Annotated in this window: 115 protein-coding genes, 2 tRNA genes and 1 pseudogene (1 of these 118 running past the window's edge); 45 read left to right on the top strand and 73 right to left on the bottom strand. The window is 72.1% G+C overall.

What is annotated here, in order from left to right:
* Positions 1-330 precede the first annotated feature (330 nt).
* The 8 genes from B0I33_RS20980 to B0I33_RS21015 form a co-directional block, all read right to left on the bottom strand.
* Positions 331-2,565, bottom strand: a complete 2,235-nt coding sequence (locus B0I33_RS20980; RefSeq protein ID WP_106180565.1) for a cell division protein FtsK — start codon at positions 2,563-2,565, stop codon at positions 331-333.
* Positions 2,562-3,758: a hypothetical protein gene (locus tag B0I33_RS20985; RefSeq protein ID WP_106180566.1), complete on the bottom strand. Its 1,197-nt coding sequence runs from the start codon at positions 3,756-3,758 to the stop codon at positions 2,562-2,564. The genes B0I33_RS20980 and B0I33_RS20985 overlap by 4 nt, the downstream gene beginning before the upstream one ends.
* Positions 3,755-4,081, bottom strand: a complete 327-nt coding sequence (locus tag B0I33_RS20990; RefSeq protein WP_106180567.1) for a hypothetical protein — start codon at positions 4,079-4,081, stop codon at positions 3,755-3,757. The genes B0I33_RS20985 and B0I33_RS20990 overlap by 4 nt, the downstream gene beginning before the upstream one ends.
* Positions 4,078-4,305 carry a hypothetical protein gene (locus B0I33_RS20995; RefSeq protein ID WP_106180830.1) on the bottom strand — a complete coding sequence of 76 codons (228 nt, stop codon included), beginning with the start codon at positions 4,303-4,305 and terminating at the stop codon, positions 4,078-4,080. Before B0I33_RS20995 ends, B0I33_RS20990 begins: the two co-directional genes overlap by 4 nt.
* Entirely contained in the window at positions 4,305-4,517 is a 213-nt protein-coding gene (locus B0I33_RS21000) for a hypothetical protein (RefSeq protein ID WP_106180568.1), read from the bottom strand. The genes B0I33_RS20995 and B0I33_RS21000 overlap by 1 nt, the downstream gene beginning before the upstream one ends.
* Complete coding sequence (locus B0I33_RS21005) at positions 4,514-4,798, bottom strand: hypothetical protein (RefSeq protein WP_106180569.1); 285 nt, start codon at positions 4,796-4,798, stop codon at positions 4,514-4,516. Before B0I33_RS21005 ends, B0I33_RS21000 begins: the two co-directional genes overlap by 4 nt.
* A gap of 95 nt (positions 4,799-4,893) precedes the next feature.
* Positions 4,894-5,106: a hypothetical protein gene (locus B0I33_RS21010; RefSeq protein WP_146147538.1), complete on the bottom strand. Its 213-nt coding sequence runs from the start codon at positions 5,104-5,106 to the stop codon at positions 4,894-4,896.
* Positions 5,106-5,411, bottom strand: a complete 306-nt coding sequence (locus tag B0I33_RS21015) for a hypothetical protein (RefSeq protein WP_106180571.1) — start codon at positions 5,409-5,411, stop codon at positions 5,106-5,108. The genes B0I33_RS21010 and B0I33_RS21015 overlap by 1 nt, the downstream gene beginning before the upstream one ends.
* A 163-nt stretch (positions 5,412-5,574) precedes the next feature.
* On the opposite strand from B0I33_RS21015, the gene B0I33_RS21020 reads away from it, so the two are divergent.
* Complete coding sequence (locus B0I33_RS21020) at positions 5,575-5,898, top strand: helix-turn-helix domain-containing protein (protein WP_106180572.1); 324 nt, start codon at positions 5,575-5,577, stop codon at positions 5,896-5,898.
* Here the strand turns inward: B0I33_RS21020 and B0I33_RS21025 are convergent.
* On the bottom strand, positions 5,895-6,095 hold the full coding sequence (locus B0I33_RS21025; protein ID WP_106180573.1) for a hypothetical protein: 201 nt from the start codon (positions 6,093-6,095) through the stop codon (positions 5,895-5,897). The two genes, B0I33_RS21020 and B0I33_RS21025, sit on opposite strands and share 4 nt — an antisense overlap.
* A 175-nt stretch (positions 6,096-6,270) precedes the next feature.
* On the opposite strand from B0I33_RS21025, the gene B0I33_RS21030 reads away from it, so the two are divergent.
* Both B0I33_RS21030 and B0I33_RS21035 read left to right on the top strand, forming a co-directional pair.
* Complete coding sequence (locus B0I33_RS21030; protein WP_106180574.1) at positions 6,271-7,866, top strand: transcriptional regulator; 1,596 nt, start codon at positions 6,271-6,273, stop codon at positions 7,864-7,866.
* A complete protein-coding gene (locus tag B0I33_RS21035; RefSeq protein ID WP_106180575.1) occupies positions 7,863-8,219 on the top strand; it encodes a signal peptidase I in 357 nt (118 codons plus the stop codon). The genes B0I33_RS21030 and B0I33_RS21035 overlap by 4 nt, the downstream gene beginning before the upstream one ends.
* A 35-nt stretch (positions 8,220-8,254) precedes the next feature.
* Here the strand turns inward: B0I33_RS21035 and B0I33_RS30940 are convergent, their stop codons facing one another.
* Both B0I33_RS30940 and B0I33_RS21045 read right to left on the bottom strand, forming a co-directional pair.
* A complete protein-coding gene (locus tag B0I33_RS30940) occupies positions 8,255-8,758 on the bottom strand; it encodes a Pycsar system effector family protein (protein ID WP_425440507.1) in 504 nt (167 codons plus the stop codon).
* On the bottom strand, positions 8,746-9,456 hold the full coding sequence (locus tag B0I33_RS21045) for an adenylate/guanylate cyclase domain-containing protein (RefSeq protein ID WP_106180832.1): 711 nt from the start codon (positions 9,454-9,456) through the stop codon (positions 8,746-8,748). Before B0I33_RS21045 ends, B0I33_RS30940 begins: the two co-directional genes overlap by 13 nt.
* Before the next feature lie 292 nt (positions 9,457-9,748).
* Here B0I33_RS21045 and B0I33_RS21050 point away from each other — a divergent pair, with 292 nt between their 5' ends.
* Entirely contained in the window at positions 9,749-10,495 is a 747-nt protein-coding gene (locus tag B0I33_RS21050; protein WP_106180576.1) for an HNH endonuclease, read from the top strand.
* Between the two features lie 315 nt (positions 10,496-10,810).
* On the opposite strand, the gene B0I33_RS21055 is transcribed toward B0I33_RS21050, so the two are convergent.
* Positions 10,811-11,191 carry an ArsR/SmtB family transcription factor gene (locus tag B0I33_RS21055; RefSeq protein WP_106180577.1) on the bottom strand — a complete coding sequence of 127 codons (381 nt, stop codon included), beginning with the start codon at positions 11,189-11,191 and terminating at the stop codon, positions 10,811-10,813.
* Between the two features lie 67 nt (positions 11,192-11,258).
* Between B0I33_RS21055 and B0I33_RS21060 the strand changes: the two genes are divergently transcribed.
* Positions 11,259-12,278, top strand: coding sequence for a cation diffusion facilitator family transporter (locus B0I33_RS21060; protein WP_425440508.1), 1,020 nt, complete (start codon positions 11,259-11,261; stop codon positions 12,276-12,278).
* A 7-nt stretch (positions 12,279-12,285) separates the two neighbouring features.
* Here the strand turns inward: B0I33_RS21060 and B0I33_RS21065 are convergent.
* The 3 genes and pseudogenes from B0I33_RS21065 to B0I33_RS21075 form a co-directional block, all read right to left on the bottom strand.
* Positions 12,286-12,896 (bottom strand): annotated as a pseudogene (locus B0I33_RS21065) (LysE family translocator).
* A gap of 46 nt (positions 12,897-12,942) precedes the next feature.
* A complete protein-coding gene (locus B0I33_RS21070; RefSeq protein WP_106180579.1) occupies positions 12,943-13,542 on the bottom strand; it encodes an ImmA/IrrE family metallo-endopeptidase in 600 nt (199 codons plus the stop codon).
* Positions 13,543-13,914: a helix-turn-helix domain-containing protein gene (locus B0I33_RS21075; protein WP_106180580.1), complete on the bottom strand. Its 372-nt coding sequence runs from the start codon at positions 13,912-13,914 to the stop codon at positions 13,543-13,545.
* 125 nt (positions 13,915-14,039) lie between these two features.
* On the opposite strand from B0I33_RS21075, the gene B0I33_RS21080 reads away from it, so the two are divergent.
* Both B0I33_RS21080 and B0I33_RS21085 read left to right on the top strand, forming a co-directional pair.
* On the top strand, positions 14,040-14,258 hold the full coding sequence (locus B0I33_RS21080; protein WP_106180581.1) for a DUF2188 domain-containing protein: 219 nt from the start codon (positions 14,040-14,042) through the stop codon (positions 14,256-14,258).
* A gap of 84 nt (positions 14,259-14,342) precedes the next feature.
* Positions 14,343-15,524 carry a glycoside hydrolase family 3 N-terminal domain-containing protein gene (locus B0I33_RS21085; RefSeq protein WP_106180582.1) on the top strand — a complete coding sequence of 394 codons (1,182 nt, stop codon included), beginning with the start codon at positions 14,343-14,345 and terminating at the stop codon, positions 15,522-15,524.
* Between the two features lie 8 nt (positions 15,525-15,532).
* Here B0I33_RS21085 and B0I33_RS21090 read toward each other — a convergent pair whose 3' ends face one another.
* From B0I33_RS21090 to B0I33_RS21100, 3 genes are all read right to left on the bottom strand, one after another.
* Positions 15,533-17,626: a bifunctional polysaccharide deacetylase/glycosyltransferase family 2 protein gene (locus B0I33_RS21090; protein ID WP_106180583.1), complete on the bottom strand. Its 2,094-nt coding sequence runs from the start codon at positions 17,624-17,626 to the stop codon at positions 15,533-15,535.
* 3 nt (positions 17,627-17,629) lie between these two features.
* Complete coding sequence (locus B0I33_RS21095) at positions 17,630-18,127, bottom strand: hypothetical protein (RefSeq protein WP_106180584.1); 498 nt, start codon at positions 18,125-18,127, stop codon at positions 17,630-17,632.
* A gap of 106 nt (positions 18,128-18,233) precedes the next feature.
* A complete protein-coding gene (locus B0I33_RS21100) occupies positions 18,234-18,644 on the bottom strand; it encodes an SsgA family sporulation/cell division regulator (RefSeq protein ID WP_181193396.1) in 411 nt (136 codons plus the stop codon).
* Between the two features lie 396 nt (positions 18,645-19,040).
* On the opposite strand from B0I33_RS21100, the gene B0I33_RS21105 reads away from it, so the two are divergent.
* Both B0I33_RS21105 and B0I33_RS21110 read left to right on the top strand, forming a co-directional pair.
* Positions 19,041-19,754: a hypothetical protein gene (locus B0I33_RS21105; RefSeq protein WP_106180585.1), complete on the top strand. Its 714-nt coding sequence runs from the start codon at positions 19,041-19,043 to the stop codon at positions 19,752-19,754.
* Between the two features lie 67 nt (positions 19,755-19,821).
* A complete protein-coding gene (locus B0I33_RS21110; protein WP_106180586.1) occupies positions 19,822-22,116 on the top strand; it encodes a beta-glucosidase family protein in 2,295 nt (764 codons plus the stop codon).
* 9 nt (positions 22,117-22,125) lie between these two features.
* On the opposite strand, the gene B0I33_RS21115 is transcribed toward B0I33_RS21110, so the two are convergent.
* Positions 22,126-23,226 carry a winged helix DNA-binding domain-containing protein gene (locus B0I33_RS21115; RefSeq protein ID WP_106180587.1) on the bottom strand — a complete coding sequence of 367 codons (1,101 nt, stop codon included), beginning with the start codon at positions 23,224-23,226 and terminating at the stop codon, positions 22,126-22,128.
* A 177-nt stretch (positions 23,227-23,403) separates the two neighbouring features.
* Here B0I33_RS21115 and B0I33_RS21120 point away from each other — a divergent pair, with 177 nt between their 5' ends.
* On the top strand, positions 23,404-24,411 hold the full coding sequence (locus tag B0I33_RS21120) for a beta-ketoacyl-ACP synthase III (RefSeq protein ID WP_106180588.1): 1,008 nt from the start codon (positions 23,404-23,406) through the stop codon (positions 24,409-24,411).
* On the opposite strand, the gene B0I33_RS21125 is transcribed toward B0I33_RS21120, so the two are convergent.
* The 9 genes from B0I33_RS21125 to B0I33_RS21165 all read right to left on the bottom strand — a co-directional run bounded on the left by B0I33_RS21125 (position 24,398) and on the right by B0I33_RS21165 (position 32,736).
* On the bottom strand, positions 24,398-25,402 hold the full coding sequence (locus B0I33_RS21125) for a sigma-70 family RNA polymerase sigma factor (RefSeq protein WP_219927235.1): 1,005 nt from the start codon (positions 25,400-25,402) through the stop codon (positions 24,398-24,400). The two genes, B0I33_RS21120 and B0I33_RS21125, sit on opposite strands and share 14 nt — an antisense overlap.
* A gap of 70 nt (positions 25,403-25,472) precedes the next feature.
* Positions 25,473-26,966 carry an adenylate/guanylate cyclase domain-containing protein gene (locus tag B0I33_RS21130; RefSeq protein ID WP_245900897.1) on the bottom strand — a complete coding sequence of 498 codons (1,494 nt, stop codon included), beginning with the start codon at positions 26,964-26,966 and terminating at the stop codon, positions 25,473-25,475.
* A 45-nt stretch (positions 26,967-27,011) separates the two neighbouring features.
* A complete protein-coding gene (gene ku, locus B0I33_RS21135; protein WP_106180590.1) occupies positions 27,012-28,025 on the bottom strand; it encodes a non-homologous end joining protein Ku in 1,014 nt (337 codons plus the stop codon).
* A gap of 10 nt (positions 28,026-28,035) precedes the next feature.
* A complete protein-coding gene (gene ligD / locus B0I33_RS21140; RefSeq protein ID WP_342750080.1) occupies positions 28,036-28,911 on the bottom strand; it encodes a non-homologous end-joining DNA ligase in 876 nt (291 codons plus the stop codon).
* Entirely contained in the window at positions 28,908-29,837 is a 930-nt protein-coding gene (gene ligD, locus B0I33_RS21145; protein WP_106180834.1) for a non-homologous end-joining DNA ligase, read from the bottom strand. Before ligD (B0I33_RS21145) ends, ligD (B0I33_RS21140) begins: the two co-directional genes overlap by 4 nt.
* A gap of 14 nt (positions 29,838-29,851) precedes the next feature.
* Positions 29,852-30,295 carry a DNA polymerase ligase N-terminal domain-containing protein gene (locus tag B0I33_RS21150; RefSeq protein WP_106180591.1) on the bottom strand — a complete coding sequence of 148 codons (444 nt, stop codon included), beginning with the start codon at positions 30,293-30,295 and terminating at the stop codon, positions 29,852-29,854.
* Positions 30,296-30,337: 42 nt separating this feature from the next.
* Positions 30,338-31,141 carry a SigB/SigF/SigG family RNA polymerase sigma factor gene (locus tag B0I33_RS21155; RefSeq protein WP_106180592.1) on the bottom strand — a complete coding sequence of 268 codons (804 nt, stop codon included), beginning with the start codon at positions 31,139-31,141 and terminating at the stop codon, positions 30,338-30,340.
* The gene (locus B0I33_RS21160; RefSeq protein ID WP_106180593.1) at positions 31,138-31,569 is read right to left on the bottom strand and encodes an ATP-binding protein; all 432 of its coding nucleotides are present in this window, start codon (positions 31,567-31,569) and stop codon (positions 31,138-31,140) included. The genes B0I33_RS21155 and B0I33_RS21160 overlap by 4 nt, the downstream gene beginning before the upstream one ends.
* A 69-nt stretch (positions 31,570-31,638) precedes the next feature.
* On the bottom strand, positions 31,639-32,736 hold the full coding sequence (locus tag B0I33_RS21165) for an Rv2629 family ribosome hibernation factor (RefSeq protein ID WP_106180594.1): 1,098 nt from the start codon (positions 32,734-32,736) through the stop codon (positions 31,639-31,641).
* Between the two features lie 176 nt (positions 32,737-32,912).
* On the opposite strand from B0I33_RS21165, the gene B0I33_RS21170 reads away from it, so the two are divergent.
* Entirely contained in the window at positions 32,913-33,695 is a 783-nt protein-coding gene (locus B0I33_RS21170; protein WP_106180595.1) for a sulfite exporter TauE/SafE family protein, read from the top strand.
* 56 nt (positions 33,696-33,751) lie between these two features.
* On the opposite strand, the gene hisC is transcribed toward B0I33_RS21170, so the two are convergent.
* Positions 33,752-34,816, bottom strand: a complete 1,065-nt coding sequence (gene hisC, locus B0I33_RS21175) for a histidinol-phosphate transaminase (protein WP_106180596.1) — start codon at positions 34,814-34,816, stop codon at positions 33,752-33,754.
* A gap of 107 nt (positions 34,817-34,923) precedes the next feature.
* Here hisC and B0I33_RS21180 point away from each other — a divergent pair, with 107 nt between their 5' ends.
* The 4 genes from B0I33_RS21180 to B0I33_RS21195 all read left to right on the top strand — a co-directional run bounded on the left by B0I33_RS21180 (position 34,924) and on the right by B0I33_RS21195 (position 37,935).
* The gene (locus B0I33_RS21180; RefSeq protein WP_106180597.1) at positions 34,924-35,574 is read left to right on the top strand and encodes a dienelactone hydrolase family protein; all 651 of its coding nucleotides are present in this window, start codon (positions 34,924-34,926) and stop codon (positions 35,572-35,574) included.
* Between the two features lie 49 nt (positions 35,575-35,623).
* On the top strand, positions 35,624-37,597 hold the full coding sequence (locus B0I33_RS21185; RefSeq protein WP_106180598.1) for an acetoacetate--CoA ligase: 1,974 nt from the start codon (positions 35,624-35,626) through the stop codon (positions 37,595-37,597).
* 121 nt (positions 37,598-37,718) lie between these two features.
* A tRNA-Ser gene (locus tag B0I33_RS21190) sits at positions 37,719-37,808 on the top strand.
* A 54-nt stretch (positions 37,809-37,862) separates the two neighbouring features.
* Positions 37,863-37,935: transfer RNA gene (locus B0I33_RS21195), tRNA-Arg, on the top strand.
* A 1,010-nt stretch (positions 37,936-38,945) separates the two neighbouring features.
* Here B0I33_RS21195 and B0I33_RS21205 read toward each other — a convergent pair.
* The 3 genes from B0I33_RS21205 to B0I33_RS21215 form a co-directional block, all read right to left on the bottom strand.
* Complete coding sequence (locus B0I33_RS21205; RefSeq protein ID WP_106180600.1) at positions 38,946-40,520, bottom strand: hypothetical protein; 1,575 nt, start codon at positions 40,518-40,520, stop codon at positions 38,946-38,948.
* Positions 40,521-40,806: 286 nt separating this feature from the next.
* Entirely contained in the window at positions 40,807-41,268 is a 462-nt protein-coding gene (locus B0I33_RS21210; protein WP_106180601.1) for an ABA4-like family protein, read from the bottom strand.
* Complete coding sequence (locus B0I33_RS21215) at positions 41,265-42,245, bottom strand: hypothetical protein (RefSeq protein WP_245900900.1); 981 nt, start codon at positions 42,243-42,245, stop codon at positions 41,265-41,267. The genes B0I33_RS21210 and B0I33_RS21215 overlap by 4 nt, the downstream gene beginning before the upstream one ends.
* 89 nt (positions 42,246-42,334) lie before the next feature.
* Here B0I33_RS21215 and B0I33_RS21220 point away from each other — a divergent pair, with 89 nt between their 5' ends.
* On the top strand, positions 42,335-42,964 hold the full coding sequence (locus B0I33_RS21220; protein WP_106180602.1) for a MerR family transcriptional regulator: 630 nt from the start codon (positions 42,335-42,337) through the stop codon (positions 42,962-42,964).
* Positions 42,965-43,034: 70 nt separating this feature from the next.
* Here the strand turns inward: B0I33_RS21220 and B0I33_RS21225 are convergent, their stop codons facing one another.
* From B0I33_RS21225 to B0I33_RS21235, 3 genes are all read right to left on the bottom strand, one after another.
* Positions 43,035-43,403: a hypothetical protein gene (locus tag B0I33_RS21225; RefSeq protein WP_106180603.1), complete on the bottom strand. Its 369-nt coding sequence runs from the start codon at positions 43,401-43,403 to the stop codon at positions 43,035-43,037.
* Between the two features lie 348 nt (positions 43,404-43,751).
* Positions 43,752-44,699, bottom strand: coding sequence for an esterase/lipase family protein (locus B0I33_RS21230; RefSeq protein ID WP_219927236.1), 948 nt, complete (start codon positions 44,697-44,699; stop codon positions 43,752-43,754).
* Between the two features lie 74 nt (positions 44,700-44,773).
* Complete coding sequence (locus tag B0I33_RS21235) at positions 44,774-45,472, bottom strand: DUF6218 family protein (protein ID WP_106180604.1); 699 nt, start codon at positions 45,470-45,472, stop codon at positions 44,774-44,776.
* A gap of 80 nt (positions 45,473-45,552) precedes the next feature.
* Between B0I33_RS21235 and B0I33_RS30045 the strand changes: the two genes are divergently transcribed.
* Positions 45,553-45,726: a hypothetical protein gene (locus B0I33_RS30045; RefSeq protein WP_181193397.1), complete on the top strand. Its 174-nt coding sequence runs from the start codon at positions 45,553-45,555 to the stop codon at positions 45,724-45,726.
* Positions 45,723-46,058, top strand: a complete 336-nt coding sequence (locus tag B0I33_RS21240; RefSeq protein WP_106180605.1) for an effector-associated constant component EACC1 — start codon at positions 45,723-45,725, stop codon at positions 46,056-46,058. Before B0I33_RS30045 ends, B0I33_RS21240 begins: the two co-directional genes overlap by 4 nt.
* A 96-nt stretch (positions 46,059-46,154) precedes the next feature.
* On the opposite strand, the gene B0I33_RS21245 is transcribed toward B0I33_RS21240, so the two are convergent.
* Together B0I33_RS21245 and B0I33_RS21250 are read right to left on the bottom strand one after the other, a co-directional pair.
* Complete coding sequence (locus B0I33_RS21245; protein WP_106180606.1) at positions 46,155-46,841, bottom strand: permease prefix domain 1-containing protein; 687 nt, start codon at positions 46,839-46,841, stop codon at positions 46,155-46,157.
* Positions 46,838-47,161, bottom strand: coding sequence for a PadR family transcriptional regulator (locus B0I33_RS21250; RefSeq protein ID WP_106180607.1), 324 nt, complete (start codon positions 47,159-47,161; stop codon positions 46,838-46,840). The genes B0I33_RS21245 and B0I33_RS21250 overlap by 4 nt, the downstream gene beginning before the upstream one ends.
* 117 nt (positions 47,162-47,278) lie before the next feature.
* Between B0I33_RS21250 and B0I33_RS21255 the strand changes: the two genes are divergently transcribed.
* Positions 47,279-47,716 carry a hypothetical protein gene (locus B0I33_RS21255; RefSeq protein WP_106180608.1) on the top strand — a complete coding sequence of 146 codons (438 nt, stop codon included), beginning with the start codon at positions 47,279-47,281 and terminating at the stop codon, positions 47,714-47,716.
* Positions 47,713-49,257, top strand: a complete 1,545-nt coding sequence (locus B0I33_RS21260) for a multicopper oxidase family protein (protein ID WP_106180609.1) — start codon at positions 47,713-47,715, stop codon at positions 49,255-49,257. Before B0I33_RS21255 ends, B0I33_RS21260 begins: the two co-directional genes overlap by 4 nt.
* 56 nt (positions 49,258-49,313) lie before the next feature.
* Here the strand turns inward: B0I33_RS21260 and B0I33_RS21265 are convergent, their stop codons facing one another.
* Entirely contained in the window at positions 49,314-50,768 is a 1,455-nt protein-coding gene (locus B0I33_RS21265; protein ID WP_106180610.1) for an MFS transporter, read from the bottom strand.
* Positions 50,769-50,854: 86 nt separating this feature from the next.
* On the opposite strand from B0I33_RS21265, the gene B0I33_RS21270 reads away from it, so the two are divergent.
* A complete protein-coding gene (locus tag B0I33_RS21270; RefSeq protein WP_106180611.1) occupies positions 50,855-51,238 on the top strand; it encodes a MarR family winged helix-turn-helix transcriptional regulator in 384 nt (127 codons plus the stop codon).
* 6 nt (positions 51,239-51,244) lie between these two features.
* On the opposite strand, the gene B0I33_RS21275 is transcribed toward B0I33_RS21270, so the two are convergent.
* Together B0I33_RS21275 and B0I33_RS30050 are read right to left on the bottom strand one after the other, a co-directional pair.
* Complete coding sequence (locus tag B0I33_RS21275; RefSeq protein WP_106180612.1) at positions 51,245-51,721, bottom strand: hypothetical protein; 477 nt, start codon at positions 51,719-51,721, stop codon at positions 51,245-51,247.
* Between the two features lie 48 nt (positions 51,722-51,769).
* Positions 51,770-51,922, bottom strand: coding sequence for a hypothetical protein (locus tag B0I33_RS30050; protein ID WP_181193398.1), 153 nt, complete (start codon positions 51,920-51,922; stop codon positions 51,770-51,772).
* Between the two features lie 72 nt (positions 51,923-51,994).
* Between B0I33_RS30050 and B0I33_RS21280 the strand changes: the two genes are divergently transcribed.
* Both B0I33_RS21280 and B0I33_RS21285 read left to right on the top strand, forming a co-directional pair.
* Complete coding sequence (locus tag B0I33_RS21280; protein ID WP_106180613.1) at positions 51,995-52,519, top strand: hypothetical protein; 525 nt, start codon at positions 51,995-51,997, stop codon at positions 52,517-52,519.
* Entirely contained in the window at positions 52,516-53,325 is an 810-nt protein-coding gene (locus tag B0I33_RS21285; protein WP_106180614.1) for an MBL fold metallo-hydrolase, read from the top strand. Before B0I33_RS21280 ends, B0I33_RS21285 begins: the two co-directional genes overlap by 4 nt.
* A gap of 7 nt (positions 53,326-53,332) precedes the next feature.
* On the opposite strand, the gene B0I33_RS21290 is transcribed toward B0I33_RS21285, so the two are convergent.
* On the bottom strand, positions 53,333-54,568 hold the full coding sequence (locus B0I33_RS21290) for an MFS transporter (protein WP_106180615.1): 1,236 nt from the start codon (positions 54,566-54,568) through the stop codon (positions 53,333-53,335).
* A 416-nt stretch (positions 54,569-54,984) separates the two neighbouring features.
* Here B0I33_RS21290 and B0I33_RS21295 point away from each other — a divergent pair, with 416 nt between their 5' ends.
* Positions 54,985-55,395, top strand: a complete 411-nt coding sequence (locus B0I33_RS21295; protein WP_181193399.1) for an STAS domain-containing protein — start codon at positions 54,985-54,987, stop codon at positions 55,393-55,395.
* A gap of 8 nt (positions 55,396-55,403) precedes the next feature.
* Here the strand turns inward: B0I33_RS21295 and B0I33_RS21300 are convergent, their stop codons facing one another.
* Positions 55,404-56,042: a TetR/AcrR family transcriptional regulator gene (locus B0I33_RS21300; protein ID WP_181193400.1), complete on the bottom strand. Its 639-nt coding sequence runs from the start codon at positions 56,040-56,042 to the stop codon at positions 55,404-55,406.
* Between the two features lie 80 nt (positions 56,043-56,122).
* Between B0I33_RS21300 and B0I33_RS21305 the strand changes: the two genes are divergently transcribed.
* The 4 genes from B0I33_RS21305 (at position 56,123) to B0I33_RS21320 (ending at position 59,385) form a co-directional block, all read left to right on the top strand.
* Positions 56,123-56,929 (top strand): oxygenase MpaB family protein, encoded by an 807-nt coding sequence (locus tag B0I33_RS21305; protein ID WP_219927237.1) that lies wholly within the window; start codon positions 56,123-56,125, stop codon positions 56,927-56,929.
* 63 nt (positions 56,930-56,992) lie between these two features.
* The gene (locus B0I33_RS21310; protein WP_106180618.1) at positions 56,993-57,544 is read left to right on the top strand and encodes an NADPH-dependent FMN reductase; all 552 of its coding nucleotides are present in this window, start codon (positions 56,993-56,995) and stop codon (positions 57,542-57,544) included.
* Positions 57,545-57,556: 12 nt separating this feature from the next.
* Entirely contained in the window at positions 57,557-58,537 is a 981-nt protein-coding gene (locus B0I33_RS21315) for an ATP-binding cassette domain-containing protein (protein WP_106180619.1), read from the top strand.
* Positions 58,534-59,385: an ABC transporter permease gene (locus B0I33_RS21320; RefSeq protein WP_106180620.1), complete on the top strand. Its 852-nt coding sequence runs from the start codon at positions 58,534-58,536 to the stop codon at positions 59,383-59,385. Before B0I33_RS21315 ends, B0I33_RS21320 begins: the two co-directional genes overlap by 4 nt.
* Positions 59,386-59,409: 24 nt before the next feature.
* Here B0I33_RS21320 and B0I33_RS21325 read toward each other — a convergent pair whose 3' ends face one another.
* On the bottom strand, positions 59,410-62,598 hold the full coding sequence (locus B0I33_RS21325) for an ATP-binding protein (RefSeq protein ID WP_181193401.1): 3,189 nt from the start codon (positions 62,596-62,598) through the stop codon (positions 59,410-59,412).
* 111 nt (positions 62,599-62,709) lie between these two features.
* Positions 62,710-63,120, bottom strand: a complete 411-nt coding sequence (locus B0I33_RS21330) for an arsenate reductase ArsC (RefSeq protein WP_106180621.1) — start codon at positions 63,118-63,120, stop codon at positions 62,710-62,712.
* Between the two features lie 45 nt (positions 63,121-63,165).
* Between B0I33_RS21330 and B0I33_RS21335 the strand changes: the two genes are divergently transcribed.
* Entirely contained in the window at positions 63,166-63,468 is a 303-nt protein-coding gene (locus B0I33_RS21335) for an ArsR/SmtB family transcription factor (RefSeq protein WP_106180622.1), read from the top strand.
* Complete coding sequence (gene arsB / locus B0I33_RS21340; protein ID WP_106180623.1) at positions 63,465-64,571, top strand: ACR3 family arsenite efflux transporter; 1,107 nt, start codon at positions 63,465-63,467, stop codon at positions 64,569-64,571. The genes B0I33_RS21335 and arsB overlap by 4 nt, the downstream gene beginning before the upstream one ends.
* On the opposite strand, the gene B0I33_RS21345 is transcribed toward arsB, so the two are convergent.
* The 13 genes from B0I33_RS21345 to B0I33_RS21405 all read right to left on the bottom strand — a co-directional run bounded on the left by B0I33_RS21345 (position 64,541) and on the right by B0I33_RS21405 (position 76,543).
* The gene (locus B0I33_RS21345; RefSeq protein ID WP_106180624.1) at positions 64,541-65,008 is read right to left on the bottom strand and encodes a DUF1203 domain-containing protein; all 468 of its coding nucleotides are present in this window, start codon (positions 65,006-65,008) and stop codon (positions 64,541-64,543) included. The two genes, arsB and B0I33_RS21345, sit on opposite strands and share 31 nt — an antisense overlap.
* Before the next feature lie 54 nt (positions 65,009-65,062).
* Positions 65,063-65,572: a mycothiol transferase gene (locus tag B0I33_RS21350; protein ID WP_181193402.1), complete on the bottom strand. Its 510-nt coding sequence runs from the start codon at positions 65,570-65,572 to the stop codon at positions 65,063-65,065.
* A 72-nt stretch (positions 65,573-65,644) separates the two neighbouring features.
* Positions 65,645-66,760 carry an acyl-CoA dehydrogenase family protein gene (locus B0I33_RS21355; protein WP_106180625.1) on the bottom strand — a complete coding sequence of 372 codons (1,116 nt, stop codon included), beginning with the start codon at positions 66,758-66,760 and terminating at the stop codon, positions 65,645-65,647.
* Between the two features lie 72 nt (positions 66,761-66,832).
* On the bottom strand, positions 66,833-67,429 hold the full coding sequence (locus tag B0I33_RS21360; protein ID WP_106180626.1) for a hypothetical protein: 597 nt from the start codon (positions 67,427-67,429) through the stop codon (positions 66,833-66,835).
* A complete protein-coding gene (locus B0I33_RS21365) occupies positions 67,429-68,628 on the bottom strand; it encodes an MlaD family protein (protein ID WP_106180627.1) in 1,200 nt (399 codons plus the stop codon). Before B0I33_RS21365 ends, B0I33_RS21360 begins: the two co-directional genes overlap by 1 nt.
* Positions 68,625-69,671: an MCE family protein gene (locus tag B0I33_RS21370; protein WP_106180628.1), complete on the bottom strand. Its 1,047-nt coding sequence runs from the start codon at positions 69,669-69,671 to the stop codon at positions 68,625-68,627. The genes B0I33_RS21365 and B0I33_RS21370 overlap by 4 nt, the downstream gene beginning before the upstream one ends.
* Positions 69,668-70,768 carry an MCE family protein gene (locus B0I33_RS21375; RefSeq protein WP_245900902.1) on the bottom strand — a complete coding sequence of 367 codons (1,101 nt, stop codon included), beginning with the start codon at positions 70,766-70,768 and terminating at the stop codon, positions 69,668-69,670. The genes B0I33_RS21370 and B0I33_RS21375 overlap by 4 nt, the downstream gene beginning before the upstream one ends.
* Positions 70,765-71,763, bottom strand: a complete 999-nt coding sequence (locus B0I33_RS21380; protein ID WP_106180630.1) for an MCE family protein — start codon at positions 71,761-71,763, stop codon at positions 70,765-70,767. Before B0I33_RS21380 ends, B0I33_RS21375 begins: the two co-directional genes overlap by 4 nt.
* Positions 71,760-72,749, bottom strand: coding sequence for an MCE family protein (locus B0I33_RS21385; RefSeq protein WP_106180631.1), 990 nt, complete (start codon positions 72,747-72,749; stop codon positions 71,760-71,762). Before B0I33_RS21385 ends, B0I33_RS21380 begins: the two co-directional genes overlap by 4 nt.
* Positions 72,746-74,011, bottom strand: coding sequence for an MCE family protein (locus tag B0I33_RS21390; RefSeq protein ID WP_106180632.1), 1,266 nt, complete (start codon positions 74,009-74,011; stop codon positions 72,746-72,748). Before B0I33_RS21390 ends, B0I33_RS21385 begins: the two co-directional genes overlap by 4 nt.
* A gap of 2 nt (positions 74,012-74,013) precedes the next feature.
* Positions 74,014-74,862, bottom strand: coding sequence for an MlaE family ABC transporter permease (locus B0I33_RS21395; RefSeq protein ID WP_106180633.1), 849 nt, complete (start codon positions 74,860-74,862; stop codon positions 74,014-74,016).
* Complete coding sequence (locus B0I33_RS21400; RefSeq protein WP_106180634.1) at positions 74,862-75,671, bottom strand: MlaE family ABC transporter permease; 810 nt, start codon at positions 75,669-75,671, stop codon at positions 74,862-74,864. The genes B0I33_RS21395 and B0I33_RS21400 overlap by 1 nt, the downstream gene beginning before the upstream one ends.
* Positions 75,668-76,543, bottom strand: a complete 876-nt coding sequence (locus B0I33_RS21405) for an oxygenase MpaB family protein (protein ID WP_106180635.1) — start codon at positions 76,541-76,543, stop codon at positions 75,668-75,670. The genes B0I33_RS21400 and B0I33_RS21405 overlap by 4 nt, the downstream gene beginning before the upstream one ends.
* Before the next feature lie 137 nt (positions 76,544-76,680).
* Here B0I33_RS21405 and B0I33_RS21410 point away from each other — a divergent pair, with 137 nt between their 5' ends.
* Both B0I33_RS21410 and B0I33_RS21415 read left to right on the top strand, forming a co-directional pair.
* Positions 76,681-77,874, top strand: a complete 1,194-nt coding sequence (locus B0I33_RS21410) for a TetR/AcrR family transcriptional regulator (RefSeq protein WP_106180636.1) — start codon at positions 76,681-76,683, stop codon at positions 77,872-77,874.
* 138 nt (positions 77,875-78,012) lie between these two features.
* On the top strand, positions 78,013-78,783 hold the full coding sequence (locus B0I33_RS21415; protein ID WP_106180637.1) for an ANTAR domain-containing protein: 771 nt from the start codon (positions 78,013-78,015) through the stop codon (positions 78,781-78,783).
* A gap of 3 nt (positions 78,784-78,786) precedes the next feature.
* Here the strand turns inward: B0I33_RS21415 and B0I33_RS21420 are convergent, their stop codons facing one another.
* Positions 78,787-79,179 (bottom strand): response regulator transcription factor, encoded by a 393-nt coding sequence (locus B0I33_RS21420; RefSeq protein ID WP_106180638.1) that lies wholly within the window; start codon positions 79,177-79,179, stop codon positions 78,787-78,789.
* A 171-nt stretch (positions 79,180-79,350) separates the two neighbouring features.
* Between B0I33_RS21420 and B0I33_RS21425 the strand changes: the two genes are divergently transcribed.
* On the top strand, positions 79,351-79,743 hold the full coding sequence (locus B0I33_RS21425; RefSeq protein WP_106180639.1) for a hypothetical protein: 393 nt from the start codon (positions 79,351-79,353) through the stop codon (positions 79,741-79,743).
* 1 nt (position 79,744) lies between these two features.
* On the opposite strand, the gene B0I33_RS21430 is transcribed toward B0I33_RS21425, so the two are convergent.
* Positions 79,745-81,781: a fatty acid desaturase gene (locus B0I33_RS21430; RefSeq protein WP_245900905.1), complete on the bottom strand. Its 2,037-nt coding sequence runs from the start codon at positions 81,779-81,781 to the stop codon at positions 79,745-79,747.
* 118 nt (positions 81,782-81,899) lie between these two features.
* Between B0I33_RS21430 and B0I33_RS21435 the strand changes: the two genes are divergently transcribed.
* Positions 81,900-82,493 (top strand): TetR/AcrR family transcriptional regulator, encoded by a 594-nt coding sequence (locus B0I33_RS21435; RefSeq protein ID WP_245900907.1) that lies wholly within the window; start codon positions 81,900-81,902, stop codon positions 82,491-82,493.
* Here B0I33_RS21435 and B0I33_RS21440 read toward each other — a convergent pair.
* The 3 genes from B0I33_RS21440 to B0I33_RS21450 all read right to left on the bottom strand — a co-directional run bounded on the left by B0I33_RS21440 (position 82,402) and on the right by B0I33_RS21450 (position 84,864).
* The gene (locus B0I33_RS21440) at positions 82,402-82,917 is read right to left on the bottom strand and encodes a hypothetical protein (RefSeq protein ID WP_106180641.1); all 516 of its coding nucleotides are present in this window, start codon (positions 82,915-82,917) and stop codon (positions 82,402-82,404) included. The two genes, B0I33_RS21435 and B0I33_RS21440, sit on opposite strands and share 92 nt — an antisense overlap.
* A 1-nt stretch (position 82,918) precedes the next feature.
* The gene (locus B0I33_RS21445) at positions 82,919-84,175 is read right to left on the bottom strand and encodes a molybdopterin-dependent oxidoreductase (RefSeq protein WP_106180841.1); all 1,257 of its coding nucleotides are present in this window, start codon (positions 84,173-84,175) and stop codon (positions 82,919-82,921) included.
* Between the two features lie 224 nt (positions 84,176-84,399).
* Positions 84,400-84,864 carry a PaaI family thioesterase gene (locus B0I33_RS21450; protein ID WP_106180642.1) on the bottom strand — a complete coding sequence of 155 codons (465 nt, stop codon included), beginning with the start codon at positions 84,862-84,864 and terminating at the stop codon, positions 84,400-84,402.
* Between the two features lie 91 nt (positions 84,865-84,955).
* On the opposite strand from B0I33_RS21450, the gene B0I33_RS21455 reads away from it, so the two are divergent.
* Entirely contained in the window at positions 84,956-85,534 is a 579-nt protein-coding gene (locus tag B0I33_RS21455) for a TetR/AcrR family transcriptional regulator (protein ID WP_106180643.1), read from the top strand.
* Here B0I33_RS21455 and B0I33_RS21460 read toward each other — a convergent pair.
* Entirely contained in the window at positions 85,515-86,969 is a 1,455-nt protein-coding gene (locus B0I33_RS21460; RefSeq protein WP_245900910.1) for an aminotransferase-like domain-containing protein, read from the bottom strand. The genes B0I33_RS21455 and B0I33_RS21460 overlap by 20 nt on opposite strands.
* Positions 86,970-87,030: 61 nt before the next feature.
* Here B0I33_RS21460 and B0I33_RS21465 point away from each other — a divergent pair, with 61 nt between their 5' ends.
* Entirely contained in the window at positions 87,031-88,206 is a 1,176-nt protein-coding gene (locus B0I33_RS21465) for a trans-sulfuration enzyme family protein (protein ID WP_106180645.1), read from the top strand.
* Positions 88,207-88,213: 7 nt separating this feature from the next.
* On the opposite strand, the gene B0I33_RS21470 is transcribed toward B0I33_RS21465, so the two are convergent.
* Together B0I33_RS21470 and B0I33_RS21475 are read right to left on the bottom strand one after the other, a co-directional pair.
* Positions 88,214-88,918 carry a GAF and ANTAR domain-containing protein gene (locus tag B0I33_RS21470; RefSeq protein WP_106180646.1) on the bottom strand — a complete coding sequence of 235 codons (705 nt, stop codon included), beginning with the start codon at positions 88,916-88,918 and terminating at the stop codon, positions 88,214-88,216.
* A 60-nt stretch (positions 88,919-88,978) separates the two neighbouring features.
* On the bottom strand, positions 88,979-90,079 hold the full coding sequence (locus B0I33_RS21475) for an ABC transporter ATP-binding protein (RefSeq protein WP_106180647.1): 1,101 nt from the start codon (positions 90,077-90,079) through the stop codon (positions 88,979-88,981).
* A gap of 119 nt (positions 90,080-90,198) precedes the next feature.
* Between B0I33_RS21475 and B0I33_RS21480 the strand changes: the two genes are divergently transcribed.
* Positions 90,199-91,380: an ROK family transcriptional regulator gene (locus B0I33_RS21480; RefSeq protein WP_245900912.1), complete on the top strand. Its 1,182-nt coding sequence runs from the start codon at positions 90,199-90,201 to the stop codon at positions 91,378-91,380.
* Between the two features lie 137 nt (positions 91,381-91,517).
* Here the strand turns inward: B0I33_RS21480 and B0I33_RS21485 are convergent, their stop codons facing one another.
* A complete protein-coding gene (locus tag B0I33_RS21485; protein ID WP_106180648.1) occupies positions 91,518-92,693 on the bottom strand; it encodes a hypothetical protein in 1,176 nt (391 codons plus the stop codon).
* A 114-nt stretch (positions 92,694-92,807) separates the two neighbouring features.
* Here B0I33_RS21485 and B0I33_RS21490 point away from each other — a divergent pair, with 114 nt between their 5' ends.
* A complete protein-coding gene (locus tag B0I33_RS21490; protein WP_245900914.1) occupies positions 92,808-93,221 on the top strand; it encodes a winged helix-turn-helix transcriptional regulator in 414 nt (137 codons plus the stop codon).
* Positions 93,222-93,230: 9 nt separating this feature from the next.
* On the opposite strand, the gene B0I33_RS21495 is transcribed toward B0I33_RS21490, so the two are convergent.
* Positions 93,231-94,475, bottom strand: a complete 1,245-nt coding sequence (locus B0I33_RS21495; protein ID WP_106180649.1) for an RNA polymerase sigma factor — start codon at positions 94,473-94,475, stop codon at positions 93,231-93,233.
* Positions 94,472-94,864 carry a YciI family protein gene (locus B0I33_RS21500; protein WP_106180650.1) on the bottom strand — a complete coding sequence of 131 codons (393 nt, stop codon included), beginning with the start codon at positions 94,862-94,864 and terminating at the stop codon, positions 94,472-94,474. The genes B0I33_RS21495 and B0I33_RS21500 overlap by 4 nt, the downstream gene beginning before the upstream one ends.
* 145 nt (positions 94,865-95,009) lie before the next feature.
* On the opposite strand from B0I33_RS21500, the gene B0I33_RS21505 reads away from it, so the two are divergent.
* The 5 genes from B0I33_RS21505 to B0I33_RS21525 all read left to right on the top strand — a co-directional run bounded on the left by B0I33_RS21505 (position 95,010) and on the right by B0I33_RS21525 (position 100,103).
* Positions 95,010-96,233: a glycosyltransferase 87 family protein gene (locus tag B0I33_RS21505; protein ID WP_181193404.1), complete on the top strand. Its 1,224-nt coding sequence runs from the start codon at positions 95,010-95,012 to the stop codon at positions 96,231-96,233.
* Positions 96,233-97,537, top strand: a complete 1,305-nt coding sequence (locus B0I33_RS21510; RefSeq protein WP_106180652.1) for a flavin monoamine oxidase family protein — start codon at positions 96,233-96,235, stop codon at positions 97,535-97,537. The genes B0I33_RS21505 and B0I33_RS21510 overlap by 1 nt, the downstream gene beginning before the upstream one ends.
* Positions 97,534-98,415: a spermidine synthase gene (locus tag B0I33_RS21515; RefSeq protein ID WP_245900916.1), complete on the top strand. Its 882-nt coding sequence runs from the start codon at positions 97,534-97,536 to the stop codon at positions 98,413-98,415. Before B0I33_RS21510 ends, B0I33_RS21515 begins: the two co-directional genes overlap by 4 nt.
* A gap of 71 nt (positions 98,416-98,486) precedes the next feature.
* Entirely contained in the window at positions 98,487-99,596 is a 1,110-nt protein-coding gene (locus tag B0I33_RS21520; protein WP_106180653.1) for an NAD(P)/FAD-dependent oxidoreductase, read from the top strand.
* 9 nt (positions 99,597-99,605) lie between these two features.
* The gene (locus B0I33_RS21525) at positions 99,606-100,103 is read left to right on the top strand and encodes a cupin domain-containing protein (protein WP_106180654.1); all 498 of its coding nucleotides are present in this window, start codon (positions 99,606-99,608) and stop codon (positions 100,101-100,103) included.
* On the opposite strand, the gene B0I33_RS21530 is transcribed toward B0I33_RS21525, so the two are convergent.
* Together B0I33_RS21530 and B0I33_RS21535 are read right to left on the bottom strand one after the other, a co-directional pair.
* Positions 100,069-103,371, bottom strand: a complete 3,303-nt coding sequence (locus B0I33_RS21530) for an error-prone DNA polymerase (protein ID WP_106180655.1) — start codon at positions 103,369-103,371, stop codon at positions 100,069-100,071. The two genes, B0I33_RS21525 and B0I33_RS21530, sit on opposite strands and share 35 nt — an antisense overlap.
* 101 nt (positions 103,372-103,472) lie before the next feature.
* Positions 103,473-104,057 carry a TetR/AcrR family transcriptional regulator gene (locus B0I33_RS21535; protein ID WP_106180656.1) on the bottom strand — a complete coding sequence of 195 codons (585 nt, stop codon included), beginning with the start codon at positions 104,055-104,057 and terminating at the stop codon, positions 103,473-103,475.
* 69 nt (positions 104,058-104,126) lie between these two features.
* Here B0I33_RS21535 and B0I33_RS21540 point away from each other — a divergent pair, with 69 nt between their 5' ends.
* Positions 104,127-105,659 (top strand): AMP-binding protein, encoded by a 1,533-nt coding sequence (locus B0I33_RS21540; RefSeq protein WP_106180657.1) that lies wholly within the window; start codon positions 104,127-104,129, stop codon positions 105,657-105,659.
* A gap of 61 nt (positions 105,660-105,720) precedes the next feature.
* Here the strand turns inward: B0I33_RS21540 and B0I33_RS21545 are convergent, their stop codons facing one another.
* The 3 genes from B0I33_RS21545 to B0I33_RS21555 all read right to left on the bottom strand — a co-directional run bounded on the left by B0I33_RS21545 (position 105,721) and on the right by B0I33_RS21555 (position 107,373).
* On the bottom strand, positions 105,721-106,158 hold the full coding sequence (locus B0I33_RS21545; RefSeq protein WP_106180658.1) for a DoxX family protein: 438 nt from the start codon (positions 106,156-106,158) through the stop codon (positions 105,721-105,723).
* A 94-nt stretch (positions 106,159-106,252) separates the two neighbouring features.
* Positions 106,253-106,468 (bottom strand): hypothetical protein, encoded by a 216-nt coding sequence (locus B0I33_RS21550; protein ID WP_106180845.1) that lies wholly within the window; start codon positions 106,466-106,468, stop codon positions 106,253-106,255.
* A 74-nt stretch (positions 106,469-106,542) separates the two neighbouring features.
* On the bottom strand, positions 106,543-107,373 hold the full coding sequence (locus B0I33_RS21555) for an aldo/keto reductase (protein WP_106180659.1): 831 nt from the start codon (positions 107,371-107,373) through the stop codon (positions 106,543-106,545).
* Between the two features lie 402 nt (positions 107,374-107,775).
* On the opposite strand from B0I33_RS21555, the gene B0I33_RS21560 reads away from it, so the two are divergent.
* On the top strand, positions 107,776-109,139 hold the 5' portion of the coding sequence (locus tag B0I33_RS21560) for a sensor histidine kinase (protein ID WP_425440509.1). Its footprint extends 1,141 nt past the window's final position; 1,364 of the gene's 2,505 nt are visible here — the first part of the coding sequence; the start codon lies at positions 107,776-107,778; its stop codon lies beyond the right edge, outside the window.

Here is a 109,139-nt window from a genome sequence, read left to right on the forward strand (position 1 = left end):
TGCCCGGCCTCGTGGTGACAGGTGACCAGCCGGTTCAGGTGGCGCTCGTCGGTGATACGGGTGCCCATCGAACAGCCCTCTCTGTGGTGACGGTGCGTAACGGATGGTGGGTAGGGGGTGCCGGGGCGGGCACCCGGTGCGGGTGCCGCCTGGCGAGTGAGATCGGGAGTGAGATGCGGTGTTGGGAGTTAGATTCCTCACTCGCCCGGCTCGCCGCCCTGGTCAGGTGTGAGCTGGGCAGAGTTAGCGAGTGAGTGAGTGAGATCGGCGGCCGCGCGGCCGGTCCGTGGCCCGGTTCGCGGGGTTTGGCGACCGTCGCGGCGGGCTCACTCACTCATCGAGGTCGTCGGTGGACTGCTCGGCCAGTCGTTCACGCACGGTGACCGGATCGATGAGGTTGCGGTTGCCGGTGCGGGCGACCTTGACCCCGAGTTCTTTGAGCGCGGCCACGAAGGTCGGCACGGTGTGGTCCTGGTAGGGCCGCCAGCGTGGGGCGAGGTTGCGCAGCGCGCCGAGCACGTCCCCGGCCGGGACCCGCTCGGTGCCGAGCACCGTGTCGAGGTCGGCGAGCAGGTCACGGTCCTGCTCGATCTGCGGGGCCGGGCGGTCCCCGGCGACCGGTGTGCCGGGGGCGAGCTGGCCCATCGCGCGGGCGATGACGTCGGTGGCGGCGTCGAAGCCGGTGTCGTCGTCCACGGCGATGAAGAAGGTGCGCACGATCTCGAACAGCTCCTCGCCGACCCCGGTGACGACCATGGTTCCCCGGTCGACGTTGAACCGAAGATCGGTGGCGCGGATCCCGGCCGCGAAGCTGCCGTCGCCGAGGAACCCGTCGTTGGAGCGCCAGGTCTTGACGGCGAAGCAGCCGTTGATGCCGACGTTCTCGACCAGCTCGCCGGGGATGGCGTCGGTGCGGGCGGACTGGGTGTCGAACCCGAGCACCACCCCGGTTTTGCGGCCGCGCTTGACCACCGCCACCGCCAGTTCGGCGGCCTGCTTGCCGAACTCGGCGTGCCCGAACAGCTCGTGGCACTCACTGAACAGCACGATCAGCGGCCGTAGGTCGGGGTGTTTCTCGGCGACGGGGCGGGTGAGCTTCTTCGCGCCGATCTCGGCCAGCCGTGCCTCCCGGCGGGTTACCTCCGCATACAGCTCGTGCAGATGCTCGGTGGCTTGCTCGGCGTGCTCGGAGCCGGTGCCCTTGTGGTAGCGGGACAGGCGCGGGGCGTAGGCGTCGAAGTCGCCGTTCATGGCGAACACGTGCACCCGCAGCTCCGCCAGCGGGTCCAGGGCCGCGCCGAGCATCACCACCCGGCAGCCGTTGGACTTGCCCTGTCCGGGCTGGCCGCCGAACACGAAGTTCGACCCGACCAGGCAGAACGGGACCTGCTCGCCGCGCTGGGTGATGCCCACCGGCACCCCGGCGAACACGTCGGCCGCGCCGTCGTGCAGCAGCGGGTAGTCCGGTGTGGGCTTGTCCATTACCCCGGAGTCGGCCACGTAGAGGTTGACGAAGCCGGGCTTGCCGCCCTTCTCCTTGCCGTAGTCGGACGGCCAGACCTCGACGGCGTTGCGGTTGAGGTTCTTGGCCAGCACGGCCCGCTTGTCCGCGACCATTTCCGGGGTCACGCCCATCGGCAGGTCCACAATGGCGCGGAAGCCCTTGAACACGCCGTGGCCCTCGCGGGTCGGGGTCAGGTCGAAGCGCGGCACCCACCCGTCCTTGAACGCCCTGTTCAGCGCCGGGATGGACAGATGCTGCAACGCCCGCACGATCCCGTCCGCGGTGACCAGCGACCCCTCACCGTCCCCCGCGGTGGCCGACGGTTGGAGCCAGGCGGGAGTGGAGTTGCGCTTGCGGCCCTCGTTCCACAGGTAGAGCACCGCCACCCACGGCGCGGCCAGCACCAGCGGTCCCCACACGATCGTCACCACCCACGCGACCCAGCGGACGAAGTCGATGACGGCGGCGATCGGGGCCAGGATCAGCCCGGCGTCGGAGTCGGCCACCGCGAGCACCATGCCCAGCGCGAGCAGCAGCGCGACCACGGAGGCGATGCCCACGGCGACGGCCTTGGCCAGCGCGAACGGGGCGTCCAGCCAGTCCATCACCCGCTTGTGGCGGCGCTCCTTGAACAGCTCCGCCCGCGACTCCCACTCCTGAAGCCGGTCCAGGTCCCCGGCCAGCTCGGCGGCGCGCTTCTGCCGCTCGTACAGCGAGCTGGACTTGGCATCCCACAACCGCTTGCCCACCGCGGCCGCCCCGGCCGGCACGTAGAGCACATGCCGGGCCACCGTCTTCGCCGTGGACTTCGTGCGCTCGTGCGTGGCCACCCGGCGGGTCACCCGCCCGACGACAACCAGGTCACGCTTGTAGGCCTGGTAACGAGCCAGCGCCTTGGCCTTCTCACTGGTCAGCCGCCGGTACTCCGCATCAGAGACCAGCTCACCCTCGACCACCTCGGCCTCGACCGGCCGGGCCAAGCCGGTGGCGTCGTGGGTGGGCAGGTAATGCACTCGCGCCAGCTCTTCCCCGGTGTGCTCGTTGTCGTGCTCGGTGCTCACTGGTCCTCCCCCGTGCGGTGCTCGTCGCGAAGCTGACGGGCGCGCGCGGCCGAGCAGCGCAGCCCCTTACGGATCGACTCCGCCGAGGTCGGATCGACCCGACCGGCCTCGACCGCCGCCGCCAGCTCGGCGCGGAGCTGCTCCATCGACCGCGCCGGGCGCGGCTCGATCAACCCCCGATTGACCCTCGACTCTCGCTGGTCAGCGCCCCGGTCGAGGGTGGCGACACCACCCGAGTCGCCCCCCTCGTCGGTGGCATGGTCGGCGTGGTCGATCGCCTCGGCGACCGACGTGCCGAGCGTGGTCGGGCGGTCGGCGTCGAGCAGCGCGGCCAGCTCCCGATCCAGCGCGTCCAGCTCGCCGTCGACAACCGGGTCGACGGGCAGGCCGGGCACGATCGCAGCCTGCAACTCCCGGCGGCGGCCGACCCGGCCGCGGGCGAGGACGTAGCGGCCCGGCGCGTACACCAGCCGCGCGATGCCATCGGGGTCGATCTCGGCCACGGCCTGCCGCACCGCTGCCTTCCGTACCCGCGCGGCCTTGCGCTCAGCCAGCCGCGCGATCCGGGCCTCCTGCCGCTCGGCGCGCGACCGGCGCGGCGCGGCCGTCACAAGCTGATGCGCCAGCACCCCGGCCACCGACGCGACCCCCATCACCACACCCGCCGAGAGGCCCCGGTCGAGGCCGTGCAGCGCGTTCAGTCCGAACGCGACGGCGGCGAAGCCCCACACCCCGAGCTGCAGCGCCCACACCGGCCGCTGCGGATGCTTCGCTCGGGACACCTGGACGGCCAGCGCGAACGCCCACATGCCCAGCTCGGAGATCACCGGCAGGGCGTAGCCGGTCGCCGTGCCGTAGACCTCGGCACCGTAGGCGGCCATCGCCGGAATCGCCATCACCGCGCTGACCACGGCCAGCGGGTAGATCAGCAGGTCGACCACGTGCGCCGACCCCCACCCGCGCAACCCCGCCAGTGCGGCTCGGCGGCGCTGCGCCCGCTGCTGCTTCGCAGTACGGCGGGCCTGCTCGCGGGCCTGCTCGTGGGCGTGGGCCTGCTCGGTCGCGGCCCGGTTCGCCTCACTCAGCGCGGCCAGCCGCACCGCCTCCGCCTCCGCGGCGGCCAGCCGGTCGGCCCGCTTCTGCTCCGCCTCCGCCGCACGATCCCTGCGACGCTCGTCTCGCCACGTGCTCACGCGCTCGCCCCCGTCCCGGTCGTGCCGTCACCGCCGTCGGTGCCGTTGGTGTCGTCGCTGGTCTGCTCGGTGGCCGCCAGGTGCCGCCGCTGCTCGGTCTCGGCACGGATCGCGCGCTGCTGCCGGGCGTGCCGGAACTCGTGCACACCCCACGCGGCACCGGCCAGCACCGACACGACGGCCAGCCACACGCTCACCGTCGCCGCGAGCAACAGCGGCACCCCGACCGCGACCAGCTCACCGACGTGCCAGCCGATCCAGGACACGACCCGATCCGTGCGGGTCGCCTGGCCCTCAAGCCGTGCGCGTTCCTGCTCAGTCATGCGGGCACCTCCCGGTCGAAGTAGTGGTTGATCGGCCCACGCGGTGGCTGACTGGCCTGCCGCGTGGCGTAGCCGTCGAGACGGCGCATGGCCACCTCCAGCACCCGCGCGGCGAGTACGAGGGGGATCCGTGCCAGGTGCAGCAGCAGGAACAGCACCACCGCACCTGCGAACCGCAGCAGCGCCGCCGTGCCGTAGCGGGCGAGAACGTCGAATGTGGACATCACCACTCGCCCCCTTCCGGCCCCGGCGCCGGGGCCTCGTAGAGGAAGCGGAACAAGGCTTGCTGCAGCTCCACGTAGTCGAGCGCCCGCATCCGCCCGGTGGGGTAGCCGTGCCGTCGCAAGACCTCGATCACGTCGGCGAGCAGACCGAACGTGAACCGTGGGTCCTGCCCGGACTCGGGCAGCGGCAAGGGAAAGGCGCGCTCGCTCATGTGTGCTCACCCCCACGGGCCTGCTCGCGGATGGCCAGGGCTTCGAGCTCGACGGCCTCGCTGGCGTGCCACTCCCGCTCCAGCGGCAGCAGGCCGGGGTCGTCGGCGCGGGTGGTGTGCCAGTCGGCGCGTTCGCGCAACCGGCCCGCGACCTCGTGGGCGGCCACGTGGGAGATGAGCCGATTGAGTTCGTGCGGGGTGTAGGTCACGTGGTTGTCGGTGATCCGCGCGGCCATCCGGACAGCGGCCGGGATGAGCCGGGCGCGGGTGGTGCGTAGCATCGGGTGCCTTCCCTTCGAGTCCTGTGCTGGCTGGTGGGGGAGCCCCGGGCCGGTGGTGTTCTTGGCGGAAGTCGCCGGTCCGGGGTCAGACACGGTCAGGCGGCCCATCGGCCCACCCCCAGCGCTTGGGCCTGCCGCCGGGCCGTGTCGGCTTGCTGGCGGGCGAGGTCACTGCCCTGGGCGGCGAGGTGCTCGAGCACGGTGGCCTTGCGCTCGTACCAGCGGGCCACCTGCTCCGGCGACGCATCCACCGCCGGGCGCGAAAGGTGCAACTGGCCCAGCTCGGCCAGCACGTTCGGCGCGGCCATCACGCGGCCTCGCTCTCCGCCACGACGGCCACGTCGAGCCGAGCCGGAAGCGACCGCAGCGCCTCGCGCTCAGCCCTCCGCGCCGAGCGCCACGCCCGGCGCTGGTCGGTGAACTCGTGCGAGAGCCGCACCGACGCCGTGCGCTGCTCGGCGGCGATCTCCCGATCGACTTCCTCGATCAACCGCTCGATCTCGTCCCGCTCGGAATACCTCACGTCCATCTCCTGAGCTGCGCGAATGTCGGGATCGGCCGCCAGGTCGAGCACTTCACGGGCCTGGTGGTTGGTGATCTGTCCGGTCTTCATTCGCTTCCTTTCGTCGATGACAGGCGCTAACGCTAGCGCTACTAATAGCGCTCATGCAATTGGTGGGTGCCTTGGAACGTCGTACGGTTGCGGGGAGTTGGAGGTGCAGGCGGCGCGGTAGCGCTACCGTTGGCGCTGGTAGCAGTGCGCAGAGGAGGGCTTAGTGGGCAGGGATTGGGACGCGGTAGCCGAAGCCATCAACACCCGATTGGCGCAGTTGGAGATGACGCAAGCGGAGCTGGCGAGCAAGTCGCGGGTCAGCACCGCGACCTTGCGGCAGATCCAGCACGGTGTGGCGAAGAGGCGCAGCCCTCACACCCTCGCGGCGATCTCCGAGGCGCTGGGCTGGCCGCCGCGTCACCTGGAGCAGCTGTCCGAGGGCGAGAGCGGGAGTCCGGACGCGGATCGCATCGCACGGCTGGAAAGCACCGTCGCCGAGCTTGAGCAGCGTGTTCGAAGGCTCGAAGATGCCTCCGCATCCGGCTAGGCCGCGAGCTGCTGGAAGAACGCGGCTATCCCGTCCACGACGCTTCCAACCCATGCAGCTAGCTCCTGCACCCACAGCGCCGCGTCGGCCGGGTGCTTCACCACCAAGACCAGCAAGCCGAGCACGATCAGCGTTCCGAGCACCTTCGGCATCGCGCTCGTGCCGCCTGCCATCGGCACGATGTTCTTCTTCGACATGGCTTCCTCCCGAGGGGTCCGTCACCGCGGCTTCGGTAGGCCTCTGTGGCGTTCGCGGTGTGCTGCCTTCCATGTCTCTAATTCAAGCTGGCAAGCCTCTGACCAGCGATGAACCGGCAGTGCACCCGCAGTGCACTCGGCTCGCACCCAGCTCGGCGGGCGGGGGGAGCGGGCCGTGGAGGTAGTCGATGTCTGGACCGGCCAGCGAGCGAGCGCCCTTCAGAAGGCGCTACGGCTGACGAACGAGCGCTTCGCCGAACGGCTGGGAACCGCTGTGCGGACGGTGGCGAAGTGGCACGCCAACCCAGACGCGCAACCCACACCGGAGATGCAAGAGGCGCTGGACACGGTGCTGTTCGAGGCCTCCGAGCAAGCACAAGCACGCTTCGGTCTCATGGTGGCGGCAGAGAACGCGCAGCCAGCCGGGAGCACACCGGAGGTCACACATGACGCGGACCTGACCGCAGCGGAGCGGCGACTCAACGCCGACCCGAGCATCGGGGCCGCGCTCGAATGGCTCGACCGGCAAGCCGACTGGGCACCGGGCACCGCGCGGCAACGAGTGGCCGCCAAACTCGTCAGCCTCAATCCCAGCGCCCTGCACGACCGGGGCCAGCGACGCAGCCGCGTCAACCGCGACCAGCTCGCGTCCGCGCTACGCGACTTCTACACCGATCTACCGCCCGGATACGGCACCTACAGCGCCAAGCACGACGGCGGCCGACACGTCCGTACCAGCGTTCTGACCTGCGCTGACTGGCTGGACCTGGCCTGCCCGCTGGACCCGGAGCACGATCGGGCCGCGCTGGCGAGCTTGAGTGCCGAGGACGGGGGAGAAGTCGACGCAACCGGCCTCGACGCCGCCGCGCAGCGGCTCGCGGAGACCCTGGAGACCAACACGCGCCTGGTCGACGCGGCGCTGTATCGGCTGGTCGACATCGACATCGGCCGCGGCCACCTGGCGGGCGCGTTCGGCATCACCTCGTTCGTCCAGTACGCGCTCACGATGGACCTGCTCGAAGGCGAGGTGGTCGACGCGCTCGCGGACGGCCGCGGGCTGACGGGCGAGAACCTGCCGCTACGGCGGCGCTACCTGCCGGATACCCGTGTGGTGCTCGACGTCGGCGGCCGGACGTGCGCGGGCGGTGCGCTGGCGCTGACGGCCATCGCCCGCCCGGCCGGGCCACGTCGAGCGCAACCGGACTACCTGCTGTTGGTGCAGGAACGCGGCGGGCGGGTGCTCAACGCCGCGCGGCGGCTGGCGGTCATCCCGAAGTGCTTCCACGAACCGCTCGCCGACTACCGGGAAGACACCCAGATCGGGACCACGTTGCGGCGGGAGATGGAAGAGGAGCTGTTCGGCCGCGACGACGTGGACGGCACGATCAGCGCCCAACGCCACGCCGACCCGATGCACCCGGCCAGGTTGTCCGCGCCGATGCGCTGGCTTGTCGAGTACCCGGACGCGTGGGCGCTGGAATGCACCGGATTCGGGATCAACCTCGTCAGCGGGAACTACGAGTACCCCAGCCTGGTTGTCATCCATGATGAGACCTTCTGGACCGAGCACGGCGGGAGCATCGCCGCGAACTGGGAGTCCGACAGCCTCAAGCAGTACTCCAGCCTCGACCGCGACCTGCTCGGCGAACTCATCGATGACCAGGCCTGGAGCAACGAGGGCCTGTTCGCCTTCCTGCAAGGCCTCCGACGCCTGAACGAACTCGGCGGCGAGCGCATCAACGCACCGACAGTCGAATGGGAGCTTGAATGAGCGAACGCAGCTGGTACAGCGGCAACGCCGCCGACGACGGGGCGGACACGCGCGGCTGGATCCTGGGGCACTTCATCGACCCCTCAGCAGGTGAACGCTCGACCGAAACACTCGAAGTCAAGTGGGGCATCCACAAGGCAGGCGAACAGCGGGCCGACTGGGTGACCGGTGACAAGCGGACCACCCTCGTCCTGCTCGTACAGGGCCGTTTCCACGTCAAGTTCCGCGACGGCGACGCGCCCCTGACCAGGCAAGGCGACTACCTCGTCTGGGGACCGGGAACAGACCACTCATGGCAGGCAGAGCAAGATTCGGTCGTTATTACCGTTCGGTGGCCTTCGTTGCCCCAGTAGCTGCCAGTTGTTCTACGCATGAACGTATGGCGGGCTCATGCAAGCCAACTTGCCAAACTGATTAGGGCTACAGCGACAACGGACGCCAAGAGCGATACTTGTACTCTGCGATGCTTTTGCCAAGCAACCTTGCTCATTACAACGAGTTGCCGTGACAAGACAGGAAGTGTATCACGGTATGCCAATACTTCGGCAAGTTCGAACGGTGTCCAATGCCGCAAATGACCGAAGTATATGAAGTTATCGCTGGCCTCGTTCTTCATTTTGCTGCTTCGGAGGCGTGGTGTTACCACGGATATTGCACATAGTACTGCGAATGCAAGGATAGCCAAACCGACATCACGTAGTATCGCTGGGAACGAGTTCAGGTCAGCCAAGAGTCGACGACTGTCTGAAAGCGTAATTACTCCACCGAGGATCACTGACTCGATTGTGGCTGCGAACGACGCTTTAGCGTCAACTTTGCCGGTCCACTCGACAATAGCTGCATGAACCCTCCAGGCGGTTTCGACAGGATCGTGGTCGGTCATAAATTCCATAACCAGCTTGACCCGTAGACCGTCATTGTCTCCCCGCCAACCTCGCGCGACTCCTGCGTCCACATATCTCGCCCGTCGCCCGAGTGCTTCGATGAGTCGTGCATGCTATGGTAAACCTGACTTGTGATGTATGTTCGGTATGCTCCGTTACGGATATCGCTGAGTTTGGCGGCTACATTTGGTGCTCTGCCAACCGACACGAGATCGTTGCTTCCGCGGACGCCGCCGCGAACGATCAGAGTTTCACCTGAAGCAATGCCAACACATTGAGATATCCGGAAATTGCTGTTGCGGATCGAACTGTATTTCGCTTCCACCTTGGGCTTAATGACGTTGAGAACCGCTGCATTAATTTGTAGGCCACATTTCGCAGCAGCGGTGTTTTTGGAGTCACCCACAAAGATGCCCATTACGCGGTCGCCGTCAAAACTGACGATCGTGCCGCCACGAGCTTTGATCACGCGACAGGAAGCGTCAAGGAAGGACCTGATCACTTTCGCGGCCACGCGCCGATCGAAATCTCGTGCGAGTCGTGTCGAGTCGGCTAGGTCTGCGTACAGGTAGACCGCATCGAGGACGACTGCGCCGTTAGATAATGCGACATCTGAGGTGTCTGGTACAGTGCGCCCCTCACGGCGGTTCCAGTCGGCATTTACGACGTTCTGAACGGCACTATCGATCTCATCTGACAGGGACATCGTGCTCACTTCGGATGGTTGGGGACAACGGTCAGCCACTGGCGTGCCTCAAGGCTAGCGGCTGAGACCGACATGATCCTTATGTCGCGAAGGGGTGGCTCCGTGTTACGCGGAAGGGGTGGCTCTGTGTTGCAGTTAAGAACGTCGGCTGTGCACGGCCGTACCCGAGTTGTGCGACGCATGGATAGACGGTCCCGAGGACCCGCAGTTCAGCCACCTTACATATCCATTCAGCAACTCAGGTGGCTCCGGCCTGCCTGGGTGAACCGGCCGTGATCGCTACGCTTGGCTCGTGAGTGTGGAGGGAGTCGCAGGCGACCGACGAGCGCCTGCGTGGGAGCGCGACGAGGTGATCCTCGCGTGTGACCTCGTTGTACAGAACGGCTGGCGGGAGCTTCGCCCTGCCGACCCGCGGGTGATCGAACTATCTTCGCTGTTGCAGCGTATGCCGCTGCATCCGCCAGCTGTCCGAGGATTGAAGTTCCGGAATCCGAACGGCGTAGCACGCAAAACGGTCGATCTTGTAACCAGCCATCCCGGTTACGACGGGAAGCGGACCAAGGGCGGCAAGATCGATAGAGAGGTCCTGCATGACTTCCTCACGCGGCCGGAGGAGATGCAGGCCGTGGCACGGGAAATTCGAGCCGGTATTGAAGACGGTTCATTCGAACGTCTGCCGGAGACCCTGGACGCTGACTCCGGAGATGCTGTCGAGGCATCAGAAGGTCGGCTGCTGGCCCGCCGATACTTCGCTCGCGAGCGTAACCCGCGGCTCCGTGAAAAGAAGATCAACGCGTTCGTCAAGCAGCACGGACGCGTCTTCTGCGAGGTGTGCGGGTTTGATTTCGAGGCCACGTATGGGACGCGGGGCGCAAGCTACATCGAGTGCCACCACGCGGTCCCGTTGCATATGTCCGGTGAGACAACGACGCGGCTGCGCGACCTCGTGCTGCTGTGCGCCAACTGCCATCGCATGATTCATCGTGGCTCGACCTGGCTGACCCCGGCAGAGCTTCTGGCGATCGTCAGAACCGAGTGAAGCGGAGCCGTAGTCTCAGTTGTGGTCTCATTCGCCCACGTTCGTCGCGGGACGCCGAGGTGCGCTGAGTGTCGTTCGTGCTGGTCAGCGGCGCGGTGACCTACCCCGTACGTGCGCACGCACAACTTGAAAGCGAGCGACCCGCGAGGGTCCGGGGGTTCAAATCCCTCCGCTTCCGCACCTCTGACCAGGGAAAACGCCGGTCGGCCCGGACCACTCCGGTTGGACAACGCACCAGCGGCAGTAAAGGCCACCTTCAGTGCGTTCAACGCAGCGAGGGTGGCCTTCACTGCCGCCGACAGGCGGGTGGGACGGTCAGCGGGCCGGGTGGGTGTGGTGGTGGTTGTCCTGCTCGGCGGTGGGGGCGCCCGGTAGGTCGCGGTCCACGTGGTCGGCGTGGAACAGCGCCTGTGCCAGCAGTCCGCGCACGTGGTTGTTCGCCGCCGAGTAGTAGACGTACGTGCCTTCGCGGCGCCCCTTGACCAGCCCGGCCAGCCGTAGCTTCGCCAGGTGCTGGCTGACGGCGGTGGGCGCCGCCCCGGCCAGTTCGGCGAGGCAGGCCACCGACGACTCGCCCTGCAGCAACGCCCACAGGACCTTGATCCGGGTGGGGTCCGCCAGCAGCCGGAACGACTCGGCCGCGAGGTGGACCTGCTCGTCGTTGGGCATGTCGAAGTCCGACAGCGACGCGTGCATGTGACCGATGCTACCCGACCAGCCCATTGGTTGCGTATCTGCGTGCTTGCGAATATATGCTGGCAATGTGACACCAGCGGAACGCGGCCACGGTCATGCGCACGGGCACGGCGCCGGAACCCCCGGTTCGCTGTGGAGCCGCCTGCGGCACGCGTTCACGCCACACAGCCACGACAGCGCCGACCGGGTCGACACGGCACTGGAGTCGAGCAGGCGCGGCATCCGCGCGCTCGTCCTCTCGTTCACGGCCCTGTTCGCCACCGCGACCGTGCAGCTGGCGCTCGTGCTGGTGACGGGTTCGGTCGCGCTGCTCGGCGACACCATCCACAACTTCGCCGACGCGCTGACCGCCGTGCCGATCGGCATCGCGTTCGTCCTCGGCCGCCGCGCGGCGACCCGGCGGCACACCTATGGACTCGGCCGGGCCGAGGACCTCGCGGGCGTGGCCGTCGTCGTGGTCATCGCCGCCTCGGCGGTGCTGGCCGGGTACGAGTCCGTGCGCAGGCTCGCCGAGCCGCAGTCCGTCCAGCACCTGTGGGTGCTCGTGGCCGCGGGACTCGTCGGGTTCGCCGGCAACGAACTGGTGGCCCGCTACCGGATCTCGGTCGGGCGGCAGATCGGCTCGGCCGCACTCGTCGCTGACGGCCTGCACGCGCGCACCGACGGCTTCACCTCACTGGCCGTCGTGCTCGGCGCGCTCGGCCTCGCGCTCGGCTTCCCCCTCGCGGACCCGGTCATCGGCCTGGCGATCACGGTGGCGATCCTCTTCGTGCTGCGGGACGCGGCGAAGGAGGTGTTCCACCGCCTGATGGACGCCGTCGACCCGGAGATCGTGGCGCGGGCCGAGGACGCCGCGAAGGCGGTGCCCGGCGTGCTCGACGCGGGCTCGCTGCGCATGCGCTGGGTCGGGCACACGTTGCGCGCGGAAGTCGCGGTGACCGTGGACGCCGCGCTCACCGTGCGGCAGGCCCACGACATCGCGCACACCGTCGAGCGCCGCATGTGCGACGTCGTGCCCCGGCTGGCCGCCGCCGTGGTGCACACCGAACCCGCCGTCGGGGCCGAGGCGGCCCACGGCGAGGCGTGACACCGCCTCATCGTTCGGTCAGCGCGAGCCTGCCGGCGAGGGCCACGAAAGCACCCGCGAACGTCCGGCGCAGCCAGGTCAGTATCCGCGGCCGGGAGATGACGCGGTCGCGGATCGCGGCGGCGAACATGCCGTACGCGACGAACACCACGAACGTCAGCGCCATGAACACCGCGCTCAGCCACACCATGTGGCCCAGCGCGTTCGGCTGGCCCGGGGTCACGAACTGCGGCAGGAACGCGAAGAAGAAGATCGACAGCTTCGGGTTGAGGACGTTGATCAGCACACCGGAGGCGATGACCCGGCGGGCCGAGCGCGGCGAGTGCTCCTCCTCCACCGCGAGGGTGCCCTTCTCTCGCACCGTGCGCCACGCCATGTAGAGCAGGTACGCGACACCGAGGTACTTCAGCACCTGGAACGCCACCGCGCTGGTGTGCAGCAGCGCGGCGAGCCCGGTGATCGCCGCGGCCATGTGCGGCAGGATGCCCAGCGTGCAGCCGAACGCCGCCACCACGCTCGGCCGCGCACCCCTGGCGAGGCCCGCCGCCGCGTGTACAGCACGCCGGTGCCCGGGGTGGCCACGACGACGAGCGACGTCAGCAGGAACTCGATGCTCATGGCCGTCCTCTCGGCGTGGGGCCGCCCTCGGCGGTGCGGAACACCATCATCCCCGTGAACGAGCCGCCGCGGCCACCGCGTTTCGCCGCTTGTCGACACAGCGCTGCGCGACCGTGCGCGCCCCGGTGGCGTTCATCCGCCAGCGCGCCATGCGCCTGCTGACCCGGAAGTGCCGCGCCACCGTCGTGTCGGTCCACCTGCGGAACGCCGCGACCCGCGCCGCGGCGCACGGGATCAGCAACTCGCCGGACAGTTCCGCGGCCTCGCGCTCCACGGTGCGGCTCCCGCCCCGGCACGTCTCGTCCTCGGTGAGGAGCAGCCCGAACTCGTGCTCGAGCAGGACGTGCGCCATCTCGTGCGCGATGGTCGAGCGCCGCCGGACCGGGTCGTGCGCGTGGTTCTCGATGATGACGCTGCCCGTGCCGACGGCGACCAGTGCGGCCGAGAACGCGCCCGGTCTGACCTCGGTGAGGTGCCGCACCGCCGCCCTGGGCAGGGAAGGATGGCGGAGGTCGTGCACCTCGATGCCGTACAGCTCCGCCAGCGCGTACGGGTCCAGCGGGGCGAGAATCCCGATCCCCATTTCCTCGCGTACCTCGAGCGCGAGCCGCCGCGCCTCCGCCTTGAAGCCGTGCCTGAGGGTCACTCAGCTCTCCTGCCGGTCCGCCCTGATCCTGCGCATCGTCGTGCCGACCACCTCGAGGAGGTACTCCTTGTCGGCGTCGGTGAGGTCGTCGCGGGCCCGCAGCAGCAGCGCGAGCTGTGCCTCGAGCGCGGGCCCGGCCTGCTCGCGGCGCTGTCCGCCGGAGCGCACCATGAACTCCTCGGCCGGGGTGCCGAGCCACTGCACGAGCCCGATGAACCCGTCGAGGTCCGGCCGCTGGCCGTTGCCCATGCGGCTGAGCAGGGACGGGCTCACGCCGGCCTCCTGCGCGACCTGCCGCCAGGAGAGCCCGCGCGCTCTTCGCTGTGCGTCGAGCGCGTCGTAGAGCCGCCGCGCGTCCATCCGGCCTTCCATGTCCAGCCCTTCCGCGAGTCGTCGGGGTTTTTCAGTACCACGGGGGTGTGTCAATCCTGCCATCGATCGCGACGCTGCTACAGTGTTGCGTAACTGGAACAACGTGGCACCGGTGAGGAGCGGTCATGGTCCGCAAGCGGTACGTCGTGCGATTCCGGGTCTCGCCCGACTCGCTGACCTGGCTCGTCGAATGCGAAGGCGAGGTGCTGTCGCGGCACTGCCGCAAGCGCGACGCCGTCCGGGAGGCGGCGGGCCGGGCCCGGACCACCCGGCCGAGCGTTCTCGTGATTCACCGGATCGACGGCACGCGGTCGGGTGAACGCCGGTACGGCCGCGACCAGTGACGGCGGGATCGGCCGGAAGGGCGCGGCGAAGCCGAGCCGTACCGCGCTCGGCGCGATTCCGCCACGGCGTACGGTTACCTCCCGATGAAGCGCTTGCTGTTGCCGTTCACGCTCGCCGTCCTCCTCGCCGCCTGCGGGACCACCGGGGAAACCGACGGTCAGGCCGGGCCCGCCCCGACACCCGCCCCCACCACCGCGCAGTCCGTGCGGCCGAGCCCGAGCACCACCGAGTCAGCGCCTGCCGCGCCGACCACGCCGACCACCCGGCGCGGTCCCGACTGCGCACCCGTGGTGGCCGAGCTGGCGCCCCGCGAGCGGCTGGCGCAACTGCTGGCCGTCGGGGTGGAGCCGAGCGATCCGGCCGCCGCGGCCGCGCTCGTGCGGCGCGAGCAGATCGGCGAGATCTTCATCGGCGGCAACGCCACGGAACTGCTCACCGGCAACGCGCTCGCCCGCGTCCAGCGGGCGGCGAAGGTGCCCGTGTCGGTGGCGGTGGACGACGAGGGCGGCCGCGTGCAGCGCCTCGACATGCTCGACGGCTCACTGCCCAGTGCCAGGGAGATGGCGCGCACCATGAGCCCCGCCGAGGTGCGCGACCTCGCGGAGAGGCGCGGCCAGGCGCTGCGCGCGCGGGGCGTCACCGTCGACTACGCGCCGATCCTGGACCTCACCGACGGCCCCGCGAACGGCGTCATCGGCGACCGCTCCTACAGCAGTGATCCCGCGGTGGCGCAGCGATACGCGTTCGCGTTCGCGGAAGGGCTCGCCGCGGCGGGAGTCCGCCCAGTCTTCAAGCACTTCCCCGGACACGGCCGCGCCAGCGGCGACTCGCACGCCACCGTCGTCACCACGCCGCCGCTCGCGCGGCTGCGCACGCACGACCTCGTTCCGTACGAGGACGTCGCCGGGTTCGAGGGCGCGGGGGTCATGGTGGGGCACCTCGACGTGCCGGGTCTGACGGACGGCGAGCCGTCGTCGCTGTCGCCGGCCACCTACCGGCTGCTGCGCGAGGACTACGGCTTCCCCGGGCTGGTGATCACCGACGATCTCGGCGCCATGCGGGCCGTTTCCGACCGCTACTCGCTACCCGAAGCGGTGCTGCTGGCCCTGCGCGCGGGAGCGGACCAGGCGCTGTGGTCGTCGGGTGGGGATCCCGGACCCGTACTCGATCGGCTGGAGCGCGCCGTGACCGCGGGCGAGCTGCCGGAGGAGCGCGTCCGCGAGTCGCTCGAGCGCGTGCTGCTGGCGAAGGGCGCCTGCGCGTAGGCAAACGCTCAGCGGCCGTGGCTCGTCGCCACCCCGGTCCGTCGCCGGACCCGGTGCCAGGGCATGCGGACCCCGGCCAGCGCCGTCAACAGCGACTGCACCACGGCCAGCCACAGCAACTGCCGGTACGCGAACTGCTGGACCGGGAGCGCGAGCAGTGGTCGCAGCGGCTCGCCGGCCAGGCGGAACGCCACCACCGCCGGGGCCGCCTGCAGCACCTGGAACGCCAGCCACAGCGGCACGGCGCGCCCGCCCTCGCCCGCGAGCAGGCCGGAGACGACCGCGAGGTCGGCCAGTGGCGCGAGCAGCGGCAGGACGAGGCCGAACACCACGCGATAGGGCAGCCCGCGCCTGCCGAGCCTGCCCTCGGCTCCCGTGCCGCGCACCGCGCTCCGGTGTTTCCACCCGGCCTGCAGGCTGCCGTAGGACCATCGGTAGCGCTGCCGCCACAGCCCACCGAGCGTTCCCGGCACCGCGGTCCACGCCCGCGCCGAAGGGTCGTGCACCACCCGCGAGCCCGCCCGTTCCAGCGCCATCGCCAGGTCGGCGTCCTCGGCGAGGGTGTCGGTCGGCACCCCGCCGAGCCGTCGCACCGCCGACCGGCGGAACGCTCGCACCGCGCCCGGCGGCGCGGGCAGGCACCCGAGCACCGTGGACAGCCTGCGGTCGAGGCCGAGCCCGGCGACGTACTCGATGTGCTGCCACCCGCCGAGCACGCCCGTGCGGTCGGTGACGGCGGTGTTCCCGGACACAGCGGCCACCCGGGGATCGGCGAAGTGCCGGGCGAGTCTTCCCACGGCGCGCCTGCCGAGCGTCGTGTCGGCGTCCACGGCGACGACGATCTCGGTCCGCGCGGCGGACAAGCCCGTGTTGAGCGCCGCGGCGCGGCCCGAGCGCACCTGCCGGATCACGCGAACCCGGCGCAGGCCGAGCCGTTCCACGAACCCCGCGGTGCCGTCGACCGAGCCGTCGTCGACCACGACGACCTCGACCGGGTGGTCGGACGACAGGATCGAGCGCAGGGTTGCCTCGATGCCGTCGCGCTCGTTGTGCGCGGGCACCACCACCGTCACCGGGTCGCGGCAGGCCCGAGGCGGTCGCTCGGGCCTGCGCCGGAGGGCGGCGAGCGCGAGCAGCAGCCGCGCCCCGGCGAGGACGCAGATGATCACCAGGACGGTGTCGAGTGCGGCGGCGAACGACTCCGCTGCCTGGACGGCGAACACCAGCAGCCAGCCGCCGACGACGAGACGGGCGTCGGCCTCGGTGGTGGCGTGCACGACACCGACCGAGTCGCTGACGGTGGTCAGCCGCCAGCCGTCCGCGCGCAGGCTGGGCAGCAGCCGTTCCAGCGCCGCGACCGTCTGGGACCGGTCGCCACCGCCGTCGTGCATGCGGAGCACCGCGCCCCGACGGTCCGCGGGGAGGGAACCGGCGACGATCCGGTCGGTACCGGGGTGCCCTCCATCGCCTGAGTCCACATCGGACAAGACGGTGAGCCTGCCCTGCGCCGCGATGCGTTCGGCGACGCGCCAGCCCGCGTCGTCGAGCTCGGCGGGAGTCACGGGTCCGGGTGGCCGCACGAGCGGGGCGTTCACCCCGGCGGCGCCTGCCAGTGCCAGGTCGGTGGCGCGCAGTTCGAGCGCCGTGCGCAGCTCACCGGCCGCCCGCAGGTCGGTGTGCGTCGCGGTGTGGGAACCCAGTTCGTGGCCTCGCTCGGCGATCTCCCGCACCAGGCCCGGATGCCGGGCGGCCCCGGCACCCGTGACGAAGAACGTCGCCCGCGCTCCGAACCGGTCGAGGACGTCGAGTACGGCGGGAGTCCACACCGGATCGGGTCCGTCCTCGAACGTGATCGCGAGCGTCCGGTCTCTCGGCCGTGACGCGACGGCCGGATCGGGCCGGGCGTCCACGACGGCGCCACCGGCGAGCACCTGCCGTGGTACGCCGGTGGAATCGCCGGTTTGCCAGGACAGCGGTCCGGTGGCGGCGCCCGCGGTCACGATCGCGTGCAGGGCGAGCAACAGGACGGCCGACACCGTCGCCGTGGCCAGCAGCAACCAGTGCGCCCGCGGCGAGGGTGCCGTCCTCGCGTGCCTGGACACGGGTCAGGACCCGTCCGGCCGGGATCGGTGCCCTGGCGGTGTGTCGGGTGCGCGGGGGTTTCGGTTCTTCGTCTCGTCCGGAGTGGACGACGGAGGTGCCGCGTCCGGCTCGGTGGACCCGGCAGGCGCGGCCGGTTCGGCCGGCGCGGGCCGCGTGGGGGCGTCCGGGTCGGCGGATCCATCGGTGGGCCCCGTCGTGCGCGGACGGTCGGGGGTGATGGTCGGCGGGCGCTCCCGGCCGGTTCCGGCCGGGGGAGCCGGTGGTGGAGCGGGATCGCCCGTGGCGGAGGTGGGTGGAGGTAGCAGTGCGGTCGGGACGACTCGGGTGCCGAGCACGGCGGCGCCGAGCACGGCCAGGTAGCCGGTGACGAGGACCGCTCCGGCGACGGCGAGGCGCCGGAGCGTCCGGCGTCTTCGTCCGGTCGGGTCGACGAACACCGGCGCCAGCTCGACGGTGCGTTCGGTGGCGTGGGTGTCGTCGTGGTGTCGTGGTCGGGACATGCGGGCTCCGGGACGGGGACCCCCAACCTAGACAACGTCGTTTGCGCTGGTCCAGCCGACCCTGGACCGTTATTTCCTTACCACGAAAGGATTTCGCGAAGGGACTTCACGGACGAGCCGTCGTGAGGTCGGCGATCAGCGTGTCGAGGTCGAGGTGCCTGCCCTCGGTGCCCGGCGGGACCAGCTCCAGGGTCGCGCCCACGAACCGCAGTACGTCACTGTGCCGCAGCTCGACCACGGCGTAGCCGTCCGGGGACTCGAGTTCGAGCAGCAGCGTGTCGTCGTCGAGCGACAGGTCGGGGCGCACGCGGACGTCCCCGATGCCGGTGGGCTGTTCGAGACCGACCACGAGCAGGTCCCTGGCGAACTCCCACTCCACCCACTCTCCGGGCTCCACCCGAAAGGACAGCCCGACCGTGTACGGCTCGCACGTCACGTACGACAGGCGCGACAGCACCCTCGTCCCGTCACCGTTGAGGGACACGAACTGAGTCTGGTGTACGGCGTCGTTGTTCACCGGCCCGCTCCCGTCTGTCTGCGCCGCCCCGCGCGGCGAACAGCCTGTTCATGGGAGAGACGACCAACCGGCCTTCCTGTGATGCGCCATTCGGGCGAATCTGAAGTCCGACTACGGGTAGCACGTGACTCCGCGTCCTCGCCCGCCCGGGTGGGCGGTTCCGCGGTCGCGGCGAAGACACGCCGTGCGTCAGTGGCGCATCTGAATCGCATTCACTCTATCGAGTCGTTTCCGCCGTGAAGCCGGAGTGGACTAGTGACAACCTCTGGGCCGGACGGTAGACACCCAGGTGACTTCGGCCGCGCTCGCGGCCGGTTTCGCCTGGGGACCTTTCGAGACGCCGTCGCGGGGCGACCCCCCGCCGGGCGGTTTCGGATTCCGTCGATGGAGGAACTGATGGCGCCCACGGTTCTGCGGAGCACGCCGCACGAGGCCGAGCTGCTCGACCGGACCGGGATCATCGCCGCCAGCCTGCCCCGGCAACGCCGGGCCGACACCGCCGAGGCCAACCTCGCCCTGTTCTCCCCGCCCGAGTCCGCCGAGCAGCCGGAGGACGTCCTTCCGCCGAGGCGGATGCACCGGTCGGGCATCGCCAGCATGGCCGCCGCGGTGCTGATGTTCGTGGTCGCGGTCGGTGGCGTGCTCGGCGCCCAGCGGCCGGACTCGCCGACCCTCAACGTGGCGGGCGACCTGAACGAGCGGGAGTCCACGCGGGAACCCGCCACGACCACGTCACCCGCCGCGCCGAAGCCGGAGCGGCGCACGTCCGAACCGGCACCGAAGCCTCCCGAGTCGTCGCCTCGACCCGCTCCCGCGCCGGTCGAGGAACCCGCCGAGTCCGTGCCGGAGGTCGTCGCCGCTCCCGCGCCGGAGCCGGAGGCGTCCGCACCGGCGGGCGGCACCGGATCCCCGGCGCCGGAGGAGCCCGCGGCCAGGATCGATCTGCCTCCGTCCCGGACCAGCGGCAGCGTGCCGGACATCGAGGAGGAGATCCGCAGGCTGATGGAGCCGATGTACCGCGAGGCCGAGCAGTCGGCGCGGTGGCAGCAGCAGTACACCTACCGCTGGCCGGACCTCAAGCAGTACTTCGAGCAGCTGCGGGGCTGGTGACCCTCGGCAAACTATGTGAAACTTACTCGCATTCCGGTCCCGGGTTCGGTTGTCGGAAGGCGGGTACATGCGACGTGGCCTGGTTCTGCTCAGTTGTGTCGTGCTGGCGCTCTCGGGAGTCGTCGGGGTCACGCCGGTGAGCGCGCGGACCCAGCCCGAACCCTGCCCCTGGGTCGGTTCGGACGCGCCTGTCGAGGAGCGGGTCGGCCAGGTGCTCACGCGCATGACGCTCGACGAGAAGCTCGCCATGGTGCACGGTTCGGCCGGGCCGTTCGACTATGTGGGCCCGGTCTACGCCGGGCTGGTCCCCGCCATTCCCCGGCTGTGCGTGCCCAGGCTGGGCCTGTCGGACGGTCCCGCGGGTGTCGGCAACGGCAAGACCGGCGTCACCCAGCTGCCCGCTCCGCTCGCGCTGGCCGCGGGATGGAGCAGGGACCTCGCGGCCGAGTACGGGGACGTGCTCGCCGCCGAGGTGCGCGGCAAGGGCGCCGATGTCGCGCTGACCCCGAGCGTCGACGTCTTCCGCGATCCCAGGGCGGGGCGTGGCTTCGAGACCTTCGGCGAGGACCCGTACCTGATCGGCGAGCTGGCGGCCGCCGAGATCGAGGCCGTGCAGAACCGCGGCGTGCTCGCGCAGGCCAAGCATCTCGCCGCGTACACGCAGGAGACGTTCCGCAACACCGCGCTGGGCAACGCGGTGGTCGACGAGCGCACGTTGCAGGAGATCTACCTGGCGCCGTTCGACGCCGCCGTGGCGGCCGGGGTCGCCTCGGTGATGTGCGGCTACAACTACCTCAACGGCGTGCACGCCTGCAACAACACCTACCTGCTGAGCCAGGTCCTGAAGGGACAGTTCGGCTTCTCGGGGTTCACCACCTCCGACTGGTTCGCCATGCACGCGAGCCACGCGGCCGCGAACGCGGGGCTGGACATGCAGATGCCCGGCGGATGCCTGTTCGGGCCGCGGCTGCGGGCCGGGGTCGAGTCCGGCGCGGTGCCGGCCACGCGGCTCGACGACATGGTCGCCAGGATCCTGCGGCAGATGTTCCGGCACGGGCTGTTCGACCGTCCCCGCACCGGGTCGCCGGACGCCGTGGTGACCGGCCCGGAGCACGCCTCCGTCGCCCGGCGGGTGGCGGAGCGCGGCACCGTGCTGCTGAAGAACGACGACGCCGTGCTGCCGCTGACCGGGACGGACTCCGTCGCGGTGATCGGGCAGGCCGCGGGGGCCGGGGTGATCGGCTCCGGCGGCGGCAGCGCCCACGTCATCGCGCCGTCGATCGTCACGCCGTACGACGGGATCGCGCGGCGGGCGGCCGAGTCCGGGGCGACCGTCCGGTTCGACGACGGGCGCGACCGGGGCCGGGCCGCCCGGCTGGCGGCCGATTCCGCCACCGCGGTGGTGTTCGTGGGCAAGTGGTCCTCGGAGTCGAAGGACCACGGTGACATCGCACTGTCCGATGCGGACAACAAGCTGATCGCGGAGGTGGCCGAGGCCAACCCGAGGACCGTCGTGGTGCTCAACACCGGTGGCCCGGTGACGATGCCGTGGGTCGCCGACGTCGCGGGCGTGCTGGCCGCGTGGTACCCCGGGCAGGAGTACGGCGACGCGATCGCCGCGCTGCTGTTCGGTGACGTCAACCCGTCCGGGAAGCTGCCCGTCACGTTCCCGGCCGACCTCGGCCAGGTGCCCGCGAGCGGCGCCGACCGTTTCCCCGGTGGCAGGCACTCCGAAGGGCTCGCCGTCGGCTACCGCTGGTACGACCAGCAGGGCAGCGATCCGCTGTTCCCGTTCGGGTTCGGCCTGTCCTACAGCGCGTTCGCCTACGACGGGCTGCGCGTCTCGCCACCCACGGCCGACGGCGCGGTGACCGTCACCGCGGACGTCACCAACACCGGCGAGCGGGCGGGTGCCGAGGTCGCGCAGCTCTACCTGAGTCACCCGGAGCCAGACGGCGAGCCGCCCCGCGTGCTGCGTGGGTTCGACCGGCTGGAGCTCGCGCCGGGGGAGACCGGGCAGGCGCGCTTCGTCCTGGACGCGCGGGCGTTCTCGCACTGGGACACCGGCTCCCACCGCTGGGTGCGCAGCGCCGGTGAGTACACGTTGTCGGTCGGCGGCTCCTCGCGGGACCTGCCGCTGACCGGGACGGTGAGCTTCGCGGACACGGTCGCCACGAGCGAGCCGACCCCACCGCCGCCTCCGGGAGCCCCCTCGGGTGGCGACGACGCGCTCACCACGCTCGCCAACCTCGTGACGTGCCCGAACGAGGCGCTGTTCACCGGCGCGGTGGGCGCCGCCTCGGTGTTCGGATTGTCCCGGCCGGAGCAGGCGGAGACGCCGCCGCGCGACCCCGACAGCTGAGCCGGGGCCTCAGGAGAACTCGGACACGAAACGCACGTCGCCGTCGGCCGACTCGGCGAATCGCAGCAGCCGCCTGCCCTCCGTGGTGAGCGCAGCGGTGTCCTTCCTGGACAGTCGGCGGAACGGCCGGATCTCCAGCACCGCGGACTCCTTGTCCCGCCGGATCTTCCAGTCTCCGTGGACGAAGCCGTCGACGAGGAACACGGCGGGCTGGATGCCGTTGGGCGTCCGGATGCGCTTGCGGTCGTCCTCGCCGATGACCCGTGTGCGGTCGGCGTGCGAGAGCAGCAGGTTGTCGAACTCGGGCAGGAACCGGACGGGTGCCGGGGTGTCGGCCGCCGGTCTCGGTGCCTCGGGCAGGTCGAACAGTTCCCTGCCCTCCGGGGTGCGGAAGGTACGCAACCGGGGCCGCAGCCCCTCGACGACCTCACCGAGGCGCGTCAGCCCGCACCACGTCTGCACATCGCGCACGGAGGCGGGGCCGAACGCGGCGAGGTAGCGCAGGATCACCCGCTCGGCGTCGGGCTTTTCCAGCGGCTTGCCCAGCCAGTCCTCGGCGGTCGCATATGTCGGTTGCCCGCTTCGGCCCCACACGGCGCGGGGCGGAACCTGGACCAGGGGCAGCAGGTTGCGGGCGGCGTAGGCGAGCGCTGTCGACCCGTGCTCCGGCCAGTGTGTGCCGAGTGCCGCCGCGAGCTGGGAGTTGGCCAGTGGTCGCTCGGCGAGCGCCGCTCGCGCCAGTTCGGCGAGCCGGTCCAGGTCGACCCCCGCCAGCCGCGGGGTGTGCATGGTGTGGCCCCGCAGGTCGCGATCCATGACCGGCTGCGTGAACGGGCGCAGGACCAGGGCGTCGGCCGCGCTGTGCAGGTGCACGGTGCCGCGCAGGGTGACGATGCGGACCACGTCGCGGTTCTCCAGCAGGCGGGCGAGGGTGTCGGGGGCGAACTCGCGCAGGCGTGTCCACAGGCCGAAGTAGGGCGGGAACGGTGCCTGGGCCTGCAGGCCGAGGAGATGCTCGACCATCTCCAGCGGAGTCCGGGTGTCCCTGACGAGCAGGGACTGGCGGGCGAGCAGGGCCCGGTTCAGCGCGCGGCGGTCGAGGACGTCCATGGGTGCGTTCTATCGGCGCAAGCGGCCAGTTTCTGACCTGATTAGCGCGGAAGGCTTAGCCGAGTGAGACCTAGGTCACATGGTCGAGGTCTACCGATTAGTAGCCGAGACAGTGGGCGTGGGCCGGTTTCATCCGATCGCCCGTTCCCCGTTCGCTGGCCCGCAGGAGGAATTCAGGTGGCCGCGCTCGATGCGCGTGCGGCAGCGGTCGTCGCCGGACTCGGCGGCTGGCTGCCCCCGCGCGTGGTGGACAACGACGAACTGTCGCGGCGGCTGGACACGTCGGACGAGTGGATCCGCACGCGGACCGGGATCGCTCAACGGCACGTCGTCGACCCTGGTATGTCCACTGTGGACATGGCGGTCGAGGCGGGCCGGCGGGCGCTGTGCTCCTCGGGGTCCGACCGCGCCGACGCCGTCGTGCTGGCCACCTCGACCCCCGACCACGTGTGCCCGGCGAGCGCACCGCAGGTCGCGAGCAGGCTCGGCCTCTCCGGGGCGGCCGCGTTCGACGTCAACGCCGTCTGCAGCGGCTTCGTCTACGCGCTGGCGACGGCGGCGGGCCTGCTCGCGGCCGGAGCCGCCGAACGCGTGCTGCTCGTGGGCGCCGACGCGTTCACCACGCTCATCGACCCCGCCGACCGGGGCACGGTGCCGATCTTCGGGGACGGTGCGGGCGCGGTGGTGCTCAGGGCGGGGCGGCCGGACGAGCTGGGCGCACTCGGCCCGTTCGACCTGCACAGCGACGGTGAGCTGGCTGACCTGCTCGTGGTGCCCGCCGGTGGCTCGCGCAAGCGGACCACCGACGAGCCCGGCGAGTACTACCTGTCGATGCAGGGCACCGCCGTGTTCCGGCACGCCACCGCGCGCATGGCCGAGTCGTCCAGAGCGGCGCTGGAGCGTGCCGGGTGGACCGTCGGTGAGGTCGACCGGTTCGTCGGGCACCAGGCCAACATCCGCATCCTGCAGACCGTGGCCAAGCAGCTGGGCCTGCCGGTGGACAGCCTTGTCGTGAACATCGAGCACACCGGCAACACCAGTGCCGCGTCCATTCCGCTCGCGCTGGCCGACGCGGCCGCCGACGGCACGCTGCGGGTGGGCGACCGCGTGCTGATCAGCGCCTTCGGCGCGGGCCTCACCTGGGGCTCGACCGTGCTGCGCTGGCCGGATGTCACTCCGGGCTGAGCGCGGCCGGCAGGCCGAACGGCGCGAAGTGCTCGGCGCCGATGAACGAGGTGACCTCGGCGATCCGGTCGCCGCGCACGGTCAGCACGTCGATCGACCAGGGCAGGTAGGCTCCCGCGCCGTCCCGGCGCAGGTACCCGGCGACGGCGGGTTGCCCGTTCGCCGACGTCGGCAGGTGCCGCCAGGCACCACAGCTGGTCAGCGGCACGCGCACCGCGAAGTCGGTGACCGCGTCGATCCCGCGGTACCAGTGCGGCAGCGGCGGCATCGACCAGGTGACGTCCTCGGTGAGCAGTGCGACCAGGGCCTCCGCGTCGCCCCGCTCGAGCGCGGCGGCGTAGTCGGCGACGATCTCCCGCAGCCGCGTGTCCGGTGCGCGCTGCCCGCCGGCGTCCGGGATCCGCTCGGCGACGATCCGGCGGGCTCGCTGCAGCGCGCTGTTCACCGAGGCCGTCGAGGTGTCCATCACGGTGGCGATCTCGGCCACGGAGAACCCCAGTACCTCGAACAGCAGCAGCGCCGCGCGCTGGTTGCCGGGCAGGTGCTGCAACGCGGCGACGAAAGCCAGCTCGACGGCCTCCCGCTGCTCGTAGCGGGCGTCCGGCGCCGCCCTGCCCTGGGCGAGGTCGGCGTCCGGGTACGGGCCGAGCCAGGAGACGTCGGTCAGCGGTGCGTCGCCGAGCACGGTGCGGTCGCTGGCCGGGCCGAGGTCCACGGGCAGCGCGCGCCTGCCTCGTGCGGCCACCGTGTCCAGGCACGTGCGGGTGGCGACCGTGTACAGCCACGACCGCAGCGAGCTCCGGCCCTCGAACCGGGCGAGCGCGCGCCACGCCCGCAGCAGGGCGTCCTGCAGGGCGTCGTCCGCGTCGTGGGTCGAGCCGAGCATGCGGTAGCAGTGGGCGTGCAGCTCCCCGCGCAGCGGCCGCACGAGCCGGTCGAACGCCGCGCCGTCCCCCGCGCGGGCCCGGTCCAGCTCCGCCCGTTCACTCACGACCCGATTCTGCCGCACCGGAGGGCAGTGAATGGCACATCTCCCGCGCTCAACGCAGGCGATGTGCCATTCACTGCCCGGGGCAGTCGGCCCACGCGACCGTCGGCTCGGCGCGGCCACGCAGGTGCAGGGTCGCCTCCCGGTTCCAGCGGTCGCGTTCCGCGGCGGCGCAGGCCTCGACCACCGCCTCGCTGGCGAGGATCCGTCCCGGCACCTGCTTCGCGTGCTCGGTGAGCCGCGCCGCCTCGTTCACCGCGTCGCCGATCACCGTGTACTCGAACCGCGTGCTCGTGCCCAGCTGCCCGGCGAACGCCGGACCCCGGGCCACCCCGATACCCAGGTCGAGGTCCCCGCCCGCGGCCACCTCGTCGCGGATGGCCCGCGCGACCAGCAGCGCGGAGGTGGCCGCGTCCGCGTGCCGCGTGGGCGCGCCGAACACGCACAGCGCGGCATCGCCCTGGAACTTGTTCACCAGGCCGCCATGCGTCTCCACCGCGTCCACCACGCTCGCGAACAGGCGGTTCAGCTTGCGGACGAGCTCCTCCGGCGGCAGCCGCGCCGCGAGGGCCGTCGAGTCCACGACGTCGACGAACAGCGCGGTCACCTCACGCACGTCGCCCGAGAGCGAGGCGCCGTACTCCAGCGCGTGCCGCGCCACGTCGGCGCCGACGTGCCTGCCGAACAGGTCACGCAGTCGCTCCTGCTCGCGCAGGCCCGCCGCCAGGTCGTTGACCGAGGCCTGCAGCCTGCCGATCTCACTCGCGTCGTCGACGCCGACCGTGACGTCGGTCCGGCCGCGGGCGATCTGGTCGAGGGCCAGCCGGAGGTGGTGCAGCGGAGCGGCGACGGCCCTGGCCAGCAACGCCGTGCCGAGCGCGCCCACGACGAGGCCGAGGATCGCCAGCGACAGCAGCGCGTACGTGGGGTCGGCGTCGCCGAGGTCCGGCGGCAACACCACCAGCAAGACGCCGAGCAGCGGCACCCCGCTGGCCAGCGACCAGGTGAGCACCAGCCGGGAAAGCACCGTGCTGGGCAGCCGGTCCCTCGGCGGCGCGACGTCCAGCGCCATCGCCATCACCGGCCGCGCCACCCACTCGGCGGCGAGGTAGGTCAGGCCGACCGTGGTCAGCCCACCCAGCAAGATCGTCAGCGAGACCCCGAGCGCGTCGGCGGCCGAGCCGAGCGCCCACGCCAGGACACCCAGCACCACGGTCCCGCCGAACCACAGGGTGCCGCTGACCACCGCGAGGTCGACCGGCAGCCGCAGGGCCTTCGCCGCCTCCTCGGGTGAGGGGGCACGGCCGAACAGGAACCACACGACCGTGCGGCGCTGCAGCAGACCCGCCCACGCGGTGCCGACGAGCAGCGAGAGCAGCACGTAGCCGGCGGCGCACACCGCGAGAATCCAGCCGCGTCCGCCCACGTCGGCCGGGAGACCCTGCAGGGTGAGCAGCAGGAACACCATGCCCGCGCCGCAGAAACTGGAGCCGAAGCCGAGCGCGGCGAAGCCCGCGCTGGTGCGCAGCACCGTGCGGAACCGCGTCGAGAGGCCGGGTCGGTGCACCTCGTGATCGTATGGCCGACGGCGGCTCGCCGGGGGCCACGGCACTCACGACGCGCGGCGGCGTTCCGGCTCCCACGCGTCCCGGACGGCCTGCTCCAGCTGCGCCCGGGACATCTTCGAGCGGCCCTTGACCTCCAGCTCACGGGCCAGCTTGTCCAGGTCGGCCTTGCTCATCGCGGACAGGTCCGGCGGCTCCGGCTCCGCCCGGCGGCGCCGCTTCGGCGCCTCGTCCTTCTGCTCCTGCCGCCGCTTCTCCTGCTTGCCCGCACCACGCCTGCGCTTGCGGTCCTCCACGCTGCGCGACAGCGCGTCGAAGAGGTCCACCACCTCCGTGGCCTGCGGTGGGCCCTCCTCCGGGGTGACCGTGCGCCCGGCGCGCTTGTCCTCGATGAGCTGCAGCACCCGCTCGTTGTAGGTGTCGTGGTACTGGTCGGGCTGCCACTCGTCGGTCATGGAGTCGATCAGGCTCACGGCCATGTCGACCTCCTTGCCGCGCGCCTTCCGCTCCGCGGGCAGTTTCCGCACCTCCTTCGCCGGGTCCCGGACGTCCTCGGGGAAGTGCAGCGTCTCCAGCACCAGCACCCCGCCGCTGCCCGCGCGCACCGCGGCCAGGTACTCCTTGTTGCGCATGACGAACCGCGCGATACCGGCCCGGTTCGTCCGCTCCATGGCCTCGATGAGCAGGCCGTACGCCCTGGCGAACTCCTCCTTGGCCGGTGCGAGCCAGTACGTCTTCTGGAAGTAGATCGGGTCGATCTCGTCGAGGTCGACGAACTGGTCGATGTCGATCGTGCGGGAGCGGCCCGGCGCGATCTGTTCGAGCTCTTCCGGCTCGATGATCACGAACTCGCCGTCCGCCAGCTCGTAGCCCTTCACGATCTGGTCGTAGGGGACCTCCTCGCCGGTGCGCTCGTTGACCCGCCGGTACCGGATGCGGTCGGACGTACCGCGCTGGAACTGCCGGAAGTGGATCGTGTGGTCCTCGGTGGCGCTGTACAGCTCGACGGGCACCGTCACCAGGCCGAAGTTGAGGGCGCCGCTCCAGATCGCTCGTGCCATTGCCTGCTTCCTAACCCAGCTTCTCCAGTGCCCTGGCCGCCGACGCGGCGTGGGCGTGGATGTCCCGCCACGGGTCGGCCTTGCGGGTCAGCCGCCGCAGCACCTTCCTGAGATCGAACCCGGCGGGCTCGACCCGGCTCAGCTCCGCCCAGTCGACGGGGGTGGCCACGGGCGCGCCGGGGCGGGCCCGCAGCGAGTACGGCGCGACGAAGGTCTGCCCGTAGGCGTTGCGGTTGGTGTCCAGGAAGATCCGGTCGCCCCGGCGGTCCTTGCGATGTGCGGTGGTGAGCCGGTCGGGGTCGCTCCGGGCGAGCCGGTCGGCGGCGCCCCGCGCCAGTTCCCGGACGCCGTCGAAGCCGGTCCCGGCGTCCAGCGGCGCGACCACGTGGTAGCCGCGCCCACCGGTGGTCTGCACGAACGGGGTGAGGCCCAGCTCGCCCAGCAGGTCCCGCGCGCTCCGCGCGGCTCGCCGCAGGTCGGTGAGTCCGCTCCCGCGCTCCGGCGGGTCGAGGTCGAGGACGAGCAGGTCGGGGCAGTCCAGCCGGTCAGCGGTGGACAGCCACACGTGGAACTCGATCGTCGCCTGGTCGGCGAGGTAGGTGAGCGTGTCGGCGTCGTCGCAGACGACGTGCCGCACGGTCTCCCCGGGCTCACCGCGCCGCGGCACCTCGGCGATGCGCAGCCAGTCCGGGAAGTGCGCCGATGCCTCCTTCTGGAACCAGCCCTCGCCGTCGATGCCGTCGGGGTAACGGCGCAGCGTGAGCGGCCTGCCCCGCAGGTGCGGCAGCAGCACCTCGGCCACGGCCCGGTGGTAGGCCACGACGTCGCCCTTGGTCACGCCCGCGCCGGGGTAGAACACCTTCCCGGGGTTCGACACCTCGATCATGCGCCCTCCCGGACCACGTCGGCCGCCGGCTTGTCGTCGCGCAGGCCCCGGAACCGAGGGTGACGCAGCTTCCCGTCCCCCGTCCACTCGGAGAACCGCACCTGGACGACCAGTTCGGGTTCCACCCAGTGGGTGCCGGGTTCGCGCACCCGTTCCCGGAACGGCGACGTCCGCCGTTCGAGCCGGTCCAGCCGCTCCCGCAGGACGCGCAGGGTCGTCTGGTCGTACCCGGCGCCGACCTTGCCCGCGTACCGCAGGCGGCCGTCATCGTGATCGTCGTGGTAGCCGAGCAGCAGCGCCCGGAACCCGGCCCGTGAACCCGGGGGGTCGGTGAAGCCCGCTACCACGAACTCCTGCTCCCGCACGCACTTGAACTTCAGCCAGTCGCGGGACCGCCCACTGGTGTAGGGCGCGTCGGCGCGCTTGGCGATCAGGCCCTCCCAGCCGCGTTCGCACGCGTGCTCCAGGAAGCGCTCGCCCTCGGCGTTGCGATGGGTGGACAGCCGCAGCGGATCCGCGAAGTCGAACGCACGGCGGAGCAGGTCCTTGCGCTGCCGCAGCGGCAGGCTGGTCGCCTCCGTCCCACCGAAGGAGAGCAGGTCGAACAGGTAGTAGTAGACCCGCACGCCGGTGGCGCGCGCCCGCGCCGGGTCGCTCAGCTGGATCCGGGGCTGCAGCCGGGCGAAGCTCGTCTGCGACCCGTCGAAGGCGACGATCTCGCCGTCGGCGACGAAGTCGTCCCCACCCTGCGCGGCGAGCGCGTCGACGATCTCCGGGTAGGTGCGGTCCATCGGGTTGTGGTTGCGCGACCACAGCCGGGGCCGCTGTCCCCGGCCGCGCTCGCAGACGCAGCGCACGCCGTCGAGCTTGCGCTCGAACAGCCAGTTCTCGTCGGAGAAGTACCGGTCCGTGAGGGTCGCCAGCATCGGCTCCCGCCACCTCACCCGGAATCCCCGCCCGAGAGGGCCGCGGTGCGCTGGTCGTCGGCGCCCTCACCGCTCCGGCTGACGAGCAGCCACTGCTCCTGCGACTCGCCGGCCCTGGTCCGCGTCAGCGTGTAGGCACCGCGCAGCCGCTCGCCGTCGAGCCAGATCCGCAGCGTGCCGTCGGCGAGACCCTGTTCCGGAGTGGACGGCGAACGGTGCACGAAGGTGCCCGTGTCGAACCGGCCCCGCGCGTCGGCGGCGAGGTCGAGCGGCTGGTCAGCGGAGCGGATCGCGAGCAGCTTCTCGCCGGGGTCGGCGGACGGCGCGTCCGGAATGGACCACGAGACCAGCGTGCCGCCGATCTCCAGCCGGAGCTCCAGCTGGAAACCGGTGGCGTGCTGGTGCACGACGAAGCGGCGGCGCTCGCCTCGCGCACCCGGCGCGTCCGCCTTCGTCATGGCGGCCGTGTACCCAGCGCGAACGCGGGCGAAACGCGCGTATCAGTCGTCCTTGGCGCCCTCGACGAGGCCTTCCCGCAGCGTGTCGAGGGTGCGGGCGAGCAGCCGCGAGACGTGCATCTGCGAGATGCCGATGCGTTCCGCGATCTGGGTCTGCGTCATGTTGTGCACGAAGCGCAACGCCAGGATCCGGCGCTCCCGTTCCGGCAGGTCCTTCACGAGCGGCTGCAGGGTCTCGTGGTTCTCCACGCCCTCCAGCGCCGCGTCCTCCTCGCCGAGCGTGTCGCCGAGGGCGAGGTTCTCGGTGTCGCCGGAGAGCACCTCGTCGAGGGACATCGAGTGGTACGCGTTGCCCGCCTCGAGGCCCTCGTAGACCTCCTCAGGACTGAGCCCCAGGTGCGTGGCGATCTCGCTGGGTGTCGGCGCGCGGCCCAGCCGCTGGGAGAGCTGGGTGCTCGCGTTGTTGATCGAGAGGTGCAGCTCCTTCAGCCTGCGCGGTACCCGGATCACCCAGCCGGTGTCCCGGAAGTGCCGTCTCACCTCGCCCATCACCGTGGGCACGGCGAAGGACAGGAAGTCCGAGCCGCGGGAGGGGTCGTACCGGTCGACGGCGTTGATCAGGCCGACCCTGGCCACCTGGACCAGGTCCTCCTTCGCGACCCCTCGGCCCGAGAACCGCTGCGCGATGTGCTCGGCGAGCGGGAGGTGACCGGTGACGAGTTCCTCCCGCACCTCGGCTCGGCGCGGATCGTCCTCGGCGAGTGACGCGTACTCCTCGAAGAGCGGTACGAGGTGCCCGTAGTCATCCGAGGGAGTGCGCGATCCGTGAGTCGTCGATTCGGTCACGTAAGAGTCGGCTTCCGCTTCGTCAGCTCTATGTGTACCCAGTTGCCGTGCCCGTTCACGCGGCTCGGCTCCACCCAGGAGTCGGCCGAGTCGGCGAGTGTCGTCAGCACGCGCCAGCCGAACGAGGCGGTGCTCGGCACGTCGTCGCCGTCGGACGACACCGTGCCGGTGAAGCGCAGTTCCTGGTCGCTGATGGTGAACCGGCAGACCATGGTGCTGTCCGCGACGGCACGGGTGATGAGCGTCGAGCACGCCTCGTCGACGGCGAGGCGGAGGTCGGCGATCGCGTCGAGGTCCAGGTCGGCTCTGATGGCGATGCTCGCGGCGACCGAACGGATGATCGGCAGGTGCACCAGGTTCGCGCCCAACCGGAGTTCGATGTCGTCCTGCGCGCCGACGTCGTGTGACGGCGGGTCGGTCTCGGTCACTTTCACCTCGGGTTGTCGACGGCCGTTCAAGGTTGCCCGCCTACAGTAGACACTTCTGCTCTCTCGCTCTCAGTCGTGCCGCAGAATGGCGCCGAAACCCTCGGTGAGATCCAGCTCGTCACCCACGTGGACGATCCGGGCGCGGGTCGCGATCGCCGCCACCGGCAGTGCCTCGTCGGCCCGGCGGCGACCCGGGTACGGCACCCCGAACGCCTTCAGCTCGTCCTCGCTCACGCCCACCTGGGTGGGTTCGGGGCCGGTGACGACCTCGGCTTCGCCGGGCCTGCCGACGAGCAGCGTCTCCACGTTGCCCTCGCGCAGTGCCGTGGTGGTGGCCTCGAGTCCCTGCACGGCCAGGCCGGTGCGCTGGCCGAGCGCGTCGCGGAAGCGCTCGATCTCCTCGGCGCGCCGCCGGTGCTTGTCCTCAGCCAGCAGCTCGGCGACCTGCTCGCGCAGCTGGTCGTTCCCCGCGCCGGTGTGCCTGCCACCGCTACCGACCTCACGCACGTGCTGGCGCACCTGCTCCGGCAGGGCCTCCTGGAGCGCCTTGCGGGCCTGCAGCTCGCCCGCGACGACGACGAGCGTCGCCCCGGTGGCGCGCGCGGCCTTGGCCACGTCCTCGGCGACCAGGTCGATGTTGTGCCGCACGGTCTCCTCGGTGTGGGCCTGCATGTCGCGGTGGGCGAAGCCGCCGCCACGCACCTTGTGCACGGGGTGCTCGCTGCCCTGGGTGGTGTGCTCGTCCACGACCTGGCCCTGCTGGTCGACCGTGGTGATGTCGGCGCCGGTGTGGTCCACCACGGCCACCACGTGCGCGGGCGGCAGTTCCCCGTGCTCGGCGAGCGGCAGGACATAGGGGAGGTCGGAGCGGCGGGACACCGGCGTGGCGGGTGGCTCGTCCAGCTCCTGGTCCACCAGCACGCGGTCGCCCGCGGCCACCAGCGCCCGGCCACTGCGGCCGACGGGCGGCTCGCCGTCCCGGATGGCGGTCTCGAGGGCGTTCAGCGTGCGCTCGTCGGTCCCCTGGCCGGCGAGGTCCTCCCGGAGCTCCCGCCACCGCAGGTCGAGCTGCTTGGCGGCGTCCTGGGTGTCGTGCGAGTCCTCGAAGTACACCGAGGCGAACGGGCCGTCGGTCGTGACCAGCTCGCGCAACCTCGCAGTGTCCACTCAATCCTCCCTCGTACGTGTGCAGCCGTGGGCTACCCGGAGCGAGGGGCGGAGAAACGTCGGATCGCGCCGTCCCGTGATACTGAACACTGTATACGTACCTCGGCGCGAGGTTGTCCGTCCGCGTTGCTTAGGGTCCGGTTCGTGACCGCACGACGAGTTCCCGGGTAGCCCAGATGGTCTGGTGGCACGCCGTCCTGATCGCCCTCGCCGGTGTCTGGGCTGGCATGATCAACACGGTCGTGGGCTCGGGAACGCTCGTGACGTTCCCGGCGCTCGTGGCGCTCGGCTACCCGCCGCTCACCGCCACCACGTCCAACGCCATCGGGCTCGCCCCCGGCACCGTGAGCGGGGCCATCGGCTACCGGCACGAGCTGCGCGGGCAGGGCCGCAGGCTGCTCGTGTTCGGCGCCGCCTCGCTGTGCGGGGCGATCGGCGGCACCGCGCTGCTGCTTTCGCTGCCGCCCGACGCGTTCGAGACCGTCGTGCCCGCGCTCGTCGGCCTCGCCGTCGTGCTGGTCATCGTGCAGCCGAAGGTCTCGACCTGGGTGCTCAGCCGCAGGGAGCTCAAGCGGGAGCGGGGCAAGCGGAACGTCGGCAGGCCCGGCCCGCTGCTGTTCCTGCTCATCTTCCTCGTCGGCGTGTACGGCGGGTACTTCACCGCGGCGCAGGGGGTCATGCTCATGGCGATCATGGGCATGCTGCTGGCCGAGCCGATCCAGCGGCTCAACGGCATCAAGAACGTGCTCGCCGCCGTGGTCAACATCGTGGCGGGCACGATCTACGCGTTCATCGCCCCGATCAGCTGGCCCGTGGTGGGGCTGCTGGCCGCCGGGTCGGTGGTGGGCGGGCTGCTCGGCGCGCGCCTCGGGCGCAGGATGAGCCCGTTCGTGCTGCGGATGGTGATCGTCGTGATCGGCGTCGCCGCCGTCGTCCAGCTCATCCTGCGCCAGCTGTGACACCCGCGTGCCTGGTCACCACTCGTGAGTGTTTTCCGTGGTAAGAACCACGTTCTTCACTCACGAGCCGGGAACGTCCGCGCCGCCTCCAGGAAGGTGTCGTTCTGCTCGGGCGTCCCGATGGTGACGCGCGCGCCCTCACCCGCGAACGGCCGGACCACGACCTTGTGCTGGAGGGCGTGCTCGGCGAACTCGGTGGTGCGCTCGCCCAGCGGCAGCCAGACGAAGTTCGCCTCCGTCTCCGGCACCGGGTAGCCGGCCGCCACGAGGGCGTCCCGCACCCGCCCGCGCTCGCGGACGATGTCGGAGCAGCGGGCGAGCAGCTCGTCGGCGGCGTCCAGCGAGGCCAGCGCGGCGGTCTGCGCCAGCGAGTTGACGCTGAACGCCACGTACACCTTGCGCACGGCCTTGATGACCTCCTCCGGACCCACCGCGTAGCCCACCCGCAGCCCGGCGAGGCCGTACGCCTTGGAGAACGTGCGCAGGACGGCGACATTGGGGTGGGAGCGGACGAAGCCGAGCCCGTCGGGGACGTCCGGGTCGGTGACGAACTCGCGGTAGGCCTCGTCCAGCACCACCAGCACGTCGTCCGGGACGGCGTCGAGGAACCGGGTGAGCTGGTCGCGGCGCACCGCGGTGCCGGTCGGGTTGTTCGGGTTGCACACGAACACCAGCCGGGTGGCGGGGGTGATCGCGGCGAGCATCGCGTCGAGGTCGTGCCGGTGGCCGGCGTCGAGCGGCACCGTGACCGGCGTGGCATTGGCGACGCGCGTGATGATCGGGTACGCCTCGAACGAGCGCCAGGCGAAGAGCGCCTCCTGCCCCGGCTCGCACACCGCCTGCACGAACTGCTGGCAGAGCGAGACGGAGCCGCAGCCGACCGCGACCTGGTCGGCCGGGACACCGAGGTCGCTCGCCAGCCGGTCCACCAGTGCCCACGCGCCCATGTCCGGGTAGCGGTTCACGTCGCCGGCGGCGCGCGCGATCGCCTCCGCGACGCTGGGCAGCGGGCCCTCGGGGACCTCGTTGCTCGCCAGCTTGATGGCGCCGGGCACCGAGCGACCGGGCACGTAGGACGGCAGCGACATGACATCGGCCCTCGTGGGGACGGATGAGGACATGGACGGCGCTCCTCGGGTCGGAAGAACTTCTGCCGGTCAACCTATCTCGCGCGATATCTCCGAGGTCACGTTGACTCGGCGTCGGTGTCCGGTGGTTGAGTAGGTACATGACGACGACGTACACCGAGCACTACCAGCGTGCCGACGGCCGGGCTCTGCGGATGACGTTCGCCGAGCCGGAGGGGTCCGTGCGCGGTGGTCTCGTGGTGCTGCACGAAGCCGAGGGTGTCACCGATGGCGTGCGGCTGCTCGTCTCCAGTCTCGCCGGTGAGGGCTGGCTCGCCGTCGCCCCGCACATCTACGAGCTGCGCGGGCGGCTGACCGGGGAGGACGTCCTCGCGGCCACCGACATCACCCTCGCCTGGCTCGTCGACCGCGGGGTCCAGGCTGACCTGCTGGGTGTGGTGGGCTTCGACCTCGGGGGCACGGCGGCGCTCGTGGTGGCGTCGAGCCGGAAGCTCGGGGCCGCCGTCAGCGTGGGCGGGCAGGGCATCAGCACGCCCGTGTCCGAGGAGCTGCCCGCGCTGGTCGACATCGCGGGCAGGCTCACGAGCCCCTGGCTGGGGATCTACGGGGACGACGGCGGCGAGGTGGGCGAGGCGGAGGTCGAGCGGCTGCGGGAGGTCGCCGCGGCGGCACCGGTGCCGACCAATGTGGTGCGGTATCCGGGCGCCAACCACCGGTTCGACGCCGACCCGGACGCGGCGGAGGAGGCCTGGCAGCGCACGCTCGACTGGTTCGACGCGTACCTGCGTTGAGTGGCTCACACACATAGGCGGTGCCGCGGCGCTCGCCTAGGCTCGGCGCATGACTGCTGACGCTCCCGAGGTGCTGTGGCGGCCGGATCCGGAAGGGGTCGCTCGCACGAAGATCGAAGGTTTCCGCCAGTGGTTGCGTGACGAGCGGGGCACGGACGTCCGCGACTACCACCAGCTGTGGGAGTTCTCCACCGGTTCGTTGCCGGAGTTCTGGTCGGCGGTCGCCGACTACCTCGGCGTGCGGTGGCACGAGCGGCCCGCCGAGGTGCTGTCGGGGACGGAGATGCCGGGTGCGCGGTGGTTCGCGGGCGGGACGCTGAACTACGCGGAGCATGCGCTGCGCGGCGGTGTCGCCGGCGCGGCCAAGGAGGACGACGACGTCGCCGTGCTCTTCGAGCGGGAGGACGGGCTGGCCGAGCGGCTGACGTACGGGGAGTTGCGGGCCAAGGTGGCCGCGGCCAGGGCGGCGCTGAAGGAGCTCGGCGTCGGCAAGGGCGACCGGGTGGTGGCGCTGGCGCCGAACTCGCCGCAGACGCTGGTGGCGTTTCTCGCGGCGGCGAGTCTGGGCGCGACCTGGTCGTCGTGCTCACCGGACTTCGGTGTGCGGGCCGTCGCCGACCGGTTCACCCAGATCGAGCCGAAGGTGCTGGTCGCGGTCAACGGTTACCGGTACAACGGGCGGTCGTTCGACACCCGGCCCACGGTGGAGGAGCTGCGTGGCAAGCTGCCCGGGCTCGCGGCGACCGTGCTCGTCGACTACGTCGGCGGCGGCAGCCTGCCCGGCACGCGTGACTGGGACGAGCTGCTCGCCGGGCACGCGGGCGCGCCGCTGGAGTTCGACCCGGTCGAGTTCGACCACCCGCTGTGGGTGCTGTACTCGTCGGGGACCACCGGCCTGCCGAAGGGCATCGTGCAGGGGCACGGCGGGATCACGGTCGAGCACCTCAAGCAGCTGGCGCTGCAGAGCGATCTCGGCCCGGAGGACCGGTTCTTCTGGTTCACCACGACCGGCTGGATGATGTGGAACTTCCTCATCTCCGGGCTGCTGGTGGGCTCCACGATCGTGCTGTACGACGGCAGCCCGGGGCATCCGGACCTGAGCACGTTGTGGCGGCTGGCCGAGAAGCACCGGGTGACGTTCTTCGGGACGTCGGCGCCGTTCGTGCAGAGCTGCCTGAAGGCGCACCTGCGTCCCGCGGCCGAGTACGACCTGTCGGCGATGCGGGCGGTGGGGTCCACCGGCGCGCCGCTGTCGGAGGAGGGCTTCCGCTGGATCGCCGACGAGGTGGGGCGGCACGTGCAGATCTGTTCCGTGTCCGGCGGGACCGATTTGTGCACCGCGTTCGTCGGCTCGGCGCCGGACGTGCCGGTGTGGCTGGGCGAGCTGTCCTGCCGGTGCCTCGGCGCGGCGGTGGAGGCCTACGACGAGTCGGGCAGGCCGGTGATCGACGAGGTCGGCGAGCTGATGATCACCAAGCCGATGCCGTCGATGCCCGTGTTCTTCTGGAACGACCCGGAGGGCAAGCGTTTGCGCGAGGCCTACTTCGAGGAGTTCCCCGGCAAATGGCGGCACGGCGACTGGATCAAGATCACCGATCGGGGCTCGGCGATCATCTACGGCCGAAGCGACTCGACGCTCAACCGCGGTGGCGTCCGCATGGGCACGGCCGAGTTCTACCGGGTCGTCGAGGCGCACGACGAGATCCTGGACTCGCTGGTCATCGACACGTCCTCACGGGACGAGGGTGAGCTGCTGTGCTTCCTGGTGCTGGCCGAAGGGGTCACCCTGGAGGACCTGGAGCCGACGCTGCGGAAGGAGCTGCGGGGCGCCCTGTCGCCGCGCCACGTCCCGGACCGGTTCATCGTGGTCGACGAGGTGCCGAGGACGCTCAACGGGAAGAAGTGCGAGGTGCCGGTGAAGAAGATCCTCCGTGGGGTCGACCCGGAACGCGCCGTCAGCCGTGACGCGCTGGCGAATCCGGACTCCCTGGCGCCGTTCGTGCGCTACGCCACGGCGGAGTAGGTCCCGCGGGCCCGCGCCGGCGGCTCTTCGGGCCGTCGGCGCAGGTCAGCCGGGCGATGGGGGGTGCTTTGCCCGGCGGCCGAGGGGGTGTGTACTCTATGTTCGCAGTGGTCGCGACCTGGGAGGCTTCGCCTAGTCTGGTCTATGGCGCCGCACTGCTAATGCGGTTGGGGGTAACCCCCCCTCCCGGGTTCAAATCCCGGAGCCTCCGCCGGAGCCCGGTCCGCCGGGCCCCTACCGACCTCGGTCGGAACAACTGAACACTGCGCCCGTAGCTCAACGGATAGAGCATCTGACTACGGATCAGAAGGTTAGGGGTTCGAATCCCTTCGGGCGCGCGTCTGGTTGAGACAGCAGTACAGGGAACCCGCTGGTGACAGCGGGTTCCCTGCTTTGTGGGGTTGATCGGGTGCGGTGTTGCGCAGGTAGCGGAGAGGTAGGCGGATCATGCGGTCTCGGGTAGCGCGGTTGTCAACGCCTTCGTCGTGAGGGGCCGTCCCTCCCCCGCCCACCAAGCTTGGAAACACGGGCATCTGCTGATCGGTCGGCCGTTCACGACGCAGGCGAAGATTCCGAGTACGCGAAGGGCATCCACCAGTTCTCGGGTGCCGCTCATTGGAGACGCGACGATGCGCTCAGCGCACTCGATGGCGATGAACCGTGTGCCGGGTTGGCGGTCGCCGAGGAGGTGGGCGACGGCTTGGCGTACGACCTGGTTCGTCAGCTTCCGAACGCTGGCCAGTTCGTTCGCGAGATCGGCGAGGAAGCGGCAGCCGGACTGGTTTGCGCTGCTCGTGAACTGCGTCCACGCTGACGTCCCCGCCAGGGCACGGCCTCGCCGGTCGACCTCGGCCACCCATCGGTCGGTCGGCGGCAGTTCGGACGGCTGCCGGGCGCTGGTTCCCTCAATCGCGGTGCCTTCTGCCCTCCGCCTGAGGGTCTTGCGGATCGGCCCGTGCGAACCGAAGCACCAGTGCATGTGACAGTGGCGGCGCCATCGATCATTCGATACGGGGTTGCGACAAGGAGGTCCCTCCTCGGTCGGAGCACCACAAGGATGGCTGTTGCTCATCCTTCTCGGCCGGGCCATGCCTCAAGCCTGCGGTACCGTCCGCCAGATAGTCACTACGCGAAGTGGGTCAACTTCGCAGGGTGTCCAGCTGGCGGGTTCCTACCGCGTGAGGTGGCTCCCGAACGTGGACCAATCGAGTACTCCGTTGCCGTCGGCTGTCGTGTGCCAGGCCGCGCGTAACGGAGTCCCGAGCTGTCGGGCTTCGTCCGTGGCACCGACTCAGCCGCTGACCGACCGCGGGGTTCCGGCATCCCTAGGTTTCTCGTCCATGCCGAGTCAGCTGAAGTGCTTCTGGACCACGTGTGCCATCACCTCGGACGCTTGCTGAGCCTGTTCCGGTGTCACCTCGGGTAGGTCGGCTTCTCTTCCGCGACCTCGCTTCGTCTCGATCCCGATGTGCAGGTTCCCGCGCTGAGAGAGGTCACCGCTCGGTGAGAGATAGATGTCGAAGTGCTCCCTCCGTTTGGTCCAGTAGGTCACAGCGGGCTTGCCTGCGATGTCGGTGACCTGCCGATCCAGGTAGAGATCGGGCCTGTTTCCGTAGTCGTTCGGCACGTTCCTCGGGTCGACGTTGACCTGGATCGTGAGGACGTGTTCGGGCTCGACGAAGTAGCAGTGCTCGCCCCACGTGACGGGCTTGAAGGCCGTGCCGAACACCCCCTGTACCGCTTCCTTGAACACGGCGCACTGCACGTGGCGGTTTACCCCGGCGGCCTTCAGGATCTGGTCGGGCGCTTCGGGCACCGGGACCTCCTGGTAAGGCTCACAGTCCGCGTTGCCTCCGGTGACACGGAAGTCGACGCAGGCGCCCAACGATCCGGTGTCGTTCTCGTCGGGGCCGTAGAGAAGGGGGCGTTGGGGCTGCGCATCCGCATGGCTCGGCTTCCCGCCGGCAAGGGAGATCGCCTGTTCCGCCAGTCGTGCCGCCACGTCGCAGTCACCGGTGGTGATGGTGAACAGGGTGGTTGCGAACCACTTGTTGCGGACTCCGGATGGGCCGTTGTTCCAGGTGGCTTCGCAGAGTGGGCCCAACTGTTCCAGGTACACGGTCTTGCCCGCGATCTGCGCGGCCTGGCCCGAGGGTTCGGGTGCCTCCTTGTACCGGACGTCGAGTTCGGGTGTCGTCGCCTCGGCTTTCCCGGACTTGTCCGTGGTGGCGCAGCCACTGAACGGGTCGGCCACACCGTCCGCATGATGTGGCTGGAAGGTGTACATGTCGGCCTCCTGGCCGAGGACCTGGCTCAGGAAGGAGCAGCCGTCCCACTGGGAGAACGGCCGTGTATCGCGGTCGATCGTCAGGCTGTCCGGACTGCCGAGCTTCGCCACCGCTGCCCCGGCGTAACGCCGGAGAGCCGGGCAGACGTCTCGCTTGTCATACGTCTCGTGCTCGAACACGATCGCCCTGGTGAAACTGACCGGGATGTCCACCCGGCAATGCCCACGGGCGGAGCCGCCCTGCTGATACAGGTATGCCCTGGCTCCGTTGAGCTCGATGGGAGCCATCGAGTAGCGCGAGAAGTGGTCGGACAGCGCGCCGACCCGGACGGAAACGTTCTCGTCGGCGGGTGAGTAGTCGGGGTGGACGACCATCATGCAGGCATGTGGGCCGGTGGCGATGGTCGCGGCGTTCGGCGCGCCCCGTGACCTGGCGCCCTGGACATCCAGCAACTTGCACGGGTCCAACTGGCGGAGAGCGACGGTGATCGCCTGCATGTCGCGGTCCGGTGGCCGGGCCGACCGGGTCTCGGTCGGCACCGCGGCCGAGACGCCGCCGTCCGGTGCCGCCTCGCCCGCGCTGCCGTCGCCGTCTCCGCCGGTCAGCACCACCGGAACAAGCACCGCGGCGGCCACCACAGCGACCAGGAAGGGGACCAGCGCGAGCAGGTACTTTCGCGAATTGCGAGGTGGGCGAGGCGGCTGCTGAGGCGGTGGCCACTGCCCCGGCGGCCACTGCCCCGGCGGCCACTGCCCCGGCGCCACTGTCCGGGCGGCTGAGGCGGGCCCTGCCAGTGACCACCGGTCCAACCGCCTGGCCCCTGCGGCGAGTTCGGCGAAATCACGTTCCCCCCAATAAGGCCGTCGTTGACCTCCTCGACGGCGCCTCCCGCGCCGCCTGCCAGCGCAGATTACTGTGGTGTCAGACGACGTGCTGAGCATGGGTGGTCGCGGAGTGTCGTCCGGATCGGGCGCCTACCGAGCGGACCAGCAGGTAGGCCAGCAGGCCGAACGGGGACAGCAGGATCGTCAGCACGAGCAGCGGGGCCAGGAACGCGTGGTGCACGCCGCGGTCCCGCGCGTCGTGGTACATCCACCTGCCGACGAACAGGTCGAACGCGATGAGGTGGGCCCAGATCGCCGCCGCGCCCTCGGGGGTGCCGAGGAACGCGCTGAGCGTGCCGAGGTCCGGATCGCTCACCACCGACCACAGCGTGCCGAACTCGCCGATCGCGAAGACCGTGTAGATCGCCAGCGGCGCGACGGCGCTCCACGGCGAGCCCATGATCCGCCGGGTCCACGACCAGCCGGGGGCGAGGATCATCAGCGCCCAGAACGGCACGGCCAGGTAGAACGTGATCTGGAACAGGGTGGTGGTGTTCACGAGATGCCCGCTTTCTCGATCTCCCGCGTGGCGGCGTGCGCCCGGGGAACGTGGGTGAAGGACAGGTACGTACCGATGGCCACCGCGACCAGGAGTGCCGCCAGCGCGAGCAGCGTCCACGCGTCGGGGCTGACGAGCGGCTGGCCGCGCAGGGCCTGCCAGGTCACCAGGCCGACGAGGCCCGCGTAGCCGAACCCGGCCACCAGGACCAGCCGGGCCCGCACGGCGTCGGGGCGCAGCCGGGGGAACCGCCGGGCCAGGATGCCGAGCAGCAGCGCGAGCAGCGGCAGCGCCTGCAGGGCGTGCATGCCGACGAAGTGCGGGATGCGCAGGTCGCCGCCGGTCGTGCTCCACCCGGTGATCGGCATGCCCGGACCGCCGTCGGCCACGCCCACGCTGTGCGCCCCGATGACGCCCTCGAACGTGCCGTCGCGCAGGGACCGCGCCTGCTCGTCGGTGGGGCCCACCATCAGCGCGCCGAGCCCGATGCCGACCAGGGACACCAGCGCGCCGAGCCGGATCGCCCACCGTGCCGCCGGGTCGGCGATCCGCGTGCGCAACAACAGCACGGTCAGCACGAGCGTCGCCGTCCACAGTGCGGCGATCGAGACACCCATGATCGAGAACAGGGCGGAGTCGAGGGGTGTCGCGGCGTTGAAGTGGCTCGCGCGCCCGCGCACCACCTGCGTCACGATGATCCCGTACTCCACGGCCATGATCACGACGATGCCGGTGGAGACGCGGTGTGCGAGCCGCCTGCCCCGCTGGAGCAGGGTGAGCAGCCACGCCCACGTCACGCTGTAGGCGGCGATGGAGACCGCGAACTTGAACGGCTTCAGCCAGATCGGCGCGCCGAGCAGGACCCGGTCGTCGAGTGCCAGACCCCCGAGTGACACCACGGCCATCCCGGCCATGACCACGGAGGTCCACATCATCGGGCGGTGCCAGGTGGAGACCCGGCCGAGCAGGGTTGTCATGATCGCCTCCCAGATTGGATAGCTCCACTATCCGAAACAGGAAGCTACACTATCCATACTGAGAACGTCCACAGGAAAGGGCCGAACGCATGCGGATGGCCGAGCTGAGCCGGGAATCCGGCGTCGCGGTCGCGACGATCAAGTACTACCAGCGCGAAGGGCTGCTGCCGCCCGGCGAGCGCACCAGCCCGAACCAGGCGCGCTACGACGCGACGCACGTCCGCCGCCTCCGGCTCGTCCGCGCGCTGCTCGAGGTCGGTGGGCTCTCCATCGCCGATGTGCGCGACGTTCTCGCCGCCATCGACGAGCCCGCGACCTCGACCCACGACATCCTCGGCGTCGCCCAGCACGGGTTGCCGCTCGCGCGGCGCGACGTGAGCGATGAGGACCGGAAATGGGCGCTGGAACACCTCGAGGCGGTGACCGCCGAGCGCGGCTGGCAGCTCAGTCCGGAGTCGCCCGCGGTCGAGGCGATCGTCGACGTGCTCTGCACCGTCCGCGCCGTCGGGCACGAGTGGATGCTCGACTCGCTCGACCGCTACGTCGACGCCGCCGAGCGCGTGGCGGAGGCCGACCTCGGCGCGGTCGCCCGGCTCGGCTCCACCGAGTCCATCGTCGAGGGCGCCGTCGTCGGCACCGTGTTCGGCGACGCGCTGCTCGTCGCGCTGCGCCGTCTCGCGCACAAGCAGGCTTCCCGGGAGCGGTTCGGCGACGCATGAGTGTGGGAGGGGCGGCGCGGGACACGCCGGGTCGGGAGAGTCGTGTCCCGCGCCGCCGGGAGTGGCTACGTCAGAGCCCGAGCCCGCTCAGCAGGCCACCGGACTGCTGCCCGGTCATCTGCTGGCCACCGGTGGAGGCGTTGATGTTGCCGGTGGCGGCACCCTCGGGGCCCGCCGCGCTGAAGCCGGCGCCGTAGTAGGCGCCGCCGCCGAACCCGGTCGTGCCGCTGTTGACGTAGTACTGCGCCACGCCCTCGGGTCCGGCCACGGCGTACTGCCCGTGGTAGTTCACGGCACCCTGCTGGCCGCCGCCGACACCCTGAACCTGGGCACCGGAGCCGGTGTTCACCTGCTCGGTCGCCGACGCGATGCCCATCGCCCCGAAGGACAACGGGAGCGCGAGCACGGACGCCACGATGGAGCGCCGGATGGTTCGCATGCGATACTTCCTTTCTCTCTGGTGACAGAGGGGCAGGACCTGGTCTCCGCGCTGTCCAGGCTGTGGGAGGCCGGGTCCTGTTATTTCCGGAAGGGGCCGCTCCGGCCCCGCCGGTCAGCTACCCCGGCGCCATCGCGACAAACGTCTACTGTGCCCGAATGCGGTACTTGCACCCGGTTGGATGATGGCGCGCTTCCACCGTGAATCTCCCTGTGGGACAGCGGTTTCGAAAGCTCCGAAGAGGACCGCCGGGCGGGGGTGTGTGCCGTCCCGGGAATGCGGCACACCGAATTTCGGCCGCCGGAATTGCCGTCCCGATTCTTCGGTCAATGTATGAGACCGGTGCGCTCATTTTCCGAGCGCCGCGCCTCCGCCGTTGACGGGCAGGGTGAGCGCGCACCGCGGCGGTTCGGCGTGTGCGGGGTCGAGTGCGTTGCGCACGTGGCGCAGGGCGGCCGCGTCGAACGAGATCCCCAGATGGTCGCTGGCGTTGGCCGGGCACCGGTCCTGCAGCAGGATGTTGGTGACGTTCGGTCCCTCCAGGAACGCCGACGTGTACGGCGTGACCACCTCGTCGTACCTGGTCTGGATCACGGTGTAGCGCACGCCGGGCACCGTGTCGCCACCTCGGTTGAGCTTGGTCAGGAACTCCGAGCCGGCGATCTGGTCCTCGACCGCGGGTCCCAGCCCCGTCGTCAGCAGGTAGGGCACGCCGGGGAGCTTCGCGAGCCCGTTGACCGTGGTCCCGTGGTTGGAGGGGGCCAGCCCCACGAGCGTGTCGACCTTCGCCGCCCCGCCGAGGAACCGGAGATAGTACCGGGGCATCATCCCGCCCTGCGAGTGCCCGACGATGTCCACTTCGGACGCGCCCGTGGCCGCGAGTACCCGGTCGACGAACGCGCCGAGCTCCACCGCGCTCTCGGCGACCGGCCCCGCGCCGTAGGTGTGCGCCGAACCGGGCAGCCCGACGTGCGGGCCGCCGACCCTGCCGTAGTTGAGCGCGAAGACGCAGTAGCCCTCGTTCTTCAGCAGCGGCGCCAGCGTGTACCAGTTGTAGGTCTTGTTCTCGATGGTGCCGTGCACGAGCACCACCGGATCGGGGTGCGCGGGGGAGGGGCGGCAGGTCCAGTCGTTCGCGCCCGCGGGCTCGGTGTCCGGCCGGAGCGCGCCGTTCGCCAGCGCGGCCACCCCGGAGTACACCACCGGCACCGGCTTCTCCGCGGTCGCGACCGTCGGCACCAGGGCGAACATCAGGGCCAGACCGGCGACGAACCACCGCCGCACGACACGTTTCATCGCGCTTCCCTCATCCACGGCGACCAGAGTCGAGCGCATACCCTACTCGTACGTAGGTACCGGTGTCAGGCCCGTCACAGCGGGAGCGTGGTCGACCGGGCGATCCGCACGGCGGCGAACCACGACGGTGGCAGCGGCTCGGGCGCGCCGTGTGCCGCGCGGAGGTAGTCGCGGCGGTTCTTCACCTGCTCCGTCTCCGTCCACAGCCGGACCAGCCAGCCGAGCACCCTGGCCACGGTCAGCGCCTCCGCCACCACGGGTTTCCCCGGCACCTCGGCCAGGCTCGCCAGCCGGCGCAGCCCGCCGAACTCGCCGGGGACGTCGGCGGGACGGAACTCCCTCGGCCAGTCCAGTCCGGACACGTTCTTCCCGCTCGCCCTGGTGTCGGCGACGGTCCGTTCGAACTCCGCTCGCCTGGCCACGATCTCGGCGAACGCGTCGACGGGTGAGAACACCTGGTCCCGCCACCACTCGGCGCGGTCGACCCCCGAGGTCCGCGTGAGCCCGCCGAGCAGCTCGGGCAACCGCCGGGGATCGGCCGCGGTGACGGCCCGGCGTTCGACGACGACGAGCAACCGCCGGGCCGCGTCGGGCGAGCCGAACGCCTCCTCCCTCGGCACGACCCACGCTCCGGTCGGGACGCCACCGGGGCTGACGTGCCACACGGCGACCGAGTCACCGTCCTCGCCCGCACCGGTCGCGAGGATCGCGCTCCCCGGGGCCCACGCCTCGGCGGCACCGCCGAGGCCATCCTGCGTTTCCGGCACGCTCATCGACACCGCACTGAGGTCGGCACCCGGTCGATCCGCGTTACACCGGCGAGGTCAACCCGCTGCTGTGGCATCGTGACGCCATGGCAACCGATCACCGCGCGCTGGCGGAGGACTACGCCGGCACCGCGAGCCAGACCGTCGAGGCCGTCTCGCAGACCGAGGACAACGCCCTCCAGATCGCCCTGGTCGAAGCCGTGCTCGCGGTGTACCACCAGCTCCGGGGCATGGACTCGGACGGCGGCGACGCCGGGTGACCCGCCGCCTCCGGCTCTTCGCCACGGGAGACGGGCTGCTGCTTCGCGTAGCCGCCGAGCACGCGGACCTCGTCCGGGACTTCGAACACCTGCCGCACGAGGTGCGGCGGCGGCAGACCGGTGCCGCCGACTGGCTCGACGTGCTCGTCGTCGGTGTCGGGTCGGGCGGGCTCCTGACGGTGCTTGCCGAGACGCTGCGGCGGGTCCTCCACCGGGACGAGGGCACCGAGATCCACGTCGAGCTGCCCGACGGCACGAAGCTGCTCACCAAGGGGGTCTCGGTCGACGAGCTGCGCCGCGTGCTCGAACTGGCGAGGCAGGACGGCGAGTAATGGACGGCCTGGAGCCCAGGGCGCGCCGCCCGCGACGGGGGTCGATCTGGACCAGGGCGTCGTGCTGTTGCCCCGGCAGCGGCCTGACCGGCCCGACTAGGACGTCCGCTGCCGATCCCGAGGGCGTCCGAGCCGCAGGCAGCGGTGGCCGCTGACGGCCAGCCAGCACGCGACGCAGCCGGTCGTCGCGGCCACCACGACCGCCAGCGGCGAGTCGTAGGTCGCGTCGGCGCGGTCGGCCCCGGAGAGCACGTTCAGCAGTACGGACGTGCCGCCGACGGCGGCCAGCGTGCCGAACGCCAGCAGGCCCGCGCCCCTGGTGACCAGCTCGGGGCGGGACCCGCGCCGCGCGCCGAGCCAGAGCGTCGCCGCCACGACGAGGGAGCCGCCCGCCGCGGCCAGGGACAGCAGGTCGACCGCCCGCGCCAGTAGCGCGGCGTGCGGTTCGAGCGCCCGCCCGTCGGGCGTCGGGTCAAGGGCCCAGAGCAGGTCCCACAGCAGCACGAGACCGGGGAAGGCCACCGCCATGAGCGCCGCCGTCCGCCGTCCGTAGCGCGCGGTGAGTTCGGCCTGGAGCTCCCCGGCCACCTGCTGCGGATCGCCGAAGTCGGCGACGGCTCTGCGCTCCGCCTCGGCCGGCGAGAGTCCCGTCGCCTGGTAGGCCTCGGTGGCGTCGCCGAGACCGTCCCGTACCTCGCGCACCATCTCGCGGCGCGCCCGGTGCGGTCCCCGCAGCGACCGTGCGAGCGTGTCCGTCACCGTGTCCACCGGCCCGGCCGTCACGTCGCACCCCCGAGCACGCTGCCGACGACCCCGCTGAACCGGATCCACTCCGAGCGGCGCCGTGCCAGTTCCCCGCGACCGGACCGGCTCAGCGTGTACGTGCGCCGCTTCCGGCCGCCGACGGTGCTCCACGAACCGTCGATCCAGCCCGCGCGTTCCAGCCTCCGCAGCGCCGGGTAGACGGTGCCGGTGGGCAGGTCGAGCGTGCCGCCGCTGCGCCGGTGCAACGCCTCGATGATCCCGTAGCCGTGCAGCGGCCCTTCCTCCAGCACCGCGAGCAACATGCCGTCCAGGTGCCCGCGGATCGCGTCGGCGTTCACGGTAAGTCAGGCTACCGGTGCACCCGTACTCCCGGAGGAGGACTCCGTGCGGACTACGGGTTTTCTCCGGGTCTTCCCGGAGTGATAAGTAGGCTGTCTACTCATAGGTTCGGTGGCGTGACGACAACCATCGAATCGGTCCGCACCGGTCCGCGACGCACGCTGGGGGCGCTGAGGGCGACCGTCGCGCTCAGCACGGTCGGCGTCCTCGCGCAGCCGGTGCTCGCCGGCGGCTACCTGTCCGGGGAGTTCGACTTCCTCGGCTACCACGCGGCGAACGCGAGCGCGATCATGGCGCTGCTGCTGGCCCAGGTCATCGTGGCGGTCTGCTACGCGGTCGCGGGCCGTGGCTCGGCCCTCCCGCTGGTGCTCAGCGGCGTGCTGTTCGCCGCCGCCACGGTCCAGACCGGCATGGGATACAGCAGGCAGCTGGCCGTGCACATCCCGCTGGGAGTGCTGCTCGTGTTGCTGGCGCTCGGCCTGTGCGGCTGGGTCTTCCGGGGCGCCGCCCGACTGTCGCGAACGGATCTGAAGGCGCGGAGGGAGGACACATGAGCCTGTCGCGTAGAGGATTCCTCGGCGTGCTGGGTGGCGCGGGCGTGCTCGCGGCCGGGCTCACGGGGTGCGGTGGCACGGGCGGCGGGCAGACCGCAGAACTGCTGCGCAGCCGGATCCCGCTCCCGCCGAAGTTCCGGGTGCCGCTGCCGATCCCGCCGGAGAAGAAGCCGACCCGCTCGGTGCCCGGTGCCGACCACTACGACATCACGCAGCGCGTGCGCGAGGTGGAGATCGTGCCCGGCTACCGCACGCCGGTCTTCGGCTACGACGGCATGTTCCCCGGCCCCACCATCCGCTCGCGGCGGGGCCGTACCGCCGTGGTCACCCACCACAACGAGCTGCCGGTCCCGGCCGTGGTGCACCTGCACGGCGGGCACACGCCGCCGGAGCACGACGGCTACCCCGTCGACCTGATCCATCCGGAGGGCTGGCGTGCGGACCAGCACGGCGGGCACATGGCGGGCGACACCCGGCGGGGCAGCCGCGAGTACGTCTACCCGCTCGACCAGCCCGCGGCCACGCTCTGGTACCACGACCACCGGATGGACTTCACCGCGCCGCAGGTGTGGCGGGGCCTGGCCGGTTTCCACCTCGTGCAGGACGACGTCACGGACGCGCTGCCGCTGCCGCACGGCGACCGCGACATCCCGCTGATGATCTGCGACCGCGCGTTCGCCGAGGACGGCTCGTTCCGCTACCCCGCGCTCGACCCGAGCCTGCGGCACACCCCCGGGGTCCGGCCCGAGTACATGGAGGGTGTCGCGGGCGACGTGATCCTGGTCAACGGCGCCCCGTGGCCGACGCTGGAGGTGGCCGCCGCGCGGTACCGGTTCCGGATCCTCAACGCGTCCAACGCCCGCCGCTACCGGCTGACGCTGCGACCGCGGCCCGCGGGCGGCGACAGCTTCGCGCAGATCGCCTCCGACGCGGGCCTGCTCGCCGCTCCGGTGCCGCACGACCGGCTGGACCTCGCGCCCGCGGAACGGTTCGAGGTGGTCGTCGACTTCTCGCGGTACCCGGTCGGCACCGAGGTGGTGCTCGGCAACGACCTCGGCTCGGGTTCGACGGCGGACGTCATGCGGTTCGTGGTGACGCGCAGGGCGACCGACGACAGCACGGTGCCGAGCCGCCTGGCGGAGATCGAGCCACTGCTGCCCGGGCCCTCGGCGGTACGGCGGGAGTGGCACTTCACCAGGGGTGTCGTGCACGGGCACCAGGGCTGGACCATCAACGGCAAGCCGTTCGACCCGCACCGCATGGACGCGCGGCCCAGGCTCGGCGAGGTGGAGGTCTGGCGCCTGTTCACCGACCTGCACCACCCGGTGCACATCCATCTCTCGCCGTTCCAGGTGCTGCGCCGCGGCGGCCGTGGCCCCGGCCGGTTCGACGGGGGCTGGAAGGACACGGTGGATGTGCGGCCCGCGGAGTTCGTGGACGTGGCCGTCCGTTTCGAGAGTTTCGCGGGCACCTACCTGATGCACTGCCACAACCTCGAACACGAGGACATGGCGATGATGTCGGCGTTCGAGACGACGTGATGCGAAGGGGCCTGCCACTCCCCCGACGAGTGGCAGGCCCCTTGCTTCCCCTTTTTTCAGTCCGCGGCGAGCGCGAGCTCCGGCTCGGTCACCGGAGCGGGCCGCCGCCTGCGGACGATCCCGGTCAGCGCCACCAGCAGGCCGAGCGCCGCGATGCCGGTCACCACGACCAGCGCGGGTGGCAGGCCGGTGAGCAGTGCGGCAGGCGAGGCCTCGCTGCCGCCGTTGGCGGTGAGCACCGCCGTCACCACCGCGAGCCCGACGGCGCCGCCGACCTGCAGGGAGGTGTTCAGCAGGCCCCCGGCGAGTCCCTGCTCGTTGTTCGCGACGCCCGCGGTGGCCTGGATGTTCAGCGAGGAGAACGCCAGCGTGAAGCCGATGCCGAGCAGGATCATGCTGGGCAGCACCGAGCCCGCGTAGCCGGAGTTCTCGTCGATTCGCAGGAACAGCACGTACGCGAGGACGTGGCTGACGACGCCGGCGAAGATGGTGCGCGGTGTGCCCACCCGGTCGATGAGCGGCTCGATCCTCGGTGAGCCGAACGCCACGATCAGCGCCGCGGGCAGGAAGCCGAGCGCGGTCTCCAGCGCCGACCAGCCGAGCACCGACTGCAGGTACAGCATCACGACGAACTGGAACCCGATGTAGGCGCCGAAGAACAGCGCGGCGCCGATGTTGGCCCTGGCCAGCGGGCCCGAGCGGAGGATGCCGAGGCGGAGCAGCGGGTGGCTGCTGCGCCGCTCGATGAGCACGAAGGCGGTGATCAGTGCGGCGGCCACCAGGAACGAGATCAGCGTGCGCGGCGCGGCCCAGCCGATCTCCGGTGCCTCGACGACCGCGAACACCAGCAGCAGCGAACCCGCCGCGCCGGTGACGGCGCCCGGCAGGTCGTAACCCGCGCCGGAGCGCTCCGGCCGGTCGTCCGGGATCACCCGGTATGCGGAGATCAGGGCGGCGATCGCGATCGGCACCGGCAGCAGGAACGTCCAGCGCCAGCCGACCTCGGTCAGCAGGCCGGAGAAGACGAGGCCGGCCGAGTACCCGCTCGCGCCGAACACGGCGAAGATGCCGATCGCCCGGTTGCGGGCCGGGCCTTCCCGGAAGGTCGTGGTGATGATCGACAGTGCGGCCGGGGCGGTGAAGGCGGCGGCCAGCCCCTTGATGAACCGGCTCGCGATCAGCAGCGCGCCGTTGTCGACCAGCCCGCCCAGCAGCGAGGCGACCGCGAAGACCGCGACGGCGACCAGGAACACCCGCCGCCTGCCGAGCAGGTCCGCGGTGCGGCCGCCGAGCAGGAGCAGCCCGCCGTAGCCGAGAACGTAACCGCTGACCACCCACTGCAGGGCGCTGGTGGAGAGACCGAGCTCGGCGCGGATCGAGGGGAGTGCGACGCCGACCATGGAGACGTCGAGCGCGTCGAGGCCGACGACGGTGGACACGGTGAGCAGCACCGCCCAGAGGCGGGCGTCCCACCGGGTCGAGTTCGTGGACAGTTGCGCGGAAGGGCTCATGGACCCAGACGATACATGCATGTGCATCTAATGCAAACGCATTTAATGAGTTTGCATAAAATTCGCCTGCATGCTAAGTTCGCGTCGTGACCGATGTCGCCGAACAGAGCCTCGTGGCGGAGTGGCACGCACTCCTCGCGCGCCACGCGGCCGTGTCCGGCGCGCTGGAGTGCAGGCTCCAGGACGAGCACGGCATCGGGGTCAACGAGTTCGAGACCCTGGAGCGGCTGGCCACCTGCGACCGCAAGTGCCGGGCCGCCGACCTGACCGACGCCACGCACCTCACCCAGAGCACCACGTCCCGGCTGATCAGCCGGATGGAGCGGGACGGGCTCGTCGAGCGCTCGATGTGCGACATCGACCGGCGCGGGATCTTCGTCATGCTGACCGCCGCGGGCAGGCGGCTCTACGAGGAGGCGAAGCCCACTCACCGAGCCGTGCTCAGGGAGCAGCTCGCGGGCGAGGGCTGAGCGGCGTCAGCGCAGGGCCTCGGTGCCCGCGCTGCCGCGGAACGGCTCCAGCTCGGCGCGCTGCCGTTCGGCCCGGTCGATCAGCCGGTCGAAGTCGACGTCGGGCAGCCGCTCGGCCAGCCCGGCGAGGTCCCGCAGCGTCTCCCACAGTTGTTTCTTGCGGTCGATGCCCATCGTCAGGACTTCCAGTTCCAGGAACCGGCTGAGCGGCGAGTACGAGCGCAGCCTGCCGTTGGGCTTGCACCGGGCCAGCCGCTCGGCGACGATCGCGAGCCCGGTCTTGACGCGGTTGGTCCGCACGCCCAGCCGCCGCATGATCTCCTCGAACGTCTTCACGTCCTCGGCGATGCCGGTCGCGACGCGGGACAGCGCGTCCCCGAGTTCGGTGCCGTCGTTGTTCTGCCGGGCGCGGCGCGCGAGCTCGCGCCACACCACGCCCAGCGCCAGCTGGTCGTTGAGGTAGATGCCGAGAAACCGGTTCATGGTCCGGACTTACCCGGAGCGGGCGCACCGAATCCGGTTGACCGCCGCTCATCCGGGTAGGTGGACAGTGGCGCCGCACGGCGGGGTGTCCCGCTCGTCGCCCGCGGCGGACAAGGCCTCGATGTCGGCCGCCAGCTCATCGGCGATGGTCCCGTGCTCGGCGAGGAGCTGGCTGAGGATCGGAGTGCGCTCGGTGTCCACAGCCGCGGGTGTAACCACCGGTGGCCGAGCCAAACCCACACGATCGGATGAACCGCGCAGGGAGGAAACCGGATGATGGTGCGAGCCGCGGGCCAGGGTCTGGCCGCCGGGGCGGCGGGCGTGGCGGTGATGACGGCTGTGGAGAAGGCGGAACAGCTGGTGACCGCCCGCCCCGACTCCCACGTCCCCGCCCGCACACTGGAGCGGCTGCTCGGGGTGCGCGCGGCTCCGCGTGCGCGGCCTCGCGCGCTGAACCTGGCGATGCACGTGGGGCAAGGCGTCCTGCTCGGCGCGCTGCGCGGAGTCATGGCCGGCGCGGGTCTGCGCGGCCCGTGGGCTTCGGCGATGTTTCTCGCCGTGCGCCTGACCAATGACCAGATCCTGGAGAACGCCACCGGCGTGGGTGCTCCGCCGTGGACGTGGCCGCGCCGCGAGCTCGTGGTGGACGTCGCGCACAAGGCGGCCTACGCGTTCACGACGGGTGCGGTCGCCGACCGGCTCGCGGCGCGGTCCGGGCTCGGCCCGGGGCAGGTCCACGCGAGGCTGCGGCCGGGCCGCCGGGCCGACGTCGGTCCGCCGCCGAGGAGGCGCCGATGAGCGAGCCCACCCGATTCCCCGCCGACTCGCTGACGTTCGTCGGCACCGCGACGACCGTGCTCCGGCTGGGCCCGTTCACCGTCCTCACCGATCCGAACTTCCTGCACCGGGGCCAGTGGTCGTACTTCGGTCAGGGGCTGTTCTCCCGCCGCCGGACCGAACCGGCCGCGCAGCCGCACGAGCTGCCCCCGCTGGACGCCGTGCTGCTGTCCCACCTGCACGGCGACCACTTCGACCGGGTCGCCCGCCGGGCGCTGCGCAAGGACGTGCCCGTCCTCACCACCGAGCACGCGGCCCGCAGGCTCGCTCGCGGCGGGTTCACCGCGACCGCGGCCCTGTCCACGTGGTCGAGCGAGACGCTGACCGACGGTGCGGCGAGCCTCACCGTCACCGCGGTGCCCGCCCGGCACTCGACGTCGGTGCTGGAGCGGGTGCTGCCTCCGGTGCTGGGCAGCGTGGTGGAGTACCGGCCCTTCCCGGACGGTCCGGCGACGCGGGTCTACCTCAGCGGGGACACCGTCCTGCACGGCGCGCTGCGGCAGGTGCGGGACCGGTTTCCCGACCTCGACCTCGCCGTGCTGCACCTCGGCGGCACCCGCGTGCTCGGCATGCTCGTCTCGATGGACGACCGGCAGGGCGCGGACCTGCTGGAGCTGCTGCGCCCGGCGAGCGCGGTGCCGGTGCACTTCGACGACTACGGCCGGTTCCGGTCGCCGGTGTCCAACTTCCTCGAGGAGGCCGATCGCAGGGACCTCGCCGTGCCGGTGCGGCTGCTGCGCAGGGGCGAGAGCGTGTCCTTGCGGTGAGTTCCGCTCAGCTCGCGGCCGCCGCGGGGACGGGGGAGACGGGGACCGGTCCGGCGGCGGGCTGCCGGACAGACCGCAGGGCCAGCGCGGCGACGGCGGTGGCGGCGAGCGTGCCCAGCCCGGCCACCGCCAAGGCCTGCGGCGGACCGAGCCGCTCGCACAGCCAGCCGAGCAGTGGTGCGCCGACCGCGCCCGCGGCGGCCGCCACCATCCCCTGGACGGCGAGCACCCGGCCCCGCATGCCCTCGGCGGAGTCGAGCTGCAGCCGGGTCGTCTTCGCCGTGTCGATGAGCACCGCGCCCGCGGCGATCGGCAGGATCATCGCGGCGAAGCCGAGCATGCCGGGCAGGTAGCCGCTGACCGCCTGGAGGAGGCTCGTCACGGCGGCGGCCCCGAGCAGCAGCGGGATGGTCAGCTCGCGGAGGCGGGCGGTGAGCAGCCCGCCGAGCACCGTGCCCACCGCGAACACCGACGACAGCACGCCGTACCCCGCGGCTCCGGCTCCGAGCGGCCCCTCGGCCATCGCGGCCATCGTGACCTGGTAGTTCCGGCCGAGGCCGGACAGCACGAAGCCGAGTGCGAACAGGATCAGCAGGGCCCGCCTGCCGCGCAGGTAGGTCAGTCCCGCCCGGACACCGGTCAGCTCGGGTGCGCTGACGTCGATCGGGTGGAACTCGCCGGAGCGCATCACCGCGATCGTGCCGATCACCGCGACGAAGCTGGCCGCGTTGACGAGGAACAGCACCGGCTCGCCCGCGACCGCGACGAGGACCCCGGCGACGCTCATGCCGAGCACCCGGCCGATCGAGTTGACGATCGAGTTCCAAGCCAGCGCGTTGCCGAGGTCCTCTCTCGGCACCACCTGGCTGGCGAACCGGCCCAGCGCTGGACCGCCGAACGTGCCGACCAGCCCGGAGAGTGCGGTGAGCGCGTAGATCGCGGCGAGCGGGAGGCCCCGCCACACCACGAACGCGAGCAGCAGTGCGAGCAGCAGGTGCGCGCACTCCGCGGTGAGGACGATGCGCCTGGGGGAGACGCGGTCCGCGAGCGCGCCAGCCCACGGGCTGAGCAGGAGGGCGGGCAACGTGCTGAGCAGGACGGAGATACCCACCGACGTCGCGGAACCGGTGCGGGAGAGGACGACCCAGTTGAGGCCGAGGACCTGCATCCAGGTGCCGGTGACCGAGACAAGGTCGGCGGTGGCCCAGAGCCGGTAGTTGTGGTTCCCGAATGCGCGCAGCATGGGCGGCAGTTCTCGCCGCAAGAGGAGTCCTCCAGGGAGCGGCACGCGGGCAGCGTGCCCGGGGATCGAACGGACGTGCGCCTCGATCAACTGTGACCGAGCGTCACCACGCTACCCGGGGTACTGCCGCTGGTCAGGGCTCGATCGATGTGGTGATCCCAACAGTCTTCCCGGGCTAACGCGCCGGATGGTTGCGGTGTGTGATCACTCTCCGACGGTCGGCTGCCCTACTCGGAAGGGTGACAGTGCGGCGGTTTCGCGGGATGACGGTTGACGTCTGCAACTTGCCGAGTACGTTCGGAACCGGAACGCACTTGCCGCCTTCGCGGCGGCCTCGTCTGCTCTTCTCGTGAACAACGGTTGCCGTGGCCGTGACGCGCCGTGTCGTGGGGCGGGGGCCGGGAACAGGAGCGATGGTGACCGGACAGTCCGCCTCCATTCCCTGGGACGAGTTGATCTGGGACGCCGAACCGTTCCGGGTGACCTTCGCCGTCGAGTCGCGAGGGTGCACGGTCGCCACGGTGGTCGGCGAGATCGACGCGTGTACGCTCGCGGATCTCCGGGCGGCGTTCCGGGAACGACCCGGTGACGAGTCGGGCGCGCTGGTGGTGGACCTGTCCCGGGTGTCGTTCTGCTCGGCCGCCGGGCTTCGCCTCCTGCTCGAACTGCTCGATCAGGCCATCCTGGCGGGTGCGCCGTTCGCCCTCGTGTTCGGTTCGGGAGCGGTCCGCAGGCCGCTCGAGGTGCTCGGTTTCGCCGACCGGTTCCCCAGCTACCCCGACCGCGCCACCGCCGTGGCGGCCGTCTGCCCCCACCTGTCGCGATGAGCCGGCGCTCAACCGGACGAAGCCAGGGCGATGCGTTCCACGACCTGGGCGATGTGTTCCACGAAGCGGTCCACCGGTAGGTCGAGGCCGCGCTCCAGCCAGGCCTGGTAGAGGTAGGCCAGCGACCCGAAGACGGCCAGCGCGTTCAGCTCGATGTCGGTCGTGTCGGGGTCGTCGCCGCCGAGCAGCCCGTCGCGGAGGGTGCGGGCGATCGGCTGCGTGAACTCCTTCACCAGCTCCGAGCCGCGCCGCGTCAGCTCCGGGGCCGCGAGGGACTCGACGAACATGATCCGGCCGCGTCTCGGGTCCTCGGTGACGTGCTCGGTGAACGCGCGCACGACGTGCCGGACGAGCGCCGGTGGTCGCTCGGGTGCGTCGGCGAGCGCGGCGAGCACGACGTCCCGCGCGGCGAGCGCCACGGCCTCCAGCACGGCCACCAGCAGTGCCTCCCGGTTGGGGAAGCTCTCGTAGAAGTACCGCTCGGTGAGCCTGGCCTGCCTGCACACGCCGCGCATCGACACGGCGGCCGCGCCCTCGGTGCCCATCAGTTCCAGGCCGGCCTCGACGAGTCGCCGACGGCGCCTCGCCCTGCGGTCGTCCGGCTCCTCTCCCCGCCACCGCCGCTGCGGGGCTTCCGCGGTGCTCACCACGCCATCCTGGCATGCCCGACGAAGTTGACATCACATGATGTTGACAGCAGTCGATGTCCGATTCTAGGTTCGGTGGCATGACGTTGCCGCCGCTGGGACCGGAGTCCCTCACCTGGCGTCGTTTCGGCGACCTGCGCCTCGCGCTGCTCATCGGCTGGGCGGGCACCCTGCAGGCGATGCACCCGGTGATCAGCGCCGCCCTGGTCCAGCACTCCGACGTCTTCGCCAATCCCGTCCACCGCCTGCTCCGCTCGGCGGGCCCGATCATCGACGTCGTGTACCTCGGCCGGGCCGCGGGCGCCCGGGTGCGCCGCTACCACCACGGCATCGAGGGCGACGACGCCGAAGGCCGCCGCTATCACGCCCTCCACCCCGATCCGTACTTCTGGGCGCACGCCACGTTCGTCGCCATGCAGTACGCCGCGGCCGGGTACTTCACCGCACCGCTGAGTGACGAGGAGAAGGAGCGGCTCTACGCCGAATCCCTGCGCTGGTACGCCCAGTACGGCCTGTCGATGCGGAACGTCCCGCCCGACTACGCCGCCTTCCGCGCCTACTGGGAGCACGTCGTCTGCCGGGTGCTCGTCCGCACGGCGGCGATCGAACGGTCCCCGCTGCATCGGGGCGAACGCACCCCGGCGCCGCACCCCTGGCTGCCCGCGCCGGTGTGGTTCGTGGCCGGCCCCGTGTTCACCGGCGTGCAGATGTGGGTCGCGCGCGGCCTGCTGCCCGGTCCCGCCCGCGCCGCGCTCGGCTGGCGGTGGACCGCGGCCGACGAGCGCGCGCTGCGTGCCTTCGGGTTCGCCGTGCGCACGGCGTTCCGGCTGCTGCCACCCCGGCTCCGGCTGGTGCCTCGCGCGCGCCGCGCGTATCGCGAGATCTGATCTGGCGACCTCCTCGCCGGATCTCGCGCCTCTGGGGTGAAGCGCGAGAGAGGAGGTCCCGGGATGCGGAAGGGCGAGCACCCGCTGCGGGTCGCGGTGATCATCGGCAGCACCCGGGAAGGGCGGGCCGGCGCCGAGGTCGCCGAGTGGTTCCTCGGCAGACTCGGCGAACGGCCCGACTTCGCCCCGGCCGTCGTCGACCTCGCGGACTTCAGCTTCCCCGCCCGGCTGCCCGGAGTGCCGACCAGGGAGATGACCGACTTCACCCGGCGCATCGACGCCGCCGAGGCGTTCGTCGTCGTCACTCCCGAGTACAACCGCGGCTACCCGGCCTCGCTCAAACAGGCCATCGACCTCGCGTACGACGAGTGGCACGCCAAACCGGTCGGTTTCGTCTCCTACGGCTGCCGCTCGGCCGGCCTGTTCGCCGTCGAGCAGCTGCGCGTGGTCTTCACCGAGCTGCACACCGTCACGGTGCGCGACACCGTCAGCTTCAACCTGCTCGACCAGCGCTCCGACGCGGTCATGGCGTCCGTCACCAGCATGCTCGACCAGCTCCGCTGGTGGGGCCGCGCGCTGCGGGACGCCAGGGCCGCCATCCCCTATGTGTCCTGAAAGGAAGGAACCATGAGTACAGACCTGGCGATCGAGACGTCCGGACTCGTCAAGGTGTTCGGCAAGACGCGCGCCGTCGACGGCATCGATCTCGCCGTTCCCGCGGGCAGCGTGTACGGCGTGCTCGGTCCCAACGGCGCGGGCAAGACCACCGCCGTGCGGATGCTCGCCACCCTGCTGCGGCCCGACGCGGGCGTCGCCACCGTGTTCGGGCACGACGTGGTGCGCGAGGCCGATGCCGTGCGTTCGCGGGTCAGCCTCACCGGCCAGTACGCCTCGATCGACGAGGACCTCACCGGGACCGAGAACCTCGTCCTCCTGGGCAGGCTGCTCGGGCACCGCAAGCCCGCGGCGAGGGAGCGCGCGGCTCGGCTGCTCGACGCCTTCGGGCTCAGCGAGGCGGCGGGCAAGCAGGTCAAGAACTACTCCGGCGGCATGCGCAGGCGCATCGACATCGCCGCGAGCATCCTCAAGACGCCGGACGTGCTGTTCCTGGACGAGCCGACCACCGGCCTCGACCCGCGCAGCCGCAACCAGGTGTGGGACATCGTCCGTGTCATCGTCGCCCAGGGCACCACGGTGCTGCTCACCACGCAGTACCTGGACGAGGCCGACCAGCTCGCGTCGCGCATCGCGGTGATCGACCACGGCAAGGTCATCGCCGAGGGCACGCCCGGTGAGCTGAAGGCATCGGTCGGGGCAGGTTCGATCCATCTCCGGCTGCGCAGCGCGGACCAGCGGCCGGAGGCCGAGGCGATCCTGGCGCGCACGCTGGGCATGGAGGTGCAGCGGGACGCCGACCCGGTGGCGCTCACCGCCCGCATCTCCGGTGACGAGTCCGATGTCGGCGCCGCCGGGCGGGCGTCGGCCGCGCTCGCCGAGCTCGCCGGCGCGGGCATCCACGTCGACAACTTCTCCCTCGGCCAGCCCAGCCTGGACGAGGTCTTCCTCGCACTCACCGACCACCCGACCGAACAGGAGGCCGCGGCATGACCACCGCCACGAGCAGCGAGACGACGTCCACTTCGTACACACCGGTCGCCGAGAGCCTCGGCGCCGTCGTCGCCGCGGGGGAGCAGCCGCCGAGGCCGAGCGCGCTGTCCGCGTCGATCACCTTCGGCTGGCGGGCGATGCTGAAGATCAAGCACGTGCCGGAGCAGCTGTTCGACGTCACCGCGTTCCCGGTGATGATGACGCTGATGTTCACCTACCTCTTCGGCGGCGCGCTGGCCGGATCCACCACCGACTACCTGCAGTACCTGCTGCCGGGCATCCTGGTGATGAGCGTCGTGATGATCACGATGTACACCGGCATCGGGGTGAACACCGACATCCAGAAGGGCGTGTTCGACCGGTTCCGCACGCTGCCCATCTGGCGGCCGTCGGCGCTCGTGGGGGCGTTGCTCGGTGACGTCGCCCGGTACGCGATGGCCTCGGTGGTGATCCTGGTGCTCGGGCTGATCCTCGGGTTCCGCCCCGGTGGCGGGCTGGCCGGGGTGGTCCTCGCCGTGGCGCTGCTGATGGTGTTCTCGTTCGCGTTCTCCTGGATCTGGACGATGTTCGGCCTGCTGCTGCGGACGGACAAGTCGGTGATGGGCGTGAGCATGCTCGTGCTGTTCCCGCTCACGTTCCTCAGCAACGTCTTCGTGAACCCGGAGACGATGCCCGGCTGGCTGCAGGCGTTCGTCGACGTCAACCCGATCGCGCACCTGGTCGCGGCCGTGCGGGGGCTCATCGAGGGTCAGCCGGACGCGGGGGAGATCACCTGGACGCTCGTCTCCGGCGGCGCGCTTCTCGCGATCTTCGGGACGTTGACCATGCGGTTGTACAACCGCAAGTGACTGGGGGTCGGGATCTCCTGGCGCTCACAGGCGCCAGGAGATCCCGCGCTCCGGCTGGTACCGGCAGCTCGCCCCGGTGGACACCGTCGCCCGCAGGTGCTCGGCCAGCTCGGGATGCCGTTCGTCCAGCTTGCGCAGGGTGTCGCGGATCCGCGCGGTCACGGTCTTGCGGGCCCGCTCCGCCTCGTCGCCGAGCCTGCGCGGGCGGCCGCCGAGCCCGGCGGCCGCCCGCAGCTCGGCGAGCAGCGCGGCCCGTTCCCGGTCGAGCTCGGCCGCCCTGGCGTCGGCGCCGCGCTCGACCGCGGTGTCGATCTCCTCGTCCAGCAGGGCCAGCCGCCTGCGGTAGGCGGCCTTCGCCTCGTCGTCGAGCACCGCGTCGCCGCCGAGGCTCCTGGCGGTGGTCACCAGTTCGCCGCCCTCCGGAGCCAGCAGGCGGACCGCCGGCACGTCGGTGCCCGGCCTGCTGAGCAGCGTGTGCAGGTCGCGCAGCCCCTTGGTGTTGGGCACGTGGACGGTGCGGCCGGCCATGGACAGCCGCCACACACCCTCGACGAGCCGGAACTCGTTGCCCGCACCCTCCATGGCGGACCGTCCGGCCGCGGCCTCGCGCAGTGCGCGCACGCGGTCCGGGACGTGCTCCATGCCGAGGTCGGCGGCTTCCCGCTGCACGTCGTCCAGCAGGTTCGCGGCGGCCGTGTCGTCATCCGGCGCGGCCCGGCCGAGCAGCGCCTCGGCGAGGCCGAGCCGGGCCAGCACCGACCACGGCCGCGCGTGCAGCGCGTCCGCCGTCCGGTGTGCTTCGGTGAACCGCGCGACCGCGTCGTCCCATCTCCGTTCGGCCAGGTCGAGCCCGCCGAGCCAGTGCGTCACCGGACCGCTGATGTCGCAGCCGAACAGCGCCACGAGCCACTGATCGGCGTAGGGGGTGAGGTCGGCCCTGGCCCGGGCGCAGGCTTCCGGATCGCCGGTCGCCGCGGCCAGCTGAGCCTGGAACCGCAGCCACAGCGGCACGATCATGCGGGGCAGCCGCGACGCCTCGGTCTCCGCGTAGTAGCGCGACGCGGTGGCCGTGTCGCCGGACTCCACCGCGGTGATGGCCTCGATCAGGCGGTGGAAGGAGTAGTCACGTTCACCCAGGCTCGCGTGCAGCTTTGCCAGCTCGGCGAAGCGGCCCCGCATCAGCGATACGGCCCAGCGGAGGTGGTGGGTGATGAACGAGAAATGCTCGGCGTCGGGCTCCGGTGCGCCCAGCGCCTCGTCGAAGTGGGCGGTCGCGTCGGCGAACCGGCCCTGAAATCCCGCGATGATGCCCTGGTCGACCAGCGCCCCGATCCGCATCCGGGTGACGTCGCCCTCCCGGTCGGTCAGCGCGACGAACGCGGCCAGCCGCTCGGCGTAGCCGGGGTCGCCCCGCTCCAGCCGGGCCACCCAGCTCAGCGACGTCGCGTACTGCTCCATTTCGAGGTCACCGGTGCGGCGGGCGACCTCGACCATCTCGTCGGTGAGCCGCAGCCGCTCGGCAGCGGTGCCCGGCCCCCAGATGGTGTCGTGCAGCGTCCACAGGCTGAACCCGAGTGCCTCGTCGTCCCCCGCCGTGCGAGCGAGTGCGCCGAGGTGCACGGTCAGCTCCCTGGCCTGCTGGTCGAGGGGCGCGCCGTGGTCGCCGTCGGGAACGAGGGCACGGCGGGCCTCGTGGATCAGCTCGCGCTTGAGCTCGGCGTGGTCGTCCTCGCCGCCCCCGGCGCGGTACACGGACAGGGCGACCCTGGCGAGCAGCTCCGGCTCACCGAGGCGGCGGGCCAGCGTGGCGGCCTCGGTGAGCACGGCCCACCCCTCGGCCTTCTCGGTGCTGTGGTGCCGCAGCTCGTGGCCGAGGTCCAGCGAGACGATCACGCGCTGGGTGTCCGGCAGGCCCTCGATCTCCAGCGCCCTGCGGTAGTGGCCGATGCTCTCGTCGAACGCGAGCCGGGTGCTCGCCTCCCTGGCCGCGGCGACCAGCAGCCGGGCCGCCTGCTCCGGGTCCAGGTCGGTGCCCGCGAGGTGGGCGTGCCTGGCGAGCGCGCCGGGCACGATCCGGTCGGCGAGCGAGGGTGCGCCTTCGAGCGCACGGACGACCGTGGCGTGCCGGGAGCGGCGCTGCTCGTCGTCGAGCGCGTCGTACAGCGTCTCCCGCACCAGGTCGTGCACGAACGCGAAGCGGCCCGCGCCCCTGGCCACCACCAGCCGCGCGGCGACGGCCTGCTCCAGCAGGCGGTCGACCTGGGCGACGGGCGCCGCCACCGTGGCCGCGAGGACCTGCCGGTGGAACTCGCCGCCGAGCACGCAGGCGGCGCGCAGCACGTCGCCGACCGGATCGGGTAGGGCGGCCAGCCTGCGGCGCACCGCGTCCCGCACGCCGGGAGCGATCGCGGTGACCGAGCCGCCGCTCTGCCACAGCCGTGCGGTCTGTTCCACGAAGAACGGGTTGCCGCCGGTGCGGCGGTGGACCTCGGCCACCAGCTCCGGGCCGGGTCGCGTGCCCGCGGTACGGGTCAGCAGCCGCCCGACGTCGTCCGGTTCGAGACCGGTGAGCGTCACGGTCCGCGCTCTGCTCAGCAGCGGGGTCAGCAGTGGTCGCAGCGGGTGCTCGACGGCCTCGACCTCGGCGTCCCGGTACGTGCCGACCAGCAGCACCCGCTCGAACCAGGTGTGCTGAGCCGCGAACTCGAGCAGCCGGAGGGAGGCGGGGTCGGCCCAGTGCAGGTCGTCGAGCACGGCGACGACCGGACGTGACTGCGAGACCGACACGAGCGCGGTGACGACGGCGTCGTAGAGCCGGAACGCGTCGGTGGGGCCCGCCTCGTCGAGACCGTCCAGGGTGATTCCCGCCGACTCGCCGAGCAGGACGGACAGCCCGGCGCCCGCGGCGGCCTCCGCCGCCGCCCACTCGCCGGGTTGCGTGCCGCGGCGCAGCGCGCGGAGCACCTGCACCCACGGCCAGTAGCCGGGCGCGTTCTCCGAGTGCCAGCACGAGCCGCTGAGCACCAGTGCCCCGCGCCGCCGCGCCTCGTCGGCGGCGTCGGTGACCAGGGTGGTCTTGCCGATGCCCGCCTCACCGGTGACCAGCACCAGCCCACCGTGGCTCTCGGCCGTGCGGTCGATCTCGGCGCGCAGGACCGAGGCGGGGTGTTCCCGCCCGATGACGGCCGGTGCCGCGACCTGCGTTGCCTCCACGGAACGAACCTAGGACATCACGCCGACATTCGTGGTGGTCGTGCGTGAGAAACGTCGTTGGAACGCCCGCCCACCACCCCTGGCGGAGGCGCTCCGCGCCGCTCCGCCTTCTCACGCACGAGCGTCGAGCAGCTCCGAGACCAGCGTGCGCACCCTGCGGTCGATGTCGTCGCGGATCGGCCGCACCTCCTCGACCGGCTTGCCCGCCGGGTCGTCGAGCTGCCAGTCGAGGTAGCGCTTGCCGGGGAAGACCGGGCAGGTGTCGCCGCAGCCCATCGTGATCACGACGTCGGCGGCCGCCACGTCGGCGGTGGAGAGCTTGACGGGCACCTGGTCGGTGATGTCGAGGCCCCACTCGGCCAGCGCCTCGGCCGCGGCGGGGTTGACCTTCTCCGCGGGTTCCGAGCCCGCCGAGCGCACGGCGATGCGGCCGAGCGAGTAGTGCCGGAGCAGCGCCGCCGCCAGCTGCGAGCGGCCCGCGTTGTGGACGCAGACGAACAGGACTTCCGGGGTGTCGGTCACGCCGGTAGCTTACATCAGCGAGGCGTGATCTATCATCATCGCGTGATGTCAGTGCGAAGTGATGTGTTGCGGGTCCTCGCCGACCCGTTGCGTGCGCAGATCGTCGAGCTTCTCGCTCACGAGTCGCTGTGCACGTGTCACCTGGTGGAGGAGACCGGCGCGAGCCAGACCAACGTCTCGAACCACCTCCGGCTCCTGCGGCAGGCGGGCCTGGTGAGCGCGGAACCGGCGGGACGCTACACGTACTACCGGCTCAACGCGGACGTCCTCAAGGACCTGGCCGCGGAGCTGTCCGGCCTGGCCGACATCGCCGACGAACGCGCCGACACCAGGAGGCCCTGCTCGTGAGCCAGACCGCCGATACCGCCTCGCCGCAGGACGAGTCCGACGTACTGCACCGGCTCTCGTTCCTCGACCGCTTCCTGCCGCTGTGGATCATCGTCGCGATGGCCGCCGGGCTGCTGCTCGGCAGCGTGCTGCCCGGCCTGCAGGGGGTGCTGGACGCGGTCAAGATCGGGCAGGTCTCGCTGCCGATCGCGCTCGGCCTGCTGCTGATGATGTACCCGGTGCTGGCGAAGGTGCGCTACGACCGGCTGGACACGGTGACCCGCGACCGGCGCACCCTGGTGCTGTCCCTGGTGCTCAACTGGGTCCTCGGCCCCGCGCTGATGTTCGCGCTCGCCTGGCTGATGCTGCCCGACCTGCCCGAGTACCGGACCGGGCTGATCATCGTCGGCCTCGCCCGCTGCATCGCCATGGTGATCATCTGGAACGACCTGGCGTGCGGCGACCGGGAGGCCGCGGCCGTGCTCGTCGCGCTCAACTCGGTGTTCCAGGTGCTGATGTTCGGCGTGCTCGGCTGGTTCTACCTCGACGTGCTGCCCGGCTGGCTCGGCCTCGACACGACGTCGATCAACGTCTCGCCGTGGGAGATCGCGCTCAGCGTGGTGATCTTCCTCGGCATCCCGCTCGCGGCGGGCTACCTCACGCGGCGGCTCGGTGAGCGCACCCGCGGCCGCGAGTGGTACGAGAGCCGGTTCCTGCCCCGCATCGGCCCGGTGGCGCTGTACGGGCTGCTGTTCACGATCGTCGTGCTGTTCGCGCTGCAGGGTGAGACGATCACCGCGCGGCCGCTCGACGTCGCCCGCATCGCGCTGCCGCTGCTGGTCTACTTCGCGATCATGTGGGCGGGCTCGTACGCCGTCGGCAGGGCGGCCGGGTTGAGCTATCCGCGCACCACGACGCTCGCGTTCACGGCGGCTGGCAACAACTTCGAGCTGGCGATCGCGGTGGCGATCGGCGTGTTCGGCGTGACGTCCGGGCAGGCGCTGGCCGGTGTGGTCGGGCCGCTGATCGAGGTGCCGGTGCTCGTGGCGCTCGTCTACGTCAGCCTGTGGCTGCGGCGCCGCTGGTCGGCCGCTCAGGACGCCGGGACGGCGGTGCAGAGGTAGCAGCCCGCGGTGGCGCTGCGCACGTGGACGTAGTCGACCTCGGGCCTGCCGAGCAGGTCGGTGAGCGCATCCGGGATGTCCGGCTTCGCCACCCGCCGCTCGACCAGCAGCCGCCGCCCCCGCCGGTAGGCGTCCAGCACGACCCCGCTGTTGCCGAGCCGGGCCGGGAACTGCCCGGCCCGCTCGTACGGGGTGCAGGCCCGCTCGTGCACGAACACCGGTCCGGGCAGCGGCAGCTCCTCGCGGTCGCGGAACGCGTCGTAGGTGAACCCGATCAGCCGTTCCCGGTGCGGTTCGATGCGGTCCAGGCACAGGCGGCACGGCGCCGGGCTGTCCGGGACGTCGACCCACGCCGGGTGCCCGTAGCCGGGTGCGCGCAACGTGGTGCGCACCTCCTCGGCGATGGCCGGCTCGATCGGGAGGATGCGAAAGCTCATACCCCGATCGTGGCCGGTTCCGGTGCGGGTCACCGGCGGTTTTCCGACACGACGTTACGAGCGGCGCAGCACGACGCCCTTGACGAACGCGGCTTGGCCCGCGTGCTGGAGGTCGTCGCCGATCACGCTGACCAGACGGACGCCCCGGGTCACCGGCGGGTCCCAGCTCTCGTCGATCACCTCGTCGAGGTCGGCGTCCCGCAATCCGGAGACGTACTCGATCGTGCGCTCGCACACGGCGTCGTGGTAACCGAGCAGCAGGTCCCCGTCCGCCGTGACCGCGGCGACGTCCTCGGCGCGGTGCCCGAAGCCGATCGACGTCCCGGCGAACGGCAGGGCGAACCGCTCCGCCCAGCCGTCGGCCAGCCACACCTGGTCGGTGCCCGCCACCCCGGCGACGTGGTCGTCCTGCACGCGGGTGAGGTGCCAGACCAGCCAGGCGATCGAGTTGGCCTCCGGATCGACCCGGAAGGCCAGGTCGTCGGCGGAAAGGCCGTCCACCGCGTCGTGCACGACCTCCCTGATCCGGCCGAACGCGTCGGCCAGCACGTCCGCACTGCGCACGGCTTTCCCCTCCTTCGATCGTCGCCCGGCCCGGGCGTTGCCGCTGCGCCACCACGCTAAACCAGGGAAGGCTCACAGGCCGTACGTCTTGCCGATGATGTCCCGCTGGATCTCGCTCGTCCCGCCGTAGACCGTGGACACCACGGTGGCCCGCAGCAGCCGTTCCATGCCGTACTCGGTGGCGTAGCCGTAGCCGCCCATCAACTGCATCCCGTCGAGCGCCATGGCCTTCGCGAACTCGGTCGCCTTCAGCTTGGCCATCGAGGCCTCCCGGGGGAACAGCGCGTCCGGCCGCTCGTCGATGCGCCTGGCCACGTCGTGCACGAGCAGGCTGGTGCACTCCAGCTCGGTGGCGTGGTCGGCGATCCGGTGCCGCAGCGCCTGGAACGTGCCCACCGGGCGGCCGAACTGCTCCCGCTCCCGCACGTAACGCACGGCGTCGTCGAACGCCCGCCGCCCGGTGCCCAGCATGTTCGCGGCCAGGATCATCCGCTCGATGTTGAGCCCCGCCATCAGCTGGGGCCAGGCGTCACCCTCCACCCCGACCACCGCGTCGGCGGGCAGCACGCAGTCGGTGAAGTAGAGGTCGTTGACCTCCTTGCCGCCCATCGTCTCGATACCCCTGATCGCCAGTCCGTCCACATCGGCCGGTACCGAGAACATGGTCAGGCCCTCGTGCTTGCCTCCCTCCGTCGACGTCCGCGCCACCAGGAGGATGTGGTCGGCGATGTGCGCGTTGGAGCACCACGTCTTCTGGCCGTTGACCACCCAGCCTTCGGCGTGCTTGTCCGCCCGGCACGTCAGTGCGCCGACATCGGAGCCCGCGCCCGGTTCGGACATGGAGATCGACAGCACCTTGCCGCGCAGGAAGTCGCCGAGCACCTGCCGCTTCTGGGCCTCGCTGCCGAACCGTTCGTAGGCCGCGGCGGCGATCACGGAGGTGGCGAACCCGCCGATCGGCGCCTGCCAGTATCCGGTCTCCTCCAGGAACAGCACGAGGTCGGTCATGCCCCTGCCCGCTCCGCCGTACTCCCCGGGCACGGAGATGCCGAGCCAGCCGAGGTCGGCCATCTTCGCGTAGATCTCGGGATCGTGGGAGGCGGTCCTCGTCGCGGGAACCTCCCGGCGGCAGAAGTCGCCGATTGCGTCGACGAAGTCGCGCTGTTCCTGGCTGAGGGTGCGGGTCATCTCTTCCTCCTTGTGGTCACCTCTCGTGAGTGTTTTCCGTGGTTCTCACCACGTTTCTCACTCACGACACGGTCAGAGCAGGGTCACGTCGTCGACGAGCCAGCGGTCGTCCCGGTGCACCAGCGTCATCCGCATCCGGTTGCGGTCGACGCGCGGCTGGGGACTGTTGGTGTTGCTGATCGTCTGGTCCACGAACAGCAGGACCACGGCACTGTCCCGGTCGCCCGCGACCACCCCGGCCGCGAGCACCTCGCCCTTCGACACCGCCTCGTGCTCTTCGATGAGCTTCGTCAGGTTGTCGCCGACCTGCCGGTACTGCTGCGCGAATCGGTCGGTGGCGTGTTCGGTGACCCCGCGGAAGTTGCGCTCCAGGTCCTGGAAGTCGTACGAGGACAGGCTTGCCGCGAACCGTTCGGCCGCGGCCAGCGCCTCTTGCCTTGCGGCCTGGTCCGCCCGCAGGGAGAAGTGCTGGTACCCGAACACGCCCGCACCGCCGAGTGCCGCCACCACCGCGAGCGCGGCGAGCGCCGCCCGGAGCCTCCTCCTTCGCGCGTCCGGAGCCTCCGTGTTGTCCACAGTGTCCACAGGATTGTCCACAGTGCCCGATTCCGGTTCCTCGCGCTCCGATCGCGGGTGCGGTGCGGGCCGGTGTGGTGTCGTCTCGTTCATCAGCGCGCTCCTTGCAGCAGCAGGGCGGACCAGGATCGGGGCCCGAGAACGGCGCTCTGCCCGCCGTTCGTGCCCACGTCGAACGGCATCGCCTGCCCGGTGCCCGGGTCGTACGTGCGGGGTGCCGCCTCCGGGCGCGGCGCGTTCGCGGCGCCGCGCTGGGACAGCCGTGGTCCCGGCGGGCAGTGCCAGGAGAGTCCGGGTTCCCGGGGTTCGGTGTCCACCGGGGTACGGCGGGGTGTCTCGTTGTAGCAGACCGGACCCTGCGTGCCGACGAGGTAGAACTTCGCGGTGTCGCCCTCGACGATCCCGCCGAGCTCCGTCAGCGTGCCGGGCAGGGAGATCAGCAGCTGCTCCACCGCGGGCGCGCGGACGCTCACCAGCTGGCCGGTGGTGACCAGGTTGCCGAGCAGCGTGGTGAGCGCGGGCTGGTTCTCGGTCAGCAGGCCGGCGACGCGGCGCGTCGGTTCCGGAACCCGGTGCAGCAACTGGCGGATCGCCGGGTCGTGCTCCCGCAGCGCGTCGGTGAACCGGCGCATCGCCCCGGCGAGCTCCCGCAGCCGCCCGCCGTCCTCGCCCAGCAGCGCCCTGCCGTCGCGGATGATCCGGCGCAGCTGGGGTGCGCGTTCGGTCGCCAGCTCCAGCAGGGTCCCGGTGTTGTCGAGCACGCGGCCCAGCTCGGGGCCGAGACCGTCGAGACCGGTCGCCAGTGCTTCCCCGACCGCCGCCACGTCGTCGGCGGGCAGGCTGTCCGCCAGCGCCGTGAAGTCGGTGAGGAGCCGTTCGAGCGGCAACGGCCTGCGTGTCCGCTCCGCGGGGAGCACGTCGCCGCTGTCCAGGTACGGCGGCCCGTTCCCGGCGGGCCGCAGGTCGAGATGGGTGATCGCCATCGGCGTCGCCATGGTGACCACCGCGGTGGTGTCCGCGGGTACGCGCGTGCCCGGCGCGAGCGCGAGCGCCACCTCCACGCCGTCCCGCCCCGGCGCGAGCCGGACGGCGGACACGTCGCCGACGTCGACCCCCCGGTAGGTGACGCGGGAGGCCACGGTGAGGCCCCCGGTGTCCGGCATGCGCATGGTCACCCGGATCGGCGTGGCGAACGCGCCCGGCCCGGCCACGCTGGTGACGACGTAGTAGCCGCAGGCGAGCGTGATGACCACGAACAGCGCCAGCTGGGCGAGGGCGAGCCGGTTCCTCATCGCGTCCCGCCTTCCAGGAGCGCACCGGCCCCGCCGGGGGCGGGCTGGGCCCGGCCGGGGTCGGGGTCGAGCAGTTCCGCGACCGTGAGCGGTACGTCGAGGGTGCCGTCCAGCAGGAGGTAGTCACCGGGCGCGGCCTGCCGGACCAGCCCGGTGAACGTCCGCAGGTCGGCGAGGGTCCGGCCGAGGTCGGCGTCCAGCGAGGCCAGTTCGCCGAGCACCGGCCGCAGCTGTTTCAGCTGCGTCGTCAGCGCGGTGCCGGTCCGCTCGATCAGCCCGCCGGTCACGCGGCCGAGGGCGGAGACGTCGGCGAGCAGCGTGGCGAACCGCTCGCGCTCGGCGAGCAGCACGTCCAGCGCGGGCCGGATGTCGGTGAGCGCGGCCTCGATCGTCGGGGTGCTCTCCGCGAGCCGCGCCGAGACGGCGTGCATGGAGTCGATCACCGACGCGATCTCGCCGCCGCGCCGGTCCAGCGAGGCGAGCACGGTGTCCAGGCGCGCGAGCAGGTCGCGCACCTTCCCCGAGCGGCCGGACAGCGCGGCGTTCGCCTCCTCGACGATCGTGCGCACCTGGTCGATGCCGGAGCCGTTCAGCAGCGTGCCCACCGCGGCGAGCGTGTTCTCGACATCCGGGCCGCGGGCCGTCCGCGCCAGCGGGATCACCGGCCGCTCGGCGAGCGAGGGACCCCGCGCCGGGCCGGGAGGCGGCTCCAGCACCACGAACTGCTCACCGAGCGCCGAGGTGAGCTCCAGCCGGGCTCGGGTGCCCGCGGGCAGGTCCACGTCGGCGTGCAGCTCCAGCGTCACGACGGCCCGGAAGTCCTCGGTCCGGACGGCGGCGACCCGGCCGACGGCCGCCTGTCCGACCCGGACGGTCCCGCCGAGCGGCAGTCCGGAGACGTCGGTGAACTCCGCCGTGACGCGGTAGCCGGGTTCGCCGCCGGGACCGGCACCCGCCACGTTCTGCAGGCTCAACGCGCAGCCTGCGACCGGCGCCGTGCCGAGAACGAGGAGGGCGGCGAGGGCCACGAGCCGGGTTCTCATCCGCCACCGCCGTCCAGCGCCGCGTCCAGCCCGAGCGCGTCCGGGATCTCGGGCGGGAACGGGATCGGGTTCACGATGCCCGCCCCGTCGCACAGCGGCAGCGGGAGCCGCGCGCACAGCCGCGCGGTGGCCGGGAACTGGCTCAGGTTGGTGGAGATGTCGAGCCGGATGCGCAGCCTGCCGTCATCGGTCACCGCGCGGCCGAAGTTCTGCAGCGCGAGCGGCAGCGTGTCCAGTGTCTCCGCGAGGTCCCGCTGGTGGGCGACCAGCGTCGTGCTCAGGCTCGCCAGCCGCGACACGTCGGTGGTCAGCCGGTCGCCGTGCTCCCGCAGCAGGCGCCCGAGGGTGCCCAGGGCTCGCGACAGCTGCTCGACCGAACGCGCCACCGCGTCCCGTTGCGCGGCGAAGTCGCCCGCCGCCTGTGTCACGGTTCCCGCGATCGAGTCCACAGTGGACCTGTGGTCGGCGAGGATCCCGGTCAGCTGGTCGACCGCGTCGAGCACCGCGCCGATGTCGTCCGCGCTGCCCGCCAGCACGTCGGTCGCCCGCGCCACGTCGCCGACCGCGTCCCGGATCCGCTGCCCGTTGCCGCCGAGCGAGTCGGCGGCCTCGCTCACCAGCGCACCGAGCCCGCCACCCTCGTTCGCGCCCCGCGGTCCGAGTGCGACGAGCAGGTCGTCCAGGGAGGCCGCCAGCTCGTCCCAGGTGACCGGCGCGTGGGTGCGTTCGACGGGGATCACGGCGCCGTCGGCGAGCGCCGGACCACCGGTGTGCGCGGGGGCGAGCTCCACGAACCGGTCGCTGATCACGGCCGGGCTCATGATGTAGGCGCCTGCGTCGGCCGGCACCGCGGTGCCGCCCGGCAGGGTCATCGTGACGCGCACCGAGCCGCCCCTCGGCCGGACGGACTCCACCGTGCCGACCGGGACCCCGAGCACCGCGACGCGGCTGCCCGCGAAGATGCCGTCGGCCGTGGCGAAGTCGGCCGAGACCCGCAGCACCGGCTCCGGTCGCAGCAGGACCTGCCACACCGCGGCGGCGGCCAGCGCGAACACGCACGCGGCCGCGATCAGGCGGGTACGGATCGGCCCGGTCACCGGCACCCCTCCAGCAGCTTCACGACGCACAGCAGGTTGTCCGGCAGCGGCCCGGCGGGCCCGGCGACGTCGCCCCACGGGCCGTTGCCGGTCGCGTTGGCGAGGTAGCGGCTGCCCGGACCGAGCAAGCGCAGCGTCTCGGACAGCTCGCGTTCGGTGCGGCTCAGCGTGGCGGTGACCGCGTGCAGGTCGGACAGCAGCGGGTCGAGCAGCGGCTCGTTCTCCCGCAGCAGCTCGTCCAGCGCCGTGGTCAGCGTGTTGACGTCGGTGAGCAGGGTGCGGACGGTGTCCCGCCGGGAGTGCAGCACGTCGGCCACCAGGCGGGCGTCGCCGAGCAGGGCGACCAGGGTTTCGCGCTGGTCGAGCAGCGAGGTGGTCAGCGTGCGCACGCCCCGCAGCAGGGCCCGGAACTGGCCGCCCCGCTCGCCGACGACCTCGGTGGCGCGGCTGATGCCGGTGAGCGCGCTGCCGAGCAGGTCGCCGTCGGGTGCGGAACGGCGCAGCGTGCCGATCATCCGCCGCAGTGTCGGCAGGTCCAGCTCCGCCGTCGTGGCGGCCGCGTCCGCGCCGAGCTCGCCGAGGCTGTACGGCACCGCGGTGCGTGCCAGCGGGATCGTCGCGCCGTCCGCCAGCTCGCCGGGACCGGCGGGCCGCACGCTGAGGTGCCGGGTGCCGAGCACGGTCGCCAGCTTCACCGCGGCGCTGGTGCGCTCGCCCAGCGGCTGGCCGCCGTCCAGGCGGAAGCCGACGCGGACGCGGTCACCGGCCAGCTCGACCGCGGTGACCCGGCCCGCGGGGACCCCCGCGACGTACACCTGGTCGCCCTCGCGCAACCCGGCCGCGTTCGCGAACTCCGCGGTGTAGGCACGGGTTGAGGCCAGGAACGACACACGCGGTGCGGCCACCGCCACGGCCACGACGACCAGCAGCACGAGTGCGCCGAGTGCCCCGTCCACCAGCGGGCCGCGGCGGCGCGAACGGGCGGGCGCGCTCATCGGCACACCTCCGAATGCGGTCCCGTGCCCAGGCCGACCGGTTCGCCGCCGAGGTCGACGGCGAGGTCGCAGACGTAGACGTTGACCCAGGATCCGTAGTCGAGTGTGCGGTTCAGTGTCCGCGCGAACGGCGGGAACTCGCGCATGGTCGCCTCGAACTCCCGCTGGTTGCCCGTCAGCGTCCGGGTGACCGACCCGAGCCTGCGCACGTCCTCGGTCAGCCCGGGACCGATGTCGCCGAGCAGCCGGGTGAGGGAGCCCGCCAGCTCGGCCCCGCTGTCGAGTGCGCCCGCGATCTGGTGCCGGGTGTCGGCGGCGAACCCGGTCAGCTCGGCGAGGCTCGTCACCAGCCCGCGCAGGTCCTCGCGGTGGCTGTTCATCGTGTCGAGCACCTTCGTCAGGTTGTCCAGCACCTGCCCGATCACCTCGTCCCGGCCGCCGAGGGTCGTGGTCAGCGAGACGACCTTGCTGAGCAGCCCGTCGATCGACGTCGCCTCGCCCTGGAACACGGCGACGATCTCCTCGGCGAGCCGGTTGACCTCGTCCGGGTCGATCGCGTCGAACAGCGGCTTGAAGCCGTTGAACAGCGCGGTGAGGTCGAGCGCGGGGCGGGTGCGCTCGACCGGGATGGTCGCTCCGGGCGGCAGCTCCCCCGTCCCCTCGGTGAGGGCGAGGTAGCGGGACCCGAGCAGGTCGGCGTAGCGGATCACGGCCAGCCCTTCGGCCGGAACGCGCTGGTCCGTGCGGACGGCGAAGGTGACGTGCGCGCGTCCGTCCACAAGGGACAGATCGGTCACCTTGCCGACGCGGACCCCGGCGACCGTGACCCGGGATCCGGGTCGCAGGCCCTGCGCGTCGGTGAACACCGCATGGTAGGTGGCGGTGGGGCCGGGCAGCGGATCGGTCAGCGTGTTCACCACGAGCACGGCGGAGGTCGCGCACACGGCCGTGAACGCGAGGAGCTTGGCGACGGTCGCCCGGATCATCCCGGCACCACCACCCGGTTGCCGCGCACCATCGGGCCGAGCAGCAACGAAAGCAGGTCCGCCGACGGCGGCTGGTCCGCCGTGTCCCCGGCCGTGCCCCGCGGGTCGGGCAGCAGCGGCGCGAGCCGCCGCATGGTCTCCTGCTCGCGGGGGCCGCCGACCGGTCCCGCCGTGCCGCCCTCGGGTGGCCGCTCCTCCGGCTGCCGGTCCCGCTGCGGGGTCGTAGCACCGCAGTTCGGCCCGGCCATGCCCGGGTACCGGGGGCAGTCCGCCGCGGTGTACGGGTACGGGTCGTCCAGTGTCAGCGCGGCGGCGATGCGGAACCGGCCGGTGGCGAACACGCGCTTGCCGCCGTCGAGAAAGAAGTTCGCGGCGTCGACGGTGTCGCCGAACGCGCCGGGATGCCGGGCGAACGCCTCCGCCAGCGGGCCCGTGGCGTGGGTGAGCTGGACGAACCGGTCGGCGTTGTCCACGAGGAAGCGGCGCGAGGCGCCGGTCAGCTCGATCCCGGCGGACAGCAGCGCCGACAGCGAAGCCCGCTCGGCGACGACCGTGTGCGACAGCGCCACCGCGTTGTCCAGCGAGCGCAGCAGGTCGGGCGCGGCGGACGCGAGATCCCTGCCGAGCGAGGCGACCGCGTGCACGTCTTCGCCGAGCGAGTCGAGCAGCGGGGCGGCGTCCGCCGAGAGCGTGGCCGCCCGGTCGATCATGCCCCCGAGTTCGGCGCCGCGCCCGCGCAGCGCGTCCGCCAGCGCGGTGAGTGCCGCCTGCAGCCGCGCCGGGTCGAGGTCGTCGATCAGCCGGTAGAGGCGGGTGTAGGCGGTGTAGAGGCGGACGACGCGGCCCGAGTCGTCCGCGGGCAGCACCGCACCGTCGGCGAGGCTCCCGCTCGGCGACTCGCCTTCGGGCACGGCCAGGTCGACGTACTGGTCGCCGAAGACGGTGCGGGGGAGCAGGCGCACCTCGACGTTGGCGGGCACCTGCCCGATCGAGGCCGGGTCCATCCGCAGGGCCAGCCAGGACCGGTCGGGCTCGCCGTGGACGCTGTCCAGCCTGCCGACGACGGCACCCCGGAACTGCACGGGCGAGTTGGCGCGCACCGGGCCCGCCGACGCGGGCAGCGTGGTGGTGACCACCGGGTCGGTGGAGAACGCACCGCCGCTGTGGGCGATGGTCGCGGCGGCGGCCGTCACCAGCGTGGCCGCGATCGCGACTCCCCGCACCGCCAGCGAGGTGCGGCTCGGCAGGCCCCGGTCCGGCATGGCTACGCCCCCAGTCCCGGCAGCGTGGGCCGCAGCCCCCAGAACGCGATGGTGAGCAGCACGTCGAGCACCGTCACCGCGACGATGCTGGTACGCAGCGCCCGCCCCGCGGCCTTGCCGACACCTTCCGGACCGCCGGTCGCGTAGTAGCCGTACGCGCAGTGCACCAGCGTGATGACCAGGGCGAAGACGATCGCCTTGAGCAGCGAGAACAGCACGTCGGACGGCGTGAGCAGCAGGTGAAACCAGTAGTCGTAGGTGCCTGCCGACAGGCCCTTCAGGTGCACCACGGCCAGGCTCGTCGCGGCGTAGGAGGCGACCAGGCCCACCAGGTACAGCGGGATCACCGAGAGGAACGCCGCCGCCATGCGCGTGCTGACGAGAAACGGCAACGAGGGCACCGCCATCGTCTCCAGCGCGTCGATCTCGTCGGAGATCCGCATCGCGCCGAGCTGTGCCGTGAAGCCGGTGCCGACCTTCGCCGCGAGCGCGATGCTGGCGACGACGGGTGCGATCTCGCGCGTGTTGACGAGTGCCGAGAGCAGTCCGGTCATCGGGGACAGGCCGATCAGCTCGAGCCCGCGGTGGCCCTCCAGCCCGATCTGGGTGCTGGCCACGGCGGACATCGCGAAGACGACGCCGATCGTCCCGCCGCCCGCGAGCAGCGAGGCCGAGCCGAAGCTGATGTCGCCGACGTGCCGCAGCACGTGCCGCCAGTACCGGACGACCGCGGTGGGCAGGTGCCGCACCACCCGCCCGTAGAAGGTCGCGTGCGTACCGAGGCCCGCGAAGCCGTCGACCACGGGCCGCAGCGCGCGGGCCGGGGACACGGTGAGCGAGCGGGCCGTCATCAGTACGCCCCCCGCGCGGGCACGATCGCCGCGTACAGCTCGGTGAGCACCGTGTTCGCGACGAAGACGAGGACGAACGCGAGCACCACGGCCTCGTTCACGGCATGACCGACGCCGCCGGGACCGCCTTTGGCCGTGAGGCCCTTGAAGCACGAGACCAGCGCGGCGAGCACCCCGAACACGGCGGCCTTCACCTCGGCGACCAGGAAGTCCTCCAGCCGGGAGAATTCGGTCAGGCTGCCGAGGAAGCTGCCGGGCGAGTCGCCGAGCACCGCTACCTGGAACGTGAAGCTGGCGCCGATGCCCACGGCCATCACCAGGCAGGCCAGCGCCGTGCTGACCAGCACCGCCGCCAGCACCCTCGGCACGACGAACCGCTCGACCGCGGGGATGCCCATGACCTCCAGCGCGTCGACCTCCTCGCGGATGGTGCGGGCGCCGAGGTCGGCGCACATGGCCGAGCCACCGACGCCGGAGATCATCAGCGCGCAGATCAGCGGCGCGGCCTGCGCGACGATCACGAACGCCACCACCGCACCGCCGTACCCCTCGGCGCCGAGCTGACCCGCGAGCGAGCCGACGTTGAGCGCGACCACCACGCCGAGCGGGATGGTCACGAGCACGGCCGGGGTGGTGGTCACCGCGGCCAGGAACCACGTCTGCTCCAGCAGTTCCCGCCAGGACAGCCTGCGGCGCGCGACCACGCGGCCTGCCGCGGCGGTCGTGCGCACGGCGAAGGCCAGCAGGAGTCCCGCCTGGTTCAGCGCGTCCCCGACCGGTCCCCGCGCCGGTGGCGCGGCCAGGTTCATCGCCGTGCTCCGCGCTGCCGCAGCCGCGCCCTGAGGATCAGCGAGTAGGCGATCGGCGGGTAGCGCAGCGGCTCCGGCAGCCGCCGGTACACGGCACGCACCGTGCGCGCGAGCCGGTCGAGGTTCCTCGCGTCCCGCTCGGTCCAGGTCAGGTTCATCCGCTCCCGCAGCACCGGCGGCAGCGTGCCGACGGTGGTCAGCCGGACGACCCGCGCCGCGGGCCGGGAGAGCAGCCGCCACAGCGGGCGGGGCAGCAGGCGGCTCGGGCTGGCCGGGTCGGTGAGCGCGGCGAGGACGTCAGCCGTGCTCTGGTTGGCCTCCAGGGTCTCGTGCACGGTCCGGTCGAACAGCTCCTCGGCCTCGGCCCAGGTGGCGGCCATGTGGTGCGGGCGGATGCCGAGCGCGCGGCCGATCGCGCGGAACTCCCGCCACATCTGCTCCAGCTCGACGTCGTCGAGCGGGTCGCCGAACGTCGCGGCCGTGTCGACCAGGAACCTCGCCAGGGTCAGGTGCACCCAGGAGTACGCCTTCGGGTCGAGCGCGTGGTAGCGCCTGCCGGGTGCGCCAGGGCCGTTGAGGACGCCCTTGATGTTCCGGTGCACCTCCCGCAGCCTGCGGCCCTCGGCGTGCGCGCCGTGGCCCATGCCGTAGACGAACCGCAGCGTGGACAGGTGTGTGTCCCAGGCGCGCCGCCACGGCCGGTGCCGGAACTCCGAGTGGTCGAGTACGCCCTGCCCGACCACCGGGTGGGCGACCTGCAGCAGCAGGCCGGTGCCGGACAGCAGCACTCCGGGGGCGGCGGCGAAGTGCCGCCAGGTCACCGAACCAGGACCCGGCAGCGCCTCCGGCCGGGCGGGGGCCGTGCTCGCCATGGGCGCCTCCGGTGATTGCGTCGATGCGAATCTGGATTAACCTAGCTGTCTGACACGGGTCGTTGTCAAGAGTCATCGCCCGGTGCGGGGTACGGTGAAAAGTTAGACGTGGCAACGGTCCTGGCGACGGAGGAGCGATGGTGAGCGATCCGGTGGCCGGTGCCCCCGCTGCGGTGCGGCGTGGCCCCGATCGCAAATCACAACTCGCCCGCATCGCCGCGGACCTGTTCTGCGAGCGCGGCTACTACGCCGTCGGCCTCGGGGAGATCGCGACCGAGGCCGGGATCACCGGGCCCGCCGTGTACAAGCACTTCCGGAACAAACAGGCGATCCTCGCGCACGCCGCCCGCGAGATCACCGGGGCGCTCGAGGAACTGGTGGCCCGCTCCGGGGAGCGCACCGGGCCCGCGGCGGCGCGGCTCGACGCGTTGGTGCGCGACTGCGCGGGCCTGGTGATCGAGCGCAGGCGCAGCGTGCGGCTGTACCAGTGGGAGCGCCGCCACCTGGAACCCGCCGACCACGCCCGGTTCACCGCCGCGCTGCGCCACCTGGTCGGCGCGGTCGCCGGTCTGCTCGGGGAGACCAGGCCGGAGCTGTCCGGCACCGACCGGACGACCCTCGCCTCCGCGGTGCTCAGCGGGCTGGCCAGCCTCGGCACCCATCGCACGCCGCTCTCGGCGAAGGCCGCGGAGGCCGGGCTGCGTGGCGTGGCCTCCCGGGTGCTGGCCGCGGACCTGCCGCCCCGCGGGGCCGTCGTGCCGGAGCCCGACAGCGCCGGGCCGGGCGAGTTCGTGTCCCGGCGGGAGCGGCTGCTGGTGGCGGCGCCCAGGACGTTCCGGGAACGGGGGTTCCACGGCGTCACCATGGAGGACCTCGGCGCGGCGGCGGGAATCAGTGGCTCCAGCGTCTACCGGCACTTCGCGGGCAAGGCCGATCTGCTCGCGGCCGTGTACTACCGGGCGGCCGACCGGCTGACCGCGGCGATGGGCGTCGCGATCGAGCGGGCGAGGAGTCCGGAGGAGGCCCTGCGGGCCGTGATCGACGCCTACGTCGGGTACGCCTTCCGGCACGCCGACCTGGCCGCGGTCTACCTGTCCGAGTACGGCAACCTGCCCGCCGGCGACCGGCACGCCCTGCGGAAGGTGCAGCGCGAGCACGTCGAGCAGTGGGTGCGGCTGGTCGCCGCCACCCGGCAGGGCACGCGCGGGGCGCGGGTGCGGCTCGCCGTCCACGCCGCGCTCAACATCGCGCACGACCTGTCGATGAACCGCGCCCGCCCCGCCGACCCCGATCAGGTCCGGCACCTGGTCTCGGTGACCCTCGCCACCTGACCGCGAGTCCCCCGCTCAGTGCCGCGAGTGCTGCGTTCCGGACCGCCCGTTTCGCGAGCCTGAGTGCGGGACTCGCGTGCGTGGGCGGGGGACTCGCGTAGGCTGCGGTCGAGACGGCCTCCGAGGAGGACGAGACGAATGAAGAGTGGGATCCCGGAACGGGACGGGCATCGGGCGTTCGGTTCGCCGTCGTACCGCACGCCGGACCCGGTGACACGCGAGTTCGTCCGGCTCGCCGAGCGGCTGCTGGGTGCGCGCACCGTGGGCGACGTGCTGAAGCACCTGGTCGGCACCGCGGCGTCCGTCGTACCGGAGGCCGACCTGGTCAGCGTCACCCTGCGTACCCCGAGCGGGAACTTCGTGACGCCGGTCCACACCGACGAACTGGCGGTGCGGCTGGACGAGCTCCAGTACCGGTTCGACGAGGGCCCGTGCGTGGACGCCACCCGGGTCCCCGGCGAGGGGCTGGTCTACCAGGCCGACTCGGCCACGTGCGCCGCATGGCCCAGGTGGGGACCCGCGGCCGCCGAGCTCGGCGTGCGCAGTGTGCTCGCCGCCGGCCTGTTCCCCCTGGGCACCCCGCCGTGGTACGGCGCGCTCAACCTCTACTCGTTCCGGGCGAACGGCCTCGACGCGGTGGACCGGGACATCGCGATGCTGCTCGCGGCGCACGCCGCCACGGCGTTGCAGACCACCGACGCCGCCACCGCGGCCGAGCTGAAGGCGGCCCAGCTGCGGGAGGCCCTGCACAGCCGGGACGTGATCGGGCAGGCCAAGGGCATCCTGATGGAACGCAGGGGCGTGGACGCCGACGAGGCGTTCAAGATCCTCCGCGAGGCCTCACAGCACCTGAACATGAAGCTCACCGAGGTGGCGGGCATGCTCGCCGAGCACCGCGAGGAGATCTGACGGTCAGCGGCAGGTGAGCCCCGCGGGCGCGGGCGGTCGTTCCCGCCCGCGCAGGGCACGCAGCCGCCCCAGCAGCACCGGCCAGGAGAACGGTTTCGGCAGGAAGCCGTCGGCGCCGAGCGCCAGCACGTCCTCCTCGTCGCTCGCGCCGTCCCGCGCCGACGACACCAGGACGGGGGTCCACACGCCCGCGGCGCGCATGCGGCGGAGCACCTCGATCCCGGGCAGGCCGGGCAGGACCAGGTCGAGCAGCACCGCGTCGGCCGTCCCGGCGAGGGCGTGCGCGAGGCCCGTGATGCCGTCGGGGGCGACGGTGACGGTGTGTCCCTCGCGCTCGAGCGCGAACCGCACGATCTCCGCGAGCGCGGGCGCGTCCTCGATGAGGAGGATGTTCATGAGGCTCCTGCCGTCGCTGGTCCTAGCACGTCCTATGTGGAACCGATCGCGGACCGGCACCCAACCGTTACGATTCCGGAAGCGGTATCTCGTTTCCAGGGACTTTCGGCCCTGGGGCCGGGCGCCCCGGTTCCAGGACGGTGGACGGCAGACCGACGGGGAGGCCGACGGATGGGACTGCAGAGCATCTGGATCCGCACGCTCAGCGACGGGCTGGTCCGTGCCGACCAGGTCATCGGCGTGGACAGCCACCGCACGCCCGCGCTCACCGGCAAGCCCTCGCGCTGGCTGCTGGACGTCACGCTGGCGGTGCCCGCGGGCAGCGGGAACACCGACGGCTGGGATGTCGCCGAGCTGCACCGCACCCTCACCCAGACCGACTGGCACCCGGCGCAGGCCCCCGAGGACCTGGCGCGGCTGCTGAGCGGGCTCCGGCACCGCGACATCGCCGGGATCATCACCGCGGTGCCCGACCGCGACCGGATCCGCTTCGAGTTCCAGCGGTTCGAGACGACGGCCGACGGCGCGGACGCGGTCGAGGGCACCGCGGAGCCGCCAGGCTGACTCAGCGGTCGTAGTCGATCGCGACCTCGGCACTCGTGGCACGCGACTGGCAGGTCAGGATGGAGCCCCGGGACACCTCGTCCGCGCCGAGCGCGTAGTTCTGCTCCATCTGGACGGTGCCGGACAGCAGGGTGGCCCGGCAGGTGCCGCAGGCCCCTCCGGTGCAGGAGTACGGCGCGTCCAGCCGGTGCCGCAGGGCGCCCTCCAGCAGGGACTCGCCCGCCCCGACGTCGAGCTCGGTGGTCCGGCCGTCCAGCGTCACCGACACGGTCGCGGGTACCACGTCCGCGACCGCGGCGCCCGGCTCGGCGGTGCCGGTGAACCGCTCGCGGTGGACGTCCCCGCCCGGCACGCCCCGCTCGGTGAGCGCGCCCGCGATCCGGTCGGCCAGCCGTTCCGGCCCGCAGAGGTACCACGCGTCGGCCCCGGCGAGTTCCGGCCACAGTTCCGCCAGGCGCTCGGGCGTCAGGTGCCCGGCGACGGTCCGCTCGTAGCGAGGCACGTCGGGCGGCGTGAGCGCCTCGGCTCCGCCGTCGGGGCGGGAGTGGAAGTGCACGATCCGCAGCCTGCCCTCGAACCGGCGGGCGAGCATGGTGAGCTCGTCGGCGAACATGGTCGAGGCGCGGTCGCGGTTGGCGTAGAGCAGCGTCGCCCGGCTGCCGGGTTCGGCCAGCAGCGTGCTGGCCACGATGGAGATCACCGGCGTGATGCCGCTGCCCGCGGCGACCGCGGCCAGGTGGCGGCTGGTGCCCGGCCTCGGCGTGACGGTGAACCGGCCGGTGGGCGGCAGCACGTCCAGCTCGTCACCCGACCGCAACCACCGGAGCACGTGGTCGGAGAACGCGCCGCCCGGCACCCGCTTCACCGCGATCCGCAGCACCCCGGAGCCCGCCGCCGAGCAGAGCGAGTAGGTGCGGCGCAGCTCCCTGCCGTCGACCAGCGCCCGCACGGCGACGTGCTGGCCCGGCGTGAACCGGAACGTCTCCCGCAGGTCGTCCGGGACGACGAAGGTGATCGACACGGAGTCGGCGGTGAGCGGTCGCACCTCGGACACGCACAGCCGGTGGTAGCGGGGGCGGCCGGCTGCGGGCGGCTCGCCGCCGGGCGAGCCGGTGATCCCGCGCCACGCGCGGTACTCCCCGGGCGAGAGCGCGCGGCCCCATGCCGTCGCGATGGGTACGGCGCGGTCGAGGTAGTCCTCCTCGGTCCGCCGCCACGCCTGGATGTAGCGGTAGAACGGGATGGTCGGGTGGATGTGGTGCACCAGGTGGTAGTTCTGGTACAGCATCACGGGCGTGAACAGCCGTTCCCAGCCGACGCGGACCCGGGTGGCGCGGAACCGGTCGGTGCGCGCGGTGACGCCGAGGTCGTGGTGTGGCAGCCAGTCGAACCACCACGCGAGGATGCCCAGCCCGATCCGTTGCGGGATCAGGTAGATCACCGCCAGCTCCCACAGGTGCCCGGTGGCGATCACCGTGGCGAACACGGCGATCGAGGTGAACAGCATCACGGTGGCCTCGGCGACCTCGGCGCGCGGCCGGGTGCGCGTGCGCGGGAGGTAGAACCGCAGGTACCAGGCGTCGACGGTCAGCCAGCGCAGCGGCAACTGCCACGCGGGCCCGCGCTCGGTCCACGCGTCCGGGTCGGTGTGGATGTCCTCGTTGGTGTTGCGGTGATGCTCGATGTGGACGTACCGCACCATCGGGAACGAGCCCCACGCGGCGACGAACGGGATGGACAGCCTGCCGAGCAGCTCGTTGACCCAGGTCAGCCTGCCCGCCGCATGGTGGGTGGATTCGTGCAGCACGGTGAACATCGCGAAGCTCACGAGCGTGTGCAGCGGGATCGACAGCCACAGCCATTCGGCGCCGAAGCCGCCGAGCACCAGCCAGGTGGCGAGTGTCCAGACGGCGAGGTTCGCGGCGAACAGCAGGACGGTCGGCACGGCCACCCGGGGCAGCGCGATCCCGGGGTCGGGGACCCCGCGCCGGACGGCCGCGACCTCCGGCTCGCTGAGTACCGGACCTTCGGTGGTCACCGGGTTCACGACACCCCTCCCATGCTTGACACGGCACCGTTGCCTGGCCCCACTGTTTACACTCGTGCTGATTTTGTCAACACGATGGACATCCGTCTGGGTGCTGTATGCTGCGGGTGTGGTACGGGAGCGCGGTTTCCAGGCCGAGGTGCGCGCGTTGCTGCGGGACCGGCTGCTCGACGCGGCGGCCGACATCACCTGTGCCGAGGGCTGGGCCGCGGTGACGATGAGCCGGATCGCCGAGCGGGTGGGCGTCAGCAGGCAGAGCGTGCACAAGGAGGTCGGCACCAAGCAGGCCCTCGGTGAGGCGCTGGTGACCAGGGAGGCCGACCGGTTCCTCGACGGCATCGAGACGCGGCTGCGCGAGCACCCCGGCGACCCGGTGACCGGCGTCGCCTCGGCCGTCGAGTACACGCTCCGGACCGGTGCGGACAACCCGCTGCTCAAGGCCATCCTCGCGGCGCCCCATCCGGGCGCGGACGAGCTGCTGCCGCTGCTCGCGACCCGGCCGGAGCCGGTACTGCGGCGGGCCGTCACGGCGGTGCTCGGCTACGTCCGGCAGCAGTACCCCGAGCTGGCGGAGCGGGATCCCGGCCCGCTGGTGGACGCCGTCGTGCGGCTCACCCTGAGCCACCTCGCGCAGCCCCTCGGCCCGGCCGAGGACGCGATCGCGCAGGTCCGCCGGATCGCCGGGCTCTGGCTCTCCGCTTGAGCACCCGGACCGCGAACACCAGCCCGCTCGCGGCGAAGAACCCCGCCGTCAGCAGCAACCAGCGTTCGGCGAAGGGCTCCTGTGTCTGCCCGGTGGCCGCCAGGTAGGTACCGCTGCCGTGCTCGGCGATGCCCGGCAGGAACAGCAGCAACAGCAAGCCGGACGCGAGCACGGGCACCCGCAGGTGGTTGCGCAGCGACACCGAGGCGGACACGCGGCCCAGCGCACGGTCGGCGACCGTGTAGAGCGGGAACAGCAGCAGGTCGTGCAGCACCACGGCGCCGGCGAACCACAGCGCGATCCGCGGCAGCGCCGGGGCGTCGGACACGAGGAACACCGCGTAACCCGCGAGCGCCAGTGCGCCGAGCACGGCCGCCAGGTGCCAGGGCCCGGCCCCGTAGCGGAGGTGGGGACGGCCGGCCACGTCACGCCCTCCGGAACTCGATCGAGCGGACCCACTTGGTGTTGTGCACACCCGGCAGCGCGGGCACGATCACGCGCGCCGGGAAGCCGTGGTCCAGGGAGAGGTCGGCGCCGTTGACCCGCAGCGCCAGCAGCGAGTCGGCATGCAGCACCTGGTTGGCCTGCAACGTGGCCTGGTTGAACGCGCCGCCGCGCTGCAGCGACCGGACGTGGGCGGAGGCGGGGTCGTGCACGCCGGCGAGCTCGGCCAGATCCCGCAGCCGGACACCCGCCCAGTGCTGGGTGGTGGACCAGCCCTCGACGCAGGCGATCGGCAATGTCGCGGCGTGGCCGGGCAGCGCGGCCAGCCCGGCGCGGCTGAGCCGCACCGGTTCCGGACCGCCGAGCAACTCCAGTGTCCACTCCGGACCCACCTGGGTCGCCTCGATGCCCGCTGCGGCGGCGGTGCGGTTGACCTGGAAGTCGTTCGGCCCGGTACCGAGGTCGCGACCGCGGGGCAGCAGCAGTGCCGTGTGGCGCGCCGCGCCGCCGATCGTCTGCCCCACGGTGAGCGTGCCGACGAGCAGCGTGCCGCCCGCGACGATGCCGAGCGCGCCGCGCCTGCTCAGCGTGGCCGGCTCCGGGTCGGGGCTGACCAGCCCGTCGGGGTCGGCAGGCTCCGGCCGCGTCTCCGCGCGGCTCGTGCGCAGCTCCGCGCGCAGCGACCGCGACCGCAGCGCGCGGGTCATGCGCGGCAGTTTGAGGGCCACGTGGGAGACGAACCCGGCGAGGAACACCCAGGCGCCGTAGTAGTGCGCGGTGTAGAAGCTGAAGCCGAAGACGTAGTCGTACTGGATGTTCAGCACGCCGGTGACGATCTCGAACAGGACGCCGCCGACGAGGAGCAGCAGGGTGAACCGCTCGAGCGCCTGGGCGGGCGAGCGGAACGGGGGCCAGGTGAACAGCTTCGGGAGCACCGACCACAGCTTCGCCAGGACCACCGGCACCAGCATCAGCCCGAGGATCACGTGCAGGCCCTGGGTCAGGCGGTACAGCCACGCGGGATCGGTGGGCCAGTCGAACGGCGGCAACCGCAGCCAGCCGACGTCGGCCGGGATCGCCTGCCCGAACTGCGGCCCGTAGGCCGAGTAGGACAGCAGCCCGGTGATGGTGACGATCGGCAGCGTCACCAGCAGCACGACGGCGAGCACCGACGTGAGCCACGGCCCCCGGAGGGGGCTGCGCCACGTACCGGGCCGGAACGGGTTGGGCGGTCGCATCATCCCCAGCATCGCCGCGGGCGACGGGCCCTGCCAGCCGGTGCGCCGGTCCGTCCGCGTTTCGTAAGACCGCGTGTCCGCCGCCTGCGCTCACGTGTCCGCCGTCTGTGCTCACGTGTCCGCCGTCTGTGCCGCCTCCCGCGCGCCCCGGCGTGCGTGGATCGCGGACACGCGTACACAGATCGCGGACACGCGTGCGTGGACCGCGGACACGCGTGCGGGGGTCAGCGGTGCAGCAGGCAGGTCGTGGTGCCGTGGGCGATCAGCCTGCCTTCGTCGTCGGCGACCCTGCCCTCGGCGGTGGCCGTGCGGCGGCCGACGTGGATGGTCGTCCCGGTCGCGATCAGGCGGTGGCCGCTCGTCGGCACCGAGCGGATGTAGTTGACCTTGAGCTCCAGGGTGCCGAAGCCGACGCCGGCTTCCAGCGTCGAGTGCACGGCGCAGCCCATGGCCGAGTCGAGCAGGGTCGCGCAGATTCCGCCGTGCAGCGTGCCGAGCGGGTTCGCGAAGTCCGGCCGCGTCGCGAGGCTGAACACCGCCCTGCCGAATTCCAGCTCCTCGACGTCCATCCCGAGCAGGGTGCCGATGAACGGGGGCCGCTCCGGCAGTGCCGTCATCGCCCGCAGCGCGTCGAGTCCCGGCATGGTGGCCAGGCGGGACGCGAGATCCTGGATCGACTCCGTCGTCATGGGTCACCTCGATAGATCGATCGGTCTATGTCGTCGCATTCCAGCACGGGCAGACCGATCGGTCTAGAGTTGCGGGCGGAAGGAGACGGACATGACAGCCGGACCGCGGGACCGCCTGATCGACAGTGCCATCGCGCTGATCCGCGAGCGGGGAGTGCACGCCACCGGCCTCGCCGACCTGCTGGAGCACAGCGGCACCGCCCGCGCGTCGGTCTACCAGCACTTCGCCGGCGGGAAGTCCGGGCTGGTCGAGGAGGCGACCAGGGTCGCCGGGCTGCGGATGGACGAGTTCCTCGCCACCCTGCTCGGCTCGCGCGACCCGGTCGGCGCGTTGCGGTCGCTGGTGCGCTGGTGGCGGACGACGTTGCGGGAGACCGACTTCGCGGTGGGCTGCCCGGTCGTCGCCGCCGCGCTCGCCGGAGCCGACACGCCCTCGGCGCGGGAGGCGGCCGCGCAGGCGTTCGCCACCTGGGAGCGCAGGCTCGCCCGCGCCTTCGCGGCCGGGGGCCTGGACGGCGAGAGCGCGCGGTCGCTGGCCGGGTTCGTGGTCAGCGCGCTGGAGGGCGCGATCGTCCAGGCCCGTGCCACCCGCTCCGTGCGTCCACTCGACGACGCCGAGCGGCAGCTCACCTGGCTGGTCGGCGGCTACCTCACACCACCAGCGACGTGAGCGAGGGACTGGCGTGCGGGGCGGGGGTGTAGTCCCGCCACGCCTCCGCCATCCGGCGCACCGCCTCGGCCAGCCGGTCCGGCGGCTCCAGGAACGGCAGCCGCAGGTGGGCGCCACTCGCCCCGGACACGTCGAGCGAACCACCGGGCAGCACGGCGACGCCGCTGCGCAGCGCGCGCTGCGCGAACGACACCCCGTCCCCGTGCGGCAGGCGCACCCACAGCGTCTGCCCGCCGGGTACCGGCCGGAACTCCCAGTCGGGCAGCGCCGCGGACAGCTCCGCGCACAGCCGGTCGTGCCGCACCCGCAGCTCGGTCACGCGCTCGGCCAGCAGGCCGTCGAGGTCCGCCACGAGCTCGGCCGCGGCCAGCTGCCCGACGACGTTGCTGCCCAGGTCGTGGATGGCCTTCAGCCGGGCCAGCCGCATGACGAGCGCGGCCGACGCGCGCACCCAGCCCACCCGCAGGCCGCCCCACACGCTCTTGCTCAGCGAGCCGATCGTGATCCCGGTGCCTTCCGGCGCGAACGCGGCGAGTGGCGGGGGCGGCGGGCCGTCGAACGCGAGGTCGGCGAGCACCTCGTCGTCGATCAGCGGCACCCCCAGCTCGGCCGCGGTCTCCGCCAGCCGCCGCCGCGCGAGGTTGGGCAGCACCGAGCCGGTGGGGTTGTGGTGCGTGAGCACGAGGTACGCCGCCGACGGCCGGTCGCGCAGAGCGCGCAGCGTCGCGTCCAGGTCCAGCCCGTCGGCACCGGTGGGCACCCCGCGCAGGGTGGCGGCCGACTGCCGGAACACCTCCAGCGCGCCCGGGTAGGTCGGCGCCTCGACGAGCACCCGGTCACCCGGACCGACCAGCACGCCGGCCAGCAGGGACAGGGCCTGCTGGCCGCCGGAGGTGACGAGGATCTGTCCCGGATCGGTGGGCAGCCCGCGCGCGGTGTACCGGTCGGCGAGCGCCTCCCGCAGTGCCGGGTGGCCAGCCGGGTAGTAGCCGATGTCCCCGGTGATCGGCCGCACCAGCGCCTTCTCGTAGGCGTCGCGCACCGCCTCCGGCGCCGTGCTGACCGCCGCGCAAGTGAGCTGGATGACGTGGTCCGGCGCCTCCAGCAGGTGCGCGAACAGGGGGTTCGTGGTGTCCACCGGCCTGCCCGGATCCGGGCGGAGCGCCGCGGGCGCCACCCGGGTGCCGCTGCCCTGCCTGCGGACGATCTTGCCGTCCTGGCTGAGCAGATCGTAGGCGGCGACGACCGTGCTGCGGCCGACCGCGAGCGCGGCGGCGAGCGTGCGGTCGGCGGGCAGTGCGGTGCCCGGCCGCAGCTCACCGTCGTCGATCATCGCGCGCAGCCGCGCGGCGAGCAGGACGTAGAGCGGCCCTCGCCCGGCCGACCAGCGACCGAGCCGGGCGGCCAGCTCGGCTGCCGGAAGTGGCTTGTTCACCAGACCAATACTGGCGCATTGGCACTGGGTTGGACACCGGTTTTCCCGCGAGACTGCCCGCATGACCCACCACCGCGAGACCAGGGCCGTGCGGATGCCCGTCCCCGAGCCGCCCAGGGGCACCCCCGTCGCCGTGCCGCTGTACCAGAGCGCGATCTTCGGCTTCGCCGACCCGGAGTCGCTGGCCGGTGCCATGAACGGGCCGGAAGGCGACTTCGCCTACAGCGGCTACGCCAACCCCACCGTCCGCGCGCTGGAGGACGCGCTCACCGGCCTGGAAGGCGGCGCCGCCACGCTCGCCACCAGCTCCGGGATGGCCGCCACCAGCGCCGTCCTGCACTCCCGGCTGCGCGCCGGCGACCACGTGGTCGCCCAGCGGGCGCTCTACGGCGGCACCTTCGCCGCGCTGCGGGACCTGACGGACAGCTGGGGCGTCGAGGTGACCTACGTCGGCGGCGACGACCCCGCCGAGCTGCGGAACGCGCTGCGGCCGGAGACCAGGCTGCTGTGGCTGGAGACGATCGCCAACCCCACCGGCTTCGTCGCCGACCTGCCCGCGCTCGCCGCCGAGGCGACGGCGGCGGGGGTGACGACGGTGGTCGACAACACGTTCGCGACCCCCCTGCTCTGCAGGCCGCTCGAACACGGCGCCGACATCGTGGTGCACTCGGCCACCAAGTACCTCGGGGGCCACCACGACGTCGTCGGCGGCCTCGCCGTGTTCGCCGATCCCGACGAGTACCGCAGGACGTGGGTGCGTGCCATCGGGCTCGGCGTCGTCGCCGACCCGTTCGCCGCCTGGCTTCTGCTGCGCGGCCTGAAGACACTCCCGCTGCGGGTCACCCGGCAGTGCGCCAGCGCGGCCCTGCTCGCCGAGCGGCTGGCCGGGCACCCCGCCGTCGCGGCGGTGCACTACCCCGGCCTGCCCGGGCACGGCAGCCACCAGCGGGCGCGCAGGGTGCTCGACGGCGGGTACGGCGGCACGGTGGCGTTCGATCTGGCCGTGCCCGGCGCGGCGCACGACTTCCTGAAGCGGCTGGAGCTCGTGCTCAACGCGGGCTCGCTCGGCGGCACCGAGACGGTGGCCATGCACCCGGCCACCACGTCGCACCGCCACCTCGACGCCGAGTCGCTGCGGGCCGCGGGCGTCGGCAGGGAGCAGGTACGCGTCGCGCTCGGCATCGAGCACCCCGAGGACCTGTGGGCGGACGTCGAACAGGCGCTGCGGGCCGGATGATCGCGGGTCAGCGCGCTCCGGGCAGCTCACCGGTCGCCGTGACCGTGCCCGCGATCTCCCGCAGCTTGGTGTTCTGCCGCTGCGAGGCCTCGACCAGGACGGCGAACGCCTGCCGTTCGGAGATCTTGTAGCGTTCCATGAGGATGCCCATCGCCTCGCCGATCTCCTGGCGGGTGGCGATGGCGTCGCGAAGCTGGGCGTCGTGCTGGGCACTGGCGAGCGCGACCGCCGCGTGGGAGGCCAGCAGCCAGCCGACCTGTTCCGACCTCTCGTTGAAGGCATCGGGATCGGTGGAGTAGAGATCCAGCGCCCCGTACCTCTCGTCCTCGGTGAACAGCAGGAAGCCCATCATGCTCCCGATCCCGAGGTCCCGCGCCTTCGGGGCGAACCGGGGCCAGCGGTCGACGGTATCCGTCATGTCCGGGATCCGGTAGACCTCCTGCCGGTCACGGACGGCGTCGAAGCAGGGACCCTCCCCGCACTCGCCCTGCAGCCGATCGGAGTGCTCGACCAGTGATGAGGTCGCGGACAACGTGCGGACCCGGGTGCCGTCCAGCACGAGGATCCCCGCGTCGGTGCAGCCGTCGACGAGTTCGGTGGCATGGTGGCCAATGCGGTCCAGCGTGTCCTGAACGGACGGTTGGGTGAGCAGATCGCGTGCCATGTGGGCCAGCGCCGTAGCCAGCTCCTCCGGATCGCGCTTGCCCTGCATAGTGCCGTGCTACCCGGGCACGCGGACGGTGAAACACGTGCCCGGTAGCACGGTAGGCGGTCAGGAAGGCAGTCGTTCGCCCGTGTTGGGGTCGAACAGGTGTGCCTCGTCCGGATTGGAGACCGTCACGTGCACGACCTCGCCGAGCCGCGGCGGCATGCGGCTGTCGCCGCGCACGATGACGCGCGCCGACCGGTCGCCGAGCTGCACGGAGCCGTGCACGTAGGCGTCGGCGCCGAGCTCCTCGACCAGCTCGACGGTCACCTTCATCGCGGACTCCTCGGAGCCCGCCACCCGCAACGCCTCCGGGCGCAGGCCGACCGTCACGCTGTCCAGTCCGGCGCGCTCGGCGGCCGCCAGCGTCGCGCGGGGGATCGGCACGGTGAGACCGTCGAGCTGCGCGCCCTGCGGCGTGAGCGGCACGGTTTCCAGGTTCATGCTCGGCGAACCCATGAACCCGGCCACGAACGCGTTGGTGGGCTGGTCGTAGAGCGCGCGCGGCGTGTCGCACTGCTGCAGCAGGCCGTCCTTGAGCACCGCCACGCGGTGACCCATCGTCATGGCCTCCACCTGGTCGTGCGTGACGTAGATGGTAGTGGTGCCGAGCCGCTTCTGCAGCGCGGCGATGTTCGCGCGGGTCTCCACGCGCAGCTTCGCGTCCAGGTTGGACAGTGGCTCGTCCATGAGGAACACGGCGGGCTCGCGGACGATCGCGCGGCCCATCGCCACGCGCTGGCGCTGGCCGCCGGAGAGGGCCTTCGGCTTGCGGTCCAGGTAGTTGGTGAGGTCCAGCAGCTCGGCGGCCTGCCGGACGCGGGCGGTGATCTCCGACTTGGCGACCCGCTTCAGCTTCAGCGCGAAGCCCATGTTCTCGGCCACCGTCATGTGTGGATACAGCGCGTAGGACTGGAACACCATCGCGATGTCGCGGTCCTTCGGCGGCATGTCGGTGACGTCGCGGTCGTCGATGTAGATCGCGCCCTCGTCGACATCCTCCAGACCGGCGAGCATGCGCAGCGCCGTCGACTTGCCGGAGCCGGAGGGGCCGACCAGCACCAGGAACTCGCCGTCGGCGACGTCCAGGTCGAGCTTGTCCACCGCGCGCACCGGAGGTGTGGAGGGGAAGACTCGGGATGCCTCTCGGAAGGAGACCACGGCCATGTCGCTCGCACCCTTTCGTCGCGTCGTTGCCAGCGTGGGGTTCTTCCTACCCGCCGTGGCGCGAATCCTGCTATAGATAGTAAAGACACTGTATTTACTAATCGCGGAGGAGGGGGCGCGTGAGCGGTGCCGGGGGCCGGACCGTCCGGCAGCACAACCTCGCGCTGCTCATGGGGCTGATCTGCGAGTCCGCGCCGGTCACGCGCGTGGAGCTCGCGGAACGCGCCGGGCTCACCAAGGTCACCGTCACGAACCTGGTCGGAGAGCTGATCGACGCCGGGCTGGTGCAGGACCTCGGGACCACGCAGCGCACGGGACCTGGCCGCCCTGCCGGTCGCGTCGCACCCGACCCGCTTGGCCCGGTCGGCATCGGGCTCCAGCTGGAGGTCGACCACGTCGCGGGGTGCGTCGTGGATCTCTCCGGGCGGGTTCGCCGCCGCGAGCTGCGCCGGGCCGACCTGCGGCGGATGTCACCCGCCGAGGCCGTCCGGGCGGCGCGCCCGGTGTTGCGCAGGCTGTTCGACCACGCGACCACGGCGGGGCAGCTGGTGACCGGCATCGCGTTGCCGGTGCCCGCGTTGTTCGGCCGGGACCGGGAGGGACTGCCCCTGGTGCGCGCGGTGCCCTCCCTCGGCTGGCGGGACGCCGACCTGCGCGGGCTGCTGACCGGGGAACTCGACGCGCTCGGTGCGCTCGGCATCGACGTGCGGATCGGTGGTCCGGTGGCGTTCGCGGCCGGGGCGGAGTGCCGCGACGCGGACGTGCTCTACGTCGGCGGGGAGGCCGAGATCGGGGCGGTCCTCGTTCAGGACGGCGTGGTGCGGCACCGGTCGGCGGGGTCATGGGGCCACGTGCCGGTGCGGGCGCGGGGGCGGGCCTGCCCGTGCGGGCGCACCGGGTGCCTGGAGGCCTACGCGGGCCGGGCGGCGATGGCGCGGGCGGCAGGACTGGCGGAGACGGCGCTGCCCCGCTTGCTGTCCGGCACGGAGCCGTTCGCGGAGCGGCTGGCGGCGGGTGACCGCGCGGCCGTCCGGGCGACGACGGAGGTGGCCCGGCTGCTCGCCGATGCGCTCGCCGGCCCGCTCGCGGTGCTCGACCCCGGTGCCGTCGTGCTCGGTGGCAGGCTCGCGGCGCTGGGGGAGCCGTTGCTCGACCCGCTCGGCAGCCGCCTCGCCGAGCAGCACACGAGCCCGCCGCTGCACGTCGGCACGCTCGGCCCGGAGGCCGCGCTGCGCGGCGCGGCGTCGAGCGTGCTCGCCGACGTGGTCGCCGATCCGCTCGGCTGGTCCGACCGCCCCTGACCACGAGTCCCCCGCCCAGGACCGCGAGTTCTGCGTTCGGGGCGGCGAAGTCCCCGCTCGCGGACGTCCGCCAGGCCCGGCAACGGGGATGGCGAGCCCCAGCGGGGAACTCGCGTGCGGGAGCGGGGGACTCGCGGTCAGCGGCGGCGGCTCGCCAGCCGGGAGTAGCCCTTGCGTACGCGCATCATGGCCTCGTGGCGCTCGCTCAGGGCCACCAGGCGGTGCTTCCACCCTGCGGGCGCCTGCGGTGGTGCGGGCTTCTCCAGCTCGGCGACGAGCTGGTCGACCAGGGTGCCGAGGGCGTCCAGCGAGACGTCGAGCAGCTCCTCCGGCTCCGGAGGCCGCTGCGCCTTCGCGGCCCCCTCCGGCGGGTCGCCGGGAAGCAGGTCGGCCAGGTCGCCCACGACGTGGTACCCCGCCTTCTCGATCGCCTCGACGAACTCCTGTGCCCGCTGCCGGGCCCAGGTGTACTGTCCGGCCTCGAGCACGATCGGCGCCTTGCCCGCGCGCTCGGCCAGGTGCCGTTGCGCGAGCCGGAACTTCACCACGTCCTGGTAGTCCCGCCGGGTCACCCGGTCCGCCAGCGCGACGTTGATCCGCCGCACCAGCTCGGCCTCGGCCATGCCCAGCGAGCGGTTGCCCCTGCGGACGTCGGTCCGGTAGCCGGTCGGCCGCAGCCCGAGCAGGTCGGCGAACCGGCGCCACAGCACGTCGTCACCCGCCCCGCGGGCAGGCACCGGCAGCACGTGCACCTGCTCGGGCGGCAGGTGCCCGCCCCACGTCCGCAGCACCGTGGGCAGGTCCTGGAAGTCCCAGAACACGTCGGCCAGCCACACGGACCTCGGCCGGTCCTCCGCGAGCGCGGCGGCGAACTCGCGGAAGCCGAACCGGTGCCCGTTCTTCACGTCCTCCTGCCACACCGAGGGGATCTGGCTGGCCAGGTTCCGCGCGGTGCACACGATGTGGATCTCGGCGAAGGACAGGTCGTCGAGCACGCGCCGCGCCTCGTCGGGCGAGGCCGGGGCGAGCAGTTCGTGCGAGAGGAACACCGACCGGCCGCTCTCGACGGCTTCCCTTGACTCCGCCACGATCGCGGCCCAGGAGCCTGGGACCACGCGGTCGTGCCAGTCGGGGAACCGGCCGCTCATCACGTCGATGACCGCCCTGAACTGGCTGTCGGCGGCGGTACCCGGGTACCGGACGCCGTCCTCCGCCAGCAACTCGCGGTTGTGCCAGCACACGTCCTGCAGGTACGTCGTTCCGGTCTTCGGGGTGCCGATGTGCAGGTAGAGCCGCGGTCGCGTCGACGTCATGGAAAAAGCGTAGAGGCGGCGCCCGAACAGCCGAACGCGGTGTGCCGGTGACTGGAAATACCGTTCTCTCCTGGGTCTGTCCGGTCACGACGAGCCGACCTCGCGCACCGGTTTGTGCGGAAAGCGGCGGCGGGCGTGGTCGGCGAGCGGTGGAGCCTGCTCGTGCTGCGCGAGCTCATGCTCGGTGAGCGCCGCTTCGACCGGATCGCCCGCAACACCGGAGCCAGCCGGGACGTCCTCGCCACCCGGCTGCGCACGCTCGTCGAGGCGGGTGTGCTGGAGCGGCGCCGGTACGAGGAGCACCCGCCGCGCTACGAGTACGTGCCCACCGAGGCGGGCCGCGCGCTGCAGCCCGTGCTGCTCGGCCTGCTGCAGTGGGGCGACCGGTACGTCACCGAGGGCCCGCCGCCGACGGTGTTCGAGCACAGCTGCGGCGCGGAGCTGGAGACCCGCACGGTCTGCGCGCACTGCGGGCGCGAGGTCGAACCGGGCGAGCCGCGGGTGCGGCGCCTCGGCCGGGTCCGGTAGGCGCGCCGGTCAGCAGGCCAGCTCGGCGGCCTTGGCGGCCAGGTAACGGCGTTCGGGTTCGCTCGCCGTGCGCCGGGCCGCGCGTTCGTAACAGACCCGGGCCGCCGGGTGGTCGCCCGCCAGCTCCAGCAGGTGGGCCCGCACCGCGTCGAGCCGGTGGTGGTCGGCGACGCGACTGTCCTCGTCGAGCGGCTCCAGCATGGCGAGCCCGGCGGCGGGCCCGCGCACCATCCCGACGGCGACGGCGTGGTTGAGCGTCACCACCGGGTTGTCCGACACCCGGCGCAGCAGCTCGTACAACGCGACGATCTGCGGCCAGTCGGTGTCCTCCGCCCGTTCGGCCTCGTCGTGGACGGCCGCGATCGCGGCCTGCAACTGGAACGAGGTGAACCGCCGCGTCCTGCGCAGCGCCCGCGCGACCAGCGCGCTGCCCTCCGCGATGGCCGCCTGGTCCCAGCGGGAACGGTCCTGTTCGGCCAGCGGCACCAGCGATCCGTCCGCCCGTGTCCTGGCCGCACGGCGGGCGTGGGTGAGCAGCATGAGCGCGAGCAGCCCGCTCACCTCGTCGTCGTCCGGCAGCAGCCGGTGCAGCTCCCTGGTCAGCCGGATCGCCTCGTCCGCGAGCCCCCGGCTCCGCGCGGCGGGCTCCGCGACGCTCGTGTAGCCCTCGTTGAACACCAGGTACAGCACGTGCAGGACGGTGGCGAGCCGGTCGCCCCGCTCTTCCGGCGGCGGCAGCCGGAACCCGGTGCCGGAGTCCCTGATCCGCTGCTTCGCCCTCGTGATGCGCTTGGCGACCGTCGCCTCGGGCAGCAGCAGCGCACCGGCGATCTCGGCCGTCGTCAGGCCGCCCACCGCGCGCAGGGTGAGCGGAACCTGGGCTCCCGGGGACAGCGCCGGGTGGCAGCACAGGAACAGCAGGACCAGCGTGTCGTCGTGGTCGTGGCCCCGCACGGCGTCGGCGGCCGGGGCGAGGTAGGCCGTGCGGGGCATTCGCACGGCCTCGGCCTCCTCCCGGCGCCTGCGGGCCTGCTCCGCGCGCAGCAGGTCGGTCATCCGCCGCGCCGCGACCGCGATCAGCCAGCTCCTCGGGCTGTCCGGCAGGCCCTCCTCCGGCCAGCGCGTCGCCGCCGCGAGCAGGGCCTCCTGCACGGCGTCCTCGGCGACGTCGAAGTGCCCGTACCGGCGGGTGACGGCCCCGAGGACCTGCGGCGCCAGCCGGCGCAGCAGGTCCTCGACGTGCGGTCCGCTCATGCTCCGGGCAGTTCCGAGCCGTCCGGTACCGGGCGCACCTCGATCGGTTCCCCGGTGAAGTCGGTGATCCGGGCGGCGATCTCCAGGGCGCGGTCGTAGCTGGCGCAGTCGACGATGCTGAAGCTCAGCACGACCTCCTTCGACTCGGCGAAGGGTCCGTCGGACGTCACCACGTCGCCGCCCACCTTGCGGACCACTTTGGAGTGCGAGGGGTCGGCGAGGCCCTCGGTCAGCACGAGCTCGCCGCTCTCGGTGAGCTCCTTCTGCAGGTTCTCGAAGAACTCGCAGGCCGCGGCCACCTCGGGCGGCATCTCCCCGGTGGACGTCCAGTCCGCGGCGGTCGCCTCCCAGGCCTCGGTGTTGCTGAACGCCTGCAGCAGGTACTTCATGTCGGCTCCTCCGTCTCGGCAGATGTTGGTCGCTTGCACCCGGAACGTCGGAGCCGCGGACCGCGGTTGGACATCGGGCGGGAGAATTCTCGTCCGGATTCCGGCGCGCCGACAGCGGCCAGGCGCCGCGGGTAGCCTCGGCCCGGTGACCACGGCGGATCGCGTGACGAACCCGGCTCCGGCCGACGCCCGGTCGGTGCGCCGCCGCGTGGCCGTGGTCGTGCTCGCCGAGGTCGCCGCGGTGACCGCCGTGCTGCTGCTCAAGCGGTTCGACGGCATCGACCTCGAGGTGTACCTCGGCGGCGCGCGGGCGCTCGTGGAGCACGGCACGCCGTACGCGGCCCCGGTGCCGACGAGCTACGACATCGCGTTGCCGTTCCTCTACCCGCCGCTGGCCGCGCTGCTGTTCGTACCGGGCACCCTGCTGCCGTTCGGCGTGGCGATCACGGCGTTCAGCGTCGCGTCGATCCTGGCCGTCGGTGTCGTGGCCTACCTGGTGACCGCGAGCCTGCTCGGCGTGCTCGGCGACCGGTCGGCCGTGCGCGGGCACACGATCGCGGCGGCGGTCGCCGTCGGGGCGCAGCTGGCCTGCGCGGTGGTGGAGCCGGTGCGCTCGAACCTCGAGTTCGGGCAGGTCAACGCCCTGCTCATGGTGATCGTCGCGGCCGACCTGCTGCTGCCGGGGCGGGCGCGGACCCGGGGCCTGCTCGTCGGGCTCGCGGCGGCGGTGAAGCTCGTGCCGCTCGTGTTCGTCGCGTTCTTCCTGTTCCGCAGGGAGCTCGCCGCCGCCGTGCGCGCCGTGGCCGCCTTCGTCGTCGCGGGCGCCGCCCTGTGGTTGGTGCTGCCCACCGCCTCCCGGACGTACTGGACGGAAACGCTGTTCGCCGCGGGCCGGATGGGCCACGACGGCGAGTACATCGGCAACCAGTCGCTGCGGGGCGTGCTCGCCAGGACCGACCTCGCGCCGTCCTGGCAGCTGCTGCTGTGGGCGCTCGGCAGCGCGGTCGTCCTCGCGCTGGTGGTGCACACCGTGCGGAAGGCGGATCCGGTGGTGGCCATGCTGGCCTGCGCGATCGGCGGGCTGCTGGTGTCGCCGACGTCGTGGAACCACCACTGGGTGTGGGCGTTGCCCGTGCTGGTGTATCTCGGCTGGCGCTGGCGCGCGGCGTCGTGGTGGCCGCGCGCGCTGACGGTGGTGGCGGCCGCGGTGTACCTGCTCGGGCCGATGTGGTTCGCCGACGACCTGCCGGGCGGCGTGCTCGGCTGGCCGGTGGCGGAGTCCTACACCCTGCTCGGCGTCGCGCTGCTCGGCACGCTCGCCGGGACACCAGGGCGCGCCTGCCGGAGTACGAGCGAGGTGGTGGAGTGATGCGACACCGGTGCGATGTGGTCGTCGTGGGTTCCGGGCTCGCCGGGCTGGCCGCGGCCGACCTGCTGACCAGACACGGCGCCGACGTGCGGGTGCTCGAGGCGGGGCAGCGCCTCGGCGGGCGAGTGCGTGGCGTGCCCGCCGGTGGGGGCGCGACCGTGGACACCGGCGCGGAGTTCGTCGGTCCCCGGCACAGCCGGCTCCGTGCCCTGCTGGCAGCGACGGGGCTGCGGACCGTGCCGTCGGGCCTGGGCCGGGCTCCCGCTCGGTGGCGCCTGCCGGAGCGGGACCGCGTGTCGTGGTTGCCGCCGCTCCCCGCGGGCGAGCTGCGAGCACTGGCGCGGGCCTGCTGGGCGCTGCGCGGGCAGGCGCTGGGTCTCGATCCCGGCGCACCGTGGCGGTCCCCCGCAGCCGCGCGGCTGGACGGGTGCGACATGGCGGGCTGGCTGACCGCGCACGGCGTCGGACCGGGCGGCCTCGCGGTGGCCGAGGCGGTGCTCGGCGGCTTCGCGACCGTGCCGATCCGCGATCTCTCCGCCGCGCACGTCGCATGGTGGATCGCCGCCTCCGGGGGCCTGCTGGCCGCCGTCCGGTCGGGGCAGGACCAGGTGATCACCGGCGGCGCGTACCAGTTGCCTCGGCGGCTTGCGGGCGGGTTGCGGCACCCGGTGCGGCTCGACTGCCCGGTGACGGATGTCGTCGAGCACTCGCGGGGCGTCGAGGTGCGTGCCGAGGGGGAGGTGTGGGCGGCCACGGCGGCGATCGTGACGGTGCCGCCCCCGGCGCTGCGCCGGCTGACCATCGAGCCCGGACCTCCCGCGGACTGGTCTGGCGCCGTGCGGGGGCTCGGCTTCGGCCGCGCGGTGAAGATCGCCGCGGTGGCATCGGTCCCGCCCCCGGTGCCTTACCGGTCGGTGCTGGGTGGCGGCCCGCTGCGGATCGCGTGGCGGCGCGGCAGGGTGCTGGCGGGCATCGCCACCGGCGGCGCGGCCACGGCCGAGGACCTCGCGGGCTCCTTCGGGCTGCACGTCACCGACCTGGCCGCCGTGGTGACGACCGACTGGACCGGGGAGCGTGCGATCGGCGGCAGTTACCTCGCCTGCCGCCCGGGAGACCTCGTGCACCGGTTGCCCGCCCTGCGGGCGGCGAGCACGCGGCGGATCCGGTTCGCGGGAGCCGAGCACAGCGCGTTCCCGAACTCGATGGAAGGTGCTGTCCGGTCCGGGCAGGCGGCGGCGCTGGCGTGCTCGGAGTCCCTTACGGTGACGGATCCCGGACATCGAGGGAAGGAGACGACGAGTTGACCACGTTCGACGGCAGGCGCGTGCTGCGCGAACCGCTGGTGCCGGGGCTGGCGCAGCTGTGGGATCTGCACGACGTGCTGTGGGAGGGCGACACCGAGTACCAGCACCTGGTGTTCGCGAAGACGGCCCAGGGCGTGGCCATGTTCTCGGATAACGACCCGCAGAGCACGGAGCTCGCGCAGCTGTACTACCACGAGTCGCTGCTCGTGCCCGCGTTGCTGCTCGCCGAGCGGGTGGACCGGGTGCTCACGGTCGGCTCCAGCGAGGGCGTGCTCGGCCAGCTGGCCGTGCGCGCGGGCGCGACCCACGTCGACCACGTCGACATCGACCGCCAGGCCGTGCACCTGTGTGCCGACCTCCTGCCCTACGGCTACACGCCGGAGGAGCTGGCCGAGGCCGAGCGCGGCGAGGGACCGGTGCGGGTCCACTACGCCGACGGCTGGGAGTTCGTCCGGCGGGCGGCCGAGGCGGACTCCCCGGACCGCAAGTACGACATCATCCTCGCCGATCTGCCCGGTGAGCGGGAGGACGACGCCCAGCACAACCGGCTCTTCGGCGCCGAGTTCCTCCGGCTGTGCCGGGCCGCGCTGCGCGAAGGCGGGGTGGTGGCGTCGCAGGTCGGCTGCCCGACCCTGTGGCTCAACGAGATGCTGCGGCGGTCGTGGCGACGGTTCAACGAGGTGTTCGGCACCGTCGCCTACTACGGCTCCGACGAGTTCGACTGGGCTTTCCTGTGCGGCAGGGCCGACGCGGTGGCCGACCCGGCGGCCAGGATGATCGACCGGCTGTCCACGCTGCCGTACCGTCCGGAGACGATCGACGCGGACGCGTTGCGCGGCAACAGCGTCCTGCCCCACAGCATCCGGCGCGGCAGGTGAGCTGAATCACGGCCACGGCTGTCATGGATCGTCCCCGTCCCCGGTTCAGGGGGTGACGAAAGGACGGGGACATGACACACATCGTGGTCGTCGGCGCCGGTTACTCCGGACTCGCCGCCGCGAAGCTCGCGGCCAGGTGGACCTCCGCCGACGTGACGCTGATCAACGCCAGTGACCGGTTCGTCGAGCGAGTGCGGCTGCACCAGCTCGCCTCGGGACAGCGGCTGCGCGACCTGCCGCTGCGCGACCTGCTGCGTGGCACGGGTGTCGAGCTCGTGGTGGACCGCGTCACCGCGATCGACGCGGATGCCCGCACCGTGCACCTGGCCGGGGGCGCTCCGGTGGGTTACGACCGGCTGATCTACGCGCTGGGCAGCCAGGCCGACCTCGGCGCCGTGTCCGGGGCCGCCGAGCACGCCCACACCGTCGTCACGCCCGAGCGGGCCGTGCGGCTGCGGGAACGGATCGCCGACAGCACGGTGGTCGCCGTGGTCGGCGGCGGCCTCACCGGCATCGAGGCCGCCGCCGAGCTGGCCGAGACGCTGCCCGCGCTGAAGGTGCGGCTGGTGACCGGCGGTGCGCTCGGCGACGCGCTGTCCCAGCGCGGCCGCCGGTACCTGCGGGCGGCGTTCGACCGCCTCGGCGTCGAGGTCGTCGAGCACGCGCGGGTGGCCGAGGTGCGGCCCGACGGGCTGGTGCTCGACGGCGGCGGGCACGTCGCGGCCGACACGGTGGTGTGGACGGCCGGGTTCCGGGTGCCGGACCTGGCGCGGGACGCGGGCTTCGCCGTGGACGAGCGGGGCCGCATGGTCGTGGACGGGACCCTGCGCTCGGTGTCGCACCCGGAGGTGGTCGGCGTCGGCGATGCGGCTGCCGTGCGCAGGCCCGACGGGCTGGAGCTGCGGATGGCCTGCGCCACCGGGCTGCCGACGGCCCAGCACGCCGTCCGCGCGCTGGCCGACCGCCTCGCCGGCCGGGAACCCGCGCGGCCGCTGCGGTTCCGCTACGTCAACCAGTGCATCAGCCTCGGCAGGCGGGACGGGCTCGTCCAGTTCGTGCACGCCGACGACAGCCCGCGCGAGGCGGTGCTCACCGGCCGCCTCGCCGCCCTGTACAAGGAGGCGATCGTGCGCGGCACGGTGGTCTTCGAGCGGCACCCCACGATCCCGGCCTCGGTCTGAGGAGCGGCGATGACGGATCTGACCATGCTGTTCAGGGCAGGCGAGGCCGAACTGCTCGGCGCCGACCCGCTCACGATGCGGCTGCTCGCCGACGGCGACGACACCGGTGGCGTCGTGAGCGCCATCCGGAGCCGGATGGGCCGGGCCACCGACGGCCCGCCGCCGCACCACCACACGCGGGCCCCGGAGATGTTCTTCCTCGTCGAGGGCGGCCTGCACGTGCTGGTCGGCGACCGGATCGTGACCGCGCGCGAGGGCGACTTCCTCGTGGTGCCCGAGCACACGGCGCACACCTTCCGCACGCCCGACGACACCGGCGTGGACATGCTGTTCCTCATGCCGGGAGCGCGGCGGTTCGACTACTTCCGGCTGGTGGACCGCATCCGGCGCGGGGAGGCGAGCCCGCGCGAGCTGTTCGAGACGCAAGAGCGCTTCGACAACCACTTCACGGACAGTGCGGTGTGGCGGGAGTTCACCGGAAGTCCCGCGACCGGTGGGCCACCCTGAGGTCGAGGGGCGTGAGGTGGTCGGCGACGAGGCTCGTGACGCCGTGGGCGTTCTGCACGATGCCCCGCACCAGCAGGGCCGGGCTGTTGCGGGCCACGTCCGCCTGCCGCCGCCACAGCCCCCGGGAGCAGACGACGTTGACCATGCCGGTCTCGTCCTCCAGGTTGAGAAACGTGATGCCGCCCGCGGTGGCGGGGCGCTGGCGATGGGTCACCGCCCCGCCGACGCGCACGCGCGTGCCGTCGGCCACGTCGAGCAGCCGGGCCGCCGGTACCGCGCCGATGCGGTCGAGGTATTCGCGGACGAACTCCGTCGGGTAGGTGCCGGGGGAGATTCCGGTCGCCCACACGTCGGCGGCCGCGAGGTCCAGTGTGGACATTCCGGGGAGCGCGGGCGCGGCGAGGCCGGTGGCGAGCCCAGGCAGGTGCTCCGGCCGGTGCCGGGCGGCGGCGCCCGCGGCCCAGATCGCCCGCCGCCGGTCGGAACCGAACCGGGCGAACGCGCCCGCCGTCGCCAGCGCCTCCAGCTGCGGTTCGGTGAGCCGGACGCGCCGGGCGAGGTCGTCGAGGCCGGTGAACTCGCCCGCCGCGCGCTCGGTGACGATCCGCTCGGCGAGGTCAGGGCCGAGGCCGCGGACCCCCGCCAGGCCGACCCGCACGGCGTGCCCGCCCTCGCTCGACGCGTCCGGTTCGAGCGTGGCGTGCGCGAGGCTGGCGTTGAGGTCGGGCCCGTGCACGACGATGCCGTGCCTGCGTGCGTCGGCGACCAGTGACTGCGGGGCGTAGAAGCCCATCGGCTGTGCCCGCAGCAGCGCCGCGCAGAACGCCGCGGGGTGGTAGCGCTTGAGGTAGGCCGAGGCGTAGACGAGCAGGGCGAACGACATGGAGTGCGCCTCGGGAAAGCCGTAGCCGGAGAACGCGTGGATCTGGGCGAAGATGCGCTCGGCCAGCTCCGGGCCGATGCCGTTGGCCGCCGCGCCGGAGAAGAAGCGCTCGCGCAGCCGCTCCATCCGCGCGCCCGAGCGCTTGGCGCCCATCGCGCGGCGCAGCTGGTCGGCCTCGGCCGGGGTGAACGACGCGACATCGATGGCCATCTGCATGACCTGCTCCTGGAACAGCGGCACCCCGTACGTGCGGTCCAGGCTGGCCGCCAGCAGCGGATGGGGATGTTTCCACTCCTCCTCGCCGTTGCGCCGCCGGATGTACGGGTGCACCGAACCGCCCTGGATCGGGCCGGGGCGGATGAGAGCCACCTCCACGACGAGGTCGTAGAACTCGCGTGGCCGCAGCCTCGGCAGTGTCGCCAGCTGCGCCCTGGACTCGACCTGGAACACGCCGATCGCGTCGGCGCGGCACAGCATGTCGTAGACCTCGGGGTCGGCCAGGTCCAGCCGCGCCAGGTCCACCTCGACCCCCTCATGCTCGGCGACCAGGTCGATCGCGTAGTGCAGCGCCGAGAGCATGCCGAGGCCGAGCAGATCGAACTTGACCAGGCCGATGCTCGCGCAGTCGTCCTTGTCCCACTGCAACACGGTCCGTCCCGCCATCCGCGCCCACTCGACGGGCACCACCTCGGACACCGGCCGCTCGCAGATCACCATGCCGCCGGAGTGGATCCCGAGGTGGCGCGGCGCGTCACCGATCCGGTTGGCGAGGGTGAGCACGTCCTCGGGGATCCCGCCGTCCCCGGCCACCTCGGCGACCGGGCCCCAGCGGTCGATCCGCTTCGCCCACGCGTCCTGCTGCCCCGCCGAGTACCCGAGGGCCTTCGCCATGTCGCGCACCGCCGAGCGGGCGCGGTAGGTGATCACGTTGGCGACCTGCGCCGCGTGCCGCCGGCCGTGCTTGCGGTAGACGTACTGGATGACCTCCTCGCGCCGGTCGGACTCGATGTCCACGTCGATGTCGGGAGGGCCGTCCCGCTCCGGGGCGAGGAACCGCTCGAACAGCAGTCCCCACCGCACCGGGTCGGCGTGGGTGATCCCGAGTGCGAAGCAGACCGCGGAGTTGGCCGCGGAGCCGCGGCCCTGGCACAGGATCCCCTGGGACCGCGCGAACTCGACGATGTCCCACACCACCAGGAAGTAGCCGGGGAAGCCGAGCTCCTCGATCACCCCCAGCTCGTGGTCGAGCTGGGCGTAGGCGCCGGGGGCCTGCTCGCGGGCGCCGTAGCGGCGGGCCGCGCCCGCCCAGGTGAGCTCGCGCAGGTAGCTGATCTCGGTGTGCCCCTCCGGGACGGGGAACGGCGGCAGGTCGGGCGCCACCAGCCGCAGGTCGAAAGCGCACTCGACGCCGAGCACGGCCGCCCGTTGCACCGCGCCGGGGTAGCGGCGGAACCGGGCCCGCATCTCGGCGCCCGAGCGCACGAACGCCGCGGGCGCGGGCGGCAGCCAGCCGGCCAGGTCCGCGATGCTGCGCCGGGCGCGCACGGCGGCCACCGCGGCGGCGAGCCTGCCGTCGCCGGGCCGGGCGTAGTGCACGTTGTTGGCGGCGATCGTCGGCTGGCCGAGCTCGGCGGCGAGGGCGGCCAGCAGGTCGTTGCGCGCGGAGTCGCCGGGCAGGCCGTGGTCGGTCAGCTCGACGGCGACGTGGTGCCTGCCGAAGCGGTCGACCAGCTTGCGCAGCTCGGCCAGCGCCGCCCGGGGGCCCGCGGCGTCGAGCGCCCTGCGGACCGCGCCCTTGCGGCAGCCGGTGAGCACGACGCAGTGCCCGCGCAGCTCCTCGACCACCTCGTCCAGGTCGTAGACCGGCCTGCCCTTCTCCTCGCCGCGCAGGTGGGCGTTGCTCAGTACCCGGCACAGACGGCGGTAGCCCTCCAGCCCCCTGGCGAGCACGAGCAGGTGCTCGCCCACCGGGTCGGCCTCGCCGTTCTGCGGGCCGGGCAGGCCGAGGCTGAGCTCGGCGCCGTAGCCGGTGCGCATGCCGAGTTCGCGCGCGGCCTCGGCGAACCGCACGACGCCGTACAGGCCGTCGTGGTCGGTGAGCGTGATGCCGTCGAGTCCGGCGCGCACGGCCTCCTCCACCAGCGCCTCGGGTGACGAGGCGCCGTCGAGGAAGCTGAAGTGGGAGTGGGTGTGCAGCTCGGCGTACGGGACGCGGATCTCGACGCCGTCGCCGGACCGGGGCCGCGCGAGGTCGGGTGGCGGGCCCGCGTAGCCCTCGCGCCGCCGTGACCACGCGGGACTGTCCCCGCCGTCACCGCGTGGCGGTGCGCCGGAGAGCGCGCGTTCCAGCTCCGTCCACGACACCCCAGGGTTGTTGAACGACACCTGACCCAAACACCTGTTTCATTGATCGAACGTGTGTTCGATCCTCGGTCAGGCTGGGGGGCCAGTCAACGCGAGCTCACCCGCCAGGGTGGTCCCGAGGGTCACGAGGCGGGCAGGGCTCGGCGTACCCAGAGGTCGAGCACGTCGGCGGCGACGTCGGCGCGGTCCCGCAGCACGCTGGTCAGCGCCAGCCCGCGCAGGATCATCAGCAGCGACTCCAGCGCCAGCCGCGCGTCGTCCTGGTCGCCGGGCGGCACGACGGCGGCGAAGACCTCGCGCAGTGCCCGGCCCAGCCGCCGCTCGGCGGGCAGCAGTGCCTGGCGCAGGGACGCGTCGGTGCGGGCGGCCATCCACAGTTCGAGGCCGGCGAGGAACAGTGGCCCGGACATCGCGGCGTGCAGCTCGGTGACGAGCCCGCGGACCGCCCTCGGCCCCGGCTCGACGGCGGCGGCGACCGCGCGCAGCCGGTCGAGCTGGTGGTCGGCGATGTGGTGGATCGCGGCGACGAACAGCTCGTCCTTGGCGCCGAAGTGGTGCAGCAGCGCGCCCCGGGACACCTGCGCGCGGTCCTGGATGCGCTGCGTGGTGGTGCCTGCGTAGCCGTGGTCGACGAGGCAGGCCACGGTCGCGTCGAGCAGTCGCTGCCTGGTCCGCTCGCGCTGTTGCGCACGGGTGAGTCGGGGCATCCGAAGAGCGTAGAAGGGTGCTCCATTGACAGTCTGGACGGACTGTCAACACGCCGATAGCCTCGCCCCGTGCGTGCAGTCGATCTGGTTCGGCGGGGTGCCCGGCGCTACGGGCAGCGGACCGCCGTCGTCGTGGGTGACCGGGAACTGACCTTTCGCGACGTGGACGAGCTGTCCAGTCGCCTCGCGAACGTGCTCCTCGGGCTCGGGCACGGCCGCGGCACGCGGGTCGGGCTGCTGCTCGGCAACGAGCTGTGGTCCGTGCCGGTCGACTTCGCCTGTCTCAAGGCGGGCGTGGCCCGTGTGCCGCTCAACGCGCGGCTCTCGGTCGCCGAGCAGGTGCGCATGCTCGCCGACGCGGACGTGCACCTGCTCGTGCACGGCGCCGACCTCGCCGAACGGGCGGCCGAGCTGGCCGGGGAGCTCGACGGGCTGCGGCTCGCCGGGTTCTGCGCTCCCGGCCGCGCGGGCGACCTCGACCTGACCGAGGAGGTCGACCGGGCGTCCCCGGCGGACCCGCTGGCCAGGGTCGAGCCCGACGACGTGATGCTCGTCCTCTACACGTCGGGCACCACGGGAACGCTGAAGGCGGCCCAGCACACGCAGGCCAGTTACGCCGCGATCACCGCGAACATCCTCGCCAACCTGGTCTCGCCCGGCCGTGCCGACGCGATGCTGCACGCCGCGTCGCTCATCCACGCCAGCGGCACCTTTCTGCTGCCGTACTGGCTGCGCGGAGCGCGTTCCGTGGTGCTGCCCGGGTTCGAGCCCGGCTCGTACGCGCAGGCGATCGGCGAGCACCGGATCACCGGGGTGAACCTGGTGCCGACCATGCTCGGGATGCTGTTCACCAGCGGCGCGCTCGACGGCGCCGACGTGTCCACTCTGGACACCATCGTCTACGGCGCGAGCCCGATGCCGAGGCCGCTGCTGGAACAGGGACTCGAGTTCTTCGGCAACCGGTTCGTCCAGTACTACGGCCAGACCGAGGCGCCGCTGTGCCAGACCATTCTGGACAAGGCCGACCACGCCGAGGGCGGTGACCTGCTCGGCTCCTGCGGGCACCCGGCCGTCGACGCGGAGATCATGCTCACCGGGCCGGACGGCGAGCCGGTGCCGCGGGGTGAGATCGGCGAGATCCGCGTCCGGGCGCCGTTCACGATGGCCGGCTACTACAACGCGCCCGAACTGAACCGCGAGACGCTGGCCGGAGACGGCTGGGTGCGGACGCGCGACCTGGCGCGGGCGGACGAGCGCGGCTACCTCTACCTGGTGGACCGGGCCAGCGACATGATCGTCACCGGTGGCTACAACGTCTACCCGCGCGAGGTCGAGGACGTGCTCATGGCGCATCCCGCGGTCGCCGAGTGCGCGGTGGTCGGCGCACCGGACCCGACGTGGGTGGAGGCCGTCACGGCGTTCGTGGCGCTGCGGCCCGGCGCCGAGGTCTCGGCCGACGAGCTGCGGGAGACCGTGCGCGGCCGCCTGGCGCGGTACAAGGTGCCCAAGCAGGTGCATTTCGTGGACACGATCCCGAAGTCGCCGGTGGGCAAGATCCTCCGCCGCTCCCTGCGCGATCCACTGTGGACCGAAGGGCAGTGAATGGCACATTGCCCGCGCTCAACGCGGGTAATGTGCCATTCACTGCCGGGGGCTCGCGCGGTCACGACCGGCGGCGGAGGTTGTCCACGGCGAGGGCGCCCGGGCCGGTGACGGCCACGAGCAGGAAGATCCAGCTGTAGAGCGCCGCGGGCTCGCCCATGTTCTCCAGCGGGAAGAGCCCGAGCGGCTGGTGCACGGTGAAGTAGGCGTAGGCCATCGTGCCGGAGCAGAGCAGCGCCGCCGGCCGGGTGAACAGACCGGCCAGCACGAGCGTGCCGCCCGCGAGGCAGATGACGCTCGCCCACCAGCCGGGCCAGGACAACGCGGGCAGCGCGGCTCCCGCGCCGTCGACACCGCCGAACGCGCCGAACAGTCCTTGCACGCCGTGGCAGGCGAAGAGGAAGCCCGCGACGATGCGCAGTGCGGCCAGTGCCGCTCGCTCCAGCCGCGCCTTGGTGGCCGGGTCGGTGGGGACGTGCTGCTGCGAGGTGTCGATCATGGTTCCGCCCTTTCCGCTGGTTCGGATTGCCTTCACCAGTGCGTCGAACGGGACGGTCCGCGGATCGACATCCGGCCGGAAAAAAATCGAGCACTCAGCGCAGGCGCCTGCGGCCACTCCGCCCGCGCACCGCTCGCAGGCCGCTGAACAGGGCCGCGGCCGCCAGCAGGACCGCGAGTGCGAGCGGCCACCACTCGTCCATGGAACCGGCCACGACGGCCTGCGCCGCCGCGCTCGCGGCGAACGCGGCGGCGATGAGGAGCCAGAGCAGCCGCTGCGGGAAGGTCAGGCCCCCGGCACGCTTCAGCATGAACACCGGCCTCCTCCGTGCGGGATATCCACGTATCGCCGCACGGAGGGCCGGAGTTACGCCGGGCCCGGCATTCAGGCGACGTCGAACTCGTCGGGGTCGGGCCCGACGCGGCCGCCGTTGTCCAGCTTGCGGATCGCCTCCAGGTCGACCTCGTCGAGGTCGAAGTCGAACACGGCGATGTTCTCCTCGATCCGCGACGGAGTCACCGACTTGGGGATGACGATGTTGCCCAGTTCCAGGTGCCAGCGCAGCACGACCTGCGCGGGCGTCTTGCCGTACTTCCGCGCGATCTCCCCGAGCGCGGGGTCGGCCAGCAGCCCGCCCTGCGCGAGCGGGCTCCACGCCTCCGTCGCGATGCGGTGCTCGGCGTGGAAGGCCCGCAGCTCGGCCTGCGGCAGGTTGGGGTGGAGCTCGACCTGGTTGACCGCCGGGACCGTGTCGGTCTCGTCGAACAGCCGCCGCAGGTGGGAGACGTGGAAGTTGGACACGCCGATGGCGCGGACGCGGCCGTCCGCGTACAGCTTCTCGAACGCCCGCCAGGTGTCCACGTAGTTGTCCCGCTTCGGCAGCGGCCAGTGGATGAGGTACAGGTCGAGGTAGTCGAGCCCGAGCTTGCGCATGCTCTCGTCGAACGCGCGCAGCGTGGAGTCGTACCCCTGGTCGGAGTTCCAGAGTTTCGTGGTCACGAACAGCTCGTCACGGGGGATGCCGGAGTCGCGGATGGCCGCGCCGACCCCCTCCTCGTTGCGGTAGGCGGCGGCCGTGTCGATGCTGCGGTAGCCCGCGCGCAGCGCGTGCCCCACGGCGGCCGCGGTCTCGTCGGGCGGTACCTGGAACACGCCGAAGCCCAGCTGCGGGATGGCCACGCCGTTGTTCAGGGTGATGGTCGGGACCTCTGCCATTGGTCTCTCTCCTCCGGTAGCTCTTGGCCGGTTCGCCGCCGACTGCAACACGGGCCACCGGAACGCTCATTCCAGCCTTGACCTGCGGCGGAGATCACCTTCACGCTGTTGTGCCGATGACCTCCCCGAATGCGCCATACAAATGACCCAAAGTTGATTAAGCGCCTGCTCATGTAACCTGAACGGGCCACGCTCGCGATACGTAAGAGTGAGCGAGAAGTGGCGCCGGTCACCGTTGGCAGACTTGGGCCGGACGGAGTAGTGAAGTTGACTCATGTTTGCCCTGGCCCATAACCTCCCTGCTGCCAAGCAGGAGCCACTCGGCTGTTCCGGCGGAAGCAACAACTCGGGTGCGGGGACCCATACCGATCACAACGAGTCGCTGGAAGGGCCAGATTCGCGGTGAAGAAGACCATACGGGCGCGCGGCCGACGCTCGATCCGCTCGCGTGTGCTCGCGATCGCGTTCGTGCCCAGCATCGTCCTCCTCCTCGCCGGGGTCGCACTGGCCGGATACCTGGTCTACGACGCCGTCAAGGCACGGGACTTCTCCACGAAGGTGCACGAGGCGGCCGAACCGGGTGCGCGGTTCTTCGCCGCCGTCCGTGAGGAACGCAGGCTCACCCTGCAGGACCTCGCCAGCGGGGGCGCCAACCGCCTCGAACTGGTCGAGCAGCGCACGAAGACCGACCAGGCGGCCGCGGCCATCAGCGCCTCGCTGCAGGGCATGGTCGACGAGGCGCCCGCCAACGTGCAGCGGAGCATCCAGGCCACCGGGCAGCAGCTCGCCCGGCTGCCGCAGTTCCGGCAGCAGGTCGACGCGGGCCAGCCATCGCTGCAGGAGGCCTACGCCTTCTACAACAAGATCATCGACCAGTTCGCCGAAGGCCTCAACGGTGTCGCGCAGGAGGCGCCCGACGCCGAGACCGCCTACCTGCGGGTGACCGCGATGCCGCTGTTCACCAGCGCCGACGCGATGTCCCGCGGGGACGCCCTCGCGGCCGCCGGTGTGGTGGGCGGCGGGCTCACCGAGCAGGAGTTCCGCACCTACGTCGGCCAGATCGGCGCCTACCACGCCGGGCTGGAGCAGGCCGAGCCGGTGATGATCCCCTCGGTCCGCGAGCAGTACGAGCAGCTGCTCAACAGCGACGCGTGGAAGACGCTGACCACCGTCGAGAACGCGTTCCTGCGCGGCAACCAGACCGACCTTCCCGTGCCCGAGGCCGACTGGCGCCGGGCGGCGAGCGAGGTCGGCCAGCGGCTGATGGGGCTCTACATCCAGCAGAGCTCCAACGCCACCGACATCGCGCTGGAGGACGGCGAGAACACGCTGGTCACCTCGATCATCGCCGGTGCGGCCGTGCTGCTGCTCTCCCTCGGCGTCTTCCTGGTCGCCTGGCGGCTGTCCAACCGGCTGGTGCGCAGGCTGACCCGGTTGCGCGAGGAGACGCTGAACATCGCCGACGAGCAGATGCCGGAACTCGTCGACCGGGTGCGGGCAGGCGAGGACGTGGACCTCGACAGCGAGGTGTCGTTCCTCGACCACGGCGAGGACGAGATCGGCCAGGTCGCCGACGCCTTCAACAAGGCGCAGCAGACCGCCATCGGCGCCGCCGTCGAAGAGGCGAAGACCAGGGAGGGCACCAAGAATGTCTTCCTCAACATCGCCCACCGCAGCCAGGTGATCGTGCACCGCCAGCTCCAGGCGCTCGACCAGGCCGAGCGCAAGCAGGAGGACCCCGACCAGCTGGACATGCTGTTCAAGCT

This window comes from Prauserella shujinwangii, assembly GCF_003001955.1.
In the GTDB taxonomy this organism is placed as follows: domain Bacteria; phylum Actinomycetota; class Actinomycetes; order Mycobacteriales; family Pseudonocardiaceae; genus Qaidamihabitans; species Qaidamihabitans shujinwangii.

Coding starts and splice junctions, on each gene's coding strand:
- B0I33_RS21390 (WP_106180632.1), bottom strand. CDS start 74,011: ATGCCGGACCGGGGCCTGCCGAGCCGCACCTCGCTGGCGGTGCGGGGA.
- B0I33_RS21420 (WP_106180638.1), bottom strand. CDS start 79,179: ATGAACATCCTCCTCATCGAGGACGCGCCCGCGCTCGCGGAGATCGTG.
- B0I33_RS21555 (WP_106180659.1), bottom strand. CDS start 107,373: ATGGCAGAGGTCCCGACCATCACCCTGAACAACGGCGTGGCCATCCCG.
- B0I33_RS21115 (WP_106180587.1), bottom strand. CDS start 23,226: ATGGACGTCCTCGACCGCCGCGCGCTGAACCGGGCCCTGCTCGCCCGC.
- B0I33_RS21485 (WP_106180648.1), bottom strand. CDS start 92,693: ATGACGTCGACGCGACCGCGGCTCTACCTGCACATCGGCACCCCGAAG.
- B0I33_RS21105 (WP_106180585.1), top strand. CDS start 19,041: ATGGCGCCCACGGTTCTGCGGAGCACGCCGCACGAGGCCGAGCTGCTC.
- B0I33_RS21260 (WP_106180609.1), top strand. CDS start 47,713: ATGAGCCTGTCGCGTAGAGGATTCCTCGGCGTGCTGGGTGGCGCGGGC.
- B0I33_RS21370 (WP_106180628.1), bottom strand. CDS start 69,671: ATGAGAACCCGGCTCGTGGCCCTCGCCGCCCTCCTCGTTCTCGGCACG.
- B0I33_RS21015 (WP_106180571.1), bottom strand. CDS start 5,411: ATGAAGACCGGACAGATCACCAACCACCAGGCCCGTGAAGTGCTCGAC.
- B0I33_RS30940 (WP_425440507.1), bottom strand. CDS start 8,758: ATGGAATTTATGACCGACCACGATCCTGTCGAAACCGCCTGGAGGGTT.
- B0I33_RS21520 (WP_106180653.1), top strand. CDS start 98,487: ATGACACACATCGTGGTCGTCGGCGCCGGTTACTCCGGACTCGCCGCC.
- B0I33_RS21320 (WP_106180620.1), top strand. CDS start 58,534: ATGACCACCGCCACGAGCAGCGAGACGACGTCCACTTCGTACACACCG.
- B0I33_RS21385 (WP_106180631.1), bottom strand. CDS start 72,749: ATGATCCGGGCGACCGTCGCCAAGCTCCTCGCGTTCACGGCCGTGTGC.
- B0I33_RS21500 (WP_106180650.1), bottom strand. CDS start 94,864: ATGAAGTACCTGCTGCAGGCGTTCAGCAACACCGAGGCCTGGGAGGCG.
- B0I33_RS21355 (WP_106180625.1), bottom strand. CDS start 66,760: ATGACCCGCACCCTCAGCCAGGAACAGCGCGACTTCGTCGACGCAATC.
- B0I33_RS21235 (WP_106180604.1), bottom strand. CDS start 45,472: ATGAGCGTGCCGGAAACGCAGGATGGCCTCGGCGGTGCCGCCGAGGCG.
- ku (WP_106180590.1), bottom strand. CDS start 28,025: ATGGCACGAGCGATCTGGAGCGGCGCCCTCAACTTCGGCCTGGTGACG.
- B0I33_RS21045 (WP_106180832.1), bottom strand. CDS start 9,456: ATGTCCCTGTCAGATGAGATCGATAGTGCCGTTCAGAACGTCGTAAAT.
- B0I33_RS21465 (WP_106180645.1), top strand. CDS start 87,031: ATGACCCACCACCGCGAGACCAGGGCCGTGCGGATGCCCGTCCCCGAG.
- B0I33_RS21510 (WP_106180652.1), top strand. CDS start 96,233: ATGCGACACCGGTGCGATGTGGTCGTCGTGGGTTCCGGGCTCGCCGGG.
- B0I33_RS21545 (WP_106180658.1), bottom strand. CDS start 106,158: ATGATCGACACCTCGCAGCAGCACGTCCCCACCGACCCGGCCACCAAG.
- B0I33_RS21475 (WP_106180647.1), bottom strand. CDS start 90,079: ATGGCCGTGGTCTCCTTCCGAGAGGCATCCCGAGTCTTCCCCTCCACA.
- B0I33_RS21335 (WP_106180622.1), top strand. CDS start 63,166: ATGTCAGTGCGAAGTGATGTGTTGCGGGTCCTCGCCGACCCGTTGCGT.
- B0I33_RS21380 (WP_106180630.1), bottom strand. CDS start 71,763: ATGAGCGCGCCCGCCCGTTCGCGCCGCCGCGGCCCGCTGGTGGACGGG.
- B0I33_RS21150 (WP_106180591.1), bottom strand. CDS start 30,295: ATGACGAAGGCGGACGCGCCGGGTGCGCGAGGCGAGCGCCGCCGCTTC.
- B0I33_RS21035 (WP_106180575.1), top strand. CDS start 7,863: ATGAGCGAACGCAGCTGGTACAGCGGCAACGCCGCCGACGACGGGGCG.
- B0I33_RS21265 (WP_106180610.1), bottom strand. CDS start 50,768: ATGAGCCCTTCCGCGCAACTGTCCACGAACTCGACCCGGTGGGACGCC.
- B0I33_RS21400 (WP_106180634.1), bottom strand. CDS start 75,671: ATGAACCTGGCCGCGCCACCGGCGCGGGGACCGGTCGGGGACGCGCTG.
- B0I33_RS21445 (WP_106180841.1), bottom strand. CDS start 84,175: ATGCGACCGCCCAACCCGTTCCGGCCCGGTACGTGGCGCAGCCCCCTC.
- B0I33_RS21000 (WP_106180568.1), bottom strand. CDS start 4,517: ATGAGCGAGCGCGCCTTTCCCTTGCCGCTGCCCGAGTCCGGGCAGGAC.
- B0I33_RS21470 (WP_106180646.1), bottom strand. CDS start 88,918: ATGCAGGGCAAGCGCGATCCGGAGGAGCTGGCTACGGCGCTGGCCCAC.
- B0I33_RS21450 (WP_106180642.1), bottom strand. CDS start 84,864: ATGACGACGGAGTCGATCCAGGATCTCGCGTCCCGCCTGGCCACCATG.
- B0I33_RS21110 (WP_106180586.1), top strand. CDS start 19,822: ATGCGACGTGGCCTGGTTCTGCTCAGTTGTGTCGTGCTGGCGCTCTCG.
- B0I33_RS30045 (WP_181193397.1), top strand. CDS start 45,553: ATGGCAACCGATCACCGCGCGCTGGCGGAGGACTACGCCGGCACCGCG.
- B0I33_RS21230 (WP_219927236.1), bottom strand. CDS start 44,699: ATGAAACGTGTCGTGCGGCGGTGGTTCGTCGCCGGTCTGGCCCTGATG.
- B0I33_RS21005 (WP_106180569.1), bottom strand. CDS start 4,798: ATGCTACGCACCACCCGCGCCCGGCTCATCCCGGCCGCTGTCCGGATG.
- B0I33_RS21085 (WP_106180582.1), top strand. CDS start 14,343: ATGAAGCGCTTGCTGTTGCCGTTCACGCTCGCCGTCCTCCTCGCCGCC.
- B0I33_RS21220 (WP_106180602.1), top strand. CDS start 42,335: ATGCGGATGGCCGAGCTGAGCCGGGAATCCGGCGTCGCGGTCGCGACG.
- B0I33_RS21495 (WP_106180649.1), bottom strand. CDS start 94,475: ATGAGCGGACCGCACGTCGAGGACCTGCTGCGCCGGCTGGCGCCGCAG.
- B0I33_RS21025 (WP_106180573.1), bottom strand. CDS start 6,095: ATGTCGAAGAAGAACATCGTGCCGATGGCAGGCGGCACGAGCGCGATG.
- B0I33_RS21310 (WP_106180618.1), top strand. CDS start 56,993: ATGCGGAAGGGCGAGCACCCGCTGCGGGTCGCGGTGATCATCGGCAGC.
- B0I33_RS21415 (WP_106180637.1), top strand. CDS start 78,013: ATGAAGAGTGGGATCCCGGAACGGGACGGGCATCGGGCGTTCGGTTCG.
- B0I33_RS21215 (WP_245900900.1), bottom strand. CDS start 42,245: ATGACAACCCTGCTCGGCCGGGTCTCCACCTGGCACCGCCCGATGATG.
- B0I33_RS21095 (WP_106180584.1), bottom strand. CDS start 18,127: ATGTCCCGACCACGACACCACGACGACACCCACGCCACCGAACGCACC.
- B0I33_RS21345 (WP_106180624.1), bottom strand. CDS start 65,008: ATGAGCTTTCGCATCCTCCCGATCGAGCCGGCCATCGCCGAGGAGGTG.
- B0I33_RS21280 (WP_106180613.1), top strand. CDS start 51,995: ATGATGGTGCGAGCCGCGGGCCAGGGTCTGGCCGCCGGGGCGGCGGGC.
- B0I33_RS20990 (WP_106180567.1), bottom strand. CDS start 4,081: ATGACTGAGCAGGAACGCGCACGGCTTGAGGGCCAGGCGACCCGCACG.
- ligD (WP_342750080.1), bottom strand. CDS start 28,911: ATGATCGAGGTGTCGAACCCCGGGAAGGTGTTCTACCCCGGCGCGGGC.
- B0I33_RS21455 (WP_106180643.1), top strand. CDS start 84,956: ATGACAGCCGGACCGCGGGACCGCCTGATCGACAGTGCCATCGCGCTG.
- B0I33_RS21275 (WP_106180612.1), bottom strand. CDS start 51,721: ATGAACCGGTTTCTCGGCATCTACCTCAACGACCAGCTGGCGCTGGGC.
- B0I33_RS21010 (WP_146147538.1), bottom strand. CDS start 5,106: ATGGCCGCGCCGAACGTGCTGGCCGAGCTGGGCCAGTTGCACCTTTCG.
- B0I33_RS21080 (WP_106180581.1), top strand. CDS start 14,040: ATGGTCCGCAAGCGGTACGTCGTGCGATTCCGGGTCTCGCCCGACTCG.
- B0I33_RS21360 (WP_106180626.1), bottom strand. CDS start 67,429: ATGAACGAGACGACACCACACCGGCCCGCACCGCACCCGCGATCGGAG.
- B0I33_RS21425 (WP_106180639.1), top strand. CDS start 79,351: ATGGGACTGCAGAGCATCTGGATCCGCACGCTCAGCGACGGGCTGGTC.
- B0I33_RS21285 (WP_106180614.1), top strand. CDS start 52,516: ATGAGCGAGCCCACCCGATTCCCCGCCGACTCGCTGACGTTCGTCGGC.
- B0I33_RS21365 (WP_106180627.1), bottom strand. CDS start 68,628: ATGAGGAACCGGCTCGCCCTCGCCCAGCTGGCGCTGTTCGTGGTCATC.
- B0I33_RS21180 (WP_106180597.1), top strand. CDS start 34,924: ATGACGACGACGTACACCGAGCACTACCAGCGTGCCGACGGCCGGGCT.
- B0I33_RS21075 (WP_106180580.1), bottom strand. CDS start 13,914: ATGGAAGGCCGGATGGACGCGCGGCGGCTCTACGACGCGCTCGACGCA.
- hisC (WP_106180596.1), bottom strand. CDS start 34,816: ATGTCCTCATCCGTCCCCACGAGGGCCGATGTCATGTCGCTGCCGTCC.
- B0I33_RS20995 (WP_106180830.1), bottom strand. CDS start 4,305: ATGTCCACATTCGACGTTCTCGCCCGCTACGGCACGGCGGCGCTGCTG.
- B0I33_RS21550 (WP_106180845.1), bottom strand. CDS start 106,468: ATGCTGAAGCGTGCCGGGGGCCTGACCTTCCCGCAGCGGCTGCTCTGG.
- B0I33_RS21290 (WP_106180615.1), bottom strand. CDS start 54,568: ATGCTGCGCGCATTCGGGAACCACAACTACCGGCTCTGGGCCACCGCC.
- B0I33_RS21395 (WP_106180633.1), bottom strand. CDS start 74,862: ATGACGGCCCGCTCGCTCACCGTGTCCCCGGCCCGCGCGCTGCGGCCC.
- B0I33_RS21185 (WP_106180598.1), top strand. CDS start 35,624: ATGACTGCTGACGCTCCCGAGGTGCTGTGGCGGCCGGATCCGGAAGGG.
- B0I33_RS21315 (WP_106180619.1), top strand. CDS start 57,557: ATGAGTACAGACCTGGCGATCGAGACGTCCGGACTCGTCAAGGTGTTC.
- B0I33_RS21410 (WP_106180636.1), top strand. CDS start 76,681: ATGGTGAGCGATCCGGTGGCCGGTGCCCCCGCTGCGGTGCGGCGTGGC.
- B0I33_RS21305 (WP_219927237.1), top strand. CDS start 56,123: ATGACGTTGCCGCCGCTGGGACCGGAGTCCCTCACCTGGCGTCGTTTC.
- B0I33_RS21055 (WP_106180577.1), bottom strand. CDS start 11,191: ATGCACGCGTCGCTGTCGGACTTCGACATGCCCAACGACGAGCAGGTC.
- B0I33_RS21225 (WP_106180603.1), bottom strand. CDS start 43,403: ATGCGAACCATCCGGCGCTCCATCGTGGCGTCCGTGCTCGCGCTCCCG.
- ligD (WP_106180834.1), bottom strand. CDS start 29,837: ATGCTGGCGACCCTCACGGACCGGTACTTCTCCGACGAGAACTGGCTG.
- B0I33_RS21525 (WP_106180654.1), top strand. CDS start 99,606: ATGACGGATCTGACCATGCTGTTCAGGGCAGGCGAGGCCGAACTGCTC.
- B0I33_RS21170 (WP_106180595.1), top strand. CDS start 32,913: ATGGTCTGGTGGCACGCCGTCCTGATCGCCCTCGCCGGTGTCTGGGCT.
- B0I33_RS21535 (WP_106180656.1), bottom strand. CDS start 104,057: ATGCCCCGACTCACCCGTGCGCAACAGCGCGAGCGGACCAGGCAGCGA.
- B0I33_RS21405 (WP_106180635.1), bottom strand. CDS start 76,543: ATGGCGAGCACGGCCCCCGCCCGGCCGGAGGCGCTGCCGGGTCCTGGT.